General features: G+C 69.7%; 97 protein-coding genes and 4 pseudogenes (1 of these 101 only partly in view). 43 read left to right on the top strand and 58 right to left on the bottom strand.

The genetic code is table 11. From position 1 onward, the window contains the following. Positions 1-161: 161 nt before the first annotated feature. Both PBV52_RS14005 and PBV52_RS14000 read left to right on the top strand, forming a co-directional pair. Positions 162-2,576 carry a glycosyltransferase gene (locus PBV52_RS14005; RefSeq protein ID WP_274238679.1) on the top strand — a complete coding sequence of 805 codons (2,415 nt, stop codon included), beginning with the start codon at positions 162-164 and terminating at the stop codon, positions 2,574-2,576. 14 nt (positions 2,577-2,590) lie between these two features. Further along, complete coding sequence (locus tag PBV52_RS14000; protein ID WP_274238678.1) at positions 2,591-3,847, top strand: acyltransferase; 1,257 nt, start codon at positions 2,591-2,593, stop codon at positions 3,845-3,847. Here PBV52_RS14000 and PBV52_RS51705 read toward each other — a convergent pair. The 6 genes and pseudogenes from PBV52_RS51705 to PBV52_RS13975 form a co-directional block, all read right to left on the bottom strand. Further along, positions 3,763-4,041, bottom strand: a pseudogene (locus tag PBV52_RS51705) (hypothetical protein); the annotation flags it as partial. The gene PBV52_RS14000 and the pseudogene PBV52_RS51705 overlap by 85 nt on opposite strands. Positions 4,042-4,199: 158 nt before the next feature. Beyond that, complete coding sequence (tgmC, locus tag PBV52_RS13995) at positions 4,200-5,390, bottom strand: ATP-grasp peptide maturase system methyltransferase (protein WP_274238677.1); 1,191 nt, start codon at positions 5,388-5,390, stop codon at positions 4,200-4,202. After that, positions 5,380-6,341 (bottom strand): annotated as a pseudogene (gene tgmB, locus PBV52_RS13990) (ATP-grasp ribosomal peptide maturase). The gene tgmC and the pseudogene tgmB overlap by 11 nt, the downstream one beginning before the upstream one ends. A 5-nt stretch (positions 6,342-6,346) precedes the next feature. After that, positions 6,347-6,649, bottom strand: coding sequence for a putative ATP-grasp-modified RiPP (gene tgmA / locus PBV52_RS13985; RefSeq protein ID WP_129800003.1), 303 nt, complete (start codon positions 6,647-6,649; stop codon positions 6,347-6,349). Positions 6,650-6,768: 119 nt separating this feature from the next. Next, positions 6,769-7,059: a hypothetical protein gene (locus tag PBV52_RS13980; protein WP_274238676.1), complete on the bottom strand. Its 291-nt coding sequence runs from the start codon at positions 7,057-7,059 to the stop codon at positions 6,769-6,771. A gap of 68 nt (positions 7,060-7,127) precedes the next feature. After that, a complete protein-coding gene (locus PBV52_RS13975; protein WP_274238675.1) occupies positions 7,128-7,544 on the bottom strand; it encodes an ATP-binding protein in 417 nt (138 codons plus the stop codon). 157 nt (positions 7,545-7,701) lie between these two features. Here PBV52_RS13975 and PBV52_RS13970 point away from each other — a divergent pair, with 157 nt between their 5' ends. Together PBV52_RS13970 and PBV52_RS13965 are read left to right on the top strand one after the other, a co-directional pair. Next, positions 7,702-9,042: a helix-turn-helix transcriptional regulator gene (locus tag PBV52_RS13970; RefSeq protein ID WP_306801426.1), complete on the top strand. Its 1,341-nt coding sequence runs from the start codon at positions 7,702-7,704 to the stop codon at positions 9,040-9,042. Continuing rightward, complete coding sequence (locus PBV52_RS13965; RefSeq protein WP_274238674.1) at positions 9,033-9,563, top strand: GNAT family N-acetyltransferase; 531 nt, start codon at positions 9,033-9,035, stop codon at positions 9,561-9,563. The genes PBV52_RS13970 and PBV52_RS13965 overlap by 10 nt, the downstream gene beginning before the upstream one ends. A gap of 48 nt (positions 9,564-9,611) precedes the next feature. Here PBV52_RS13965 and PBV52_RS13960 read toward each other — a convergent pair. From PBV52_RS13960 to PBV52_RS13935, 5 genes and pseudogenes are all read right to left on the bottom strand, one after another. Beyond that, positions 9,612-9,746, bottom strand: a pseudogene (locus tag PBV52_RS13960) (YdcF family protein); the annotation flags it as partial. A 392-nt stretch (positions 9,747-10,138) separates the two neighbouring features. Next, on the bottom strand, positions 10,139-14,044 hold the full coding sequence (locus PBV52_RS13950; RefSeq protein WP_274238673.1) for an NACHT domain-containing NTPase: 3,906 nt from the start codon (positions 14,042-14,044) through the stop codon (positions 10,139-10,141). Positions 14,045-14,961: 917 nt separating this feature from the next. Then, positions 14,962-16,224: a VanZ family protein gene (locus PBV52_RS13945; protein WP_274238672.1), complete on the bottom strand. Its 1,263-nt coding sequence runs from the start codon at positions 16,222-16,224 to the stop codon at positions 14,962-14,964. Between the two features lie 67 nt (positions 16,225-16,291). Further along, complete coding sequence (locus tag PBV52_RS13940; protein ID WP_274238671.1) at positions 16,292-16,678, bottom strand: hypothetical protein; 387 nt, start codon at positions 16,676-16,678, stop codon at positions 16,292-16,294. A gap of 768 nt (positions 16,679-17,446) precedes the next feature. Beyond that, complete coding sequence (locus PBV52_RS13935; protein ID WP_274249381.1) at positions 17,447-18,514, bottom strand: MerR family transcriptional regulator; 1,068 nt, start codon at positions 18,512-18,514, stop codon at positions 17,447-17,449. Positions 18,515-18,706: 192 nt separating this feature from the next. Between PBV52_RS13935 and PBV52_RS13930 the strand changes: the two genes are divergently transcribed. Continuing rightward, complete coding sequence (locus tag PBV52_RS13930; protein ID WP_274238670.1) at positions 18,707-19,585, top strand: RimK family alpha-L-glutamate ligase; 879 nt, start codon at positions 18,707-18,709, stop codon at positions 19,583-19,585. 81 nt (positions 19,586-19,666) lie between these two features. Here PBV52_RS13930 and PBV52_RS13925 read toward each other — a convergent pair whose 3' ends face one another. The 10 genes from PBV52_RS13925 to PBV52_RS13880 form a co-directional block, all read right to left on the bottom strand. Next, positions 19,667-20,284 carry a hypothetical protein gene (locus PBV52_RS13925; RefSeq protein WP_274238669.1) on the bottom strand — a complete coding sequence of 206 codons (618 nt, stop codon included), beginning with the start codon at positions 20,282-20,284 and terminating at the stop codon, positions 19,667-19,669. Beyond that, the gene (locus PBV52_RS13920) at positions 20,250-21,053 is read right to left on the bottom strand and encodes an FkbM family methyltransferase (RefSeq protein ID WP_274238668.1); all 804 of its coding nucleotides are present in this window, start codon (positions 21,051-21,053) and stop codon (positions 20,250-20,252) included. Before PBV52_RS13920 ends, PBV52_RS13925 begins: the two co-directional genes overlap by 35 nt. Next, positions 21,050-21,277 carry a Trm112 family protein gene (locus PBV52_RS13915; RefSeq protein ID WP_274238667.1) on the bottom strand — a complete coding sequence of 76 codons (228 nt, stop codon included), beginning with the start codon at positions 21,275-21,277 and terminating at the stop codon, positions 21,050-21,052. The genes PBV52_RS13920 and PBV52_RS13915 overlap by 4 nt, the downstream gene beginning before the upstream one ends. Then, positions 21,274-22,209 (bottom strand): hypothetical protein, encoded by a 936-nt coding sequence (locus tag PBV52_RS13910; protein WP_274249380.1) that lies wholly within the window; start codon positions 22,207-22,209, stop codon positions 21,274-21,276. Before PBV52_RS13910 ends, PBV52_RS13915 begins: the two co-directional genes overlap by 4 nt. Before the next feature lie 24 nt (positions 22,210-22,233). Beyond that, positions 22,234-22,971 (bottom strand): bifunctional 2-polyprenyl-6-hydroxyphenol methylase/3-demethylubiquinol 3-O-methyltransferase UbiG, encoded by a 738-nt coding sequence (locus tag PBV52_RS13905; RefSeq protein WP_274238666.1) that lies wholly within the window; start codon positions 22,969-22,971, stop codon positions 22,234-22,236. Then, positions 22,968-24,362 carry a condensation protein gene (locus tag PBV52_RS13900; protein WP_274238665.1) on the bottom strand — a complete coding sequence of 465 codons (1,395 nt, stop codon included), beginning with the start codon at positions 24,360-24,362 and terminating at the stop codon, positions 22,968-22,970. Before PBV52_RS13900 ends, PBV52_RS13905 begins: the two co-directional genes overlap by 4 nt. Further along, positions 24,359-29,119, bottom strand: coding sequence for a DUF3367 domain-containing protein (locus PBV52_RS13895; protein ID WP_274238664.1), 4,761 nt, complete (start codon positions 29,117-29,119; stop codon positions 24,359-24,361). Before PBV52_RS13895 ends, PBV52_RS13900 begins: the two co-directional genes overlap by 4 nt. Beyond that, positions 29,116-29,865, bottom strand: coding sequence for a bifunctional 2-polyprenyl-6-hydroxyphenol methylase/3-demethylubiquinol 3-O-methyltransferase UbiG (locus PBV52_RS13890; RefSeq protein WP_274249379.1), 750 nt, complete (start codon positions 29,863-29,865; stop codon positions 29,116-29,118). Before PBV52_RS13890 ends, PBV52_RS13895 begins: the two co-directional genes overlap by 4 nt. Before the next feature lie 97 nt (positions 29,866-29,962). Then, positions 29,963-31,153: a glycosyltransferase family 4 protein gene (locus PBV52_RS13885; RefSeq protein WP_274238663.1), complete on the bottom strand. Its 1,191-nt coding sequence runs from the start codon at positions 31,151-31,153 to the stop codon at positions 29,963-29,965. 220 nt (positions 31,154-31,373) lie between these two features. After that, positions 31,374-32,360, bottom strand: a complete 987-nt coding sequence (locus PBV52_RS13880; RefSeq protein WP_274238662.1) for a DUF3068 domain-containing protein — start codon at positions 32,358-32,360, stop codon at positions 31,374-31,376. Positions 32,361-32,582: 222 nt separating this feature from the next. On the opposite strand from PBV52_RS13880, the gene PBV52_RS13875 reads away from it, so the two are divergent. Together PBV52_RS13875 and PBV52_RS13870 are read left to right on the top strand one after the other, a co-directional pair. Beyond that, positions 32,583-32,735 (top strand): hypothetical protein, encoded by a 153-nt coding sequence (locus tag PBV52_RS13875; RefSeq protein ID WP_167364376.1) that lies wholly within the window; start codon positions 32,583-32,585, stop codon positions 32,733-32,735. A gap of 59 nt (positions 32,736-32,794) precedes the next feature. After that, positions 32,795-34,042 carry a CdaR family transcriptional regulator gene (locus PBV52_RS13870; protein WP_274249378.1) on the top strand — a complete coding sequence of 416 codons (1,248 nt, stop codon included), beginning with the start codon at positions 32,795-32,797 and terminating at the stop codon, positions 34,040-34,042. A 49-nt stretch (positions 34,043-34,091) separates the two neighbouring features. Here PBV52_RS13870 and PBV52_RS13865 read toward each other — a convergent pair whose 3' ends face one another. The 4 genes from PBV52_RS13865 to PBV52_RS13850 all read right to left on the bottom strand — a co-directional run bounded on the left by PBV52_RS13865 (position 34,092) and on the right by PBV52_RS13850 (position 36,810). Continuing rightward, positions 34,092-34,943, bottom strand: coding sequence for a hypothetical protein (locus PBV52_RS13865; RefSeq protein WP_274238661.1), 852 nt, complete (start codon positions 34,941-34,943; stop codon positions 34,092-34,094). Between the two features lie 121 nt (positions 34,944-35,064). Then, positions 35,065-35,541, bottom strand: a complete 477-nt coding sequence (locus PBV52_RS13860; protein ID WP_274238660.1) for a hypothetical protein — start codon at positions 35,539-35,541, stop codon at positions 35,065-35,067. Between the two features lie 32 nt (positions 35,542-35,573). Continuing rightward, on the bottom strand, positions 35,574-36,116 hold the full coding sequence (locus PBV52_RS13855; RefSeq protein WP_274238659.1) for a DUF2269 domain-containing protein: 543 nt from the start codon (positions 36,114-36,116) through the stop codon (positions 35,574-35,576). Positions 36,117-36,390: 274 nt separating this feature from the next. Then, a complete protein-coding gene (locus PBV52_RS13850; RefSeq protein ID WP_274238658.1) occupies positions 36,391-36,810 on the bottom strand; it encodes a hypothetical protein in 420 nt (139 codons plus the stop codon). Between the two features lie 295 nt (positions 36,811-37,105). Between PBV52_RS13850 and PBV52_RS13845 the strand changes: the two genes are divergently transcribed. Continuing rightward, complete coding sequence (locus PBV52_RS13845) at positions 37,106-37,879, top strand: IclR family transcriptional regulator (protein WP_274238657.1); 774 nt, start codon at positions 37,106-37,108, stop codon at positions 37,877-37,879. Next, positions 37,876-38,736, top strand: coding sequence for an SMP-30/gluconolactonase/LRE family protein (locus PBV52_RS13840; RefSeq protein WP_274238656.1), 861 nt, complete (start codon positions 37,876-37,878; stop codon positions 38,734-38,736). The genes PBV52_RS13845 and PBV52_RS13840 overlap by 4 nt, the downstream gene beginning before the upstream one ends. 93 nt (positions 38,737-38,829) lie before the next feature. Here the strand turns inward: PBV52_RS13840 and PBV52_RS13835 are convergent, their stop codons facing one another. From PBV52_RS13835 to PBV52_RS13825, 3 genes are read right to left on the bottom strand one after another with little or no spacing between them, the layout of a single operon-like run. Continuing rightward, complete coding sequence (locus tag PBV52_RS13835) at positions 38,830-40,224, bottom strand: NAD(P)/FAD-dependent oxidoreductase (protein ID WP_274238655.1); 1,395 nt, start codon at positions 40,222-40,224, stop codon at positions 38,830-38,832. Beyond that, positions 40,217-41,431: an MAB_1171c family putative transporter gene (locus PBV52_RS13830; protein ID WP_275948375.1), complete on the bottom strand. Its 1,215-nt coding sequence runs from the start codon at positions 41,429-41,431 to the stop codon at positions 40,217-40,219. Before PBV52_RS13830 ends, PBV52_RS13835 begins: the two co-directional genes overlap by 8 nt. A gap of 11 nt (positions 41,432-41,442) precedes the next feature. Then, positions 41,443-42,063, bottom strand: coding sequence for a toxin-antitoxin system, toxin component family protein (locus PBV52_RS13825; protein WP_274238653.1), 621 nt, complete (start codon positions 42,061-42,063; stop codon positions 41,443-41,445). Positions 42,064-42,409: 346 nt separating this feature from the next. On the opposite strand from PBV52_RS13825, the gene PBV52_RS13820 reads away from it, so the two are divergent. From PBV52_RS13820 to PBV52_RS13795, 6 genes are all read left to right on the top strand, one after another. Then, entirely contained in the window at positions 42,410-43,759 is a 1,350-nt protein-coding gene (locus tag PBV52_RS13820; RefSeq protein WP_274238652.1) for an extracellular solute-binding protein, read from the top strand. Between the two features lie 14 nt (positions 43,760-43,773). Continuing rightward, on the top strand, positions 43,774-44,712 hold the full coding sequence (locus PBV52_RS13815; protein ID WP_274249377.1) for a carbohydrate ABC transporter permease: 939 nt from the start codon (positions 43,774-43,776) through the stop codon (positions 44,710-44,712). After that, a complete protein-coding gene (locus PBV52_RS13810; RefSeq protein WP_274238651.1) occupies positions 44,709-45,608 on the top strand; it encodes a carbohydrate ABC transporter permease in 900 nt (299 codons plus the stop codon). Before PBV52_RS13815 ends, PBV52_RS13810 begins: the two co-directional genes overlap by 4 nt. After that, complete coding sequence (locus PBV52_RS13805) at positions 45,605-46,573, top strand: arabinan endo-1,5-alpha-L-arabinosidase (RefSeq protein ID WP_274238650.1); 969 nt, start codon at positions 45,605-45,607, stop codon at positions 46,571-46,573. Before PBV52_RS13810 ends, PBV52_RS13805 begins: the two co-directional genes overlap by 4 nt. 21 nt (positions 46,574-46,594) lie before the next feature. After that, positions 46,595-48,115, top strand: a complete 1,521-nt coding sequence (locus PBV52_RS13800) for an alpha-N-arabinofuranosidase (RefSeq protein ID WP_274238649.1) — start codon at positions 46,595-46,597, stop codon at positions 48,113-48,115. 129 nt (positions 48,116-48,244) lie between these two features. Continuing rightward, positions 48,245-49,159, top strand: a complete 915-nt coding sequence (locus tag PBV52_RS13795) for a sulfite exporter TauE/SafE family protein (RefSeq protein WP_274238648.1) — start codon at positions 48,245-48,247, stop codon at positions 49,157-49,159. A gap of 11 nt (positions 49,160-49,170) precedes the next feature. Here the strand turns inward: PBV52_RS13795 and PBV52_RS13790 are convergent, their stop codons facing one another. Then, on the bottom strand, positions 49,171-50,010 hold the full coding sequence (locus tag PBV52_RS13790; RefSeq protein WP_274238647.1) for an intradiol ring-cleavage dioxygenase: 840 nt from the start codon (positions 50,008-50,010) through the stop codon (positions 49,171-49,173). Positions 50,011-50,246: 236 nt separating this feature from the next. On the opposite strand from PBV52_RS13790, the gene PBV52_RS13785 reads away from it, so the two are divergent. Continuing rightward, entirely contained in the window at positions 50,247-50,906 is a 660-nt protein-coding gene (locus tag PBV52_RS13785; protein ID WP_274238646.1) for a DUF4360 domain-containing protein, read from the top strand. Positions 50,907-50,969: 63 nt separating this feature from the next. Here the strand turns inward: PBV52_RS13785 and PBV52_RS13780 are convergent, their stop codons facing one another. Further along, the gene (locus PBV52_RS13780; protein WP_274238645.1) at positions 50,970-51,737 is read right to left on the bottom strand and encodes an intradiol ring-cleavage dioxygenase; all 768 of its coding nucleotides are present in this window, start codon (positions 51,735-51,737) and stop codon (positions 50,970-50,972) included. A 265-nt stretch (positions 51,738-52,002) separates the two neighbouring features. Between PBV52_RS13780 and PBV52_RS13775 the strand changes: the two genes are divergently transcribed. After that, positions 52,003-52,341 carry a trypco2 family protein gene (locus PBV52_RS13775; RefSeq protein WP_274238644.1) on the top strand — a complete coding sequence of 113 codons (339 nt, stop codon included), beginning with the start codon at positions 52,003-52,005 and terminating at the stop codon, positions 52,339-52,341. Then, positions 52,338-55,538 carry an NACHT domain-containing protein gene (locus PBV52_RS13770; RefSeq protein WP_274238643.1) on the top strand — a complete coding sequence of 1,067 codons (3,201 nt, stop codon included), beginning with the start codon at positions 52,338-52,340 and terminating at the stop codon, positions 55,536-55,538. The genes PBV52_RS13775 and PBV52_RS13770 overlap by 4 nt, the downstream gene beginning before the upstream one ends. Here PBV52_RS13770 and PBV52_RS13765 read toward each other — a convergent pair. Together PBV52_RS13765 and PBV52_RS13760 are read right to left on the bottom strand one after the other, a co-directional pair. Continuing rightward, positions 55,507-55,770, bottom strand: a complete 264-nt coding sequence (locus PBV52_RS13765; RefSeq protein ID WP_274238642.1) for a DUF397 domain-containing protein — start codon at positions 55,768-55,770, stop codon at positions 55,507-55,509. The genes PBV52_RS13770 and PBV52_RS13765 overlap by 32 nt on opposite strands. Then, complete coding sequence (locus PBV52_RS13760; RefSeq protein WP_274238641.1) at positions 55,767-56,603, bottom strand: helix-turn-helix transcriptional regulator; 837 nt, start codon at positions 56,601-56,603, stop codon at positions 55,767-55,769. Before PBV52_RS13760 ends, PBV52_RS13765 begins: the two co-directional genes overlap by 4 nt. 129 nt (positions 56,604-56,732) lie before the next feature. Here PBV52_RS13760 and PBV52_RS13755 point away from each other — a divergent pair, with 129 nt between their 5' ends. Continuing rightward, the gene (locus tag PBV52_RS13755) at positions 56,733-57,212 is read left to right on the top strand and encodes an ATP-binding protein (protein ID WP_274238640.1); all 480 of its coding nucleotides are present in this window, start codon (positions 56,733-56,735) and stop codon (positions 57,210-57,212) included. Between the two features lie 4 nt (positions 57,213-57,216). On the opposite strand, the gene PBV52_RS13750 is transcribed toward PBV52_RS13755, so the two are convergent. Beyond that, the gene (locus PBV52_RS13750; protein WP_274238639.1) at positions 57,217-59,250 is read right to left on the bottom strand and encodes a dynamin family protein; all 2,034 of its coding nucleotides are present in this window, start codon (positions 59,248-59,250) and stop codon (positions 57,217-57,219) included. Positions 59,251-59,446: 196 nt separating this feature from the next. Here PBV52_RS13750 and PBV52_RS13745 point away from each other — a divergent pair, with 196 nt between their 5' ends. After that, on the top strand, positions 59,447-60,433 hold the full coding sequence (locus PBV52_RS13745; RefSeq protein ID WP_274238637.1) for an arabinan endo-1,5-alpha-L-arabinosidase: 987 nt from the start codon (positions 59,447-59,449) through the stop codon (positions 60,431-60,433). Then, positions 60,415-61,848: a family 43 glycosylhydrolase gene (locus tag PBV52_RS13740; protein WP_274238636.1), complete on the top strand. Its 1,434-nt coding sequence runs from the start codon at positions 60,415-60,417 to the stop codon at positions 61,846-61,848. The genes PBV52_RS13745 and PBV52_RS13740 overlap by 19 nt, the downstream gene beginning before the upstream one ends. A gap of 10 nt (positions 61,849-61,858) precedes the next feature. Here PBV52_RS13740 and PBV52_RS13735 read toward each other — a convergent pair whose 3' ends face one another. The 8 genes and pseudogenes from PBV52_RS13735 to PBV52_RS13700 all read right to left on the bottom strand — a co-directional run bounded on the left by PBV52_RS13735 (position 61,859) and on the right by PBV52_RS13700 (position 72,136). After that, positions 61,859-63,466: a histidinol-phosphate transaminase gene (locus tag PBV52_RS13735; protein ID WP_274238635.1), complete on the bottom strand. Its 1,608-nt coding sequence runs from the start codon at positions 63,464-63,466 to the stop codon at positions 61,859-61,861. Between the two features lie 182 nt (positions 63,467-63,648). Then, positions 63,649-64,710, bottom strand: a pseudogene (locus PBV52_RS13730) (aldose epimerase family protein); the annotation flags it as partial. 51 nt (positions 64,711-64,761) lie between these two features. Then, positions 64,762-66,006, bottom strand: a complete 1,245-nt coding sequence (gene mmsB, locus PBV52_RS13725; RefSeq protein WP_274238634.1) for a multiple monosaccharide ABC transporter permease — start codon at positions 66,004-66,006, stop codon at positions 64,762-64,764. Continuing rightward, positions 66,003-67,553, bottom strand: a complete 1,551-nt coding sequence (mmsA, locus tag PBV52_RS13720) for a multiple monosaccharide ABC transporter ATP-binding protein (protein ID WP_274238633.1) — start codon at positions 67,551-67,553, stop codon at positions 66,003-66,005. The genes mmsB and mmsA overlap by 4 nt, the downstream gene beginning before the upstream one ends. 32 nt (positions 67,554-67,585) lie before the next feature. Then, positions 67,586-68,698 carry a multiple monosaccharide ABC transporter substrate-binding protein gene (gene chvE, locus PBV52_RS13715; RefSeq protein WP_373921861.1) on the bottom strand — a complete coding sequence of 371 codons (1,113 nt, stop codon included), beginning with the start codon at positions 68,696-68,698 and terminating at the stop codon, positions 67,586-67,588. A gap of 142 nt (positions 68,699-68,840) precedes the next feature. Further along, on the bottom strand, positions 68,841-69,809 hold the full coding sequence (locus PBV52_RS13710; RefSeq protein WP_274238631.1) for a hypothetical protein: 969 nt from the start codon (positions 69,807-69,809) through the stop codon (positions 68,841-68,843). Between the two features lie 121 nt (positions 69,810-69,930). Next, on the bottom strand, positions 69,931-70,935 hold the full coding sequence (locus PBV52_RS13705) for a zinc-binding dehydrogenase (RefSeq protein WP_274238630.1): 1,005 nt from the start codon (positions 70,933-70,935) through the stop codon (positions 69,931-69,933). 37 nt (positions 70,936-70,972) lie between these two features. Beyond that, positions 70,973-72,136: a mandelate racemase/muconate lactonizing enzyme family protein gene (locus PBV52_RS13700; protein WP_274238629.1), complete on the bottom strand. Its 1,164-nt coding sequence runs from the start codon at positions 72,134-72,136 to the stop codon at positions 70,973-70,975. A gap of 532 nt (positions 72,137-72,668) precedes the next feature. Here PBV52_RS13700 and PBV52_RS13695 point away from each other — a divergent pair. The 7 genes from PBV52_RS13695 to PBV52_RS13665 all read left to right on the top strand — a co-directional run bounded on the left by PBV52_RS13695 (position 72,669) and on the right by PBV52_RS13665 (position 81,302). Continuing rightward, positions 72,669-73,715, top strand: coding sequence for a LacI family DNA-binding transcriptional regulator (locus PBV52_RS13695; RefSeq protein WP_274238628.1), 1,047 nt, complete (start codon positions 72,669-72,671; stop codon positions 73,713-73,715). Between the two features lie 153 nt (positions 73,716-73,868). Then, positions 73,869-74,870, top strand: coding sequence for an ABC transporter substrate-binding protein (locus PBV52_RS13690; RefSeq protein ID WP_274238627.1), 1,002 nt, complete (start codon positions 73,869-73,871; stop codon positions 74,868-74,870). Positions 74,871-74,969: 99 nt separating this feature from the next. Next, positions 74,970-76,508, top strand: a complete 1,539-nt coding sequence (locus tag PBV52_RS13685; protein WP_274238626.1) for a sugar ABC transporter ATP-binding protein — start codon at positions 74,970-74,972, stop codon at positions 76,506-76,508. Beyond that, a complete protein-coding gene (locus PBV52_RS13680; RefSeq protein ID WP_048582369.1) occupies positions 76,505-77,605 on the top strand; it encodes an ABC transporter permease in 1,101 nt (366 codons plus the stop codon). The genes PBV52_RS13685 and PBV52_RS13680 overlap by 4 nt, the downstream gene beginning before the upstream one ends. Beyond that, complete coding sequence (gene yjfF, locus PBV52_RS13675; RefSeq protein WP_274238625.1) at positions 77,602-78,642, top strand: galactofuranose ABC transporter, permease protein YjfF; 1,041 nt, start codon at positions 77,602-77,604, stop codon at positions 78,640-78,642. The genes PBV52_RS13680 and yjfF overlap by 4 nt, the downstream gene beginning before the upstream one ends. Positions 78,643-78,783: 141 nt before the next feature. Beyond that, positions 78,784-79,779, top strand: coding sequence for a hypothetical protein (locus PBV52_RS13670; RefSeq protein WP_274238624.1), 996 nt, complete (start codon positions 78,784-78,786; stop codon positions 79,777-79,779). An 86-nt stretch (positions 79,780-79,865) separates the two neighbouring features. Beyond that, the gene (locus tag PBV52_RS13665) at positions 79,866-81,302 is read left to right on the top strand and encodes a DUF2252 domain-containing protein (protein ID WP_274238623.1); all 1,437 of its coding nucleotides are present in this window, start codon (positions 79,866-79,868) and stop codon (positions 81,300-81,302) included. 123 nt (positions 81,303-81,425) lie between these two features. Here PBV52_RS13665 and PBV52_RS13660 read toward each other — a convergent pair whose 3' ends face one another. Next, the gene (locus tag PBV52_RS13660; protein ID WP_274238622.1) at positions 81,426-82,709 is read right to left on the bottom strand and encodes a sodium:proton antiporter; all 1,284 of its coding nucleotides are present in this window, start codon (positions 82,707-82,709) and stop codon (positions 81,426-81,428) included. A gap of 166 nt (positions 82,710-82,875) precedes the next feature. Here PBV52_RS13660 and PBV52_RS13655 point away from each other — a divergent pair, with 166 nt between their 5' ends. From PBV52_RS13655 to PBV52_RS13635, 5 genes are all read left to right on the top strand, one after another. Further along, positions 82,876-83,295: a hypothetical protein gene (locus PBV52_RS13655; RefSeq protein WP_274238621.1), complete on the top strand. Its 420-nt coding sequence runs from the start codon at positions 82,876-82,878 to the stop codon at positions 83,293-83,295. Positions 83,296-83,436: 141 nt separating this feature from the next. Further along, the gene (locus tag PBV52_RS13650; RefSeq protein WP_274238620.1) at positions 83,437-84,693 is read left to right on the top strand and encodes a hypothetical protein; all 1,257 of its coding nucleotides are present in this window, start codon (positions 83,437-83,439) and stop codon (positions 84,691-84,693) included. A 91-nt stretch (positions 84,694-84,784) separates the two neighbouring features. Beyond that, positions 84,785-85,198 (top strand): SHOCT domain-containing protein, encoded by a 414-nt coding sequence (locus tag PBV52_RS13645; RefSeq protein ID WP_274238619.1) that lies wholly within the window; start codon positions 84,785-84,787, stop codon positions 85,196-85,198. Positions 85,199-85,219: 21 nt separating this feature from the next. Then, positions 85,220-85,840, top strand: coding sequence for a GAP family protein (locus PBV52_RS13640; protein ID WP_274238618.1), 621 nt, complete (start codon positions 85,220-85,222; stop codon positions 85,838-85,840). A 126-nt stretch (positions 85,841-85,966) separates the two neighbouring features. Further along, positions 85,967-86,377: an SHOCT domain-containing protein gene (locus tag PBV52_RS13635; protein ID WP_274238617.1), complete on the top strand. Its 411-nt coding sequence runs from the start codon at positions 85,967-85,969 to the stop codon at positions 86,375-86,377. Positions 86,378-86,437: 60 nt separating this feature from the next. Here PBV52_RS13635 and PBV52_RS13630 read toward each other — a convergent pair whose 3' ends face one another. From PBV52_RS13630 to PBV52_RS13620, 3 genes are all read right to left on the bottom strand, one after another. Continuing rightward, on the bottom strand, positions 86,438-86,635 hold the full coding sequence (locus PBV52_RS13630; protein ID WP_274238616.1) for a hypothetical protein: 198 nt from the start codon (positions 86,633-86,635) through the stop codon (positions 86,438-86,440). A 55-nt stretch (positions 86,636-86,690) separates the two neighbouring features. Further along, positions 86,691-89,336: a LuxR C-terminal-related transcriptional regulator gene (locus PBV52_RS13625; RefSeq protein WP_274238615.1), complete on the bottom strand. Its 2,646-nt coding sequence runs from the start codon at positions 89,334-89,336 to the stop codon at positions 86,691-86,693. A 331-nt stretch (positions 89,337-89,667) separates the two neighbouring features. Further along, entirely contained in the window at positions 89,668-90,111 is a 444-nt protein-coding gene (locus PBV52_RS13620) for a MarR family winged helix-turn-helix transcriptional regulator (RefSeq protein WP_274238614.1), read from the bottom strand. 98 nt (positions 90,112-90,209) lie between these two features. Here PBV52_RS13620 and PBV52_RS13615 point away from each other — a divergent pair, with 98 nt between their 5' ends. Together PBV52_RS13615 and PBV52_RS13610 are read left to right on the top strand one after the other, a co-directional pair. Next, entirely contained in the window at positions 90,210-91,208 is a 999-nt protein-coding gene (locus PBV52_RS13615) for an NADP-dependent oxidoreductase (protein ID WP_274238613.1), read from the top strand. A 108-nt stretch (positions 91,209-91,316) separates the two neighbouring features. Then, positions 91,317-91,736 carry an organic hydroperoxide resistance protein gene (locus tag PBV52_RS13610; RefSeq protein WP_274238612.1) on the top strand — a complete coding sequence of 140 codons (420 nt, stop codon included), beginning with the start codon at positions 91,317-91,319 and terminating at the stop codon, positions 91,734-91,736. Between the two features lie 214 nt (positions 91,737-91,950). Here the strand turns inward: PBV52_RS13610 and PBV52_RS13605 are convergent, their stop codons facing one another. Together PBV52_RS13605 and PBV52_RS13600 are read right to left on the bottom strand one after the other, a co-directional pair. Next, a complete protein-coding gene (locus PBV52_RS13605) occupies positions 91,951-93,102 on the bottom strand; it encodes a serine hydrolase domain-containing protein (RefSeq protein WP_274238611.1) in 1,152 nt (383 codons plus the stop codon). Beyond that, positions 93,099-95,669, bottom strand: coding sequence for a M14 family zinc carboxypeptidase (locus PBV52_RS13600; protein WP_274238610.1), 2,571 nt, complete (start codon positions 95,667-95,669; stop codon positions 93,099-93,101). Before PBV52_RS13600 ends, PBV52_RS13605 begins: the two co-directional genes overlap by 4 nt. Positions 95,670-95,854: 185 nt before the next feature. Here PBV52_RS13600 and PBV52_RS13595 point away from each other — a divergent pair, with 185 nt between their 5' ends. Continuing rightward, on the top strand, positions 95,855-96,718 hold the full coding sequence (locus tag PBV52_RS13595; RefSeq protein ID WP_274238609.1) for a hypothetical protein: 864 nt from the start codon (positions 95,855-95,857) through the stop codon (positions 96,716-96,718). Between the two features lie 102 nt (positions 96,719-96,820). Next, positions 96,821-97,615: an EI24 domain-containing protein gene (locus PBV52_RS13590; RefSeq protein ID WP_274238607.1), complete on the top strand. Its 795-nt coding sequence runs from the start codon at positions 96,821-96,823 to the stop codon at positions 97,613-97,615. Here PBV52_RS13590 and PBV52_RS13585 read toward each other — a convergent pair. Together PBV52_RS13585 and PBV52_RS13580 are read right to left on the bottom strand one after the other, a co-directional pair. Then, complete coding sequence (locus PBV52_RS13585; protein ID WP_274238606.1) at positions 97,605-98,930, bottom strand: pyroglutamyl peptidase; 1,326 nt, start codon at positions 98,928-98,930, stop codon at positions 97,605-97,607. The genes PBV52_RS13590 and PBV52_RS13585 overlap by 11 nt on opposite strands. A gap of 87 nt (positions 98,931-99,017) precedes the next feature. Next, positions 99,018-99,959, bottom strand: coding sequence for a LysR family transcriptional regulator (locus tag PBV52_RS13580; RefSeq protein ID WP_373921860.1), 942 nt, complete (start codon positions 99,957-99,959; stop codon positions 99,018-99,020). Positions 99,960-100,008: 49 nt separating this feature from the next. Between PBV52_RS13580 and PBV52_RS13575 the strand changes: the two genes are divergently transcribed. Further along, positions 100,009-100,410 (top strand): RidA family protein, encoded by a 402-nt coding sequence (locus PBV52_RS13575; RefSeq protein ID WP_274238604.1) that lies wholly within the window; start codon positions 100,009-100,011, stop codon positions 100,408-100,410. Positions 100,411-100,490: 80 nt separating this feature from the next. Then, on the top strand, positions 100,491-102,926 hold the full coding sequence (locus tag PBV52_RS13570; RefSeq protein WP_274238603.1) for a glycoside hydrolase family 3 protein: 2,436 nt from the start codon (positions 100,491-100,493) through the stop codon (positions 102,924-102,926). Positions 102,927-103,002: 76 nt separating this feature from the next. Here PBV52_RS13570 and PBV52_RS13565 read toward each other — a convergent pair whose 3' ends face one another. Beyond that, positions 103,003-103,980 (bottom strand): aldose epimerase family protein, encoded by a 978-nt coding sequence (locus PBV52_RS13565; RefSeq protein ID WP_274238602.1) that lies wholly within the window; start codon positions 103,978-103,980, stop codon positions 103,003-103,005. 10 nt (positions 103,981-103,990) lie between these two features. Continuing rightward, the gene (locus PBV52_RS13560; RefSeq protein WP_274249376.1) at positions 103,991-104,881 is read right to left on the bottom strand and encodes an SGNH/GDSL hydrolase family protein; all 891 of its coding nucleotides are present in this window, start codon (positions 104,879-104,881) and stop codon (positions 103,991-103,993) included. A 256-nt stretch (positions 104,882-105,137) separates the two neighbouring features. Between PBV52_RS13560 and PBV52_RS13555 the strand changes: the two genes are divergently transcribed. Next, positions 105,138-105,632, top strand: a complete 495-nt coding sequence (locus tag PBV52_RS13555; RefSeq protein ID WP_274238601.1) for a DUF3145 domain-containing protein — start codon at positions 105,138-105,140, stop codon at positions 105,630-105,632. Positions 105,633-105,711: 79 nt separating this feature from the next. On the opposite strand, the gene fabF is transcribed toward PBV52_RS13555, so the two are convergent. From fabF to PBV52_RS13530, 5 genes are all read right to left on the bottom strand, one after another. After that, positions 105,712-106,983: a beta-ketoacyl-ACP synthase II gene (fabF, locus tag PBV52_RS13550; RefSeq protein WP_274238600.1), complete on the bottom strand. Its 1,272-nt coding sequence runs from the start codon at positions 106,981-106,983 to the stop codon at positions 105,712-105,714. Between the two features lie 85 nt (positions 106,984-107,068). Continuing rightward, positions 107,069-107,317 carry an acyl carrier protein gene (locus PBV52_RS13545; RefSeq protein WP_004001566.1) on the bottom strand — a complete coding sequence of 83 codons (249 nt, stop codon included), beginning with the start codon at positions 107,315-107,317 and terminating at the stop codon, positions 107,069-107,071. A gap of 111 nt (positions 107,318-107,428) precedes the next feature. After that, the gene (locus PBV52_RS13540; protein ID WP_274238599.1) at positions 107,429-108,430 is read right to left on the bottom strand and encodes a ketoacyl-ACP synthase III; all 1,002 of its coding nucleotides are present in this window, start codon (positions 108,428-108,430) and stop codon (positions 107,429-107,431) included. Between the two features lie 16 nt (positions 108,431-108,446). After that, on the bottom strand, positions 108,447-109,379 hold the full coding sequence (locus tag PBV52_RS13535) for an ACP S-malonyltransferase (protein ID WP_274238598.1): 933 nt from the start codon (positions 109,377-109,379) through the stop codon (positions 108,447-108,449). 89 nt (positions 109,380-109,468) lie between these two features. Beyond that, positions 109,469-110,674 (bottom strand): CdaR family transcriptional regulator, encoded by a 1,206-nt coding sequence (locus tag PBV52_RS13530; RefSeq protein WP_274238597.1) that lies wholly within the window; start codon positions 110,672-110,674, stop codon positions 109,469-109,471. 269 nt (positions 110,675-110,943) lie between these two features. On the opposite strand from PBV52_RS13530, the gene PBV52_RS13525 reads away from it, so the two are divergent. Further along, complete coding sequence (locus tag PBV52_RS13525; protein WP_274249375.1) at positions 110,944-111,606, top strand: pirin family protein; 663 nt, start codon at positions 110,944-110,946, stop codon at positions 111,604-111,606. Between the two features lie 84 nt (positions 111,607-111,690). Then, the gene (locus tag PBV52_RS13520) at positions 111,691-113,964 is read left to right on the top strand and encodes an MMPL family transporter (protein WP_274238596.1); all 2,274 of its coding nucleotides are present in this window, start codon (positions 111,691-111,693) and stop codon (positions 113,962-113,964) included. Here PBV52_RS13520 and PBV52_RS13515 read toward each other — a convergent pair. Continuing rightward, positions 113,936-114,751, bottom strand: a complete 816-nt coding sequence (locus PBV52_RS13515) for a serine hydrolase (protein WP_274238595.1) — start codon at positions 114,749-114,751, stop codon at positions 113,936-113,938. The genes PBV52_RS13520 and PBV52_RS13515 overlap by 29 nt on opposite strands. 19 nt (positions 114,752-114,770) lie before the next feature. After that, positions 114,771-115,241: a GNAT family N-acetyltransferase gene (locus PBV52_RS13510; protein ID WP_274238594.1), complete on the bottom strand. Its 471-nt coding sequence runs from the start codon at positions 115,239-115,241 to the stop codon at positions 114,771-114,773. 97 nt (positions 115,242-115,338) lie between these two features. On the opposite strand from PBV52_RS13510, the gene PBV52_RS13505 reads away from it, so the two are divergent. Further along, positions 115,339-115,343, top strand: partial view of a MerR family transcriptional regulator gene (locus PBV52_RS13505; RefSeq protein ID WP_274238592.1) — the 5' end (the start) only. It continues 514 nt past the right edge of the window; 5 of the gene's 519 nt are visible here — the first part of the coding sequence; its start codon is at positions 115,339-115,341; its stop codon lies beyond the right edge, outside the window.

The raw sequence follows: 115,343 nt of genomic DNA, 5'->3' as shown, positions 1-115,343 counted from the left end.
CACACATCTCCTTGGCGTGGGCACGTAAAGGCAATCAACGTTTTACACCGACGCAGGTGTGGTGTCACAGCGTCCGGTGAGGCTACTGGCACGTACCGACAACACGTACGTACCGACAAAAGGTCCTCCCCCCACATCCGAACAGGATTGGACCCACATACATGCACACCGAACTGAGGCGCTCACCCGCGCCCCGGAACACTCTCGCCTGCCCTCCGACCGAGGAGTTCGACGAACCAGACGACAAACCGGACGAGTTCGAAGCACCCCAGCACAGCCACGTCCTCGCGGTCGGTACCCCCGGCCCCCGGCGCGAAAGGCTCACCCGCACCCTCGAATCCACCGGCTACGCGGTCACCCACGCCGTCCCCGGAGACGTCGGCCGCAGCGTCCAGCAGGCCCCGCCCGACGCGATCGTCGCCCTCGAGGGCCACGGCGGCGTCGAACAGGCGGTGGCCGTCGTACGGGAGATACGCACCGCGCCCCAAGGCCATGTCCTGCCCCTCGTCATGGTCACCACCGACCGTGAACCCGCCGGTGTGGCACGGCTGTTGCGCAGCGGCGCCGACGACTGCCTGCCGGAGGCCGCCGACCCCGTCGAGCTGTCGGCCCGGATCGCGGCCAAGCTGCACCGCGTCCCGGTCCCCGTCGACCGGCTGGCCCTCGACCCGCGCACCGGCCTGTACTCCGCACCCCACTTCCACGCCGAACTCGACCGCGAACTGCGCCGCCCCCAAAGCCGTCCCGGACGTCGCGACGGCGTCCTCGCGGTGGTCGGCGTGGCCGAGGCGGACGCGCTGGAGGAACGGTTCGGGGCGCGGGTGCGCCGCGAGGTCGCCGAACGCCTCGCCGGGGTCGCCGAGCGCCTCGGCAACGGCAGCGACCGGCTCGGCTGGGACGAGGAAGGGCGGCTGCTCGTCCTCATGCCCGGCGTGGACGAGGAGACGGCCCGGCGCGCACTGGCGGAGTTCGCCTCCGCCGTGGCCGGCACCCGGTTCGTGGTCGCCGACGAGAACGTACGGCTGACGCCTGCCGTCGGCTGGCTGCCCCTCGCGGACGCCGACGGCCGGCCCGCCGAACGGCCCAGCGAACGGATCGCCGAACGCGCCGTCGAGCAGGCCGCCGACGCCGTCGCCGAGGCGCTGCGCCACCGCGATCTGCGGCCCGTCCGCTACGAGCCGTGGATGCGGGCCGCCGCCCCACGCCGCCGCGCCAAGAAGGTCGTACGACCGCTGCTGCTCGCCCTCTCCCCGCTGCTCGCGCTGCTGGTCGGCGTGGGCGTGCCGTTCGCGCTGTACGAGCAGGCGTACGCGGTGCTGGGCTGGGACGTGGCCTCGGCGGTCTACTGGGTCGTGGTCGCCGGACTGGTCCTCTCCGCCGCGCTGATCCTCCTCGAATGCCTCTTCTCGCTCGACGCGCCCACCCGGCCCGCGGCGCCCGCGCAGCCGTACCCGCCCGCGAGCGCGGTGATCGCCGCGTACCTGCCGAACGAGGCAGCGACGATCGTCGACACCGTGGAGTCCTTCCTGCGCCTCGACTACCCGAACGACCTGGAGATCGTCCTCGCGTACAACACGCCCCATGCGTTGCCGGTCGAGGACACCCTGCGGGAAATCGCCCGCCGCGACCGGCGGTTGGTGCTGCTTCCGGTGGCCGGCAGCACCTCCAAGGCGCAGAACGTCAACGCTGCCGTCAGCCGTGTGCGCGGCGAGTTCGTCGGCATCTTCGACGCCGACCACCACCCCGCGCCGGACGCCTTCCGCCACGCCTGGGACTGGCTGTCCCACGGCTACGACGTCGTCCAGGGCCACTGCGTGATCCGCAACGGCGACAGCTCCTGGGTGGCCCGGCAGGTGGCCGCCGAGTTCGAGGCGATCTACGCCGTCAGCCACCCCGGCCGGACCCGCCTGTACGGCTTCGGCATCTTCGGCGGCTCCAACGGCTTCTGGCGCACCGACCTGCTGGCCCGTATCCGGATGCACGGCTCGATGCTGACGGAGGACATCGACTCGACGCTACGCGCGTTGAGCGAGGGTGCGCGGATCGCCAGCGACCGGACGCTGATCTCGCGGGAGTTGGCGCCCACCCGTCTCAAACCCCTGTGGAACCAGCGCTCGCGCTGGGCACAGGGCTGGCTGCAGGTGTCGCTCCGGCACCTGGGGCAGGCGCTGCGTTCGCCTTCCTTCACGCGCCGTCAGAAGACTGGACTCGTAGTGCTGTTGGGCTGGCGCGAGGTGCAGCCGTGGCTGTCGCTGCAGATCCTGCCGATCCTGCTCCACTCGGCGGTCCGCGCGGGCGGCGCGAACCGCATCGACTGGGCCACCCCGGCATGCCTGCTCGCCTTCGCCTTCACCCTCTCGGCCGGATTCGTGCAGACGGCGTTCGCGGGCCGGCTCGCCCTGCCCGAACTGCGCAGCAGGCGCGGCTGGTTCTGGCGCCACGCACTGATCTCGACGGTCTTCTACACCCACTTCAAGAACATCGTCGCCCGGCAGTCGCACCTCAAGGAACTACTGGGGGACCGCCGCTGGCGGGTCACACCCCGCGCGGCGGCGAAGGCGGTGGGGCAGGAGTGAGCACCACACGCCAAGTGAGCGCCACACGCCGAGTGAGCACCATGCGCAGCCCCGAACTCCAGGGCTTCCGGGGCCTGGCCGCCCTCAGCACGGTCGTCTTCCACGTCTGGCAGCAGTACTACGTCTACGACGCACAGGGCGCCCACCCGCCGGTCGACAACCCCTACCTCGGGGCGCTGATCTCCCTGGAGGTCATCGACCTGTTCTTCGTCATGTCGGCGTACCTGCTGACGCTCTCCTACGCCCGGGCAGCGATCGACGGCGAGGACAGAACCCGCCCGGCGAGGGACTTCCTCTTCCGCCGAGCGACGCGCATCCTCCCGCTCTACTTCCTCGCGGTGCTCCTCGTCTGGTCCCTGCGCAACCCGTCCCTCCCCGGCGACTGGCGCGACCTGCTGGAACACCTCACGTTCACGCACGTCTTCGACCAGCAGCGCATCTTCTACACCCTGGGCCCGACCTGGTCACTCTCCCTGGAGATCGCGTTCTACCTCACCCTGGTCGCGGTCGGTCCCCCGGCGATCCGCGCCTGCCGCCGCCTGCGCACCCGCCGCGCCCGCGCGCTGCTGTGCGCGTCGGGCTGCGCGGCGCTCTACCTGGCACCGGTGGCCTGGATCGCCGTCGCCCACCACGCCCTCGGCATCCCGCACACCAACTGGCCCGTGTACTTCGGCCCGCAGGCCCGCCTGGGCGGCTTCGCGGCGGGGATGTTGCTGGCGGTGCTGCTGGTGGCGCTGGGCGAGCGAGGCCGTATCGGCGCACGCCCGGCGACTTTGTCGGCGGTGACCGCGGCAGCAGGTCTGTACGCCCTGTCGTACTACTCCGACCCGGAGAACACCTGGCACACCTACTACCACCCCCTCGCCGCGCTCCTCTGGTTCGCCCTGCTCTACGCCACGCTCCACATCCGCACCCCGGCCCGCCCCGGCTGGCACGCCCTGTTGCGCTCACGATGGCTGACGGGCGTGGGCCTGGTCAGCTACAGCCTGTACATCTGGCACGAGCCGCTGATGCTGGCCCTGTACGACGCCGGCGCCCTGCCCCGCTCCCAGGCGGGCTTTCCGCTGGCGGTGCTCTTCGTGGTCGCGGCGGGGGTGCTGGTCGCGACGGTGAGCTACTGGGTGGTGGAGTATCCGGGGGGCTTGCTGGCGGGGTTGCGGGACAAGAAGGGACGACCGCGGGAGTTCTATTCGGAGCCGGTACCGGTGCCGGAGCCGCGGCAGGAGCCGGAGCCGGAGCCGGAGCCGGAGCCGGAGCCTGCGGTGCGGTGATCAGTTGCGTCCCCGGGGCAGGGCAGCGGAGTCAGGGTGACCCGGCGTAGTACGAGATTGACGCCGGCGACCTCGACGGACAGTTCGTCGCCGACGTCGGGGACGACCGAGTCTGCGAGGGCGTCGTGGTGCACCAGCCTTGCGACGCCCTCGTCGGCGCACACGAACACCCCGAACGGCACCACTTTGGTGACCGTGCCGCTCCGAGCACGCCGAGCGCCTTACTCGGCGCGTCCGCCGCCTTGGCGAACGCCACGCGCCGGGACCGAGAGCGCAGGCAGCCAATGCCCGCCATGCGCCAGAGCACCCAGCCGTACCGCCTGCGCAGGAGCATCACGCTCGGCAGCGTTGATCACGAGGCGGGAAGCGGCCATTGAGGCCCGTTCGGGTTCCCGAGCCATACCACCTGCGCATCGCGGGAGGCCGTCACCCCGAACGCGGCGGTGCTCGGTGAGCCGTACTCCTCCCAGGTGGCCACCGCCGACTCGACCGCATCCCAGAGGCGGCGCGGGCCGCCCTGGCGGACCTTCCAGCCGCTGTCCGTGGGAGCGAGGACGGCGAACGAATCAGTGCGGCTGTCGAGCACGAACGTGCTCACCGGTCCGCCGTCGACCGGCATGGAGAAGAAGCGGGCATCTGGCGCCGCGAGCTGTGCCATGAAGCCGGGCCCCGAGCTGGTGAGGACTTCTGGCCCGTACGTGACCTTCCGCTTCGTGCCATCGTCGGGGCCCGGCACCGTGCCGAGGCTCTCCGGCGCGTCCTGCTGGCGGGCGATCATGAAGCTCGGTTCGTCCTCGCTGAACCAGCCGCTCGCGCTGGCGCCGGTGACGATGAGCTTGACCAGGCCGAGGGAGCGCATCCAGCCGCGCAGGGTGGTGAGGATGACGCCGCCGGGCGGCACTTGATCCAGCCAGGCAGGGGGGATGTTGCGGAAGCCGCACGTGGCGATCAGCCGGTCGTAGGGGGCTCCGTCGAGGTGGCCGACGCGGCCGTCCTCCACCACCAGGTCAGGGGTATAGCCGGACCTCGCGAGAGCCTCGCGGGCTCGCCGTGCCACCCCTTCGTCCGTCTCGATCGAGGTCACGGCCTTGCTGCCGAGCCGGTGGCACATGAGTGCCGTCGAGTAGCCGGTACCTGTCCCGATCTCCAGCACGTTCATGCCGGCGTGCACGTCCAGGTCTTCGAGCATCCGGACCACGAGACTCGGCAGAGTGGACGATGAGGTCGGGACCGCGTTGCTGATCGGCTTCGGATCGGCCCAGTCGATGTCCCGGCCGTCGAACTGGGTCATCCAAGTCTCGTCGGAGTAGATGAGCCGGAGCCACTCGTCCTGGCCGACGCTCGCCTCGGTGACCGGCTCCCAGGTGGTGACACCGGGGCCGTCGTTCTCGCGGTAGAAGCGCGGGATGAACACGTGGCGGGGCACGGCCTCAACGGCGGACCGCCACTCCGGCGAGCGCAGCCAGCCGTCCTTCTCCAGTCCGGCTGCCAGTTGCCGTCGGAGGTCGGCTGCCGTTGTCTCGGCATCAGGCTCACTGGCCACGGAGTCCTCCTTCCAGGAGATCGGCGAGTGCCGCGGTCATGGGCAGCCCGGTCGGCGGCTCCATCCATGCCCACTGCCCCGAAGGATTGCACTCGATGAAGACCCACTCGCCGGAGTCGGTCAAGGCGAAGTCGAATGCCCCGAAGACAAGCCCGAAGTGCTTCAGGTAGGCACGCATGGCGCGCTCCACCTCGGGCGGCGGGTGACGGGCGTGTATGTGTGGGTGCCGTAGTCGGTGCGCCAGTCTAGGAGGCCGGAGTCGATTCGCACCGCGAAGACCTGCTCGCCGATGACCGTCACCCGGACGTCCGCGATCTTTTCCACGCACTTCTGGAACAGGTGCATGGTGCCGGCCACCGCGTCGTCGATCTCGTCGGCGGTCACCTCAGTTACGGGAACTGTCTGGGCCTTGCCGTCGACCAGGTAGAGCGGGACCGAGATGGGTTTGAAGATGGCCGGGCCGTGATCCTTGATGAACGCCCGCGCGTCGTCAGGCACATTGGTGATCAGCGTGGGCGGCAGAGTGAAGCCGGCCGCCGCCGCGGTTGCGAGCCCGGCCGGTTTGTACTCGGCGTCACCGATGCGGTTGGGGTGATTTACGTACAGGCAGCCGGGCAGCGAGGTGAGGATGCCACCCAGCCCGTAGCGCGCGTGCGCGATGGCGAACCGCTCTTCCTGCCTGTCGAGGTAGGGGAAGGCGAACCCAGAGGGGCGCCGGTAGTACATGGACCTCACGGCGCCCAGGTCGGCACGCCGGCTCGGGGTCTGCACGCTTCCTCGCCACCTGTCGGTGTCGCCGATGGAGGCGGAGCACGACAGGGCGGCCGGGAAGTCACCGGAGTCGAACCGCACGACCGGGACACCCCGGTCGTGCAGCTCGCTGATCACAATGTCCGCGGTCGGGTCGTCAAGGTTCGTGACGACCAGAACCGGACGATCGTCGTTCGTCACTGGATTCACTGGTCGGTGTCGTTCCCCGTGTCGCTGTCCGGGGAGTCGCTGTTGCGGTCGCCCTGGCCCGTGGTACCGGTTGACGGATTGGTACCGGACGATGTGCCGTGCCCCGGAGACATGGTGGGCGCTCCGGACGCGTCCAGGTACCGGGCGGTCTGCGTCGCCGGGTCCAGTTCCACCGTCACGTAGTCCGGCGCCGCTACGGGCGGGTATGGGGCGATGCGGCGCAGGCCCCAAGGAGCGGCGGTCAGGTGTCCCTGTGGCAGCGGGCTGCCGGTGGGGAATCGGTCCATGTAGTTGAACACGGTCTTCCTTTCTCCAGGAAAGATCTGAGCTTCTGACTGCCTTGTTCGTCCGCCCAGCGCCTCGGACATCGAGTCGCCAAGCGGAAGTCGTGGAGCGCCGGTCGCCCCTTGGAACCGGGTCAGACCGGAGCGAGAGCTTGCCGACGCAGTGCCTCAAGCACGCGCGCAAGGAGTGCTACCTCCGGCTCCATGGAATCGACCGCGACTCGGCCGTCCTCATGCCACCGGTTGAGACGCCGCTGATACTCGATCTCCGCCCACGTGGCTTCGGCTCGGATTTCCCCGAGTGCATGAGCCGACTCCATGTGCAGCCTGAGGAGTTCCGCAGGGGTGATGCGCAAGGGCTCGGCGAATGTCGCGGTGTCGGGGTCACTCGTCGAGCGGAGGGGGGCGAGGATGATGAGTTCCACGCACGCTTCCGGGCTGGGATCGTCCGCCAACTCGTCAGCGGGCACCAGCCGTAAGAGCACGCGAGGTTTCAGCACTTGGCCGGCACTTCCAGCTCGGCCCACACGACCTTGCCCCAGCGCTTCCGGTCGTATCCCCATCTCCAGCTGAGGGCCTCGACAAGGAGCAGACCGCGCCCCTCCTCGGCGTCGTCGTCGGGGCCGCCCAGCTCAGGGCCGTCCGCGCAGGTGTCGGCGACGCCGATACGCACCACGCCCTGGCTGGGACGCGTGACCAGGACACGGACGTTCCGGCACCGGGTGTGGTCGATGGCGTTGTTGACCAGCTCGGCCACGATCTGCACCCCGGCCTCAGCCAACTCGCCTATGCCCCAGGTGCTCAGGGCGGCCGAGACGAGCATGCGTGCCAGGCGAGCGGACTCCGGCTCGCACGGCATCGTCTCGGTGTAACCGGGGGTGCCGGTCGCAGTAGGTCGGGCTGCGGTCATGGTCACAGGAACATCCCTCCGGGGGTGGACGCCCGCCCCCGCGACGGGGTGGCGCCGGGGCGGGCTCTCCTCCAAGCCGTCGAGGAAAGGGGAATCAGGACCTCGACCGGCTGCTACCGAGTCAACGGCCTGTGGCCCGTGAGGAACAGGAAAAGTCGTGCCCGCGCTGGTCGCCCCAACCCGGAAGACTTTGCGTTCCCGTGACCTGGGGTCTGGTTCGGTCGGTGATCGCCGGTCTACGGTCAGTGGCATGGGAGCGAACGCCATCCTCAAGAGCCGGATGGATGAACTCGGGCTCACTCAGGATGAATTGGCTGGTCGGATGAACACTGCGCTGGCAGAGATCACCGGCAGGCCCGGCGACGTCTCCGCCCGCACCGTCCGCAACCTGCTCAACGGAACGTCCCGCCGCCCCATCGGCCGTACATGCGCGGCGCTGGAGCGGGTGTTCGGCTGCCCCGTCGAGGACTTAGGGTTCAGAGCACCACGCACCATGCAGCATCCGCAGGAGGGTCCCGTGCGGCGCCGCGCCTTCATCGCCTCGGCCACCGGGACAGCGGCTTCCGCTGTTCCCTTCGTGGTACAGCGGCGCGCGGTCGGCATGTCCGACGTGGCCCGGGCCGCCGCCGCGATGAACGCACTCGTTGAGGCCGATGACCGGCAAGGCGGGCACACACAACTGGAGCGGGACGCCCTCAAGGGCCGTGACGGCGTACTGGAGCTGCAGCAGCGCAACGCCGGAGAGCGCGTCCGCCGGGCCCTGTACGCGCTGGCCGCCGAGTACACCGCCATTGCGGCCTGGTCCTGCATCGACGTACGCAACCTCGATCAAGCGCAGAGACACCTGAACGAATCCACGACGTACGCCGGACTCTCGCAGGACGGCCCCACAGCGATGCGAGTGTGGGTCACCGTGTCGATTCTCGCCTCTCAACGCCGCAACTGGCCTGATGCCCTCGCGGCTGCCCAGGCCGCCCAAGCCACGCAAGAAGCGCGCAGGGACCCGTTCTTCGACTCGTTGGGACGGGTCCGCGTCGCCCTCGCCTACGCCGCGCTCGGCGACAGCCGCGACGCGCTTCGCTCTCTCGGATCCGCACAGGACGCCTTCGCCAAGGCTTGTGAGCGCCAGCGTCCCCGATGGACGGCCTTCTACGGCCCAGCCGAACTCGACCACCTCGGCGCCATCATCAATGGTCGCAGCGGACGTCACGCCCACGCCGAAGCCATGGCACACCGCGCCCTCGCACAGATCCCGTCCGTCTTCCGCCGAAACAGGGCGCTGGCGACTGCCCAACTCGCCCTCGCCCAACTCCATCAGGGAGACGCCGAACAGGCCACGGCCACCGCCGCCAACGTCTTCACCATCATGGATGGCGATCCTCTTCCCGGCCGCATGCGCACACTCATCGGGGACTTCCACAGAGACCTGTTCGTCATGGCCCCCTCCACCACTTACGCACGAGACTGGGCGGATCGCCTACGAGCCGAATGGAGCTGAACGTGATCGACCTGCGTCACTTCCAGCACGGAAACCTCCCCGCGGGCTTCCGGCAGATGCTCATCGACGTTCACGACGACGCCTATGCCGACGCCATGGACGATCCGTTCAACCAGCGCTTCCCCTGGTTCGTCGACCACTGGTCGGGCATGGACGACTTCACGTGCGTCGTGGCGTACGACGGAGACGAGCCGACCGGCTTCGCTTACGGCGCCCCGCTCACAGCCGGCCGCGAGTGGTGGCGCTCCACCGACTACGAACCGAACAACGGCTACACCTCCACCTACGCGGTATCCGAGCTGATGGTGCGCCCCCGGTGGCGTAAGCAAGGCACCTCCGAACGCCTCCACGAAGCGCTGTTGAAGGAACGGACCGAAGACCTCGCCGTACTCCTGGTCGATGTCACGCACCCCAAGGTTCAGGCGCTGTACGGGTCGTGGGGATACGTGAGGGTCGGCGAGCAACGGCCGTTCGCCGACGCTCCGCTGCTCGCGGTCATGGTCAAGGAGCTTCGGGGCTGAACCGCCATCAGAGAGCGGCAAGTCGCCGTCGAAGCTGGCATGCACAAGTCACTCATATGGGCCATACGCATCCGTCGGTACGTCCTGCTCGACAGCGAAGCCGAGCTTCGGGTACTCGGCCACCCGCTGCAAATCACCGACGAGCATGTCGACGACAAGCTTCTCGTTACCGATGGACTTGAGCCTGCGGCACGCTCCCTCTCTTCTTAGGGCTTGGTGGGCTTAGTCCAGCTTCCCATGTCGGCGCAAGGCCTACCGCTACTCCACCAACCACCAGGGTCGGTCGGCCGGTGCCCGGCAACCCGCAACGATTGCAAGGCATGGGCATTGTCTGGGTCGAAGGACGCCGTCGGCCACACCGCCATGATCGCTGACGGCGGCTACTGGCCGGCCTGGTCATCCCGCACTGCCTGAGCGAACTGCCTGCCTAGAAGGAGAAACACAACACTCCAACCTCCAGGCTCGTGCCCGTCTTGAGCACGCCTTCACTCGCTAGCAAGGCCTAGAAGATTCTCCGCGACTGCCGCCACAAGGCCACTACGCGATGAGTGGAATCGCCTAGGCAGCCTCCTTCTTCATGAGAGTGGACGCATCTCGTGAAAAGAAATCTCCGTCCACTGCCTCGATTGGTAGCTCAGGAGATACTCGTACACAAAACGAAGTTCGTCTGGGCTCAACAAATGCCTAGTCGAGTCAAAGAGCTCAACAAGGAAGGTGTAGTCGCTTGGCTCGTCTCCGTTTTTCATCAGGCCGAATACATGATGAAGTGAGAGTTCTTTTGCCAAAATCCCTTGAGTTAGGACCTTTAGCAGCAGATCTCTATCATCCCGTTCGTGAGGCGGTTCTGAGGCCACAACAGCCAGAGCAACTAAGAATTTCCTGATGAGATCTACGCCAGTATCAGACTTAGTCCTTTCCCACTCAGCTTTCATGAGGACGGCGTTCCGGCGGTGAGCGGGCGTAAAGCCACCCATCGACATGGTGATGCGGCCGAGACCCACCTGACTAAAGTCTCGGACCCAGTTGTTTACCACGAAGTCCGGTAGCCGCGGGCTCCAGGCGTACCCAGGCCGTACGTTTACGCCGAGAGCGTTTAGGGCGTCGACCCAACTTTCGTCGATTTCTAGTTCATCCAACCAGGCCAAGTAAATAGGCTTACCGGAGATAGAGCTGAGAATCCTCTCGAACAACGGCTTAGGCATGGCAAATTTGGAGTGGCGAGCGCTATGTCGTGTCGGCACGTTAAATATCAGGTTTGCCATTCTCCAACGCGGGTGCTGGTCCTCGATGGTCTCCATAATGTCGACCAGCAGATAGATGTCGCTCGAATCCCAGGCACCAGGCTCGTGGGTCATAATGGAGAAGTTTGACGCCGCGAAGGGAAAGAAAGGCTCTCCATTCTCTCGCCACGATCTAAAGTTTGATTCAGCTAGCGTGTTAAAGTCTTCAGTATCCCAGGAGTCTTCAACTGCGTTCCAGTCCTCAAGGTCTCCAAGGTATCCGGACTCGATCATCTGAGCCGCTTCATCGCCGAACTCTTCACGAACCCGAAGGGCATACAGGATGATCCAAGGGAAACGATGTGCACAAGCTTCGTACTCATCTAGATCAGGCCCCTCAATGCGTACGACGTCAGCCAAGGTATTCTTGTTCGGATTAATCGAAAATAGATAGATCTTAGAGAGCCAGTGCTCCCTCGGAAAGCCTGAATCAATCGCATCCCGGATCCGGGGATTAGCCGTATGGCATTGGTTGACCATGATCTGCATGCTTAGCCGTGGAGTATCGAACTTCAACCTATATGCCGGACGAGCAGTCGACGGACCAAAAAGAGTTTGGGAAATGGGAGATGCCCACTCTGGGAAGGCGAAGGGTCCGAGCGGGGAAGGCAGATCGCGTCGAACCCGCTTGGGATTCGTCGTGCGCCTGTGCGTCGATGTCAATCGCATCGATCGAGCGGCACGAATCGTATTACCTGGATCAGTCATGCTTGGCATGGCCCACGAAGTGAGCGTCAAGTTCTCGGAATCGCTTGCAGTAGCCATAAGCTCCTGGCGATCTTCCGAGCTGCTCTTTCTGTAGATGGTACGGAGCACGTCAGTGGCCCAGCGATCTTCATGAGCAGCACGGACACCAAGAAAAATGAGAACAGATGCACCAGGAATGCCATCTTTGGGCAACTCTGACTGCAAGAAGTCCCGAGCTATCTCCATTCCGTCGGGGCTGATTGATGCGGCCAGAAGGGAGACGTGGATACAAGGCGGAAGCTGGAGAACCTTAAGTGCCTCTTCCAGCAGCATAGACTCGTAACGGGGCGCTCGCACCATGCCGTCTCTGAGGATCTCGACAGCCAGGCGAGAACCGGTTAGGACGCGACGTTGCAGGTTGCCATACTGGGTCGAGGCGGAATTGAGTTCGGCAACAAGAGTAATGACCGCGTCGCGCAACGGCTTCCGATTCTCGAAAATGTTACCGAGCGCGAAGAGCAGCACATTGCGCCAATGGGCGCTCACCGACATTGCCCTAAGGCGTTCCGGGATTTCGGCCTCACGGCAGTTCATGATTGCATGGGCGGCCCAGAACTCCTGTAGCGACCGAATCTCAAAACTCACCTCATCAATACGTGATGGTACGAGGAAGACAAGACGATCGGTCGCAGCTCGGCTGATCGACGCTGTCAATGATTTTAGCGCGTCGCCTTTGAATCCTTCGCCCTCGAGTCGGGCAGCGATAATCACATTGAGCTCTGCAATTGTAAGACGTGATGCTGTGTCGCCGCTCCTTTCGCTCTTGGTCTGTAGGAGCAACCCGATATCAGCGTGAATTGCGTTGATATCGGTTCGCCTGTCTCGCAGCAGGTTACTGGACGGCCCCTCTTTTTCTAGCTCGCGCTCATAAATGACTCGATAATAGTCAGCGAAGAGGGTGTATCTATCTTTTGGAGCCTTCCCCATTCTGTCGAGCAACACAGCCATGATGGTGACCTGGAGAGGTGTTGTCATCAAATGCGCTGTTGAGTCTTCTGCGGCTGCCTGCTCTAGACGGTCCATCAACCGCTGCACCTTGTCATCGGCAGCCGAACCGTATCTGGCTTGAGCCAGCTTCTGCCCGTACGTAAGAGCGTTTTCTTGGTCAAGTGGCAGCAGAGAATAGTGCCGGTAGTGCTTCGGAGAGAACTCGTCCGCATATCCTTGCGGCCGAGTAGTGGCCACAACAACTAGATCTGCATTCACCTCGTCGGCGTCAAGCAAAAAGTCGTTGATGCAGTTAAGCACGTCGTCTCGGTTGCTCGATCCTGGCACCTCATCCAGACCGTCAAGGATGAGCAGCCATGGGAAATCGGCTAGCCATTCCCGCAGATCACTTGCCTCAACGTTGACGGCACTTACCGCGGATATCCTTTGGGAGACGTATTCAAGAATGCTTCTAAAGCTTCCCTTGGCGATCCCGTCCGCCAGACTAGTTAGGGGAATCTTAAATGGCCATCGACGAGCGCGCGGGGAAAGTGATTCACGGCTCGCCAGAGCCGTGATTCTATTCACGGCAGCCCGCAACTCTGTGTTTCGCGCGTACAGTTCCGTCTCTCTAACCAGATGGGCGCGATAGAGCTGACACATAAGCTGACTTACAGTGCTTTTGCCTTGCCCTGGGCCGCCAACTAGAACAAACCTATTAGATTGGTGAATCAGGTTTTCGCTGCCCCTTTCGTCCGGGCGATTAACAGTGTCGCACACCGCAATCAGTGTTTCCAGACATTTAGCCTCTTCGTTGGCTTGAAAGCCGTCCGAGAGGCTGATAGGGAGATCGACAAAAACGTCCGCTAGAGGAATTGTCCGGTCGTCCGCAGAGCCAGCCTGATCCAAATTTGCAAACCTCTCCCGAAGGATTTCTCTCGACAAAAACGACTTGATGGCGGACACGACTTCACGCTTGCGCTTTTCTTGTTCTTCATAGATGGAAGCCAGAATGTCGCCAGGGAGAATCCATGCCGCGTACGACTTGCGGATTCCATCATGAATCTCAAGAAATCTATTAACATTCTCCGCGTGCCAAATTATCCAATCTTCGACGTTTAGTCTGCCACACTCTTCCTGCATTACCTCCTGCACTCGATCGAATCCACCCGTTCCGGGTACCGCAGAGAGTGAAACGTTTGATGCAAAGATGACGTATTTCGGTTTGGGCCTGCGTTTTGACGACTCGCGCCATTCCTTGAACTCTTTACGGATTTCCGAGATCAACCACTTTGCTTCGTCTGCGGGAGAGGCGGGCGTCTCCTTGTGCTTCACCTGGAGAATTCCATAGCCCTCCCACGCTGTCGCGCCGGTTGGCGACACTTTGAGGCTGTCGAATGTAGCTTCCCTCCCACCGTCTGGCCCCGCCCCAAATACTGAAACGTGCGGCCCGAGTTCCGCAACGGCGATGGATTGAACGAGGTTCTCGAACTGACGCGGGCCCGGTTGGTAGAGGTCAAACTTCATGGACGGATTATGCACTGCCTGTGGGTTGCCAGGGTGCGGGTTCCAGTTTTTGGGCACGCCAGGATCGAGCTGATTCCTGGTGCAGTGAAGCTCAACATGAGGCTCCAGCGGGTTTGGCGAGGGCCAGCAGCGTGCGTACCCCGTCGCGCTGGGGTGCGGGCGGAACCCGACAGCCTCGTTCTCGACACTCCGGCCGGAAACGTCAGCACCGGATCGATGCAGGCGACTGGTGGAGATTCAGGGCCACGACGAAGCGCATTCCCCAGGTGCCCCCGCCGACGGCAGGCGGAAGCTAACATGCAGGTTGAGGTGGATGGAGCCCGCTGCAAATCTGCCGGCTCAGTCTTGCCTGCGAGCCGCTAGTTGTCCTGGTTTTGTCCAGTGCGCTGACGACTGCCACCGTTCGCTGCCGTACATGCGCCCCCTCTGACCTGCCGACTGAACCCCTACGAACGCCCCCGTACGGCCACGCGGACAGTTGGAAAGCGTGTTGGGGGCAACCCCTCACAAGTTCGAATCTCGTATCCTCCGCCACGGCTGACCAGGCGAAACGATGCTCCGAACCGCAGTGTGTTCGGAGCCTCGTGGTTTCTGGGCTACGAGAACGGCCCCCTATCCGACGATCTTCATCCGAGACCGTCAGCCTGGGGCCAGACGCACGGTCGCGTTCCCCTCAGCCGCCTATCCCCTTCCTACGCCGCCCGCGCGATCACCTTCGCGCCCCTCATTCACAACGGAGAGTCTTGCCCAATCGCTCACCGGGTCGGCCGTCACTGGCCTGTGAGTCGACTTCGAGCCGCTAGGGAGACTCACATGGGCGAGAAGCACGTCGTTGGCGGCGGGCGCTGCGGCAATGCAAGTCGTCCTCCAGCGGCCCCCGCACCCGCGCGTGCGACCCCGAGAGGACTCGATCCGGGTCAGGGTGACGGTGCGCTGGGAACGATCCTGCCGTTGGCGGCGTCGATGGTGATGTCTTGTCTGCCGCTTCCGACGATCCAGACTGGCCGCCAGGTACCTGCGACCCGTTGGGCGAGGAGGACGGACTTGTCGGTCGGCAGGCCGGTCTCGTTGTGTGCCAGGTCCCTTGCCTTGGCCTCACCGACAGTTACCCGCGGCAGGGCAGGATCGTCCGACGGCGTGGCGGAGAATCCGATGACCCGTGCGGTGGTGGTGATGGTGAGGTCGAGGCGCATCGGCATCATCACACCATCCGCATAACGCCGGTAGAGCACGGTGTAGGCCCGGGTGGGGCCGTCTCCGATGGAGCGGATCTTCTGCTTGCTTCCGGCGACACTCTTCGGAAACCACTGACGCGCGAACTTGTCGGCTGCCTTCGCGACTTCGGTTTCGCTGAGGGGTCCTTCGTCGCCACGCGTGTTCGACGACCACGCACCGACCAGATCCTTGTCGGGCCACCAGCCTGAAATGCTGCCGCGGTTCGTCTCTGCGGTGATCTTCAGCCGGTCTCCGCTCTTCTGCGTAACGGATCCCGTGACCTCGGTGTCGCTGCCGTAAATGCCCTTGGCCGCGGCAGCGATCCACTCCTCGGCCTGGTCGGAGGACTCGGCAAGGCTGCGTCTGCGGTCGTCCTGGGCGACGAGGTCCACGGGGGTGATGCGGCTGTCGAAGATTGCCGTCACCGCCATTGCGCCGACAACAGCAAGGACGGCGCCCCAGACGAGGTCGCGCATGGGTCGGCGTGGAGGCACGCGCCGCCGGTAGAGCCAAACGGCTCCGGCCAGAACACCGACTAAGGCCCCTGCCGTGTTCGCCGCGAGATCGCTGACGCTGCACGAACGGCCGATGCTGGCCCCCGATTGCGTCAGCTCTACCATCGCGCTCACGCACCCGCCCCCTGCCGCGACGGTGATCGGGCGCCTGAACAGTTGGACGGCCAGGAACGCAGCCGGTGCGAAGAGGGCGATGTTCAGCAGGGAACTGGCCGAGGTCAACAGATGCGTGGGTGCTCCGGTGTCGCACTGCCACGACTCAAGGCCGGCGTCGCCGGGGAGCAGCGTCACCGCGAGGATGCCGGCCAGGTAGACGGCGAAGGCCGTTCTCAAAGGCCAGGGCTTGTTGCGGGCCTTTGCCACCAGCGCCGTGGGCAGCGCGAGCACGACAGCGAGAATCAGGAAGGAGACGATCAGGCCGGGTACGGCCGCGATGGACGCTTCAATCACGAGGAATGGCCTTCAAGACACGATGCCTGGGGCGCTGGTCATGCGCCCCAGGCATCATCACGGTCGGCTAACAGACGCTGACGGGCGGGGTGTAGTACTGGCCGGTATCGGCCTCCATGTAGCCGACGACGCTGCAGTCCTGGACCCTGGACTTCCTCAGGCCTCCCCAGTTGTGCTTCACCGTCTGGCCCTTGGAGACTGACTTCGCCGAGTCCTTGAAGAGCTCGTTTGACGTGTCCAGAGCGAGCTGGACTGTCACCTTGCTGCCACCTGTCTTCTTGTACGTCGTGGCCGAGTAGAACAGGGAGCAGTTGCCGCTCACCTGACACCCGTCGTCGGCGGCGACGCTCAGGACGCCGTTCGACAACTGCGTGCTCTTGGACCCGAAGGCGTAGGCACTCGTTCCCGTCATGACGACGACACCCGTTATGGCGCCGACGGCCAGCTTCTTCATCAGCACTTTTATCCCCCTCGTTGATTCGGTCTTCTTGCACTGGTCGCAAGATCAACGAGTTGAACGTTATACAGCGGATCATGGCGAGGCCATGCCAGTTATGAAGGTTGGCTTGTACCCGCCACTCAGAAGGCAAACGAGTTCATCCGCGCCCTGCCCTGTGGGTGTGTCATACGTGGTTTCAGGCGCAGTGTGCAGGGAGTGCTGTCATCCCTTGCCCCGCTGATGCAGCATGACTGGAATGCATCGGGGCCGACGACCTGGACGTGCAAGGCTCTATCACCACTCGGTCCGGCGTAGCCCGCGACAGATCCCTGGTCTCAGTTTTGGTGTCATTCACCCAGGTCAGGACGCCCTCGCCCCTCCCCGCCCTCGAGATGAAATTGGAAAGCGTTGGCTGTGCGAGTTAGCAGGTGTCTGGTTGTGCCCTGTCCGGTTGGGTTCACCGGACGCCGGTGCACGCCACCAGCGAGCTGCCGTTCTCGTCAAGAAACAGCATGAAGACCCATGATCTGTCGAAAGTCCTGAAGTGGCCCAGCCGAATCGGTCGCCTGTATAGCGGGAGTCGGCGCCCGTAGACGGTCGTGAGCGACTCGGCAACCCCAGCAACCGGCAGCACTCGGCACCAGCCCTCAATATGCTCGCGGCAGCGGTCCTGGCAGCAGGGTGGCCCCCTGGCACTGCTTCTTGCGGGCAGGGCAGCCGCCGACTCCTAGAAGCCTCCGGCAAGGCTCAGGGATACCGCGGCCCTTGTATCACCCTCGTTCCTCAGGCCGCCCCCTCCACCACATCCGCCACCACGCAACTCACGTTGTCCGGCCCGCCCGCCTCGTTCGCCGCGTCGATCAGGGCGTGGACGGCGGCGTCGGGGGCCGGGGCGGAGGTGAGGAGGTGGCGGATGTGGGTGTCGGGGACGACGCGGGAGAGGCCGTCGGAGCAGAGGAGGTAGCGGTCGCCGGGTTCGGTGTCCTGGAGGCGGAGGTCGGGGGTCGCGGGAGCGGTGGCGGACAGGGCCTTGAGGAGCAGCATGCGCTGGGGGTGGGACGTCGCCTCCTCCGGGGTCAGGCGGCCCTCGTCGATCATCGACTGGACCACTGTGTGATCGTGGGTGATGCGGAACAGGGCGCCGTCGCGCAGCAGATACGCACGGGAGTCCCCGATGTGGACCAGGGCGAGGCGCGAGCCCGTCCACAGCAGAGCGGTGAGGGTCGTACCCGACTCCTCCGCGCCGTTCGTCGCGTCCCGGACCGCCTCCGTCGCGCCCTGCACCGCCTCCTCCAACAGGTTGAGCACGTTCCCGGCCGGGAGTTCCGCCGCGTCCAGGAAGCGCAGCGCCTCCACCGCGGCGCTGCTCGCGGGTGCGCCCGCCGGGCCGCAGCCGTCGGCCACCGCGAGCAGGCGGGTGCCCGCGTAGGCCGTGTCCTGGTTGGCGGGGCGGACCCGGCCTCGGTCCGAGTGGGCGCAGTAGTGAAGCTCCAGCATGGTGGTGTCCTTCCTCGGTGCTGCCAAGAGCGAGAGATGGTCGACGAGGAACGTGGCGAGATCCCGCCGTGCCGCCGTCTCCGCCTCGACCTGCGCCCAGTAGGCGCGGATCTCGCGGGCGGCGTCGGCCGGCGGCAGGGTGCACACCTGATGGATCCTGGCCAGCGGCATGCCGAGTCGGCGCAGCCACGCCACCAGGCGGGCCCGCTCCAGCTGCTCGACGGCGTAGTAGCGGTACCCGGTGTGCGGGTCGACCCGGCTGGGCTTCAGGAGGTCCAGCTCGTCGTACAGCCGCAGTGCCTTCGGCGACAGCCGGCAGGCCTTGGCGAAGGCGCCGATCGTCAGCATGCCCATGCCCATGCCCATGCCCATGCCCATCCCGATCCCGATCCCGTCCTGGTCATTTCCCGAATCCCTTCATCCCTTCCGGTTCCTCGCTCCGATGCTGTGGCTTCCCCGAAGGTGAAGGTCAAGCTGGCTGTTTCGGTTGCGAGAGTGGTTGTTAGCCTGCGATCCGCCCGACCGATTCGCCCGAAGGAGCCCGCCGTGCCCCGCATAGCCCTCGTCACCTGCCGCCCCGGCCCCGAGATCGCCGTCGACAGCGACCTCCCCGTGCTGGTGCGCGCGCTGCGGGACGCCGGGGCCGAGACGGACTCCGTGGCCTGGGACGACGAGCAGGCCGACTGGGGCGGGTACGACCTCGCCGTGATCCGCTCGACCTGGGACTACAGCTGGCGGGCGGCGGAGTTCGTGCAGTGGGCGCAGGGGTGCGGCAAGGTGACCCGGCTCGCGAATCCGGCCGACGTGGTGCGCTGGAACGCCGACAAGCGGTACCTCGGCGATCTCGCCGAGGCCGGGGTGCCGGTCGTGCCCACCCGCTACCTCGCCCCCGGTGACGATGTCGACGACCTCCCCGTCGACCACGAGTACGTCGTCAAGCCCACCTCTGGCGCGGGCGCGCGGTTCGCCGCCCGGTACCGGCCCGACGAGCACGACACGGCCGTACGGCAGCTCGCGCGGATGCACGCGGAGGGGTTCACCGCGATGGTGCAGCCGTATGTGCGGGGCATCGACGTCAGCGGGGAACGGGCCCTGCAGTTCTACGGCGGCCGGCTGCTGCACGCCAGCCGCAAGGGCGCCATCCTCACGCCCGGCACGCCCTACGACCAGCGCAAGGTCGCCCACCCCGGACTCGAGCCCTGGACCCCGACCCCGGCCGAACTCGACGTCGCCGAGCGCGCCCTGGCCGCCGTACCGAACGCGCCCGAGCTGCTGTACGCGCGCGTGGACCTCGTCGACGGGGAGGAGGGGCAGCCCCGGGTGATGGAGCTGGAACTCGTCGAGCCGAGCCTCTTCCTGACACTGCACCCCGGGTCGGTGCCGAGGGTGGTGGAGGCGATCCTGGCGGCGGCCGCCGACCGATAGCCGCCGGCCGCCGACCGTTAGCCGCTGGCCGCCGACCGTTAGCCGCCGGCCGCTGGTTGTCGACCGTCCCCCCGCTGGTCGCTAGTCGGCGACCGCCACCCGCTGCAACAACCCCCACGTGAACTCGGCCACCGCCTCCCGCCGCACCCCCTCCCCGTCCGGCGCGGTGAAGGCCAGCCCCCAGCGTGTCGGGGCCGTGCCCTCCAGGGGGCGGGCGGGGGCGAAGGCGTGGGCGGCCTCGTCGACCGTGCAGGACCAGGGGGTGAGGTCGGCGAGGGTGCGCAGGGACGGGCTCTCGGCGTCCGGGGCGCGGACCAGCCACTCGTTCCACACCGCGCCGTTCGGGGCGAGCAGTACCTCGAAGCGCAGGTCGGGCCAGAGCGGGACCGGCCACAGCCAGGCCTCGCACTCCAGGTCGCCGACCTTGCGGGAGATCACCGACTCGGGCTTGCCGAACACCGAGCGGTACCGGGAGGCGGCGGCGCGGGAACGGGGTGAGCGGACCATCGCCTGCCAGCGCTTGTTCGCCTCGCGCATGTCGGCGAGGGAGACGCCCAGTTCACGGCGGGCGTCCTCCACCAGGTCCGGGTTGTGGTCGGCCATGCGGCGCAGCAGCACCAGCTGGAAGTGGAGCGGGGTGAAGGGGCCGGCGGGGTTGTTCCCGCTAGCGGGGGGCTTTCCGGAGGGCATGGGATCCATGGTCGCCCACCGGGCGTCGGCCGTCGGGCAGGAAGAGGACGGAATTGACGTATCGCGGGCCCCGGAAGGGCAGGACTCGGCGCAGCAGGCCCTGGGCGACGACGTACGAGGCCTCCGCCTGGTGGGCCTCCAGGGGGAAGCGGCTCAGGGGCACCCAGTCGCGGCCGGGCAGCACCCAGCCGTCGTAGCCGAGCAGCGACAGATACGTCACCACCGGGCCGATCGGCTGGATACGGGACTCCAGCTCGACGAACAGGGCCGGCCGGTCGCGGGCCAGGATGGCGGTCGCCCCGCGCAGCACCGCGAGCTCGCTGCCGTCCACGTCGACCTTCACGAAGCCGACGTCCTTGAGGCCGAGTTCGTCGAGGGTGACGCAGCCGACCTGCAGGGCCTGTCCGTGGATGTCGCGGCGGACCAGGGAGGACACCCCCCGGTCGCCCGCGTCGTGCGGCGGCAGCCAGAGCCGGGCCGTCCCGGGGCGCTCGGCCGCCGCGGCCTGCACGACCCGGACGTTGGGCGGGGCCGTCGCCGCGAGGAGCCGCGCCAGGTGGGGGACCGGTTCCACGGTCACCACCTGGTGCGCCCGCCCGGCCAGCCGCCGCGTCCACGGGCCGTACCACCCGCCGACGTCCACGGCAGTCCCGCACCCGGCCGGACACAGTTGGGCGAGCCGGGCCAACTCCGGTTCGAAGCGCGGGTACACGGCGCGGGCGACGGCGGCCACCAGCCGGGTGGGCAGCAACGGGGCGATCCTCGCGGCCAACGTCATGGGGTCATCCGCTTGAGGAGTTCCTCGTGCTCGTCGTCCGAGACCTGTTCCCCGGAGGACGGCAGCAGCTGCGGGACGCCGTCCACGACCGGGTAACGGCGGCGCAGACGCGGGTTGTAGAGGACCTCGTCCGGTGTCGTCGGGCCGTCCGGTACGACGAGGTGCAGCTGCCCCTTGTCGAGGGGACACGCCAGGATCTGGAGCAGGGGGTCGTCGGGTTTCATGGTGGAGTCAACTCCTTCGCACCGATAGGGGGTTGCGGGGGTTGCGGAGACGGTGGCGCGGGGCGGTCGTGCCGGGGCATCGACAGCAGTACGGCGAGGGCGAGCGCCGTACCCGCGACGCGCAGCGCCAGCCGCAGCGGATCCTCGGGCAGCGCCTCGCCGAACGACAGCGTGCCGAGCACGGCCGTGTACAGGGACGTCACCGTCGTGCACACCGGCACGATCAGCGAGGCCCGGCAGCGTTGCAGCGCCGCCTGCGACATGACCAGCCCGAAGGCGCCGGTGAAGAGGAGGAGATACGGGTACGGGGAGCGGAGCAGGTCGAGGAGCGCGCCGCCGATTCCGGTCGCCGTCAGGTAGCTCGACACCCCTTTGATGGCGAGCGAACTGACCCCGTACAGCAGCCCCACCGCCACGCCGTACTCGACGCCGGTCGTCGGCAGCCGGTGCCGGTGCCGGGCCCTGCGCTCGGCGGAGTTGTACAGCCACACGCCCGCCGCCAGCGACGGCACGCACACCAGCAGGATCAGCGGATACGGGGCCGCCCGGCCGACGGTCTCCCCGCCGTCGGGTTCGTCCCGCAGCGACAGCACCACCATCAGCAGCGCGGCGAGGATCGCGCCGATCGCGTACCGCTCCCGCCCGCTGGTCTCCTCGCCCAGCAGCCGCGCCGAGAGCAGCACGAGCAGCACGAGCCCGGAGACGAAGATGCCCTGCGCGGCGGCGATCGGCAGCGTGCGGTAGACGACGAGCTGCGCTCCGAAACCGGCGGCGAGGGCGAGCGAGCCGCCGATCCACAGCGGGCTGCCGAGCACCAGCCGCAACAGCCGGGCGGGTTGCCGGATGCTCACCTGCGGGAGGGCGGTGAGCGCCCGTTTCTCCAGGACGAAACCGAGGCTGTACAGGGTGTTCGCGATCAGGGCCGCGGCCACTCCCCACCACATGGTCCACGCCCCCTAGGCCCGCCGCGCGTGCAGCAGCAGGATCGACGCGAGCGAGGGCCTTGCGCAGGCCAGCCGGTCGAGGGGACGCAGCGGACGAGGTACGCCGTGGAAGGGCGCGCCCGCGAGGCGTACGACCTCGAATCCGGACGCGGCCACGAACTCCCGTAGCGCACGGGCGGTGTAGAGCCGTAGATGCCCCACGACCTCACGTCCCGGCCGGCCGTGGATCGCCCGCAGGCTGACCTCCGAGAACACCGGCTGCACCCCGGCGAGCAGCAGGGCGCGGTTGTACCAGGCGGCCAGGTTCGGGGTGGAGAGCATGAGGTGGCCGCCGGGACGCAGCACGCGGCGGATCTCGTCCAGCGCGGCGTCCGGGTCGACGAGGTGCTCGATCACCTCGCTGAACAGCACGGCGTCGGCTGCGCCGGACCTGAACGGCAGCCCGCCGCCGGTGAGTTCACCGCGGACGGCGTACGGGATCCGGGTGCGGGCCCGGCGCAGGGCGTCCTGGGACCAGTCGATGCCGACGATGCGGTGGCCGGGGAGGAAGGGGGCGGCGGTGGCCGCGGCGGTGCCGTCGCCGCAGCCGATGTCGAGGATCGTGCGGGTCCGGCCGGGGGACGCCGGTCCCAGGGCCTCGGCGAGCATGCGGGCCTGGCGGCGGCTGCGGGGGGTGCCGGAGGCGACGGGGACGGCGGGGTTCTCGTAGAAGTCGCGCAGTTCGGGGGGTTTCGCCGGGGTGGTCGTCACGGGCTCACCTCCGTCGTGTGCAGGTAGTGCTCGAACAGGTCCCGCAGGTGGGCCCCGTCGCCGTGGCTGAGCAGGGCGCGGGACCAGCGCAGGGCGAGGTGCAGGCGGCCCGCGGTGGAGGCGGTGGTGACGGTGAGGCCGCGGGGCATCCGGGCGGGCGCCGAGAACCACACGGCGTGCGCGCGGCCGGCCTCCTCGCCGAAGTCCAGGGGGTAGGGGATCCGGCCGATGTTGCTGAGCAGGGTGGTGGAGGTCCAGGGCGCGGCGGCTCTGCGCAGGCCCCGGGTGAGCGCCGCTCGCCAGGAGACGGGGGTGATCGGGGCGGTGAGGAGGGCCGCTCCGTGGCCGAGTTGGGGGCGGGGTAGGGACTTGAGGGCGCGGGTTCGGGTGGCCGTGCGGTGCAGGAGGGCGGGCATGTCGGCCGGGGCGTGGGCCGCCAACTCCTCGGGGATGAAGGGGACTTCGACGAGCCGGGTGCCGTTGCCGATGGGCATGGTGGCGTCGCGGGGGCGGTCGTCGACGGGCATGGTGATGCGCAGGTGCCGGGGGCGGGCGCCGTGTTCTCTGTTCCAGTGGGCGAGGGTCAGGGCCGTGGTGACCATGAGCTGGTCGTTGACCGTGTAGGGGGAGCCCTTGGGGCGGTGCGGGAGGGGGAGTTCGGTGACGAGCATGCCGTTGCCGGGGGAGGGTTCGGGGGTGCCGGGGGCTACGCGGGCGGGGGGTGACCAGTTGGACGGGGTCGCTTCGGGGGGCGGTGGGGTTTCCGTCGTACGGGTGGGTGGGGCGGCGGGCGAGTTGTCCCGGCCGCCGTACAGCTCCGCGGCGGTGGCGAGGACGCGGAGGCAGGCGGGGCCGTCGAGGGCGGTGTGGTTGATGGTGAGGAAGAGGACGGTTCCTTGTGCTGGGCGTGGGCATGGCTGCGGACCGTCGGCTCCGTGCGGCTGTACACCTACGGCGTCAGTCGCCTCGCTCCCCTCGACCGGCCCGCTTCCCTCCACCACCTCCAGCCGTATCGGCGGCGACAGGGACAGCGGCGGCGCCTCCGTCAGCGCCCGCGTCCGCGCATCCCGCAACTCGTCCCGCCCGGGCGCCGGAAAGCTCACCACCTCCACGTCCGGCTCTGCCGTCAGCTCCCACTCGTACCGGCGCCGGTACCACGGCCCCGGCGCCTCCCGCATGAGGATGCGGGGATGCCGGCGCAGCGCCTGAGCGAAGGCCGTACGCAGGCGCCCCGCGTCCAGCCGCCCCGGAAGGTGCACCTCGATGTGCACCGTCTCCGGCTCCTCCTCCTGGAGGCAGTGCCGGGCGACCTCGTCCACGACCGGGAACGGGACGCGCACCGCCGGCCGGCTCGGACCGTCGGCGCGTGCGGGCTGCTGCAGTGCGGTCATATGGCTTCGCCCTTCCCGATGTCGCCCCTCCTGGGTTCGTCCTGCCTGGCGTCGCCTTGCCTGGTGTTGCCCTGCTTGTTGTCGGCCCTCCTGGGTTCGCCCTGCTTGGGTTCGCCCTGCCTGATGTCGGCCCTCCCGGTGTCGCCGTCCCCGGTGTCGCCCTCCCCGGTGTCGTCGGACTCCGGCGCGACTCCGGGGCCGGTCGCCCGGAATCGCGGCTTACGGGGCGCGACGCGCGCCGTCGGCGGATCCGGGTCCGGCCCGCCGGGGCCGCGTGCGGAGACGGTCGGCCCCGACTCGGACCGGGGTGGTTCCGTCGGACCCGGGCCGTACGACGGGCCGTAGGGCTGACCGTAGGGCTCGGCCCCCAGCGGACTACGCCCCCGCTCCCGATGCGGCAACGGCCGCGTCGGCGCCTCCGCGACGCCCGTCGGGACACTGCCTCCAGCCCCTGTCGGGACACGGCCTCCAGCGCCCGTCGGGACACTGCCTCCAGCCCCTGCCGGGGCACTGCCTCCAGCCCCCGCCGGAAGACCCCCTCCAGCGCCTGCCGGGACACCGCCTCCAGCGCCCGCCGGAACACCGCCTCCAGCCCCCGCCGGAACACCGCCCCCGGCGACAGCCGGCACCCCGGCCGCCCCCTCCCGCTCCCGCACACCCACAACCCCCGCGAACAGCCCGATCAACGCCAGCAGTTGAGCTGCCGGACCGAAGGCGCCCTCTTCCATCCCCACGGGCTCCCCGGCCCCCACCGCCGCGGCGATCCCCGCCCCGGCGAGGGTCGTCGCCGCGATCGGTACCAGCAGCGCGTGCCTGCGCCACGCCACCACCGCCAGCGCGGGGACCAGCAGTGCGAACCACCCGGCGATGAACACGCCCACCACCGTCACGGCCACCGTGCCCAGCCACAGTCCGGGCAGCGGCGGAGCGACCTGCGGCTCGTCGGGATTCGGCGCCCGGCGGCGCCACAGCGCCAGCCCGGCCAGCAGCGCCAGCGCCACCGCACTGCCGATCAGCCCGCCCTCGTACATCACCGCCGGCTCGTACGACAGCTCGACCGTGCCGCCGGCGCCCGCCGGGATCCGCCAGCCCTGCTGCCAGCCGTCCAGCCGTACCGGCGACAGTTCCTTGCCGTTCAGCGTGGCCCGCCAGCCGTCGTTGAAGTTCTCGTACGTCGTCAGGTAGCTCGCCGCCCCCGACCCGACCGTCACCGCGCGCCGGTCGCCGAGCCAGTCCCGTATCTCCAGGTCACGCCCCGCCGTCGCGGCCTCGGCGACCGTGCCGCGGGTCAGCGTGACGTCGGTGAGCGTGAGGGGTCCGCCGTCCCCGGCCTCGACCCGATGGTCACCGGCCGACAGCGACAACTCGGCGTCGTCCCGGCCTCGTTGGCAGAGCGTCACATCGATCTGCCGCCGCTCCATCAGATCCCGTACGGTCCCCCGCGCACTCGTCTCGTACAGCTCCCCGTCCACCGACACCACCGGCCCCTTGCCGCACGGCAGCGAGAACGGCCGGGAGTCTCGCGGCTGCGGGGTCCGGTACTGGTCGAGGGCGGGGATGTAGGCCTCCGTCAGGCCGGCCGGCAGTTGCAGGTCCTCGCCCACCATCGGGTTGTAGAGGGTCAGCGGTGCCGTCTGCGTGATCGTGATGTCCAGGCGGTCGGTGGTGATGGAGGGGAAGCGGACCCAGCCGTTCTCGTCGACCCCGGCGATCACCGCACCGTCCGGGGAGCTGATGTTCACCTCGGTCGGACGCGTGGTGAGGCCGCCCGCCGGTGCCAGCACGATCTCTCCCACCGCCTGCTTTCCGGGCCAGCGCAGATGGATCGTGGGCCGGTCGCCCGCGATCCACGCCGTGGTCAGGTCGCCGTCGGTGAGGTTGCGCGGGGACAGGCCCGTCCCCAGCCGTGCCGTGGAGTCGGCGGTCGCGACGATCCGGTTCTGCTGGTCCGGCGCCACCTCGTACAGCAGCCGGTCCAACTCCTCGCCCGCCACCGGCACCGCGCTCGCCCGCATCTCGTACGTCCCCGCGGTGGACGTGGCGAAGCTGCGGTGCAGGCCGGCCTCCGTGCCCGTCGGCGACAGCCCGGTCGGGTCGGCCGCGCGGGACAGGGAGACGATCTCGGCGGCGGCCCCGGAGTCCTCGGCGTCGGTGGGCAGCCGCAGCAGCCGGGTGACCTGTACGTCCGGCAGGGCGATCTCGGAGAAGCCGGCCCCGGTCAGACCGGACCGCCGGGAGACGGAGTCCGTGATCGTCAGCTTCATCCAACTCGTCGCGCCCGCAGGCGCCTTGACCGACTGCGCCGAGCCGTCCGGCCGCAGGAAGGAGCTCACCGACCCCTTCTCCGTCTCCACCCGCACCCGCGTCGGCGCCTCCCGCACACCCTCCTGCGGCAGCGGCGCCACCTTGAACGACGACGGCATGTCGTACGACCCGCCCGCGAAGGCGATCCGCAGCCACTCCCCGTCCGGCGACCCCTCCGAGCCCTCGGTCCAGGCCGTGTCCGGGTTGCCGTCGAAGGCGTTGACCGGGTCGAACTGCGGAAGATGGAAGAGCCAGCTGCCGTACGAGGACGCGGTCACCGACCGTGCGCCGCGCAGCTCGGCCACCGTCTGGTGGTCCAGGCCGGTCGTCGGCAGGATCTGGTGCGGCGTCTCGCCCGCGTCCTGGGCGGCGTCGGGCGCGTTGCGCTCACTGCGCGTGTACGTGTACGACGTGCCCGCGTTGATCAGCCCGAACCGCGTGTCCGCGCGCCGCAGCCCGTCGCCGACCACCTGCACCTGCGGCGAGCCGAGTCCGGGATGGTTGTCGCCGGTCAACACACTGGCCCGGCCGCGCAGTCGGGACGCCAGCGGCAGCAGCGCCTCCGGACCGCCGGACACCACGGCCGTGTCGGAGACCGGCTGGAGCCCGGCCTGGTGCGGGCGCGGCACGTCCGCGCTCACCGGCTTGTAGATCTCCACCGCCCGCTGGCGTGGATACAGCCCCTCCACCTGGAGCGGGGTGCCCGGGGCGATCGTCCCTCCGGTCATGATCGGTCCGAGGCCGGTGACCCGCTCGTACCCGGACTGTTCCAGGGTCCGCTTCACCGTCGTGGTCGGCACCTGCCCGATCTGATCGGGATCGAGGTCGTTGCGGACGACGACGTAGTAGACACCCGCCCGGCTCAAGTAGTCGGCCAGTCCCGGAACTTCGCCGCCGCTCGTCAGCGCCTGCTCGACGGCGTCCATGGCGCGCCGGTTGCCGGGGGTGCCGAAGGGGACGTAATCGCGCTGTGCCCAGCGCGAGCCGGCGACGACGTCCAGGGGCTGGTCGATGGTGGAGCCCCAGGTGTAGATGCCGTGCGCGGTGGCCGGGACGACGAGGGCGCGGGCGTCGGGGGAGTACTTCTCCATCCAGTCGGCGGTGGCCTGCCAGTACTTGGGGATCTCCTTGAAGGAACCGGGGTTGAGGATCGAGCCGTTGAGATACGGCCACATCAGACCCGGCAGCACCAGGACGGCGGCGATGAGCGGCGCGAACCGCCGCCCCCGCACCGGCCGCGCCCCGCGCGCCTCGGCGGCCACGCCCGCCAGATGGGCGAGCCCCAGCACCAGCGCCAGGGCGAGCCCCGTCTGGAACTTGTAGATGTTCCGGAAGGGGACGAGGCCCCCGTCCAGCCAGTCCTGCACGACCCCGTGGAAGGGCGCCCCGAACGCCCCGCCGTACCCGGCGAGCAGGATCAGCGCGACCGTCACGACGGTCAGCACCAGCCATCGCCGCTCCGGCATGTCCCGCCGGGCCAGCCCGGCGAGCCCCAGTCCGGCCGCGAGCGCCGAACAGACGATCACGACGACGGACGAGGCCACGGTCCACCCGGCCGGCAGCCAGGCCTCCCCGAAGTGCAGATAGGCGACCCAGTTCCCGGCCCCGCGCAGCGCTTCCGTCGCCGACATGGTCTCGGTGGTGGTCTGCGAACTCTCCACGTAGGGAAGGAAGTTCTCGCCGTACGTGCCGAGCAGCAGGAGCGGGATCACCCACCAGGCGGTCGCCAGGACGACCCCCGGCACCCACCAGGCGATCAGCTTCCGCTGCCGTGGCCCGGGCGGGCGGGAGAGCAGATACAGCCCGACGGGGAGCAGCGAGGCCAGGGTGGACGCGGCGTTGACGCCGCCCATGAAGGGGATGATCAACGCCGACCGCAGGGCGGCGACCCGCGCGGCATACCGCTCATTGGTCAGCGGCAGCAACACCCACGGCAGGAAGGCACCCGGCAACGCGGCCGCCGACGTGGACCCGACCACGATGGTGAAGACGGGCCACAGCGCATACGCGACGGCCGCCACCAGCCGGGACCCCCCGCTCCCCACCCGAAGCCGCTCGGCCAGCCGCAGGGCGCCCCAGAAGGCGACCGACACGATCAGCGACAGCCACAACCGCTCCGCCAGCCACACGGGCAGCCGTACGACATCGGCCAGCCAGTAGAACGGCAGCATGGGCCACAGATAGCCCGAGTACTGGTTCTGGATCCCGCCGAAGCTGCCCTGGTCGGACCACAACTGCCCGAGGTCGGACAGGAACCGGCCGGGATCGACCGTCACACCCAGCTTGGTGTCGAACGTCTGCCGCCCCGGCTGCACCGCCAGCAACAGCACGAACACCACGGCCCAGAACCCCAGCAGCCAGCGCCGCGACCGCGGCCCCTCCGGCGGGCCCGAGGCGGGCGCGGAGGTGGGCACGGCTGCCGGGGGAGGAGCCTGGACCGTGGTCGTCGTCATGGTGGACACCGCCTGAGGATGAGGAGGAGGTTCCAGGTGGCGAACTCGCGTATGCCGGGCGCTTTCACGACGGTTTCCGCGAGGAACGGCCAGTAGCGGGAGCGCGCCGACACGACCTCGACGTCGTCGCGGGCGCGGACCTGCCGCAGGGTGGCGCCGATGTGCACGGCGAAGAGGTTCTCGCCGAGGGTGTGCTTGGCGGGCCGCCCGGTACGGCGCTGGTACCGGGCGCGGGCCCGCTCGGCGCCGAGGTAGTGCCAGGGCGCCCACTCGTGGCCGCCCCAAGGGGACAGCCAGTTCGTGAACGACACGTAGATCAGCCCACCGGGCCGCGTCACCCGCGCCAGCTCACTGAGGAACGTCTGCGGATCGGCCACATGCTCCAGCACATTGGAGGAGAAGGTGACGTCGGCGACCCCGTCCCGCAGGGGTAGGAGATACCCGTCGGCGACGACGGCTCCTTCAGAGGGCTTCGCACCGAGTTCCGCCACGTCCGGCTCGAACAGGTGGGCCTGCGCACCTCGCCGCCGGAACTCCTCGGTGAAGTACCCGCTGCCACCGCCTACGTCCACGACGGTACGCCCGGCGACGGGACCGTCGTAGGCCTCGACCTGGTCGGCGGCATCACGGGCGAGCAGCGAGTAGCAGGCTTCGGGGTCGTCCTGCTCACGGAGAAAGGCCCGGAAGAGAGCGAGGGACCGCCGAAAGGAGGGGTCCTTGGTGACTGGGGGTGGTGAAGCGCCCAGATAGGGGCGCGGGGCTGTGACCTCTGCGGCTCCGCCGCGTGAGCGCGACCAGCCAAGACGTACCGGCACTCGCGAGTCGGCCGAACCATCACGGCGTTTAGGCGTCACGGCGCACGGCCTCCGAGGCAACCGCAAGGAACTGCCGTACCGTCCGATCCCAGCGATAGCGTGCGGCCCGGTCCCGCGCAGCCTTCCCCATCAACTCCCGCCGATGCCCGGACAACGCGAGCGTGCACCACGCGGCCGCGAAGGAGGACTCACCGCCCGCAAGGACCCCGGTCTCCCCGTCCACGACGGAATCCCGCAGCCCAGGCACATCAAAGGCAATGGTCGGCGTCTCGCGCGTGGCGGCCTCGGTGACGACCAGCCCCCACCCCTCCACGGCCGAGGGATGAAGCAGCAGCCATGCCGCACACAGCAGCCGATGCTTCTCCGCCTCCGACACATGACCGACGAACTCGACGCCGGGCCCGGCGAGTTGCTCAAGAGACGACCGCTCGGGCCCGTCCCCGACGATGACGAGCCGCCCGCCGGTGACGGGCCGCACCCGCTCCCACAGCCGCAGCAGCAGATCGATCCGTTTGTACTCGACGAGCCGCCCGACGGCCACGAACAGCGGCTCCGGCGAGCGGTCACTCAGAGGGCCCGGCTCCTCGACCCCGTTGTGCACCACACGGATACGCTCCCGCTCGACGCCGATCCCGCGGAGCGCATGCGCGGTCGACGGCGACACGGCGACCAGCAGACTCCGCCGCTGCGCCCCGGTCAGCGCCCAGTGCTCCAGTCTTCGGCCGAGCCGCGCCGCAGGCGCCAGCGCCCCGCCGAAACGCATCTTCCACAGGTCGGTGTGCACATGGTTGACCAGGCACAACGTCGGCCCGCGATGCCAGAGGGGGGCGAAGTACGGCATCCCGTTGCAGACCTCGACCAGCAGATCGCAGTCGCCGACCTGGCGGGTGAAGGCGGACCGGGCGCGCAGGAAGTGGCCGAATTCGCCACCCGCCGACACGACCCGGTAGTCGCGGTACGCCGCCGGGCCGCCGCACAGCAGGGTGACCTGGTGGCCGAGCCGGGTGAGGCCGTCGGCGAGGCGGTCGACCAGCAGCTCGGAGCCGCCGGCGGATCGGTTGCCCAGGTCACGGTGGGCGAGAAAAACGATTCGGCGCGGATGTGGGGGGAGCGCCGGAGGGTGGTGCTGCGACGCCGAGGGGAGACCGGCGGCGCGATGGGGGTCCCCCCGCTCGAGCGAATTCGAGAGTGGGGGAGGGGAGGGCACGTGCTGGGGCATGGGTGCTCCAACTCGTCTCAGGGTGCGGAACTCAGCGTGGGGGAAGATTCGGGTTTGGGGTCCCGTGGGGGAATTTCAGAGTTTCTTGGTCACTTACGGTCGTTGTGCGTGGGGTGTGGACAGGCTGTGTCCGGGTGGGGTTGGACAGTTTTCGCCCAGCCGTTCGCCACGGCTACTCACCGGCGTGACAATTTCGGGCTTTATTAGAGCTGACGTCACGTCACATTGTGAGCGAGGGCTGGGGCATCTCGACCGTACCCGGCGATTCAGGGCGCTTACGTCCTCGTGCCACCAAAACCCCGCCTACCACCGCAAGCACGAATCCCGCCCCAGCAGCCCCGATCGGCAGCGTCACGCCCACCATGCGCAGCTGACCGCTGTCCCGCTTCGCCTGCCGCACGGCCTCCTTCTGGGTGGCCGTGGTGAACGCGATCTTCTCGCTGTCCAGCAGCACCGCTGCGTCCTTGTCGCCGCCGGGCGCCCGCAGGGTGCGGCGCGGGCCGGTCTGCGCGTAGATCACCCGGCCGGTGCGCTGGTCGACGACCAGCTTGAACCCGTGGTTGGAGTACCACTCCTCGGCCAGCACCTGCGGGCGTTTGGGCTGGTCGACGAGGCTGCCGGGGACGAGCCGGGTGCCGACCTTGCGGGGTGCGACGGTGCCGGTGAACCGGTATCCCGTGTACCCCTGGATCTTCTCGGTGCCGTCGTACCGCAGGGTGATCGTGGTGCCGCCGGTGTTGTCCCACCACTGGTAGGAGCGCTTCTCGACGTCGAAGGGGAACTTCAGATAGGCCTCGCCCTCGATGTACGGGGTCTCCTTGCAGCAGTGCACCGGTTTCGTCGTCTTCCGGTCCATCACCCAGCGGTGCGGGGTGAAGTCCAGCGCGTCGTGCGGGTCGGCGGCCGGCAGCGACTTGTCGGTGTCGACGGTGGTGATCACGTCCCACACGGCGTTGCCGCTGCGCTCACTTTCCGCCACATTGCCGCGCACCCGCTGGGTGACGGTGATCCTCTGGTCCGGCACGGTCTCGATCTTGTCCGTGTCGAAGACACTTCCGGTGCCCTTGTACACGGCGGTGGTGTCGATGTCGATGGGGTTCACGGCGGCACGCGGGGTCACGTACCAGGCGAGCATGGGCGCCAGTACCAGCAGAAACGTGCCGATGCCCAGCAGGATCAACGAGAGAGGTGAGGCGGTACGGCGCATCCGGCACTCCTGGGGGGATTGACGCATGGTCGATGCACGGTCGGTGCACGGTCGTTGCCTGGCCGTTCTTGGGCCGGGAACCGTAGGCGTCCCTTGACGGAGTGTCAATGTCTTGACGGGCTGACCCGGCTTGTCGAGACTGAACCCGACAGGCAGGGGTCGGGATCAGGCTGGCACCACCGGGGTGGGACGACCTCCGGATGCAGAGAGGCTGACCCTGCGATGTCCAGACTGCTCGCCGCCACGCTGACCGTCGCGCTCGCCGCCGTACTCGCGGTGGGTGCCGCGCTCGGTGTTGTCGCGCTGCTGGAAGCGACGCCCGACCAGCCGAACACACCCTTGATCACATACGAGCAAGCGGGCCAGGGGAGTTGACCGTGGCAGCCACCCGCTCCACGACCACCCCGGCCGCCTCCCCGGTCTCCCCGGCCTCCCTGGCCTCTCCGGCCACCCCGACCACCCCGCCCGTCACGACCCGCTCGGCCTGGCGCGACGTGCCCCGCTTCCAGGTCCGCCGCTTCGCGGAGCTGGCCCTGGCCGAGGCCCCGGCCCTCGCCGAGGAGATCCTGCGTGAGATCCGCCGCGAGTACCCGCATCTGCCGGTCGTTCTGGACGAGTCGGGCGAGCCGATGGCGATGGTCGGCATCCGGCGTGCGATCGAGGTCTTCGTGCAGCATCTGGAGACGTCGGAGGGCCGCCCGACCGTCCCGCCGGGCGTCTTCCAGGAGTTCGGCCGCGGCGAGGGCCTGCACGGCCGCTCCCTGGACTCGCTCCAGGCCATCTACCGGATGGGCGTCCGCCTGGCCTGGCGTCGCTTCGCGGAGATCGGCCAGCGCGTCGACATCCCGCCGCCCGCGATGTACGAGCTGGTGGACGCGGGCTACGAGTACCTGGACGGCCTCGTCGACCAGTCGGTGCGCGGATACGCGGAGGCGGCGGCGCGCCAGGCCGGCGAGCGGTTACGCCTCCAACGCCGCCTGATGGAACTCCTGCTGGCCGAACACCACCGGGGCGATCCGGCGGACGCCCTGTCCGAGCGGGCGGCCCGGATCGGCTGGCCGCTGCCGGAGAAGGTCGCCGTGGGCGTGCTGCTGCGCCCGGCGCGGGAGGCGATGGCGCCGGCGGTGGGGCAGGGTGTCCTGCTCGACATGGAGTACGAGCAGCCGCGCATGGTGGTCCCCGAACCGGACGCCGCCGGCCGCCCCGAACTGCTGCACCGGGCACTGACCGGCTGGGCGGGCGCGATCGGTCCCCCGGTCCCCCTCGCCGACGCGGCGAAGTCGCTGCGCTGGGCCGAGGCCGCCGTACGCCTCATGGAACGGCGGCTGCTGCCGGCCGGCGACGTCCTGTACTGCACCGAGCACACGGAGGCGTTGGTGCTCCTGCAGCCGGAGGAACTGATCGACGACCTGGCCCTGCGGTGCCTGGCCCCGCTGGAGCACTGCGGGCCCACGCACGGCCGGCGGCTGGCGGAGACCTTGTTGGCGTGGCTGGAGACCAGGGGCGGGGCGCCGGAGGTGGCGGCCCGCCTGGGGGTGCATCCCCAGACGGTCCGCTATCGGCTGCGGCAGATCCGGGAGTTGTGGGGCGACGAGATGGACGACCCGGACCGGCGGTTCGAGTTGGAGCTGGTGCTGCGGGCGCAGCGGCTGAAGGGGGTGCTGGGAGAGACGCGTCGATAGCCGCTGCTCGGGTTGCTCTGCTGCTCGGGCTGCTCTGTTGCTCCGCTGCTCAGAAGCCGTAGCGGCTCTTCAGGTGGCGCCAGAAGTCCCGGAACATCCACTTGTCGAACTCGGTGATCTGCGCGGCGGATCCGGCATTCATGAGGAAGCAGCACTGGCCGGTCGGGGTCCAGTCGTAGAAGTCGTCGAGCCCGAAGGTGTGGCCGACTTCGTGCAGATAGATATGGATGTTCTCCTGGCCGAGCGCGGAGGTGAAGTACTCCTGCCCGACGCGCTGCCCCCAGTCACCGCCGGCGCCGCCCTGGAATCCCTTGGTCAGCCAGAGTGACTGGTCGTAGTGGCGGGCGGCTCCGCCGGGGCACTTGGAGTAGTTGCCGTCCTGGTGGAAGAACCGGCCGCAGTCGGGCGCGCACTGCGGGGCGCCCCCGCTGTCCAGGCCGGTGTAGATGTCGACGGAGTTGTCGGTCCACTGGAGCGTGGAGCGGTTCTTGACGGCCCAACCGACAATGTTGACCGGTACGTTCGTGTACGGCCAGGCGTTGTGTCCGGTGCCGTTGCTCTCGACCATGGCGGCCATCCACTTCCCGAACTGCTTCTTCAGCGCGGCGTGGATCTGGTCGCGCAGGGCGGCGCTGACGGGGGCGTCGGACTCCCAGCGGACGCAGTAGTTGACGCTGCCGCGGTTGGCCATGACCTGGTCCCAGCCGTAGTTGCGGAAGCCGTAGAGGTCGGGGTAGGTCGACTCGACGTGGTTCCAGACCTCGCCCAGCGGCTGGACGAGGTTGGCCGGCGGGTTCCACTGGTCGGCGGCCTGGGCGGGGGCCGCGGTGACGGCCGGCGCGGCGATCAACGCGATGATCGCGGCGAGTACGGCGCCGAGCCGGGCAAGGCGGGTGCGCATGGTGAACTCCCTTGGTGGGGAACGGACTTCGGGACTTCACCTGCATGTCGCCGCCGGGGGAGGTGGAGGTTGCCCGCCGTGCGGTAGGAACCTCTGACCGGATGACGGGCAGTACCTCTGACTAGGACCGCGGTACGCGCCCGACGGTAAACCCCTCACCGTCCTGGAACTCGATCAGCAGCCCGGCGTCCAGGAGATGGACCCAGCACTCGTGGCAGCACTCCAGCACGGTGTCGGCGTGAGCCGCCAACAGGCCGGCGTCCAGCGCGACCGAGGGCACGGCGAGGTTCCCCCAGAACACGACCGCCGTCTCACCCGGCTGCGTGTGCCGGCGCAGCAGGTCGCGCAACTGCGCGGCATCGAAAGCGGCGGAGCGCTCCAGGACCTCGGCTCCCCGCCAGTCCAGACGAGTCGACCCGATGGTGCCGAAGCGGTTGAGGCCCAGCGCGGCGACCGTCCGATCCTCGTCGTACGAGAGGACCACCGCCGCCGCCTCGCCGACGGTGTGCACCAGGGCGGCGATCACTTCCGGCTGGGTGCCGTAGCCGGCTCGCGCGCTCAGGACGGCAACAGGGCCACGCACATGTGTGTTCCCCATGCGCGCATCCTGCCAGGCTGCCGAGGGCCGGGTCACGCGGTTTGGCGGGCCGGGCCGGTGGTGCCGACGGGGGTGCGGGCGGACGCGGCGCGCAGGCGTCGGCCGCGGCGGGTCAGGCCCCAGGGCTTGAGGATCGAGATCACCGTCATGAAGACGTACGCGGACAGCGACACGATCGGTCCGAACAGAACGTCACCGGCGTCGGGCAGCGGCCCGCCCCCGGCGACGGCGGCGACGGCGGAGTTCACGCCGGGGCGCAGCGCGAAGACGGTGGCGGTGGTCGTGGCGAGGGTCACCCAGAACTTGACGTAGACCCACCGGTGCCGCGCCAGTCCCCACTGTGTGCCCAGGGACAGCACCAGCCCGCTGACCAGCGTGAGGAACGCGACGGGCAGCAGCAGCCAGTCCGCGAACAGCTTCATGGCCCGCACCGACGCCTCCACGGTCACCGCGGACCCGGTGGTGGCCGCGGTGATCCCGAGCGCGAGCAGCCCGAGCGTGAGCCCGAGCCAGCTCGCGGCGGCGACGACATGGACGACGAGGGAGACCCGGCGGGCGGGACGGCTCAGTTTCATGAGCACCACCGTGCCGGGCGGGGGCGGTCAAGGCGTCTGACGGCGGGAGTAACCCCGTGTACTGGCGTCGGCGTACCCGACGACGCTCCGGCTGCTCCGCCCGACCGCACGAGCACCCCGCTCCCGAGCAGAGGCTGGAGAGCGGCGCCGTTCACCGTCCTCTACGCCGACGGCCGCGGCGTCTCCCACGCCTACCGGGGGAGACATGGCTGCGGCCCGCGAGCGCACGCGCCGCAGGCCGTTCAGGGATTCTTCGCCCCGGGGTGGCGAGGTGTCAGAAGGTGCCCGGCAGCTTCACCGAGAGGCCGTTGTCGACGTCAGTGACGACGACGTTGCTGAACTGCACCGTCATCGGAGGACTGCACGACGGCTGGAAGGACGCTGTCAGGGTCACCGAGAAGTTGGCGCTGCCGTTGCGGACCTGGAATTGTCCGTCCTCGGCGAGGTTCTGCTTGTTTGCGGCTTTGGGGTCCTTGCCGCCAGGGTTGATGCACGCGGCAGTGGCGCTCACCTCGATGGTGACGGTCAGCGAATTGCCGAGTCCGGCCTCCTTCCCGGAGACCGTGAGGCTGTCGCCCGAGCGAGTGGCCGTCGGGCCCTTGACGAAATGGGGGCTGACGGCCGAGGCGCTGGGCGCGAGGAGAGCGATGATGCCGATGATGGCCATGGGGATGAGGACGAGTATGCGTCGCATGACGACGCCCCTTTGTGCTGGTCGCGCGGGATACCCGGCTGCTCGCCGGGGGAGGGCTCGGGTGTGGGAAACCGGCTCTTTTGTTCTGGCTCACATGCAAATGTACGCCGTACATTTCGCCCGTAGGGCTCATATCTGGCACGATACGCCGACTCCGGGAGCCCGTAAACGGGAGCAAGGCATCGCACGCCCATTGCCGGGGCAAACGTATTTTGAGTAGCCTGTGTTCGTTATTCCGATCGGCTGTTGAAATCTCGAACGCAGCCTCACTGACACCCAAGGGAGGGGGCCGGACGTGGGACGCCTCGTACCAGCCGTGACCCGAGCTCTCGACATTCTCGAGCTCTTCCTCGACGGGGACGGCACGCTCTCCGCCCCTGACATCGTGCGCAAGCTCCAGCTGCCGCGCACCACCGTGCACGAACTGGTCACCACGCTCGCCGCCCGGTCGTACATCGTCCAGGTACCGGGTCAGCCCGGACGGTACCGCCTCGGTGTGCGGCCCTACCAGCTCGGCAGCCGATACGCCGAGCAGCTCGACCTCGCGGCCGAGGGGCAGCAGGTCGCCCGGTCCGTCGCCGAGACCTGTGACGAGACCGTGCACGTGGCGATCCTGGAGGGCACCGACGTCATCTACATCGCCAAGGTCGACTCGACCCACGCGGTGCGGATGGTGTCCGCCGCCGGCCGCCGCCTGCCCGCGCACTGCACATCGGTCGGCAAGATGCTGCTGGCCTCCCTTCCCGAGCCCGAGCTCACCGCACGCGTCCCGGACGGGGCCGAGCTCGTCGGCATGACACCGAACAGCATCACCGACCCGGTCGCCCTGCGCGAGGCCCTTGCGGAGATTCGGGAGCGGGGGATCGCCGTCGAACGGCGGGAGTCCAACCCGGACGTGTCGTGCGTGGCCGCTCCGGTGCGGGACCGGGCCGGGCAGGTCGTCGCCGCCCTCTCCATCTCCGTCCCCATGATCCGCTGGAGCGACGACCGGCGCGTCGAGCTGGAGCAGCTCGCCGCCAAGGGTGCCGCCGAACTGTCGGAGCGTCTCGGACACCGGAGCGTGGCATGACGGAGCGTGGCGACACCGCGTACGAGGTGGCCGTCCAGGCGGAGGCCGAGCTCGGTGAGGGGCCGACCTGGGATCCGGAGAGCGGGCGGCTCGTCTGGATCGACATCCTGGGGTCCCGGATCCACACCTACGACCCCGTCTCCGGGCGGCGCTCGGTCCGTACGGCCCCGCAGCACATCGGCGCCGTCAAGCCGCGCGCCGGCGGCGGCCTCGTCCTCAACCTCCGGGACGGCGTGGGACTGCTGGACCCGGACGACACCTTCCGCTGGCTGCACCACGAGCCCGTCCCCGGCCGCCGCGCCAACGACGCCGCCGTGGCCCCCGACGGCTCCCTGTGGGCGGGCACCATGCGCTACGACGAGGCGCCGGGCGGCGGCACCCTGTCCCGGGTCACCGGTGACGGCTCGGTCGAGGTGGTCCTCGACGACGTGGCCGTGAGCAACGGCACCGGCTGGAGCCCGGACGGCAGCCTCATGTACTACATCGACTCGCCGACGCGGCGCGTCGACGTCTTCGACCACGCCGACGGCCGGGCCGTGAACCGGCGGCCGCTGGTCGAGATCGAGGACGGCGCCGGGTTCCCCGACGGGCTCACCGTGGACGCCGAGGGGTGCGTGTGGGTGGCCCTGTGGGAGGGCTCGGCCGTACGTCGCTACACGCCGGACGGCGAGCTGGACCGGGTGATCCCGCTTCCGGTGCCCCGGGTGACGGCGTGCGCGTTCGCCGGGCCCGACCTGACCGACCTCTACATCACGACGGCCCGCGTCGGACTGGCGTCACCGCCTCCGCTGGCGGGGTCGGTGTTCGTGGTGCCGGGGGCGGGGAAGGGCCTCGCGCAACCGGCGTTCGCGGGCTGACCAGCGGAGCTGCGGAGGCTGAGGAGCTGCGGGCGGGTCACCCCCGCCCGCACCGGCCCACCGCACCGGCCCACCGCGCCTGCCGCACCCCGCCTAACCCAACCCCGCCGCCTTACGCTCCTCCGCCGTCAACGGCGGCCCGCTCAACGCCGGCTTGAGCGGGCCGACCAGCGCCGCCAGCAGCACGGACGGTGCGAGCAGCACCTCGGCGCCCCGCTCCAGCGACGTGACATCCGTGACCCGCCGAGCGATCCGCCCGTTCCCGGTGGCCGTGTGCAGCAGGCGGCCCACGTACGCCGCCAGCAACCGGTCGCGCAGGGTGGGGCCGTTCTCCGTCGCCCCGGGATAGAACACGTCCATCCCCAGGGCCAGGTCCCACGCCGCCGACGCCGGTCGCGCCACCGCCTGCTGGATCCGCCGGGACAGACCGGCCGAGCCCCAGCCCTGACGCCGTATCACGTCCCGCAGGGCGACCGCGCCCTGGGCCGCGACCGACATCCCGTGCCCGTAGATCGGGTTGAGCGCGCACAGGGCGTCCCCGAGCACGGCGAAGTTTTCGGGCCAGACAGGCATCCGCTCGTAGTAGTGGCGGCGGTTGGCGGTCGTCCGGGTGTACGCCACGTCGGTCAACGGCTCGGCGTGCGCGAGCAGTTCGGCGATGACGGGATGCCTCAGCTCCTCCCGCGCGTACCGCACGAAGTCCTCGGCCCCGGTGGGCGGTTCGCCGCCCCGCGACCCGAACAGGGTGACGATCCACTGCCCGTCCTCGATGGGCAGCAGCACGCCCCCGCACCCGGGCTTTCCGGCGCGCGGGTCCGGCTGGACGTTGACGACCGGGAACGCCTCCCGCGCCGCCTCGGGCGCCCGGAACACCCGACTCGCGTACGCCACCCCGGAGTTGACCTCACGCCGCTCGACCGCCGGCAGGCCGAGGTCGGTCAGCCAGCCGGCCGTGCGCGAACCGCGTCCCGTGGCGTCGACGACCAGGTCGGCCGACAGGGTCCGTTCGGGGGAGTCCTGCGGTCGGATCCGTACGCCCGTCACCGCCGCGTCCGTGCCGACCGGCCCGAGCACCTCGGCGCCCTGCACGACCTCGATGCGCTCGTCGGCGAGGACGGCCGCCCGCACCGTCGCGTCCAGCAGGTCCCGGCTGCACAGCAGCATGTGGTGCGACTCGGCCCACCGCCGGTACCAGCCGTACGGCGACAGCGCCACCATGTCCGTGGTCACCGGCAGCCGGTGCGCCCCCGCGTCCCGCAGCCGTCCGACGATGCCCGGCAGCAGCTCCTCCATGGCATGCGCCCCGCCCGACCACAGCTGGTGGACGTGCCGGGCCTGCGGCAGGCCCTTGCGCGGCTCGGGGCCGGCCGGCAGCACGTCGCGTTCCACGACGGTGACGTGGTCGGCGACGTCGGCCAGCGCGCGGGCCGCGAGCAGACCGGCGAGGGAGCCGCCGAGGACGACGGCGGTGGTGGTGCGTTCAGTCATGTACGGGCACGTTCTGTGCTGGGGCGGCCGTACGGGCACGGACCGCCTCGATGTCGGCGGGATGGCGGAGGGCTCGGGAGACGGCCCCGATCTCCTGGAGGAGGTCCGTGGTGTCGGGGCCGCCCGTGCCGTTGCCGTCGGCCGGGGCCCGGCTTCTGCGGTGCACGGCGTCCTGGATGGTCACGGCGGCGGCCAGCGCTTTCGCCCGGGAGGGCGGAAAGCCGAGGGCGAGCGCGGCGTCGTACGACCGCCTGCGCAGGTCCTCGTCGATGTGCCGGGCCAGCGGCAGCAGGACGTCGCGGATGAAGGTCTCGCGGCGGATCAGCCGCAACTCCGGGGTGGCGTGCAGCATGAACCGCACGCCGGAGCCGTTGACGGTCTTCATCAGCAGGTACAGGGGCCGCAGTCGGTGGTGGGCCAGGCGCAGCTGCCAGCGGTCGTGCAGGTACTGGCCGGCGTGCGGGAGGATGAAGCCGACCGCGATCAGGATGGCGGACAGGGCGGCGACGGGCGGCGCGAGGTCGGTGCTCAGCCAGTCCAGGTCGTGGTCCGTCCAGCGGGCGGCGACGGCGGTCAGCTTGGCGGCGTCGAAGATGAGGTTGAGGCCGTAGCCGACGCCCAGGAACACCAGTCCCCAGCGCAGCCAGGCGTCGAGGCCCTCGGTGCGCACCCAGTTCCAGATCAGCCGGGACGTGATGAGGACGGCCGTGCAGTGCGCGAGCAGATAGAGCAGCGTCTCCTCGCGCATGAACGGCGTGTTGGCGTAGTACGTGTCCAGGTCCCGCACCCGCTCCACCGGCGCGTCCGCGAGGGCGAACAGCACCCACAGCGCGACGACCACACCCGAGTAGGCGCAGACGACCAGGCGCATGGCGCGGCGGGTCTCGGCGGACCGGTCGGACAGGCCGTTGCGCCAGGCGATGATCAGCAGCAGACAGGAGCCGCAGAACGCGGTGAGCAGGGAGTACACCAGGGGCGCCGCGATGTTCGGGACGCCCGTGACGCGGTTGACCCAGGCGATCGTCGCCGGAGCCGCGAAGACGAACACGGCACAGGCGAGCAGCAGCAGGCCGCCGACCGCGCGCAGCAGCGGGTCCCGCCAGAGCCGGATGATGGTGGGCAGTTTGATCGCCAGGGCGGCGGTCAGGACGACGGTCGGGATCCAGAACGATATGTAGATCTCGCCGAGGAATCCGGCGGGGTCCATGGCCAGCCCGGTCACCGCGCCGCCCTCCCGCCGCCGCGATAGCCCAGCGAACGCTGCACCGGCCCGAGCGGCGTGTCCGGCCGCTGCCCCGACAGCAGCGGCCGGAAGGCGGCGGCCAGCCGGTGCCCGAAGTCGTCGGCCTCGGCCTCGTCCCGCTGCCGGGAGCCGTCGCGGGCGGCCACCGCGAGGGCGATGTCCGGCCACCCGGGCCGCTCGGCGAGGGCGTGCGCGGCCGCCGTGGGGGCGTGACCGGCCGTGTGGTCGTGGCCGTGCCCGGCGTGCAGGTGCCACAGCTCATGGCCGAGGATGACCAGCTGCTGCATCGCCTCGGCCCGCTCCTCGACGATGACCAGGTCGAAGTCCTGGAACTCCACCCACAGTCCGGTCACTTCGATCTCGTCCGGGAACCGCTCGAAGCGCAGCTCGACGGGTCGCCCGCCGCGCCGCGCGCTCATCTCCGCGCACAGCGCGCGGCACAACGCGCGTACGTCGGCCGGGGGGTGGGGTCTGGCCCGTACGGCGGCGCTCAGATCGGAGGCCAGGTCGCGCATTGCGGAGGCGGCGGGAGAGCGCCGCAGCCGTAGCGCCGAAGCGACCCGGGCCGCCCTCTGGCGCGCGCCCGCGATGTCCATCGCATCCCCTGTTCCCCCGCCGCTCGGCGGGCTGTTCGAGCCTATGCGACCCGAAGTGTCCGCGTCATGCGATCCGGCGACCGTTGTTCAACCGGGAACGAAGCGCTCCGCGGGTGGGGCCGGGATCGGGTCGTCGGTCGTCTGCGGGGCCGTTGTGGCTGGTCGCGCAGTTCCCCGCGCCCCTTAGGGGCGTTGCCGAATCCGTAGTCGACTCCGCGAGGGACGCTCAGGGCTCGGGCGCTGCTCGGAATTCGTGCACGACCCATTGACTAGAAAGCGCTTTCACCCTACGGTCCCGTCCGAAGTTACGTGCACAATTCGATATCTCGAACAGTAAGGGCAGGGAATGGGACGACCTGGCCTGAACCGTAGGCAACTTCTGGCCACAGCAGGCGGCTTGGCGGTGGCCGGCAGCTTCGGCTTCGCCGCGCTCGGCACCGGCGCAGACGCACTCGCCTCCGGCGCAGACACACGGGTGCGCTACTGGAACCTCTTCAGCGGCGGCGACGGCGCCAACATGATCGCGATGCTGGACGCCTTCCGGAAAGCCACTCCGGACATCGACGTGAAGGACTCCACCCTCCAGTGGGGCAACCCCTTCTACACCAAGCTCGCCATGGCGGCGGCCGGAAACCGCGCCCCCGAGCTCGGCGTCATGCACATGGGCCGGGTCACCGGCTTCTCGCCGGGCCGCCTCCTCGACCCGTGGGACGTCGACCTGCTCGCCAGATACGGCGTGCGGCAGGAGGACTTCAACCCCGCCCTGTGGAACCGCGGCGTCATCGACGGCAAGCTCTACGCCCTCCCGCTCGACATCCACGTCCAGCTCTGCTTCTACCGCAGGGACGTGCTGAAGAAGGCGGACCTGCTCGGCGACGACGGCCGGATGATCCCGGTCACCTCCACCGACGAGTGGTTCGAGGTCCTGAAGAAGGCCAAGGCCGCCCAGAAGAAGGGGCTCCAGACGATCGGTCTGTGGACCAACGACCAGAACTTCCAGTGGTGGTTCTTCGTCGCCTTCTACACCCAGCTCGGCGGCCAGTGGTTCAACGACGACAACACCGAGGTCCTCTTCGACGCCGACAAGGCCACCCAGGTCCTGGAGTTCCTGCGCCGGCACGTCACCGACGGGTACGTCATCCCCGGCGCCCCCACCGGCGAGCAGTTCATCAACGGCGCCCCCTTCACCTGGGAGGGCAACTGGTCGGTGCCGGTCTTCTCCGGCGCGAAGCTCGACTACGGCGCGACCCCGCTGCCACCCGTCTTCGGCAAGCAGGCCACCCACGCCGAGTCGCACGCCTTCGTCCTGCCGCACCAGTCGGGCCGCGGCGGCGCCACCAACGAGGGCGCGCACGAACTGGCCGCGTACGTCGTCAAGCACGCCCTCCAGTGGGCGGCCGGCGGTCACATCCCCGCGTACACGCCGACGCTCTCCACGGACGCGTACAAGAAGCTCGCCCCGCAGAACGAGTACGTGAGCGCCATGGACCACCAGGCCACCGAGCCGAAGGTGTGGTTCGCGGGCTCCACCGGCGTCCTCGCCCAGGACCTCGGCCCGGTCGTCGTCTCCTCGACCATGGGTTCCGCGGGGCCGGCTGCGGTCGCGAGGACGATGAAGAAACACCTCACCAAGCTCCTCGCCTCGAAGAACCCGATGGACGGCAGGACCGCTGCGCAGGGAGGTGCGGTCGCATGACGACCAGCGCTCACATGACGACCAGCGCCCAGACCGTCGTCGCGCCGTCGCGCGCCAGGACGGCGACCGCCACCGCGACCCTCCGCCGCAAGCAGGGCTTCCAGCACGGCGGCTGGTTCGTCGCCCCGTTCCTGGCGCTCTTCGTGCTGTTCGTGATCTGGCCGCTGCTGCGCGGCGTCTGGCTCAGCTTCACGGACGCCAACATCTCCGGCGAGGGCGCGAGCTTCGTCGGCCTCGACAACTACCGCGAGGCCCTGAACGACTCGGCGATGTGGGACGCGCTCGGCCACAGCGCCTACTTCACGCTGCTGGTCGTCCCGTGCATCACGGTCCTCGCCTTCCTGCTCGCGATGCTCGCCCACAACATCGAGCGCGGCAAATGGCTGTGGCGGCTGTGCTTCTTCGTGCCGTTCCTGCTGCCCTCGACGGTCGCAGCCAACATGTTCCAGTGGCTGTTCACCCAGGGCATCGGCCTGATCAACGAGACCTTCGGGCTCGACACGCCCTGGCTGACCGACAAGTCGTACGCGATGCTCGCCATCGTCATCGAGACCCTGTGGTGGACGGTCGGCTTCAGCTTCCTGCTCTACCTCGCCGCCCTCCAGGGCATCCCCGACCACCTCTACGAGGCCGCGAAACTGGACGGCGCGAACGCCTGGCACCGCATGGTCCACATCACGCTGCCGATGCTGCGCAACATCACCGGCCTGGTGATCGCGCTCCAGATCCTCGCCTCGCTCCAGCTCTTCGACCAGGCCGTCGTGATGATGGACTTCTCGCCGGGACCGGAGCTCAGCACCCGCTCCTTCGTCCAGTACACCCTCGAACAGGGCTTCACCAGCTACCGCGTGGGCTATGCCTCCGCGATGTCCATCATCTTCTTCGTGATCATCGCAGTCGTCGCCCTGGCGCGGATGTGGCTGCTGCGCAACCGTGAGGAGGGCGGCCGATGACCACCGCCGAGACGCCTGTGCGGACCGCACGCACCGCACGCACCGCACGCACCGCACGCAGCAAGTCCCGCAAGCCCTGGACGCCCAGCCAGATCGTCCTCACACTGATCGGCGTCGCCGTCTCCGCCGTCTTCGTGGCGCCGATCGCCGCGGCCCTGCTCACCTCGCTCAAGTCCGAGGCGGAGGCGGCCGAGATCCCGCCGCACTGGGTGCCGAAGGTCTGGACGGTCCAGGCGTGGAAGTCGCTGTGGGAGACCGGCAACGTCACCAACTGGTTCGTCAACTCCCTGGTGGTGTCGGTCTGCGTCACCGCCGTCGTGCTGGCGGTCAGCGCCCTCGCCGGATACGGCTTCGCCCGCACGGAGTTCCGCGGCAAGAGCGTGCTCATGGGCATCGTCATGTCGGGCCTGATGATCTCCCCGGCGGTCCTCGGCGTGCCGCTGTTCACCACCGTCCAGCAGATGGGGATGGTGGACACCTACTGGGGCATGATCCTGCCGCAGTGCGCGCCCGCCGCGATGGTCTACATCCTCTACAAGTTCTTCCAGGGCATCCCGCGCGAACTGGAGGAGGCCGCGTTCATCGACGGCGCGGGCCGCTGGCGGGTCTTCTTCACGATCGTCGTCCCGCTGGCCCGCCCCTCCCTGGCGGCGGTCGGCATCTTCACCTTCATCGCGTCGTGGAACAACTTCCTCTGGCCGTACATGGTGACCAACAACCCCGACCTGATGACCATGCCGAACGGCATCGCGACCGTCATGAACTCCTACGGCATCCAGTGGGCCCAGCTCATGGCCGGCGGCCTGATGGCGGGCCTGCCGCTGATCGTCGTCTTCGTCTTCTTCCAGAGGCAGATCGTGGCGGGCGTCGCCCACACGGGATTGGCGGGACAGTGAGAGCACACAGAGCGCTGACCGCCGTACTGGCGGCGGTCCTCCTGGTCTTCCTCCCCAACTCGGCGCAGGCGACGGAGAGTTACCCCGATCCGCAGCCCATCGGCGGGCAGGAGATCATCCACGACCCGACCGTCATCAAGCTGAAGTCCGGCCAGTACGTGGCGTACTCGACCGGTGGCGTCATCGGCGCCCGCCTCTCGAAGGACCGCGTGCACTGGACCGACGAGGGCAACGCCTTCGCCGAGCCGCCGAGCTGGTGGTACGAGTACAACGACACCGGCGACCCCTGGGCGCCGGACATCTCCTACCGTTCCGGCAAGTACTGGCTCTACTACGCCGTCTCGTCCTGGGGCACCAACCACTCGGCGATCGGCGTCGCGACGTCCCGCTCCGGCCTCCCCGGCACCTGGACGGACCACGGCAAGGTGTTCTCGTCCGAGACGACCGACACCTGGAACGCCATCGACCCCGCGATCATCCGGGCGGACGGCAGGCTGTGGATGTCGTTCGGCTCGTACTGGACGGGCATCCGCATGGTCGAACTGAACCCGACGACGGGCAAGGCCCTCCCCGGCACCGACGTCCACCACCTGGCCACCCGCCCGGACGCCCCGTACGCGGTCGAGGGCCCGTACATCGTGCAGCACGGTCGCTACTTCTACCTGTTCGCGAGCTACGACGCCTGTTGTGCGGGAGTGAACTCCACCTACAAGATCAAGGTCGGCAGGTCCGCAACCGTCACCGGCCCGTACGTCGACAGCACGGGCAAGCCCATGCTGGAGGGCGGCGGCGACCTGCTCCTCGCCGGCCACGGCAGGTACGTCGGCACCGGCGGTGAGTCGGTCTTCCGAGACCGAGGCCAGGACTGGCTGGCGTACCACTACTACGACGCGGACGACAACGGCACCCCGAAGCTGGGCCTGAACAGGCTCGGTTGGGTCCGTGGCTGGCCGGTCCTCAAGTAACTCCGTTCCCGAAAGGCCCCCATGAGCAAGACCACCGCCCGCTTCACCCTCGACCCCGCCTTCACCGTCGGCGAGGTCAACCCCCGTTTGTTCGGATCCTTCGTCGAACACCTCGGCCGCTGCGTCTACACCGGCATCTTCGAACCGGACCACCCCACGGCCGACGACAAGGGCCTGCGCCAGGACGTCCTGGACCTGGTCCGCGAACTCGGCGTCACCGCCATCCGCTACCCCGGCGGCAACTTCGTCTCCGGCTACAAGTGGGAGGACTCGGTCGGCCCCGCCGAGGACCGCCCGCGCCGCCTCGACCTGGCCTGGCACTCCACCGAGACCAACCGCTTCGGCCTCTCCGAGTACATCGACTTCCTCCGTAAGGTCGGCCCCCAGGCCGAGCCCATGATGGCCGTCAACCTCGGCACGCGAGGCGTCGCCGAAGCCCTGGAGCTCCAGGAGTACGCCAACCACGCCGAGGGCACCGCCCTGTCCGACCTGCGCGCCTCCCACGGCGACAAGGACCCGTTCGGCATCAAGCTGTGGTGCCTGGGCAACGAGATGGACGGCCCCTGGCAGACCGGCCACAAGACCGCGGAGGAGTACGGCCGGGTCGCGGCGGAGACGGCCCGGGCCATGCGCCAGATGGACCCCCACGTCGAACTCGTCGCCTGCGGTTCCTCCAGCCAGTCCATGCCGACCTTCGCCGAGTGGGAGGCGACGGTCCTGAAGGAGACGTACGACCTCGTCGACTACATCTCGCTGCACGCCTACTACTGGCCCGAGAACGGCGACATCGACTCCTTCCTCGCCTCCGCCGTCGACATGGAGTCCTTCATCGACAACGTCGTCGCGACGGCCGACCACGTGGGCGCCAGGCTGAAGTCGAAGAAGCGGATCAACCTCTCCTTCGACGAGTGGAACGTCTGGTACCTGCCCGAGTGGGAGGCGCGCGCGAAGGAGTTCGAGCAGGACGACTGGCCGGAGGCCCCCCGCCTCCTGGAGGACAACTACAGCGTCACCGACGCCGTCGTCTTCGGCTCGCTCCTCATCGCGCTGCTGCGGCACGCCGACCGCGTCACCGTCGCCTGCCTCGCTCAGCTGGTCAATGTCATCGCCCCGATCATGACCGAGCCGGGCGGCCCGGCCTGGCGGCAGACGACGTTCTTCCCCTTCGCGCAGGCCGCCGAGTACGGCCGCGGCCAGGTCCTGGACGTCCGCGTGGACTCCCCGACGTACGAGACGAAGAAGTACGGCGAGACCGACCTGCTGCACGCCACCGCCGTGCGCGCCGAGGACGGCACGGTCACCGTCTTCGCGGTCAACCGCAGCCGCACCGAGGCGCTGCCCCTGGAGGTCGCCCTGAACGGCCTCGACCTGACGCGGGTGGCCGAGCACAGCGCCCTCGCGGACGCCGACCCGGACGCCCGCAACACCCTCGACGACCCCGAGCGGGTCGCCCCGCACCCGGTCGAGGGCACCGCGCTGAAGGACGACCGCCTCACCGCCGCACTGGAACCGCTGTCCTGGAACGTGATCCGGCTGAGCTGATGTCCGCATCTCGGACACGTGTCCACACCGTGGACACTCTCAGCTCGCCCTCAGCTTGATGCCCTAATGTCCGGTCCCGTCCATCCCTATCAACCCGGTAGGAAACCTCGGAAAGACGGGACCGGTCGCATGCGCACGCTGATACTGCTCGCCCTCGCGGGCCTCGGAGCCCAGCTCGTGGACGGCAGCCTCGGCATGGCCTACGGCGTGACGTCGACCACCCTGCTGCTGGCCATGGGCACCAACCCGGCCGCCGCCTCGGCCACGGTGCACCTCGCCGAGATCGGTACGACGCTGATGTCGGGCGCCTCGCACTGGCGCTTCGGGAACGTCGACTGGAAGGTCGTAGGCAAGATCGGCGTGCCCGGCGCGGTCGGTTCGTTCCTCGGCGCGACCGTCCTGTCGAAGCTGTCGACCGAGATCGCCGCACCGCTGATGTCCCTGATCCTGCTGGGCCTCGGCGTGTACGTCATGTCCCGCTTCACCTTCCGCGGGCTGCCCAAGGACCGGGTGGGCCTGCCGCTGCGGCGCCGCTTCCTCACCCCGCTCGGTCTGGTCGCCGGGTTCCTGGACGCGACCGGCGGGGGCGGCTGGGGGCCGGTCGGTACGCCCGCCCTCCTCGCCTCCGGGCGGATGGAGCCGCGCAAGGTCATCGGTTCGATCGACACCAGCGAGTTCCTGGTCGCGGTCGCCGCGAGCCTCGGCTTCCTGCTGTCGCTGGGCTCGCAGGGCATCGACTTCGTGTGGGTCGCCGCCTTCCTCCTCGGCGGACTGGTCGCCGCGCCGATCGCCGCGTGGCTGGTGCGCATCCTGCCGCCGCGGGTGCTGGGCTCGGCGGTGGGCGGCGTCATCCTCGTCACCAACGTCCGCACACTGCTGAACAGCGACTGGCTCGCGGTGTCCGGGGCGACGGCCGCGGCGGTGTACGTCGCCCTGTATGCGGTGTGGGCCGCCGCCCTGGCGTACTCGATCCGCGCCCACCTGAACGAGGGGAAGGCGGCCGGGATCGAGTCCGCCGAGGAGCGGCAGCCCGTCAGCACCTGACCGATGGGATATCAGGCGGTGCTGACGCCTACTGTCAAGGTCGCCTTGTAGCCGTCCGCCACGCTGTCACCGAGCGCGGTGAGGGTCAGCAGACCGGAGGACGCGCCGCCGTCGTCGTAGATGCTGTCGTCCGCCAGCTGGGTCTCGCGGGTGGTGTTCTCCGAGTACGGCGAGGTCGCCTGGATCTCCGTGTTGATGTCCGGGTCGAAGAAGAGCTGCCCGGTGTGAACGATCTCGCCGCCTGTGTATGAGTCGTCGGTGAGCGTCACGTCCGTGTGCACCCGCATATGGACGTGGACCGCGCGCGAGACGTAGTGCCCCGGCCAGATGGACGTGATGGTGCACTGGCCGCTGTCGTCGGTCATCTGACCGCCGCGCAGGAAGGTGCCGTTGTCCTTCTCCTGGTGGCCGTTGCCGCCGACGAAGCCGGAGTACTCGCCGAGGTGGTCGCAGTGCCAGATCTCGACGAGGGCGTTGGCGAGCGGCGCGCAGTCGTCGGCGGTGTCGACGACGGTGAAGGTGTACCGGACCTCGAAGCCCTCCTTGTCCTCCCGGATGTCCTCGCGCACGAGGGCGCCTTCGAGGGAGTACGGACCCTCGGTGACCTCGGCGTTGAGGACGCAGATGCCGGCGGCGGCGGAAGTGGAGGCCTCCGTCGAGGCGGTGGTCGACGTCTCGCTCTCCTGCGTCGTGGTGTCGGCCGAGGCGATCCCGGCGATGGCCAGACCGCCGGCCACGGCTGCACCGCCACCGCCGATCAGGACGCGGCGACGCCGGACGCCCGGGTCTCGCCGGTGTGTGCCGGGCTGTTGCTCACTGTGCTGTGAGTTGTGCGCTGTGTTTCCCGTCATGTGAAGGAAATTAGGGGTCTCTCTGAGGAGAGGCTTAATGTGCGGCTGTGAATCACCTGGGGATGCATCGCTCAACTCGGCGGTAAATGGCTGGAGTTCGCCCTGGCTGCCCCTCATGCGGCTCCCTACGATTCCAACGCCTCCGGCCTTCACATAAACCTCACGGTTTCTTCAAAGCTTCAACAGGGCTCCACGGGTCGGGGGCGCAGCCACCCCCCAACCCCAAGGAGAGCTCCATGGCACGTGGACTCCTGCGATACCTGCTGAGCGGAGGTGCGCTGGCCGCCCTGCTCACCATGGCGTTGCCCGCGCAGGCGACCCCCGCGTTCGAAGACCCGCCGCCGGACAAGATCGTCATCAAGGTCGCCACGGTGAACGGCTCCGGCTGCCCGCAGGGCACCACCGCCGTAGCCGTCTCGGAGGACAACACCGCGTTCACCGTGACGTACAGCGACTACCTCGCCCAGGTCGGCGGCAACTCCGACCCCACGGCGTTCCGCAAGAACTGTCAGCTCAACCTGGTCGTGCACGTCCCGCAGGGCTTCACCTACGCCATCGCCAGCGCCGACTACCGCGGCTTCGCCGCCCTCCAGCCCGGCGCGAGCGCCATCCAGAGAGCCTCGTACTACTTCCAGGGCTCCCCGAACACGCAGTTCCGCAACCACTCCTACAGCGGCCCCCTCAACGACAACTGGCAGGCCACCGACAGCACCGACTGGGCCCAACTGGTCTGGGCGCCCTGTGGAGTTCAGCGCAACTTCAACATCAACACCGAGCTGAGGGTCAGCGCCGGCACGTCCTCGCCGGACAAGGTCAGCTTCATGACGATGGACTCGACGGACGGGGACATCAGCACGGTGTACCACCTGGCGTGGAAGGAGTGCCCCGGCAAGTAGCCCGTACGTCAGGCCGCGCCCGCTCGTGCATGCCGGGCGCGGCCTGTCGCTCGTGGGGCCAGGTCAGTTCTCGACCCCCAGGGTCAGCGTCCCCGCGTACCCGGCCGACGGCGAACTGCCGAGCGCCGTGAGGGTCAGCAGGCCCGATGTGGAGCCTCCGCCGTCGTAGATGGAGTCCTGGGCGAGGGTGGTGCGGGTGACGGTGTTGGCGGAGTACGGCGACAGCGCGCCGACTCTCGCGGTGATCGTCTCGTTGAAGAACAGCTGCCCGGTGTGGAGTTCCTGGCCGCCGGTGAAGGAGCCGTCGGAGGTCAGGGTGACGTTCGTGTGCACCTTGACGTGGATGTGCACACAGCGGCCGCGGTACCAACCGGGGTAGACCGTGGTGATGTTGGCGACGCCGCTGGAGTTGGTGAGGACGCCGCCGCGCAGGAAGGTGCCGCTGTCGGGTTCGTTGTGGCCGTTGTTGCCGACGAAACCGGAGTACTCGCCGAGGACGTCCGCGTGCCAGATCTCCACGAGGGCGTTGGGGATCACCGCGCAGGTGTCGTCGTCGACGACGGTGAGGGCCAGCTTGAGCGGGAAGCCGGTCTTGCCCTCGGTGATGTCGGAGCGGACGTACTGTCCGTCGAGGTAGTAGGGACCTTCGGTCATCTCCTTCGTGAGCGTGCAGACGGCCGCGGCGGCGACGGGGGCCGTGTCGGCCGCCTCGGCTGTGGGGGCTTCGGGCGCGGCGGCGGTGACGGCCAGGGAGGCGGCGGTGGCGCCGGTGGCGATCAGTACGGTGCGGCGACCGATCGTGGTGGGGGTTGCCTTCGAAGTGTCTGTCATGAACACGGCACCGTAAGGGCGGATTCTGTTGATGGGCTGTCAGTTAGGCAAAGGGAGCATCGGTCAAGTTCCTTGCCGGACAAGCGGGTTGGATGGAATCCAGATCGAAGACGGGGTTGCTCAGCACGTGCAGGGCGGGGAAGGCCGTGCTGCATGCGGCGACGCCGCTGGGGATGGCGCTGCTGGACGGTCTCGCGGTCTCGCGGCCACGGCGGTTGGCGTGAACCGATGGCGGCGCACGCCAAGGTCTCTCTAGCGTTGGCACATGACCGACCACCGGATCGAACTGGCCGACGCCGTACAGGCGGTACGGGACGAACTGATCACTGCCGCGGCTCGTTCGTCCGGCCACGACGTGGCCTTCGAAGTGGGCGACATCGAGCTGGAGTTCAGCGTCGAGCTGCGCAAGGAGGTCACGGGCGGGGTCAAGGTGAAGGCTTGGGTGGTGGAGGCCGGGGCCGACGGGGGCGGGAGCGCGACCCGGACGCATCGGGTGGCGGTCACGCTCAGAGCGGTGGACAGCCGGACCGGGCAGCCGTGGAAGGTGCGCAACGAGAGCCGGGGTAGCGTCCGCCGGTTCGGCGGAGGTGATGACGCGCGGTGATCGGGGGGAGCGCCCTGGATCGGGTGGTCGTGGTGTGGGGGCGTGGGCAGGGGAGCGGGGTGCTGCTCGACCGGCGGGAGGTGCTCACGTCGTGGCATGTGGTGGCGGGCAGTTCGTCCGTCGAAGTGATCCACCCCGCCTCTGGCAAGCCGGTGCAGTGCTTCGTCGACTGGGCGGACGAGGCGCTGGACGTGACCGTGCTGACCCTGGGGACGGACGTGCTCGGCGCCGAGCACGCCGCACCCCTGGGCCGCCTCAGGTGCGGCGACGTCCGCACCCGTGACCCGCTGCCGCACTGCCAGATCGTCGGCTTCCCCCGGGTTCAGCGATACGGGGAGCAGCGCGAGGATCTTGAGTACGACCAGTACCGCGCGACCGTGTTGCCGATGGCCGGACGGATGAGGGACCTCCTGGTCTGTGAACTCGACCGGTCGGCGGCCGACGAACGAGGGCGCGCCACCTCTCCCCTGAGCGGTCTCTCGGGCGCACCGGTCCTGGCCGGCCGCGTGCTGCTCGGGGTGGTGACCCAGGTGCCGCGTGACCGGCACCACCTCAGGATCGAGGCGGTACCGATCACGGCTTTGGCGCGGCGGGACCGGGACCGCTTGGTGCCGCTCCGGGAAAGGATCAGGCTGGAGGGGATCACCGACTTCCACCCTCAGGATGAGCGGTTCGAGGACCAGTACGCGAAGGATCTCAGCTCCCAGTACCGCAAGACGGAGATCTTCGGCATCGAGGAACTCGGCAGGAGCGAGTCCCGCTGGGACCTCGATACCGCCTACCTGAGCCTGCGGGCCGAGGCCGCCCCGTACGTGGAGGAGGCGGGGTCCGGTGTCCAGGACCCGTGGTCCGACACCCCATGGACCGGTGCCCCGGACCGGGACGCCGTCCAGCGCATCGAGAACCTGCTGGCCAACCGCCCCCGTGCCCTGCTCCGGGGCGAAGCCGGGGCGGGCAAGACCACCCTGGTGTGGTGGCTCGCGGCACATGCCGCCGCCGACACCCTGGGTGCGGAGCTGACCGAGCTGAACGGGCTGGTCCCCTTCGTGATCCCGCTGCGTGAGGTGCACGCGCGCGGCAGAGGGTACCCGTCGGTGGCTGAGCTGCTCTGCGCCGGCCGGTCCCTCACGGACGATCCGCCCGACGGCTGGTGCCGCCGCGTCATGGAGGCGGGCCGGGGACTGGTCTTGGTTGACGGCCTGGACGAAGTACCCGCAGCGGAGCGTGAGGAGGCCCGGCGCTGGCTCTCCACTCTCCTCGACCGCTACCCCCGCACCCGGTGCCTGGCGACCGTCCGCCCCAACGCGGTCGACAAGGACTGGCTCAAGGAGGAGCACTTCGTCGAACTCACGCTGTTGCCCATGAGCGACGAGGACATCCGCACCTTCGTGCGCGCCTGGCACCAGGCTGCTCGCCTCGAATGCGACCACTTCTACGACACCCGCCGAAGCGGCGAGGAGAAGAAACTCCTCGCCTCCCTGGAAGAGGATCTGCTGCACCAACTGGAGCAGAACACCGCACTACGGGTCCTCGCCCGCACCCCGCTGCTGTGCGCCGTGATCTGCGCACTGCACCGGCGCCGCCGCGGTCTGCTGCCCACCACCCGCTGGTCGCTCTTCAGAGCCGCCCTCGCCATGCTCCTCGGCGGGCGCGACATGGGACGCGGCGTTCGCCACGCCGATCCCGTCACCCTGGACTCCGACGATCAGCACGCGCTGCTTCAGCGGCTCGCCATCTGGCTGGTACGGACCGGGCAACAGCAGATGACCTACGAGCAGGCCCTCCAGCAACTCGACCTGGCCGTACGGGACATGCCCCAGGTTGCGAAGCAGGGGAATCCGGAGCGCATCCTGCGCTTCCTGTTGGACCGCAGCGGGCTGCTCCAGGAACGCGCGGACGACGCGATCCAGTTCATCCACCGTACGTTCCAGGACTTTCTGGCGGCCAAGGAGTTCCACGACAGTGGTTACGTCCCCGAACTGCTGAAGCACGTGGACAACGAGGCCTGGCGGGACGTGATCGTGCTGACCGTGGGGCACACCACGCGGCCGTTCGCCGAGCATCTCATCAAGGAGATCACCGCCCTCGGGGACACGGCCGGTCATCAGCGGTACCAACGACACGTACTGGCCGCCCGATGCGCCGTCAGCCTGCGGCAGTTGGACCCCGTGCTGATGGAGGCGGTCAGAAGCCGGGTGGCCGCGCTGATGCCGCCGGCTCACGTGGGACAGGCCGAGGACCTCGCGAGCCTGGGCGAATGGGCCGTGGGAGTGCAGCGGGACGCCGAGCAGGCGGTTGGTCCCCTGACCGTGAACACGGTCAGGCTCCTGGGCCTGATTCGCGGCGGCGAGGCGAACCGGAAGCTGAAGGGATACGCCGCGCATCCCGACCGGGGGGTCCGCACTGAGGTGGCGAAGGTCTGGGACCTGCGTCCCTTGGCGGAGTACGCCGACGAGGTGCTGGCCGGGATGCACGTGCCCCATCTCGTCGTCAACCGGCCCGAGAAGCTCGTACGACTGGGCCTGTTGGGGTCGGTCGCCGAGCTCACGCTGACCGGCTCGTACGAGGCGGCGGACGTGGCCGCCCACCTGCCGACGCGGCACCTCGTTTCGCTCGGCCTGTACAACAACGACGTGATTGACGACCTCGCCTTCCTTCGCAGCAGGCCGGACCTGAGCCGACTGGAAGTGCGAGGCTGCCCGGCCCTTCGGGACTTCCCCGAGCTACCGAGCGTCCGCGACCTGTCGGTGGAGTTCGACTATGCCGAAGGACTCGAAAGCCTGGAGGGCTGGGTGAAACTGCGCACCCTGACGGTCACCGGCTACAACCGGGACGCCTCGGGAATCCTTCGCGCCGCTCTGCCCGCACCCCGGCTCACCGATCTCGTCCTGGGCATCGACTCCCTCGCCGACCTGATCTCCCTCACCCCGAACCCACGGATCCAGTACCTCAGATTCACAGGGGTGCGCGACTACGCGCACCTGGGTCTGCTGCGCCAGGTCTTTCCCCGCCTCAGAAGGCTGGAGATCGGACTGGTGGACGGCGGCCCCACCGGGGTGCTCGATCTACGTGAGCTGGCGCAGATGTCCGACCTGGAACTCGACCTCTGGGGTGATGTCCCGGCCACGTCCGACATCGTGGGCGCGGAAGCGTTCGGCGACCGGCTCATGCCCTCACGGAGGCATCCGAGACACTGACCTCGGCGAGGAAGCCGGCCCAGGCGATGGAGGAGAGGGCGAGTTGGGGGCCGTGGGGGTGCTTGGAGTCCCGGACGTGGATGGTGTGGGGGCAGGTGGCGACCTCTACGCAGTCGCCCGAACCGCCGCTGCTGTAGCTGGACTTGTGCCAGGAGAGGGCCACTTCGACGCAGTCATCGCCGGAACCGCCGCTGTAGCTGCTCTTGAACCAGGCCAGTTCGCCGGTGCTCATAGGTCTCCTCGCATCCGCTGCAACAGGCTCGTGGAGTCTTTGAGAGTCAGAGCCTGTGAGCGCATCCTGGCATACCGCATCTGGAGCATGCTCACTACCTTCGAGTCAGCGATGAACTGGCCGCTTTCCTGCCCCTCGCAGTAGGCGAACCACTTGTTCTCCGGCGTCTCTAGCAGGCGCATTGGGCCGTCCAGTCCCGCGTGCGTCTCCTGCTCCGTCGGCATGATCTGGAGCTCCACATTCCGCAGTTGAGCGATCTCCAGCACATGGTCGATGAGGCCCCGCGTGACCTCCACCCCACCCGTGTGCCGCCGGAACAGGTGCTCCTCCAGGATGAAGGCGAATGCCGTGTTCGGCCGCTCCCGCAGCAGCCGTTGCCGTTCCGCTCGCGCGACCCACTGCGCCTCGATCTGCTCGTCGCTCAGCGGCGGCAACTGGTTCGTGAACAGGGTCCGCGCGTACGCCTCGGTCTGCAACAGCCCGGGGATCAACCGGCATTCGTACGTGTACAGAGTGATCGCTGTGCCCTCCAGCTGCGCCCACCGCCGAAACCACGCCGCCAACCCCGGCTGCCGAGCCAGATGCTTGGCCGCGTTCCGCACAGCCCCCGTGTTTCCCAGCACCCCCTCCGACCGCTCCGCGAACGTCGGATCCGGCATCCGACGCCCCAGCTCCACCGAGGCCACGGTGTGTTTGGACAGCCCGACCCGATCCCCGAACTCCTCCCGGCTCAGGCTGGCATGCTCTCGCAACGCCTGAACCACCGCCCCGAACGTCCGCAGACTGTCCGACGACTCCGGCTCCCCACCCGTACCCACCACACCATCGACCACGGTCGGTCACCTCCCGCGCTCATGGTTACGGCTAGTTACGAGTACTGTCCACCCCGTAACCGCGTACGCTCCCGCACCGTACGCACCGCCCACCTGGTGAACTGCCCCCAACCCGGCCAGATTGAGGGCATGCCAGCACCGCTCACCCCCCAACCCCCGGTCACCGTACGTACGTTCACCCAGCGCCTCAGCGCCACCCCCCGAGGCGCCCGCCTCGCCCGGCACCTATCCCTGAACCAGCTCCACGCCTGGGGCATCCCGCACGGCACCAACGCCTCCGATGCCGTCGCCGTGATCGTCGCCGAACTCGCCGCCAACGCAGTGACCCACGGCCGAGTCCCGGGCCGGGACTTCGAGCTGCGTCTGTCGCTCCCGACGGGCAGCATCCGCATCGAGGTCAGCGACACCCGTACCGAACCTCGTCCTCCGAAACCCGGCGACGTACGGCGCCCCCACCCCCTCGACGAGCACGGCCGCGGACTCGTCCTCGCGGACGTGCTCGCCGACCGTTGGGAGGTGTTGGACCGTCAGCCGCCCGGCAAGACCGTCCGTGCGGAGGTCGACGTGCCGTACTGGTCAGCCCTCTTCAGGCCCGCGGCGGGGCGGTGAACCGTCAGTCCGTCCTGTTGCGGTCGAGCAGGTTCTGGATGTCGGTGCCGATGGCCCGGCCCCGTTCCTCGACCGGCGTCAGGCGCGCGACGATCTCGCGGCTCCTGGCGGTGTCGTCCGCGTTGATGCGCTGCACGATCTCCTCCAGCGTCGCGCGCAGCCGGGACCTGTGCCGGTGGTGGTACTCCTCGGCCGCGTCGATCACGCGCCGGCCGTCGTTGCGCACCATCTCCTCGAAACCGGTGCGGGCCTCCTTCGCCTGCTCGTCGATCATCTCCTTGCGTTCCTTACGGGCTTGCTGGATCTTGGACTCCCGCTCTCTGAGGGCGTCCGTGATCCGGGCGATACCGATGGCGGTGAGGATGGCCGCCCCGACCGGGACCGCGATGGTGGCGAGACTGAGACTGGTCGTCAGCCATACCGCTCCGCCGGCGAGGGGGCTGGCGACACCGAGGGTGTTCGCCCACGCCTGGACCATGCCGTACGCCCGCCAGGGGGTGTCCCCGTCCGACTGCAGCGGGATGGCGTCGAGGTCGAGCGGCTCGGGCCCGACCAGCTGGGACTGGGTGTCCTCGCCGAACTCCGACCGCAGGAACAGACGGGCACTATCGTCGAGTGCCGCGCGTTCCTGCTCCCAGAGCGTGCCGGGTCCTTCGGGGGCCGTCATCCACTCGTTGAAGACCTGGACATGGCGGACGTCGACATCATTGACATGCTCGGCGCTGAGGTTGCCGGCGTCGATCAAGTCGTCCAGTCCCCGGTGCAGTTCGTCCGCCAGGTTCCCGAAAGGCCGTTGGGCCTTGCGGATCCTGCGGTCGAGTTCGTCGTTCAGCTCCGCCCGCATCCGTACGAGGGAGTCGTCCATACCCTCCAGCTGTTCACGGAGGCGGTTTCGCTCAGCCTCCATGTTGTCCACAGTCACACGGTGAACGTCGAGCAGGTCGGCGATCGTTCGCCGTCTGCCCCGGACGAGCCAGCCGGCCTCGTCCCCGACCTGTTTCAGATGTTTGTGCCCGGCTCCGGACTCCATCAGGTCCTGGAGCCGGTCGCGCAGTTCGCCCATGCGGCCCCGGCGTCTGAGCGTGCTTCCGTCGCCCCCCTTGGCCTCCTCGAACTCGGCCTGGGCCTCCAAGGCCGCCGAGACGGGCAGGAAACCGTCTCCGATGAAGGCCTCGGACTTGCGATAACGGTTGTGCAGGTACTGGTTGTTGGTGGCCAGTACGTTCTTCCAGGCCGCCTGGTTGTGCTCGATCTGTGCTGCCCGGTCGATCCCGGAGAGGACCCACAGAACCCGCTTCTTGGCGGGCACGGCGTGGGCGTACAGATCCCGGATCAGGCGCAGTTCGTTTGCGGTGAGGGCCTCGGTGGCCTGGCTCACGTAGATGAAGCAGTCGGCCTCCTTCCAGGCCTCGTACATGATCTCGTCGCGTTCCTCGTCCTCGGACTCCGAGCCGGGCAGATCGAAGAGCTCTATCGGCAGACGCGCTTTGGAGATGAGGAGCTGCACTCGCTCGACCTGCTCGTTGACGTGCTCCGCGTGGCGGTCCGCCCTGTTGCCGTCCGCCGCCGCGTAGGCGGCCACTTCGGCGCGGTGCAGATCCTTGCCGATCTTCGTCCAGCCGGCCACCCCCTTGAACTTGACCAGCAGCAGCCCCCGTTCTCCCGCGTCGACCGTGGGATCGTCCCCCGCAGGGATGACCGTCGTGGGGCAGGCGGTGGTCGGGCTCGCCGACGAGGGCAGGATGCCGATGTATTCGTCCGACTGTTCGCCGTCCTCGTCGATGAGCCTTCGGTATTCCAGGCCGCCTTGGAGGCCGCTGATCAGAAAGCTCTTACCGGAGGACTGCCGCCCCAGCAGCGCCACCTTGAGCATGGACGACAGGGCGCGGGTGCTCAGGGCCTCCATCTGTTCGATCTCCGACTCCAGGTCGTCGGCCTCGGGGAGGAGATCCGACGCCTCCTCAACCATCCGCAACCACTGCTGGCAACGGTCCAGCAGATGCTGCAATTCGTCCCGGGCTTCGTTCAGCGGCATCATGCGTCCACATCTACCCCAGGGCGCCACCGTCCGACCGGTGAACGGCCCACGCTCCCCGGAACCCACACCTGAGCGAAACCTGGTTCGTGCGCGAACCATTGACGCGCAAGACGTTCGATTCTACGGTCCGTTCGAACTTGCGAGCATTGTTCGAAATATCGAGCAGAGTATGCCCCCACCCGCAAGGAGAACCCGCATGAGCCGCACGAGCCGCACTCTCCGCAAACGAACCGCCCTCCTCGCCTTCCCCACCGCCGCCCTCCTCGCCCTGATCCCCTCCACGGCGTCGGCCTACCCCAACCCCGGCCGGGTCACCGGCTCCGTCGTCACGCACGACCCGACGATGATCCGCACCTCGTCCGGCCAGTACCTGCTGTACGCCACCGGCGGTGGCATCGCCAGCAAGGCGTCGTCCGACCGCACCGCCTTCAGCGCGGGCGCCGACGCCTTCGGCAGCCGCCCCGGCTGGTGGTCGACCTACTCCTCCGTGCCGGAGGCCTGGGCGCCCGACATCTCGTACCAGGGCGGCAAGTACCTGATGTACTACTCGGTCTCGAAGTTCGGCTCGAACACCTCCGCCATCGGCCTCGCCACCTCCAGCACCGGCCGGCCGGGCAGCTGGAGCGACCAGGGCACCGTCTACACCTCCAGCTCCGCCAGCGACTACAACGCCATCGACCCCAACCTCTTCGTCGACGGCGACGGCAAGTGGTGGCTGTCCTTCGGCAGTTGGTGGACCGGCATCAAGATGATCCAGATCAACCCGTCCACCGGGAAGCAGCTCTCCTCCAACACCACCCGGTACTCGCTCGCCTCCCGCCCGACCGGCACCAAGGCCGTCGAGGCGCCCTACATCGTCAAGCGGGGCGGCTACTACTACCTCTTCGCCTCCTACGACACCTGCTGTGCCGGCACCAGCTCCACCTACAAGGTCAAGGTCGGCCGCGCCACCAGCGTCACCGGGCCGTACGTCGACAAGAACGGCGTCTCGATGATGAACAACGGCGGGACTGCGGTCCTGGAGTCGCACGGCAGCGTCATCGGCCCCGGCGGACAGTCGATCATGAACGACTCCGACGGCGACCTGATCGTCTACCACTACTACGACGGCAACGACAACGGCACGCCCAAGCTGGGCATCAACCTTCTGAACTGGAGCACCGGATGGCCCGTCGCCTACTGACCCTGCTGGCAGCACTGTTGCTGGCCTTCTCGATCGGGCAGCCGTCCGCGAGCGCGGCCTCCTTCGCCAACCCGGTCAAGACCCAGAAGGGCGCCGACCCCTGGATCTCGTACTACAACGGCAACTACTACATGGTGACGACGAGTTGGACCGACGTCATCACCATGCGCAAGTCCACCACCCTGGCCGGCCTCGCCACCGCCCCCAGCGTGCAGGTGTGGAAGGGGGACGCGGCGAGCCGCTGCTGCAACATCTGGGCGCCCGAGATCCACTTCCTGGGCGGCCGCTGGTACCTGTACTACGTCGCCGGGCAGAACATCTCCGACTACAACCCGACCCAGCGCACCCATGTGCTGGAGAGCGCCGGTTCCGACCCCATGGGGCCGTACACCTACAAGAACCAGCTCAACTCCGTCTGGATGCTGGACGCGACGGTGGCGACCATCAACAACCAGCTGTACCTCTTCGGCAGCGCGACCGGCGGCGGCACGCAGAACATCGTCGCGGCCCGGATGTCGAACCCGTACACCCTCGCCACCGGCTTCTCCACCGTCTCCACGCCGACCTACGACTGGGAGCGCAACGGCACGGTCAACGAGGGGCCGGAGATCCTCCAGCGCGGCGGCAAGACCTTCCTCATCTACTCGGGAAGCGGCTGCTGGACCCCCGACTACAAGCTCGGCCAGCTGACGCTCACCGGCTCCGACCCCCTGTCGGCCTCCTCCTGGACCAAGAAGTCCACACCGGTCTTCCAGCGCAGTGACGCGAACGGCGTGTACGGCCCCGGTCACAACGGCTTCTTCACGTCCCCCGACGGCACCGAGAACTGGATCGTCTACCACGCCAACGACAGCGCGAGCGACGGCTGCGACAACGGCCGTACGACACGGGCGCAGAAGTTCACCTGGAACTCCGACGGCACCCCGAACTTCGGCACCCCTGTCCGTCTCGGCGCCTCCCTCGCCGGCCCCTCCGGGGAGCCGTCCAGCGTCTCCACGACGTACACGATCGTCAACCGCAACAGCGGCAAGTGCCTGGACGTGGCCGGGAGTTCGACCGCCGACGGCGCCAATGTCCAGCAGTGGACGTGCGGCGGCGGCAACAACCAGAAGTGGCGCCTGGAGGACCTGGGGGACGACACCCACCGGTTGGTCAACGTCGCCAGCGGCAAGGCTCTCGACACCGAGAACTGCTCCTCCGCCGACGGTGCCGACCTGCGCCAGTGGTCCTGGCTGAACAACACCTGCCAGCGCTTCCGCTTCATCGCCACGGACAGCGGCTACGTCCAGATCGCCAACCAGGCCACGGGCAAGGTGGCCGACGTGGCGAACTGCGGAACGGCGGACGGTGCGGACGTACGCCAGTGGACGTGGCTGAACAACACCTGCCAACAGTGGCGCCTGAACCCGGCCTAGCGAGAAGGCGCTACCCGACCTGCCCCATCCCCGCCGCATTCGGCCAACTCTGACTGTTGGGCCATCCGGTGGCCGGTGCGGGGGCGAGTCCCGGCCCCGTAGTACCCCGCACCTGCGCGGCCGTAAGCCCACCCCGAGCCGGCACCCCCGGCGGGGTGGGCCCGGGAATCGCCGCCGCAGCCGGCGCCAAAGGCGAGGGGAACGGCGCCGGAGCGGGCGGGGCGGGGGCGGGCATGGGAGCCGGGGCGGGCACCGGCGCCGGGGCCGGAGCCACCGGAACCGGCCCCGGAGCCACCGGAACCGGAGCCGGCATCGGCATACCGGCGGCGGCCGGCTGCGGCTGCGGTTGAGCCGCCGCGGGCATCCCCGCCCCCATGCCCATGGCCTGCGCGGCGAGCCCCTGCATACCCGCGCCATTGGTGGAGCTGACCAACCGGTCCACGGCCGCCGTACCCGAGCTGTAGTTGGTCCCGGTACCCAGCTCGGGTACGGCGGCTCCCCTCCTGGACCCGTAGAGCACCTGCTCCAGGCCGGACACCAGGCGACGCACGTCCACCTGGGGGCGCACCACGAGGCGCAGGAAGCGGCTGGACGAACCGATCTTGTTGCCGCACTCGCGGACCAGGATCCGGTGCTCGGTGAGCAGCCGGTCCCGGACCACGGTGCCTTCCGCGCCGACGGGGAGGCGCACGAAGAGGAAGTTGCCCTGGGACGGGTAGACCGTCAGACCGGGCAGCGCGGAGAGCTGGCTGGCCATGTCGAGGCGGTCCCGGCGCACCTGATGGAGGCTCTGCGCGTACTCGGGGCCGTGGTTCTTGAGCATGAACACCACGTGCTCGGCGAAGGCGTTGAGGTTCCACTTCGGCAGCATCGTGCGGACCATGCCCGCGAGCGCCGGGTTGGCGACCAGGTAGCCGAAGCGGATGCCGTGCAGGCCGAAGTTCTTGCCGAGGCTGCGCAGCACGATGACGTTCGGGCGCAGCATCGCCTCCTGGACCACCGACGGATCCTGCTCGGCGTCCGCGAACTCCAGGAACGACTCGTCGATGATGACCAGGTCCAGGTCGGCCATCGCGTCCATGAACTGTACGAGCGCGTGCTTGTGGAGGTAGCCGCCGTCGGGGTTGTTCGGGTTGCAGATCACCGCGACCCGTGTGCCCCTGGCCCGGATGAACTCGGCGTACTGCGCGAGGTCCAGGGCGAAGCCGCTGGACTCCTGCAGGGGGAACATGTCGACCCGCTTGCCGGTCTCCATCGGCTGGTCGGTCCAGCGGCCGAACGTGGGGACGGGGATGGCGAGGGACTCACGGACCATCAGGTGGTCGATCCAGGTGATCAGCTCCGTGGAGCCGTTGCCCATCGCCACGCACTGCGGCGGGAGTTGGAGCAGGCTGCACAGCTCGGCCGTGATGGTGTCGGCGCTGCTCGGGTAGTAGGTGATGATGTCCCGCAGCCGTGCCCCCATGTCCGCGAACATCTCCGGTGTCGGGAAGTACGGGTTGCAGGGGATGCAGAAGTCGACCGGACCGGCCCCGTCGCCGCCCTCACGCGTCAGCGCCGCCATCGACGGGCTGTGTGCCGCGGTGCTGCGGAACAGCGAGGTGACGTTGTCGGCCATGGAACCTCCGTATGGGGCGGGCCCGGCGGGGACGTCCGGGCCCGTCGTCTTGGGTGGCCCGCGCGGGGGAGCACGGGCCGCCCATACATACGGAGGCTGGGGTGGCGCTGTTCAACCACTGAGAAATCGGTGAGAACTTGTGTGTCACCTGTGAAGATCCGTCAGAGGGGATGTCTCAGGCGTCAGCGGCTGAACGAGTGCACCGTCGTCGAACGGTACGTCTGCCCAGGTCGCAGCACCGTCGACGGGAACGACGGCCTGTTCGGCGAGTCCGGGAAGTGCTGCGTCTCCAGGCACAGCGCGTCGCCCTGCCGGTAGGTGCGCCCGCTCGGGCCGACGAGGGTGCCGTCGAGGAAGTTGCCCGAGTAGAACTGCAGGCCGGGCTCGGTGGTCGCCATCCGCAGGGTGCGGCCGGAGGACGGGTCCTTCACGGTGGCGATCCACTCGGGCTTCGGCGAGATGCCCTTGTCGAGCACCCAGTTGTGGTCGATGCCCTTGGCGTACAGCAGCTGCTGGTGCGCCTCGCGCAGGTCCTCGCCTATTCGCTTGGTGCGGCGGAAGTCGAAGGGGGTGCCCGCGACCGGGGCCGGCTCACCGCTGGGGATGAGGCCCGAGTCGACGAGGGTGTAGCGGGACGCGGCGATCTTCAGCTCGTGGTTCTCGATCGTGCCGCTGCCCTCGCCGGCGAGGTTCCAGTAGACGTGGCTGGTGAGGTTGACGACGGTGGCCTTGTCGGTGGTGGCCTCGTAGTCGATGCGCCAGTCGCCGTGCTTGGTGAGGGTGTACGTCACCTTCACCTTGAGCGTGCCCGGGTAGCCCATCTCGCCGTCGACGGATGTGTGGTACAGGTACAGGCCGACGTCCGAGCCCTTGGTGAACGGCTCGACGTCCCACACGTGCTTGTCGAAGCCCTCGGCGCCGCCGTGCAGGCTGTTCGCGCCGTCGTTGACGTCGACCTGGTAGGCCTTGCCGTCGAGCGTGAACCGGCCCTTGCCGATGCGGTTGCCGTACCGGCCGATCAGGGCGCCGAAGTACGGGCTCCCCGCGACGTAGTCCTCGATGTTGTCGAAGCCCAGGCAGACGTTGGCGAGCCGGCCGCGGCGGTCCGGGATCTCCAGGGACTGCACGATGCCGCCGTAGGAGAGGACCTTCATCCGCGTGCCGCCGTTGGCCAGCGACCAGCTGTAGACCTCCGTGCCGTCGGCGAGCTTGCCGAAGAGGGACTTCACCGGCGTATTGCCTCCGTCGCTGAAAAGAACAGGGCCCCGCCTTCCGGCGGGGCCCTCCTGCTGCGCTTACGAACCGACCTTGCGCTTGTTCCACACGTCGAACCCGACCGCCGCCAGCAGCACCAGGCCCTTGATGACCTGCTGCCAGTCGGTGCCGATGCCGACGAGGTTCATGCCGTTGTTCAGCACGCCCAGGACCAGGCCACCGATGATCGCGCCGAGGACGGTACCGACGCCGCCGCTCATCGACGCGCCGCCGATGAACGAGGCCGCGATCGCCTCCAGCTCGAAGTTGAGGCCGGCCTTGGGAGAGGCCGCGTTGAAGCGGGCGGCGAAGACCAGACCCGCCAGGGCCGCGAGCATGCCCATGTTCAGGAAGACCAGGAAGGTGACCTTCTTGTCCTTCACACCCGACAGCTTGGCCGCGGGCAGGTTGCCGCCGATGGCGTAGATGTGGCGGCCGATGATCGCGTTGCGCATGACGTAGCCGAAGCCGACGAGCAGCACGCCCAGGACGAGCAGCACGATCGGGGCGCCCTTGTAGCTGGCCAGCAGCATCGTCAGCGTGAGGATGGCGGCGCCGAGCGCGACCAGCTTCAGCAGGAACAGCTTGAAGGGCGGGACGTCGAGGGAGAACTCCTGCTGCCGGCGGCGGTCCCGGAACTCCTGGAAGACCACGAACGCGATCATCGCGAAGCCCAGCAAGAGGGTGAGGTTGTGGTAGTTGGTGTTCGGGCCGACCTCGGGCAGGAAGCCGTTGGAGACCTTCTGCAGACCCTCCGGGAACGGGCCGAGCGTCTGGCCCTCCAGGAAGATCTCCGTCAGACCGCGGAAGATCAGCATGCCCGCGAGGGTCACGATGAAGGATGGTATGCCGCCGTACGCGATGAAGAACCCTTGTGCGGCACCCGCGAGGGCGCCCATCGCCAGGCAGAGGAGGACGGCGAGTGGCCATGGCATGTCGTTCTTGACCATGAACACGGCCGCCATCGAGCCGACGAACGCCGTCAACGAGCCGACCGACAGGTCGATGTGGCCCGCGATGATGACCAGCATCATGCCGATCGCGAGGATCAGGATGTAGCTGTTCTGCAGCACCAGGTTGGAGACGTTGCGCGGCAGCAGCAGGTCGCCGTCGGTCCACACGGCGAACAGCACCACGATCAGGCCGAGGGCGATCAGCATGCCGTACTGCCGCATGTTGCGGCGCATGCCCTCCATCACCAGCTGGAGCAGGCCGTCGCCCGCGGCCCCTCCGCTCTTGCCCGGCGGCGCGGGGGCCGGGGTCTTGGCGGTCACATCCGTGCTCATCGGGATACCTCTTTGTCCTTTGTCATCTGACGCATCAGCGATTCCTGCGAGGCCTCGGCCCGCGAGAACTCGCCGGTCAGCCGCCCCGCGGCCATCGTGTAGATGCGGTCACACATGCCGAGCAGCTCCGGCAGCTCGGAGGAGATGAAGACGACCGCCTTGCCCTGGGCGGCCAGCTGGTCGATGACCGTGTAGATCTCGTACTTGGCACCGACGTCGATGCCACGCGTCGGCTCGTCCAGGATCAGCACATCGGGACCGGCGAAGATCCACTTGCTGAGGACGACCTTCTGCTGGTTGCCGCCGGACAGCTTGCCCACCGGTTCGAAGACGGTCGGCGCCTTGATGTTCATGGACTTGCGGAAGCCCTCGGCGACCTGCCGCTCCTCGTGCTCGTCGACCACGCCCCGCTTGGCGACCTTGCCCAGCGCGCTGAGCGAGATGTTGCGGTTGATGGTGTCGATGAGGTTGAGGCCGTAGTGCTTGCGGTCCTCCGTGACGTAGGCGATGCCGTGCTTGACCGCCTCGGGGACGGACTTCGTACGGATCTCCTTGCCGTCCTTGAGGACCGTGCCGCCGGCGTAACGGCCGTACGTGCGCCCGAAGACGCTCATCGCGAGCTCGGTGCGGCCGGCGCCCATCAGGCCCGCGATGCCGACGATCTCACCGCGCCGCACCTGGATCGACACGTCGTCGACGACCTTGCGCTGCTGGTCGATCGGGTGGTGCGCGGTCCAGTTGCGGATCTCCAGCGCGGGGGCCGCGCCTTCCTCCGGCTCGTGCGGGGTGCGGTCGGGGAAGCGGTGCTCCAGGTCCCGGCCGACCATCCCGCTGATGATCCGGTCCTCGGTGGTCTCCGGCGCCTTCACATCGAGCGTCTCGATGGTCTGGCCGTCGCGGAGGATCGTCACCGAGTCGGCGACCTTGCGGATCTCGTTGAGCTTGTGGGAGATGATGATCGAGGTGATGCCCTGCTTCTTCAACTCCAGGATCAGATCCAGGAGTTTGTCGCTGTCCTCGTCGTTCAGGGCGGCGGTCGGCTCATCCAGGATGAGCAGCTTCACCCTCTTCGACAGCGCCTTCGCGATCTCCACGAGCTGCTGCTTGCCCACGCCGATGTCGGCGACGCGGGTGTCCGGGTGGTCGCTGAGTCCTACCCGGCGCAGCAGCTCGGTGGCGTGCCGCAGGGTCTCCCGCCAGTCGATGAACCCGCCCTTGGCGTGCTCGTTGCCGAGGAAGATGTTCTCCGCGAGGGAGAGGAACGGCGACAGCGCCAGCTCCTGGTGGATGATGACGATGCCGCGGTGCTCGCTCGCCCGGATGTCCTTGAACTCGCAGACATCTCCCTCGAAGAGGATGTCCCCTTCGTAGGTGCCGTGCGGGTGGACGCCGGAGAGGACCTTCATCAGGGTCGACTTACCGGCGCCGTTCTCCCCACAGATGGCGTGGACCTCGCCCTGCTGGACGGTCAGTGTGACGTCCGACAGCGCCTTGACGCCGGGAAAGGTCTTGACGATCGAGCGCATTTCCAGGACGGGTCCCGCCATGGTCGTGCCTTCCAATCAGAGTGGGCGGGTGGTTACTTGAGGTCGCTTTCCTTGATGTAGCCGGAGTCGACGACCGCCTCCTTGTAGTTGGTCTTGTCGACGCTGACCGGCGTGAGCAGGTAGGCCGGGACCACCTTGGAGCCGTTGTCGTAGGTCTTGGTGTCGTTGACCTCGGGCTTCTTGCCGTTGAGCGCGGCGTCGACCATGTTCGAGGCCACCTTGGCGAGTTCGCGGGTGTCCTTGTACACGGTCATCGACTGCTCGTCGGCGATGATCGACTTCACCGAGGCGACCTCGGCGTCCTGACCGGTGACGATCGGCAGCGGCTTGTTCTTGGAGCCGTAGTCGTCGGACTTCAGCGCCGAGAGGATGCCGATGGAGATGCCGTCGTACGGCGAGAGGACCGCGTCGACCCTGCCCGACCGGTACTTCGAGGTCAGGATGTCGTCCATGCGCTTCTGGGCGGTGCCGCCGTCCCAGCGCAGGGTGGTGACCTGGGTCAGCTGGGTCTGGCCGGACTTGACGACGAGCTGCTTCTTGTCGATGTAGGGCTGCAGGACCTTCATCGCGCCGCCGAAGAAGTAGCGCGTGTTGTTGTCGTCGTTGGAGCCGGCGAACAGCTCGATGTTGAACGGGCCCTTCTTGGAGCCGTCCTTCAGGCCGAGCTTCTCGACGATGTAGTTGCCCTGGAGCTCGCCGACCTTCTCGTTGTCGAACGACGCGTAGTAGTCGACGTTCTTGGTGCCGAGGATGAGGCGGTCGTAGGAGATCACCGGGATGTTGGCGTCGGCGGCCTGCTGGAGCACGTTGTTCATCGACTTGTTGTCGATGGCCGCGACGATCAGCGCCTTCACGCCCTGCGTGATCAGGTTCTCGATCTGCGAGACCTGCTGGTCCGGGTCGTCCTCGCCGTAGACCAGCGTGGTCTTGTAGCCCTTGGACTCCAGGTCCGCGACGACGTTCTTGCCGTCGGCGATCCAGCGCTCGGAGGACTTGGTCGGCATCGAGATGCCGATGGTCCCGCCCTTGGCGTCCCCGCCGTCGTCCTTGCTGCCGCCCTCACCGCTCTGGCCACAGGCGGACAGGGTGAGGGCGAGGGAGGCGGCTCCGGCTATGGCGGCGAGTGCGGCTCTGCGAGTGCGCATGGTCATCATCCTTGATGTGTGTGTGGCAGGGCTCGGTCTGGCGATGCGAAGACGCTGCCGCGAGGGCTGTGCTGGTTGACCGAGGGTGTGTCGGATTGTGTTCGACTGCGTCGTCTTCTGTGAAGAGGGTTTATCCGGAACGTTATGCGGGAATTTCGAATCGCTTCAGCGTCCCGGGCAGCCGTGAACCGAGAGGCGCCATATCGCCGTCAGCTCCGTGCCGTGCGAGCAGGTCCAACGCCAGGCGTCCGCGCCGTACGCGTTCCTTGGCGGTGGCCAGCGTCAGGTCCCGCATGTGGTGCCCGTAGGGATAGATCCCGGGCGCCTTGGAGAGCCCGAACTTCAGGTAGAGCGGTGCGCCGCGCCGGATCAGCTCGGCGACCTCGTACATCCGGATGTAGCCGCCCAGATCGTCGGGGGCCTCGATGTACATGTCCATGGGGGCGGCGGAGACGCGGCGGATCTCGGTGAGGTGATCCAGTGTCAGGTCGCTCGGCACGTTGATCGAGTCGCCGCCGAGGTTCTCGTACACGGCGTACGCCGTCGGGTTGACCGGACCGATCAGCGCCGACACCTTGAGCGTCGTGTCGGCCGGCAGGATCCCCGCGGCCCGCGCCCGGTGCAGCGTCCACAGCACACCCTCGTCGGCGACGAGGAGGCACTTCACGCCCAGCTCGGTGGCGCGTACGGCGTCCTCGACGCACCCGGCGACCGCGTCGTGGCCCCGGGCGCGCAGCCCGCCGCCCTTGGAGTCGGTACGGGTGGAGCCGCCGATGTCCCAGGTGCCGCGCGGGCCGGTGAACAGGCAGAGCTCGATGTCGCGCTCGGCGGTCGCCTCCACCATCTCGGTGATCTCGGCGTCGGTGAGCATCCAGATACCGCTGCCCTGGCTGATCCGGTGGATCGGCACATCGAGCCGCGAGGCCTCCTTGAGGACCACGCCGAGCGCCTCGGGGCCCTCCACGGAGGGAACCTCGGTGCGCCAGCGGCCACCGCCGGGGAAGGTGTGCGGAGAGGCGTCGGAGGGGTCGAGGGCGGGCGCCCCCAGACCGAGTGCGGCGAGCGCCTGCTCGCCGGGGCGGCGTGGCGTCTGAGCGTTGGTGTCGGTCACAAGCTGTCCTTCATGTTCGATATATCGGACGAGGGTCGCGGCTCTGGTCGTGCGGGGCTTTGGGTGTACGCCGGTACGAAGTCGTCAGGTACCCCGTACCGGCGTACGGCTCAGGGGTGTGTCATGGCCGCAGCAGGACCTTTCCGACCTTCGGGTCGCCGGACCCCACCAACTCGATGGCCTGCGGGAACTCCTCCAGCGGCAGCTCGTGCGTGACCAGCGGCAGCGGGTCGAGGAGTCCCGCCCCGAAGACCCGCACGGTGTGCGCCCAGGCCTGCGGCGCCGCGCCGAACACGGTCTGCACCTCCAGCTGCCGTACGACGAGATCGGTCGGGTCGAGCCCGTCCGCGCCCGGCGCCGGGATGCCCGTCAGGATCAGCCGTCCACCGCGGCGCAGCAGGGCGGCGGCGGTGCGCGCCGCGTCCGCGGACCCGGCGGTCTCGATGACGACGTCGAAGTCGTCGGGGAGTTCCTCGTCCTTGGTGCGGAAGTCCGTGGCGCCGAACCGCTTCGACAGCTCGGCCCGGTCCGGACGCGTCCCCACGACGAGCAGCTCGGCCGGCGAGCCCGCCTTCAGGAACTGAACGGCGAACATCCCGAGCGTCCCCGTGCCCACCACGGCCACCCGTTCGCCCGGCACCGCGTTCGCCTTGAGCGCGGCGGCCGCGATGCACGCGGCCGGCTCCAGCAGCGCCGCCGCCGTCAGATCCGCGTCGTCCGGCAGCACGTGCAGCAGCCGGGCCGGAAGCGTGAGTGTGGTGGCCATGGCGCCCGGCTGGGTGAAGCCGGTCTCCTCGTAGCCCGCCGTGCACAGGGTGGTCTCGCCCGCGTGGCAGCGGTCGCAGACCTGGCAGTTACGGAAGCCCTCGCCCACGACCTTGCGGCCCACCAGGCTCGAAGGGACGCCGTCACCGACCGCCGCCACCGTCCCGGACCACTCGTGGCCCGGCGTGAGCGGATAGCGGACGTACCCCTCCGGCCGGTTGCCCTGGAAGACCTCGCGGTCACTGCCGCAGATCCCCGAGGCGTGCACCCGGACCAGGGCCTCGCCCGCTTCCGGCTGCCGGGGCTCGTGCGGGACGAGCCGGTGCTCGCCCGGAGCCTCGATCACGACGGCGGTGCTCACTGGGTCCTCCCGATGCCGGGCCGGCGGGTGTGGGCGCTCACTCAGTGCCCTTGGGCTTGCGCTGCTCCCAGCCGTCGGCCCACAGGTCGAACCGGGCCTGCTGCTGCGGGAACTCCGCGGCGGCGTCGACGTCCAGCTCCACACCGAGACCGGGCTCGTGGGAGAGGTGGAAGCAGCCGTCCTCGGGGTTCACCTGGGGGGCGCCCTTGATGACCTTCTTGATCTCCGCGTCCGCGAAGTCGTTGAAGTGCTCAAGGATCTTGAAGTTGGGGGCGGTGAAGCCGACCTGGAGGGAGGCGGCGGTCAGCACGGGCCCGCCCACGTTGTGGGGCGCGACCAGCATGTAGTGCGTCTCGGCGGTGGCGGCCAGCTTACGGGTCTCCCAGATACCGCCGATGTGGCCGACGTCCGGCTGGATGATGTCCACGGCCTGGCTCTCGAAGAGCTCACGGAACTCGATGCGATCGTGAATGCGCTCACCCGTGGCGACCGGCATGTCGACCTTGGCGGCGACCTTCTCCAGCGCCTTCAGGTTCTCCGGCGGCACCGGCTCCTCCAGCCACGCGGGCTTGAAGGGCGCCAGCTCCTTGGCCAGGCGGACGGCCGTGGCGGGGGAGAACCGGCCGTGCATCTCCAGCATCAGCTCGGCGTCCGGGCCGATGGCGTCGCGCACGGCCTCGATCAGGGAGACCGCGTAGAGGCTCTGCTCGTGGTCCAGCTCGAAGTGGCCGGTCCCGAACGGGTCGATCTTGAGCGCCCGGTAACCGCGCTCCATGACCTTCTGGGCCGCCTTGTGGTACGCCTCGGGCGTCCGCTCGGTGGTGTACCAGCCGTTTGCGTACGCCTTGACCTTGTCGGTGACCTTGCCGCCGAGCAGCTGCCAGACCGGCACGCCGAGCGCCTTGCCCTTGATGTCCCAGCAGGCCATCTCGATCACGGCGATGCCGGACATCACGATCTCGCCGGCCCGGCCGTAGTCGCCGTACTTCATCCGCTTGACGAGATCCTCGACAGCGAACGGGTCGGAGCCGAGAATGTGATTGGTCTTCGCCTCGTGCAGATAACCGAGCAGCGCGTCGGTGTGGCCCAGCATGCGGGTCTCGCCGACGCCGGTGAGTCCCTCGTCGGTGTGCACCTGGACGTAGGTCAGGTTCCGCCATGGCGTTCCGACCACGTGTGTGCTGATTCCCGTGATGCGCACGGTACTCCCTGTCCTCTTCGGTCTGTTCGAAATCTCGTCACTCGTTCGAAATGCTGGTCGCGACAGTAGGGACGACCACATGCGAGTGTCAATGGGTCTACAAACAACGGTTTCGACGCGACGGCGGAGACGGCCGACGAGGCGGATGCGACGGGGTGTGCCACGAAGGTCGCCGGGCTCTCCGAGGGTGCGTGCATGCCTCCCATGGTGGGTGCTCGGAGCGCTCCTGACCAGGCGAAACACCCTCGGCCCTGCAACCTCCGCCGCCGGTCGCGTTATTCAACCGTGACGACTTCTCTGGCGCAGCCCTCTTGACCGGCATGAATTGTTAGCGCTCACAATGACGTCCGCATTCACCAGTCGGCCCCGACGGCATGCAAGGAGGTATGAGCGTCGTGTCAGCAGTGCTTCAACTCGCCTTCCCGCCCCGTGCCGTTGGTCCCCCCGGAACACCGGCATGACGCCGCCGGAGCCGAACCATCGGCCCTCGGCGCAGGTCTTATCGGCAGACGACCGCCAAGGAGGTGCGGCTGTGACCCACTCGCAGCTTCGGCCGCCCACCATGGCCGACGTGGCCCGCCAGGCCGGTGTGTCCCACCAGACCGTGTCCCGCGTGCTGGGGGACCACCCCAATGTGCGGGACGAGACACGGGCCAGGGTGCTGCGCGCGATCGAGGAGATGGGCTACCGCCGCAACTTCTCCGCACGGGCCCTGGCGACCCGGCGCACCCGGACCCTGGGTGTGGTCGCCTCCAACACCACGCTCTATGGTCCGGCCAGTACGTTGTTCGCGCTGGAGGAGGCGGCGCGTGCCGAGGGCTATCTGGTCTCGACGGTCAGTCTGCGCAGGCTGACGGTGGAGACGCTGTCCGAGGCCCTGGACCGCCTCAGCGAGGGCGGAGTGGAGGGGGTCATCGCCATCGCCCCGCAGCGGTCGGCGGTCGAGGCCCTCGCCGAACTCCGCCATCCGTTCCCGGTGGTGGCCGTGGGCACCGGCTCGGGCGCCGGGGTCCCCAGCGTCAACGTGGACCAGAATCTGGGCGCACGGCTGGCCACCGGCCATCTGCTCGCCGCAGGCCATCGCAGGGTCTGGCATCTCGCCGGGCCCGAGGACTGGCAGGAGGCGGTGGACCGGGTCGCCGGCTGGCGGGCGACCCTCGAAGAGGCGGACGTGGAACCACCGATGCTGCTGCGGGGGGACTGGAGCCCGCTGTCGGGCTACCGGGCCGGCCAGGAACTGGCGGGCTGGGTGGGGCGCGGCCTGACCGCCGTCTTCGTGGCCAACGACCAGATGGCGCTGGGGGTGTTGCGGGCGCTGCGTGAGGCGGGCGTGCGTACGCCCCAGGATGTCGCGGTGGCCGGCTTCGACGACATTCCGGAGTCGGAGTTCTTCGCCCCGCCGCTCACCACCGTCCGGCAGGACTTCGCGACGGTGGGCAAGCGGAGCATCGCCCTGCTGCTGGACCTGATCGAGGGCCGTACCGCCTCCGGGACGTCCCAGGTCTCCATCGAACCCCAACTCGTCGTCCGCGCAAGCACGTTCCCGTACCTTCCGCAACCGGGAGCCGCTCCCGGCTGACATCGCACCACCCGGTCGTCGTTCGCCCTTCGGGCAAGCGTGGCCGATATTTCGAACGATGATCGACAGGCTGGACGCAGTGCAGCCGGTCCACACGAGTACCAACCGAGTACCAGCGGTCCATCCCCGGGCCGGCTCTTCAAAGGAGAAGACATGCTCAACAGAAGGAACTTCCTCACTGCGGCGGTCGGCGTGGCGGCCACGGCCGGTCTGGCGGCCTGCGCCAAGGAGGACGGCTCCTCCTCCGACTCCTCCGGCGGCGGCAGCAAGGCGATCACCCTCGGCTTCGCCCAGGTCGGCTCCGAGAGCGGCTGGCGCACCGCCAACACCGACTCGGTGAAGGCGGCCGCGAAGGAGGCGGGCTTCAGACTGCAGTTCTCCGACGCGCAGCAGAAGCCGGAGAACCAGATCTCCGCGATCCGCAGCTTCATCGCACAGAAGGTGGACGTCATCGCCTTCTCGCCGGTGGTCGTCAAGGGCTGGGACGCCGTGCTCAAGGAGGCCCAGGCGGCGAAGATCCCGGTCATCCTGACCGACCGGTCCGTCGAGAGCGACGAGTCCCTGTTCGTCACCCTGGTCGGCTCCGACTTCACCGACGAGGGCCGCCGTGCCGCCAAGATCCTGGAGAAGGTTCTGGAGAAGGCCGGCCACAAGGGCAAGGTGAAGATCGCCCAGCTGGAGGGCACCACCGGTGCCGCCCCCGCGATCGAGCGCGCCAAGGGCTTCAAGGAGGTCATGGACGCCGAGCACAAGGACGACTGGGAGATCGTCGCCAGCCAGACCGGTGACTTCACCCGCGCCGGCGGCAAGCAGGTCATGCAGGCCTTCCTGCAGTCCAACCCGGACATCGACGTGCTGTTCGCGCACAACGACGACATGGGTCTCGGCGCCATCCAGGCCATCGAGGCGGCCGGCAAGAAGCCCGGCAAGGACATCCTCATCGTCACGGTCGACGGTGTGAAGGACGGCTTCATCGCCATGTCGGAAGGCAAGATCAACGCGATCGTCGAGTGCAACCCGCTGCTCGGCCCCCAGCTGATGGAGGTCGTGAAGACGGTCCACGAGGGCGGCAAGGTCGAGCGCTGGATCAAGACCAAGGAGAGCGACTTCATGCAGGACCAGGCCAAGGACGCGCTCCCCACCCGTAAGTACTGACCGACCGCACCCACCGGCAGGGAGCCTCCGGCCGACCACGACCATCCGGTCCCGGGAGGCTCCCTGCGGGCCTGAACGCATTTCAAGAGGAGCGCTGCCATGGCAGAGCCGCGGCCCGTCCTGGAGATGACGGGCATTGTCAAAGAATTTCCGGGGGTACGGGCTCTGTCGGGCGTCGACTTCCGGCTCTTCCCCGGCGAGATTCACGCCCTCATGGGCGAGAACGGAGCCGGGAAGTCCACCCTCATCAAGGTGCTGACCGGGGTGCACCCCCTGGACGGCGGCACCATCACCCTCGACGGCAAGGCCGTGCGGATCGGCAGCCCGCTGGAGGCGCAGCACGCCGGCATCAGCACGGTCTACCAGGAGGTCAACCTCTGCCCCAACCTCTCGGTGGCGGAGAACATCTTCATCGGCCGTGAACCCACCCGCGCGGGCCGTATCCAGTGGAAGCAGATACGCAAGCAGGCCGCGGAGATGGTCGACCGGCTCGGCCTCGACATCGACGTGACGGCACCGCTGTCCTCGTACCCGCTGGCCGTGCAGCAACTGGTCGCGATCGTACGGTCGGTGGGCCACGGCGACAGCGACGGCGAGGGCTCCGGCACCAAGGTGCTCGTCCTGGACGAGCCCACCTCCAGCCTCGACCGCGACGAGGTCCTCGAACTGTTCCGCCTGATGCGGCGGCTGCGGGACGAGGGCGTCGCGATCCTCTTCGTGTCGCACTTCCTCGACCAGATCTACGAGATCTGCGACCGCATGACCGTGCTGCGCAACGGCACCCTGGTCGGCGAGCACATGGTGGCCGACCTCGACCAGGTCGGGCTGATCGAGCTGATGATCGGCAAGGCCCTGGACCAGCTGGAGGGGCTGCACGAGCACCAGCTGCGCTCCGACGTCGGCGAGACGCTCGTCAAGGCCGAGGGCCTCGGCCGCACCGGCGGTATTGCCCCCTTCGACCTGGAGATCAAGAAGGGCGAGGTGCTCGGCCTCGCCGGACTGCTCGGCTCGGGCCGCACCGAACTGGCCCGGCTGCTGTTCGGCGCCGACCAGCCCGACAGCGGCAAGCTGACGGTCGCCGGCAAGCAGGTCTCGATGAGCGCCCCCAACGACGCCATCGGCGCCGGTGTCGCGTTCTGCTCGGAGAACCGCAAGACCGAGGGCCTCGTCCCCGACCTCACGGTCCGCGAGAACATCATCCTCGCCCTCCAGGCGTCCCGCGGCTGGACCCGGCCCATCCCGGCCTCCCAGCGCGACGAACTCGTCGCCAAGTACATCAAGGCCCTCGACATCCGCCCCGCCAACCCCGAGGCCCGCGTCGGCCAGTTGAGCGGCGGCAACCAGCAGAAGGTGCTGCTCGCCCGCTGGCTGATCACCCAGCCGAAGCTGCTGATCCTCGACGAGCCCACGCGCGGCATCGACGTCGGCGCCAAGGCCGAGATCCAAAAGCTCGTGGTCTCCCTCTCCGAGGACGGCATGTCCGTGCTGTACATCGCGGCCGAACTGGAGGAGGTGCTCCGGCTCAGCCACACCATCGGAGTGCTGCGCGACCGCAAGCTCGTGGCACAGCTGACCAACGGGCCGGAGATCACCACCAGCAAGATCCTGGAGACCATCGCGAGCGGAGAGCACCAGTGAGTACCCCATCAGCGACCACCCCCTCCCGCTGGCGAGCACTGACGCACCACCACCTGTTCTGGCCGGTCGCGGTCCTGATCGCCCTGCTGCTCGTCAACGTCCCCTTCACACCCGACTTCTTCGCGATCCGGATGGCGGACGGCCACCTCTACGGCAGCCTCGTCTCGATCGTGCTGTTCGGCTCGCCGCTGATCCTGGTGGCGGTCGGCATGACCCTGGTCATCGCCACCGGCGGCATCGACCTCTCCGTCGGCGCCGTGGTTGCCATCACCGGCGCCCTGACCTGTTCGTACATCAGCGACCAGGCCGATCAGAACGCGCTGGCGGGGGTCTTCCTCGCCATGGGCATCGGCCTGGTGGCGGCCGTGGTCTGCGGCCTGTGGAACGGCTTCCTGGTCGCCCGGATGGGCATCCAGCCGATCATCGCGACCCTCATCATCATGGTCGCCGGACGCGGTGTCGCCCAGCTGATCACCGACGGCCAGATCATCACCATCAACAGCGAGCCGTACAAGCTGATCGGCGGCGGCTACTGGCTGACCCTGCCCTTCTCCATCTTCGTGGTGGCCGCCGTCGTGGCCGTCACCGTGGCCCTGACCCGCCGCACCGCGCTCGGCCTGCTCGTCGAGTCGGTCGGCGGCAACGCCGAGGCCAGCCGCCTGGTCGGCATCAGGTCCATGCGCATCAAGATCATGGTGTACATGTTCTGCGCCCTGTGCGCGGGCATCGCCGGCCTGATGATCAGCTCCAACACCTCGGCCGCGGACGGCAACAACGCCGGCCTGTGGATCGAGCTGGACGCGATCCTCGCGGTCGTCATCGGCGGCACCTCGCTGCTCGGCGGCCGGTTCTCCATCGGCGGCACCGTGATCGGCGCCCTCGTCATCCAGACCCTGACCACCACGATCTACACCATCGGCGTGCCCACCCAGACCAACCTGGTCTTCAAGGCCGCCGTCGTCATCGTCGTCTGCCTGCTGCAGTCCCCGAAGTTCCGGGCCAAGGTCTTCGGCGCGAAGGGACGCGCCCGGACCACCGCCCCGGCGGAGCCCGCCACCCCGGCCGACGCCGCCCCGAAGATGGAGGTGTCGCGATGAGCGCGACCACCAAGACACGTACGGCAGCGGAAGGCCGTACGCCGTCCACGCCGGCCCAGGCGTCCACGGCCGCGCGTCTGCTCGGCGACCGGCGGCTGCCCGTCCTGGTCACGGTCGGCCTGTTCCTCGCGATGTACATCGGCGGTCTCAGCCGCTACCAGAACTACGGTTTCGGCGAACCGCAGGTCTTCCTCAACCTGTTCATCGACAACGGCTATCTGCTGGTCGCCGCCGTCGGCGCCACCTTTGTCATCATGGCCGGCGGCATCGACCTGTCCGTCGGCTCGCTGATCGGCTTCACCACCATGTTCACGGCGTGGCTGGTGGAGCGGCAGGGCCTGCCGCTGCTGCTGGTCATCCCGCTCGCCCTGGGGGTGGGCGCGTTCGGCGGCTTCCTCATGGGCTATGTGATCCACAACTTCGAGATCCAGCCGTTCATCGTGACCCTCGCCGGCCTCTTCCTCTTCCGGGGCCTGTGCCTGGTCATCAGCAAGGAGTCCATCTCCATCAGCGACTCCACGGTGAGCAGCATGGCCCAGACCCGGGTGTCGATCGGACTGGGGGAGCTGTCGATCGGCGCCCTCGTCGCCCTGGTCGTCGTCGCCGCCGCCTTCTACATCCTCCACTACACGCGCTTCGGCCGCCGGGTGTACGCCATCGGCGGCAACGAGCAGTCGGCGCTGCTGATGGGGCTTCCGCTGGGCGGCACGAAGATCGCCGTGTACACGGTGAGCGGCTTCTGCTCGGCGCTGGCCGGCCTGCTGTTCATGCTGTACATCCAGTCCGGTGACCCGCTGCACGCCGTCGGCATGGAGCTGGACGCCATCGCCGCGGTCGTCATCGGCGGCACGCTGCTGACGGGCGGCTCCGGTTACGTCCTGGGCACCCTGTTCGGCGTCCTCGTACTGGGCCTGATCAAGACCATCATCCAGTTCGAGGGCACGCTCAGCTCCTGGTGGACGAAGATCGCCACGGGTGTGCTGCTGGGCGCGTTCATCCTGATCCAGCGGGCGATGACTACGCGCAAGCAAACATAGGCCGGACCTGGGCACTTGGGCCGACGCGGCCCGTCGCACGGCGTACGTGCGACGGGCCGCTTGACGTTGGCCATTTCCGCACACAACTTTCACAGCAGCCGCTAGGAAAGGTGTGGGTCGGTTCCTTAGTCTTCCCGCGTCATGGACTACTGCTACCCGTGCCGACGGCACCTGAATGGCGCCCTCGCCTGCCCGGGGTGCGGCGCCGCGGTCGAAGAGCTGCGCGTGTACGCGGGTGCGGGTGACGCGTATCCGCAGATGCCTCCCATGGCCCAGCAGATACCCGCCCAGAGGGCCGCGCCGGAGGCTGCGCAGGCGGTGGCGGGGGCGATGGGGGCCGGGGGCGCGTACGGCGGGTACGAGGGCCAGTACGGCGGGCAGTACGACGGACAGGGGCAGTACGGGGGTGCCGGGTACGGCGGTGGCGGGTACCAGGGCGATTACGCCGCCCACGAGGGCGCGTACCAGGACCACAACGGCCACCGCGACGGCGGTCAGGGCGACGCGTACCCGGACGGCGACGACGACGGCCGCGACCGCTACGACGACGAGCCGGAGAGCGACGACGACCGCGACGACCTGGATGACCTGGACGACCTGGACGACGACGAGGAGAGCGCGGGCGGTGTGAGCCGTCGCGATCGCAAGGCTGCCGCGCACCGGCGCCGCCGTCGCCGGGCCCTGCTGATCGCCGCGGGGTTCGTCCTGGCCGCCGGGGGGCTGAGCCTCGCGGAACTCGGCATGGACGCCCCGGGCAGCAGTCCGAAGCCGGCGGCGGCCGGGGACGAGTCGGCGGAGGGCGCGGCGGCGGAAGAGGTGTCCGCGTCCCCGGACGCGACGGACGGCACGACGGGGACGGCCGGGGAGGACTCACCCTCACCCGGTCCCTCGACCTCTCCCTCGGCCTCGAAGTCGCCGAAGGACGAGGACAAGAAGAAGGGCGCGGACAAGACCCCGGACCAGGACGAGCAGTCGGCGACGACGGGCAGCGGCGGCTCCGGTACGTCCACCTCGGGCCCCGCCCCGACGTCCGACCCGCAGACGCAGGCGCCGACGGAGGAACCGACCGCGTCGGACCCGACGCCGGACCCGTCGCCGTCGGAGACGTGCAACCGGTTCCTCTGGTGGTGCACGTAGACCGTCTTGGTGGCCCCACATCACCTGCTCCGGGTGATCCCACCGGCGGTACCGGGCTGTGACCATGCGGGCAAGGAGGTCCGGTCATGGCGACGACGCACGACGGTCCGCTCTCCCTGGTGAACAACGGCCCGCTCTCCCCGGCGGAGCGCGCGGCACGGGGCAAGGAGGCTCGCGCGCGCGTGCCGCGCTCCGGCCATGCCGTCTACGAGCCCGACGAGAAACGGCCGGACCCCGTCGACATCATCGACAGGCAGTCCGGCGCCCGCGTTCCCGAGCTGGTCCCCGTCCGCTACGGCCGGATGCTCGAATCGCCGTTCCGCTTCTACCGGGGAGCCGCGGCGATCATGGCGTCCGATCTCGGCGCGAGTGCGCACACCGGGCTGTACGCCCAGCTGTGCGGCGACGCGCACCTGCTGAACTTCCGGCTCCTGGCCTCCCCGGAACGCCATCTCGTCTTCGACATCAACGACTTCGACGAGACCCTGCCGGGCCCGTTCGAGTGGGACGTCAAGCGCCTCGCCGCGAGTCTGGTGATCGCCGGCCGGGCCAACGGGTTCCCGGCGAAGGCGTGCGACACCCTCGTCCGCGCCGCGGTGGAGTCCTACCGCGAGCGCATGCGGGAGTTCGCCGCCCTGCCCACCCTGGATGTCTGGTACGCGCGGGACGACTTCGACCAGATCGCGGCGCTCCTGCCCAAGCCGCCGGGCAAGGAGGACGAGCGGCGGGCCTCCCGGGCGGCGGAGAAGGCCCGTAGCCGGACGAGTCTGCAGGCGGCCGCGAAGCTGACCCGAGTGGTGGACGGCCAACACCGGATCATCTCGGATCCCCCCTTGATCACACCCCTTACGGAGCTGCTGCCCGGCACGCAAGGCGAGGAACTGGGGCGGACCCTGCGGGAACTGGTGGCCGGCTACGCGGACACCCTGTCGTCGGAGCGGCGGCACCTGCTGAGCCGGTTCCATGTGGCCGACATGGCGCGCAAGGTCGTCGGGGTCGGCAGTGTCGGCACCCGTTGCTGGATCATCCTGCTGCTCGGCCGTGACGACGAGGACCCGCTCCTGCTCCAGGCCAAGGAGGCGGGCGAGTCGGTCCTCGCCCCCCACTGCGGCGCGAGCCCGTACGAGAACCAGGGCGAGCGGGTGGTGGCCGGGCAACGGCTCATGCAGGCCGCCAGCGACATCTTCCTCGGCTGGAAGCACGTCACGGGCTTCGACGGCCGCGAACGCGACTTCTACGTACGGCAGTTGCGGGACTGGAAGGGCATCGCCCGTCCGGAGACCATGGACGCCGAAACTCTGGGGCTGTTCGCCCGCCTGTGCGGCGCCGCACTGGCCCGGGCACACGCCCGCTCGGGCGACCCGATCGCCATCGCCGCCTATCTCGGCCGCGGCGACACCTTCGACCGGGCCCTGGTGCAGTTCGCCCAGGCCTACGCCGACCAGAACGAACGCGACCACCGGGCGCTGGCCGACGCCGTGACCGAGGGACGCGTCACCGCCCGGACCGATCTGACGGCGTGACCAGGCGCCCCTAGGCCGTGTCCGCAAGGTCCCGCCTGCCCCGCGACGCCTGGCACGCTCCCCCAGAGGGGGCACCCCCACTCGCGAACCCGAGCTCGCGCGGCGGGACTTTGCGGACACGATCTAGGGCACGGACGCGCCCTCCCGCAGCCCGTGCTCGCCGTGCTCACGGGCTGCGGCGCAGGCGCGCGCGTACCAGCGGCCGTACCGCTGGGCGAGGGCCGCGGCCGAGATGCCCTGGAGCACGATGCTGAGGGCGACGGTGACGGCGACCGCCCTACCCAGCGTCTGCGTCCCCGGCACCTGCTCCTCGACCACGAGCAGCCCCAGGACGACCGAGGCGAGACCGCGCGGCCCGAACCACCCGATGTACGCGACCGTCGGCAACCGCAGCCCGCTGCCGAGCAGGGCGATGGCGACGGGGAGCATTCGCACGACCGTCAGGCTGAGCACGGCGTACAGGACGATCTCCCAGGTCAGGTGCTCCAGCGCCGGGCCGAGCAGTACCGCCCCGAAGACCATCAGGCTGATCGACGCCAGCAGCGCGCCGAGGTTCCCGGCGAACTCGGGTGTGCGGTCCGGGCCTTGCGGCCTGCCGCCGCCGGTCCGGTGCCGCCGCACGGCGTGTCCGAAGGCGAACCCGGCGACCCAGGCCGCGATGAAGCCGCTGCCGTCGGTGAGGACGGCCAGTTCGTACGCGGATACGGCGACGCCGAGCACGTAGAACTGCCCCCACCGCCGTGCGACCCAGCCACGGGCCCGCGCCGCCCGCAGCAGCCGCCCGCCGATGTCGCCGGCCAGCAGGCCCAGGACGCCGCTGAGCAGCAGGGAGCGCCAGAAGGTGCCCGTGACGCCTTCCTGCGCGTAGGACGTGCCGGGGACGCCGGCGGCGAAGACGACGAAGAACGGCAGCACCAGGCCGTCGTTCAGACCGCTCTCCGCGTTGAGACCGTGGCGGACGAGCGGCGGCACGGAGGGCTCCGTCATGGCGGTCTTGCCCACGGCGACATCGGTCGCCGTGAGGATCGCACCCACCAGGGCCAGCTCCCACACGGTCAGCCCGGGCAGCAGCGGCCAGGCCAGCAGCCAGCCCGCGGCGATGCACAGCGGGAGGCCGATGCCGAGCAGCCGGGCGGGCAGGAAGCCGCCCGTGGTCAGGTCCCGTCGCCGGACGGTCATGGCGTCGGTGAACAGGACCAGGGTCAGGGCGGCCTCCATCAGGGCCGTGACGGGGGCGGCGTAGTGCTCGATGTCGACGACGTCGAGGACGGCGGGACCGATGAGGACGCCGCTGCCCGTGAACACGATCGCCGACGTGACCGGCGTCGCCGACAGCCGACGCGAGCCGAGGGCGTAGGCGGCGGTGACACCCGCCACCGCCAGCCCCGCCCAGGCACCATCGCTCATCGAGCCGCCCTCCTCAGGCCTGGCGCCCACTCCCTGGTCCCATGGCAGCAGGGCACCGGCCGGAGCGTCCTCACCCTTCGAGGGTGACGACGGGTGGGGCCCTTGGGGATCAGGCTCGGGGGTGTACGGCTGCGCGCCGCAGCCCGGTCAGGAAAGGAGGCCGGACATGGCCACCACCGCTACCCCCCGCCATCGGGAGGGGAGGCAGGCTGCCGCCACCGGCCTGACGCTGTTCGCCGGAGTGATGCTGTTCATCTCCGGGATCCTCGACGTCTTCCGGGGGATCATGGCCGTCGCCGAGGACGACGTCTACGTCTCCACGCCCAACTACCTCTTCAAGTTCGACCTGACCAGCTGGGGCTGGATCAACCTGCTGTTCGGGGCGATCGCCGTGATCGTGAGCTTCGGCCTGTTCACGGCGCAGACCTGGGCGAGGGTCATCGGCATCGGTATCGCGGCACTGCTGCTGATCGCCAACTTCCTGTCCATCCCGTACTACCCGGTCTGGTCGCTCACGCTGATCGCGATGTACGCGTTCATCATCTGGGCGCTGTGCGTGGTGCGGAAGGATCCCATGGCGGACTAGGCGCCGGATGCGGGCAGACCCCGGATGCGGACCAGGCCCCGGATGCGGGCATGACCCGTATGGACCTGCCGGGCGTGCCCTTTGAGCGCCGCGCGGACGCAATGGAGGGGAGGGAGGGGCCCCTGAAGGACCGGAGTCCGCATGAGCGCCGCGCACAAGCCCTCCGCGCCCGGGCGCATCGCCCGGGCCACGGCGTCCGCGGTGCTGATCGTGGTCACCTGCATCCTGGTGCCCGTCGCGCTGATCACGGTGTGGGTCCACGACATCGCGCTCGACACCGACCGGTACGTGTCCACGGTCGCCCCGCTGGCCACCGAGCCGGCCATCCAGGACGCGGCCGTCCACCGGATCTCGGAGGCCGTGGACGTCCGCATCGACGGCGACCAGGCCGCCGCGGAACTCGCCGACTGGCTGCGCTCCCAGGGCCTGCCGCCCCGGGCCACCGCCGCCGTACGGGGACTCGGGCCGCAGATCGACTCGGCCGTGGACGGCGCGGTGACGAAGGTCGTCACCCGGATCGTGCACAGCGACGCCTTCGCCACGACGTGGAAGAACGCCAACGAACGGGCCCACAACGCCGTCGTGCACGCCCTCACCGGAGAGGGCCGGGGCGCCGTGGGGGTCTCGGGCGGCACAGTCACCCTCGACGTCGGCGATGTCGTCGAGCAGGTGAAACAGCAGCTCGTCGAAGCGGGGCTGTCGCCCGCGGAGAAGATCCCCCAGGTCGACAAGCAGCTGGTGCTGTTCCAGTCCGAGGAGCTGGAGAAGATCCGCGACGGCGCGCACCTGCTGGACGTGGTCGGCCACTGGCTGCCCGTCCTCACCGTCCTGATCGGCGCGGCCGGGGTGCTGGTGGCCCGCCGACGGCGGCGCGCGCTGGCCCGCACCGCGCTGGGCGCCGCCTTCGCCTGCCTGGTGGTGGTCATCGCCCTGGTCGTCGTGCGCCGCTACTACCTGGACCATCTCCCGGCCGCCGTGCAGTCGGACGCGGCCGCGGCGGCCGTCTTCGACACGCTGCTGCGCTTCCTGCGCTACGCCCTGGTCACGACGATCGTGCTCGGCATCGTGGTCGCGCTCGGCGCCTATCTGATCGGCCCCGGCCGACTGCCGGTGGCGATCCGCCGCGCCTGCGACCGCACCGCGGACTCGGCGGCCGGCTGGGCCTACGGGCACGAGATCCGCGCCGGACGGGTGGGCGTGTGGGCACAGACCCACCGCCGTTCGATCGCCCTGTCCGCGCTGGCGGTTCTGGCCTTCGTCTTCGCGGTGTGGAACCGGCCCACCGCGCTCACGATCCTGGTGTTCGCGCTCGTCCTGCTCGCCGTCCTGGCGGTCCTGGCGGTGCTCGCGGCCGGCGGCCGGGTCGAGGAGCACGCACAGCCCACCCGTGAGGGGTGATGCCGCACGGACCCGGTCCGGCGCACGGTGAAAGGCGTCGGGCCCTCAGGAGCCGCGCGGCCGTCGCGGCAGCAGGCCGACGGAGGCGATCATGGACTATCCCCTGCTCAACGTGTTCCTGACCATGCTCTGGTTCTTCCTGTGGATCATGTGGCTCATGCTGCTGTTCCGCGTGGTCGGCGACATCTTCCGCGACGACGCGCTCAGCGGCTGGGGGAAGGCGGGCTGGACGCTGACGGTGTGTGTGCTGCCGTTCCTCGGTGTCTTCGTCTACCTGATCGCCCGTGGGCGCGGGATGGGCGAGCGCGAGATGCGCCGGGCGCAGGACCGGGAGCGGGCGTTTCGCGCGTACGTCCAGCAGGCCGCCGCAGCCCCCGCCGCACCGGGACCGAAGACGCCGGGCGTCAAGGCGGACGAGCTGGGCAGGCTGGCCGCGCTGCACGACCGGGGCGCCATCACCGACGCCGAGTACGAGCAAGCCAAGTCCAAGGTCCTGACGTCCTGACGTCCTGAGGCAGGAGCCGAGGTGGACGGTCTGAATGTGCTGCCGCTGGCCGTGACCATGATGGCCGGCCCGCAGATCATGTCGGCGATCATCTTCGTCACGACACCCAGAGCCGTGCGGGTGTCGGTCGCCTTCCTCGTCGGTGTCGCCGCCGCCACCACCGTCGGCACCGCGATCACCTGGAGCCTCGCCTCCCTGTTCGACCTGGGCGACCCCGGCGACTCCGGATCGAGCGGCAAGATCATCCAGTATGTGCTGGTCGGCCTCCTGGTGGCGGCCGCGATCAAGAACTGGGTCCGCCGCGAGAGCATTCAGCCACCGAAATGGCTGGGCACGCTCATGTCGGCGGATCCCAGGAAAGCCCTCAAGGTCGGGCTGCTCATCATCCTGCTGATGCCGTCGGACATCGTCGTCATGCTGACGGTGGGCACGAACCTGGCGCAGGCGGACGCCAACTTCGCCGAGGCACTGCCGTTCATCGCGGCGACCGTGCTCATCGCCGCGCTTCCCCTGCTGTTCCTGCTGCTGTTCCACCGCAGGGCGATCGCCGCCATGCCGCATGTGCGCGACTGGATGAACACGCACAGCTGGCTGATCAACATCATCGTCTGCGGGATCTTCATCCTGCTGATCCTCGCCTGACCGCGGCCTCGGCGCACACCCCACCCGCTCCGGGTGATGCCGTCCCCGGCCGACAGGCGCAGCGTGGAGCACGTCAGGCTTCGGGCGCCGCCGTGGCGGCACGGCGGTCGGCATGTGGAGGCAACCGTGGACTATCCGCTGCTCAACGCGTTCCTGACCATGCTCTGGTTCTTCCTGTGGGTCATGTGGTTCGTCCTGCTCTTCCGGGTCATCGGGGACATCTTTCGGGACGACGACATGGGCGGCTGGGGCAAGGCGGGCTGGACGGTCTTCGTCTGTGCGCTGCCGTTCCTCGGCGTCTTCGTGTACCTGATCGCCCGCGGCCGCGGCATGGGTGAGCGCGATGTGCGCCAGATGCAGCGGCAGGAGGACGCATTCCGCTCCTACGTCCAGGAGGCGGCCGCCGGCGCCCCGGCGACCGGGGCGCCCCAGGCGACCCGCGTGGACGAGCTGACCAAGCTGGCCGGGCTGCACGACCACGGCGACATCACCGACGCCGAGTACGAGAGGGCCAAGGCGAAGGTACTCGCGGGCTGAGCCGTACGACGGCCTGTGCTTACGACGCGGTTGTGCTGTACGCCCCCCGCGGCCGGCGCTTCACTCCGGAAGCCGACGGAACTCCGCCACGCGCAGCCCCAGCGACTGGAACCGGATCAACAGGCCGTAAAGATGCGCCTCGTCGTCGACCTTGCCGTACAGCACGGTCTGGCAGGGGGCGACGAAAGTGTCCAACTCGGGGAACGCCGTGGTCAGCTCGTCCGACATCTCCCCGTCGACGCGGATCTCGTAGCGCATGACCTCATGCTGGGCGACCGGGCGCGGGGTGGCATCACCCGGGTGAGGTGACGCGTCAGAGCAGCCCGAGTTCGCGGGCCCGGCGGACCGCCTCGCCGCGCCGGGTGGCGGAGAGCTTGCGGTAGATGCTCTTCAGGTGGGTCTTCACCGTGTTGACCGACAGATGCAGGTCGGCGGCGATCTCCTCGGTGGACATGAGCTGGGCCAACCGTTCCAGGACGTCCCGTTCCCGCGTGCTGAGCGGCTCGGGGCTCGGGCCCACGGACTCGTCCCGCTGCCGCGAGGCGGCGGGCTGCGGCGAGAGTGTGCTGGTCAGCCAGGCATGTTCCCGGGCGAGCGAGGGCCGATGGAGCATCAGCCGCCTGAGCCACGGCCCGGCTTCCAGGAACGGCCGCCTGAGGTGATGCGGACGCGCGGCCGTCAGGGCCCGCAGGACCAGGCTCTCCGCGGCGGCCGCGTCGCCGAGCGCGTCGACGGCCTGCGCACGGGTCAGCAGCACCCACACCTCGATGACCGGTCCCCGGTCTTGGGGCTCGGGGAGTTCGTCGAGGATGCCGAGGGCCCGCTCGCGGTCGCCCGCGGCCACCCGTGCCCGTGCCTCGGCCGCCAGGCTCTCCGGGCTGTGCGACCGCTGTTCCTCGAAGACCTTCACCGCCGCCTTCGGATCACCGTCGGCCAGATGCGCCGCGGCCGTGGCCATGGCGATGCGGTCGCTCACCCAGGGGGAGGGCTCGGCGAATACCAGGGGCTGTTTCGCCATGTCGTCGAGAGCCAGCAGTGCCGCCCGGGGGTCGCCCCTCGCGACCAGCATCCGTGAGCGCAGGATCGCCAGTTCCACGGCCACGACGGGATCGCGGGAGGCGGCGGAGGTGGCGGCCGCCTGGTCGAGATGGCCCTGGGCGGGCGTCAGGTCGTCGCGGTCGATGGCTACGGCCGCCAGCACGAGCTGGGCCATCCCGGTCCGCTCGGACACCGGCAGCCCCGACTGCTCCGCCTCGGCGATCGCCCCACGGGCATGCGCCTCGGCCCGGCCCGGCCGGCCGTGCAGGAAGTCGATCAGAGCCAGCCGGCCGAGGGCCTCGTGCCGCGCGAACGCCGTCGAGCGCCCCTGGGCGGCGTCCACGGCGGCGGACAGCGTCGCGCCCGCGGCGTCGAAGCGGCCCGCCCACAGCTGGGCCGATCCGAGGTCGGTGAGCATGCGGGCCGTCAGCTCCGGATGCCGTTCCACCTGGTCGGCCGGCAGGGCGCGCTCCGCCTCCGCGGCGTCCCTCGCGGCCGTCTCGGCGAGGTCCGCCGAGCCCGCGACCCGGGCGGCCAGCACCCGAAGCACCGCACAGCTCAACCGCGCCGCCGCGGCGTCGTCGGTGCCGCCGCCCGGCAGGTTCTCCTCCGCGCGGCGCAGATACGTGACACCCCGGTCGACGTCGTGGCGGGCCAGCTCGCGCGCCGCGCGCACCAGGTCGGGGGCGGGCCCGGACGCCTCCGGCGCCATCCTCGCGAAGAGGCCGTCCAGCCGCTCGGCGGCCAGCCCGGTCAGCAGCCGGCCGATCGCCAGATGGTCGATGAGCTCGGCGGCGGCAAGCTCCCAGTCACCCGCGTCCGCCGCGTGCGGCAGGGCCTCGTCGAGCAGGCCCGCCCGGCTCAGCCACTCGGCGGCCGTACGGTGCAGCTCCGGCTCCAGGCCGGGGTGGCGCACGCGCAGATGCACCCGCAGAATCTCGGCGAAGAGCGGGTGCAGCCGGTACCAGGAATGCCCGATGGGCTCGACGAACGCGTTCGCCCGTTGCAGTTCCTCCAGGATCGGCTCCGCGTCGTCCCGCCCGGTGAGGGCGTTGGCCAGATCGGGGTGGGTCTCCTCCAGGATGCTGGTGCGCAGCAGCAGGTCCTGGGTCTGGGCGGGGTGGGCGCGCAGCACCTCGCCCAGCAGGAAGTCGGCCACCGTGCTGTGCCCGGCCTCGAAGTCCTTCAGGAAGCTCTCCGGGTCGGCGGCCCGCTGCGCGGCCAGCGTGCACAGCCGCAGCCCCGCCGCCCAGCCCTCGGTGCGCTCGGTCAGCACGCGCGCGGCCTCGGCCGACAGCGGCAGCCCGTGCCGGTCGACCAGGGCCGACGTCTCCTCGGCGCGGAAGGCCAGGTCGTCGGCGCGGATGTCGACGAGTTCACCGGCGGCCCGGTAGCGGTACAGCGGCAGCAGCGGCTCCGTGCGGCTGATGATCACCAGGCGCAGTCCGTCGCCGGCATGGCGGAGCACGAAGTGCAGCTCGTCGGCCACGGCGGCAGCGCCGGCCACCCGGTCGAACTCGTCCAGGACGAGGGTCACCCGGCTGTCCCGTGCGTTCAGCCAGGCCGCGAGACGGGCGAGCAGCGAGTGGTCCACCTCGCCGGGGCGGGCCGGGCTGCCGATGTCGTCGGGCAGGGCGACCCCGTGGTGCCGAAAGGCATGCAGTACGTAGGACCAGAAGACGCCGGGCGCGCTGTCCTGCGGCTCCACGGTCAACCAGGCGACGGCCCCCGGCTCGTAGGCCGTGATCCAGTCGGCGACCAGCAGCGTCTTGCCTGCTCCCGCGGGACCGTTGACCAGGGTCAGTGGACCGTGCGCACCCTCGGCCAGCTGCTCGACGAGCCGGTCCCTGCGCACGAACGTCCCGGGCACCGCCGGCACCGCGAGCCGTGCGGCGAGCACCGGGTCACCGTCCGGAGTCACCGCCTTCAAGGCGGGACCGCCACGGCCCCCTCCGACGGAGCGCGCCTTCACGCCCATCACACCCCTCACGGATGCCCGAGCGGTAGAACACCACGTTCCGATCCTCACCCCGGCCCGGGGCACCCGCAAGTGGCGACCCAGGCCCTGTCGTTTGGATCAGGCCGGCGTCGCGGGCCCTGGCACGCCCATCTGCCGCGTTGTCGTCACTCGCCGACTCCCCCACGCTCGAACCCGCTTCGCCCGGCTCGCGCGGGGGGACCCCCATCGCCCCCGGCTCGGGTCGGCTGAAAGGCACCGCACCTCTCAGCCGGCCTGATCCAAACGACAGGGCCTAGACCTCCACGCCCAGCATCCGCCGCAGCAGATCCCGCAGCGCCAGCCGCTCCTCCTCGGAGAGCCCCGCGAGCGGCTCACGGGCGAACCGCAGCGACTCGCGCAGGCTGCGGGCCACCTGCCGGCCCTCGTCCGTCGCCGCCGCCAGCTTCACCCGCCGGTCCGCCGGGTCCGGGCGGCGCTCCACCAGGCCCCGGGACTCCAGGCGGTCCACGATGCCGGTCACGTTCGACGGCTCGCACCGCAGCCGCTGCGCCAGCTTCCGCATCGGCAGCGGCTCCAGCGACAGCAGGCTCAGCAGCCGCGCCTGCGCGCCGGTCAGCGCGTGCTGGGCGGCGGCCTCGTCGTACTCCTCGTGGTAGCGGGCCACGACCGCGCCGATGAGGTCGACGACCTCGAGGGTCAGCTCATCGGGGCGGCGGGTCTTGTGTGGGGTGGCCATGCTCTCAGGGTAACCCGGTTACTTGACATCATGAAATATTCAGGAGCATGGTTGTTTCAGGTACTGAAGTAAATTGCTGAACCGGAAGGGCACCCCCCATGATCAACCGCGAATGGCACCTCCTCTCCCGCCCCGTCGGCTGGCCCAAGGCCGAGGACTTCGCCCTGGTCGAGGCCGAGGTGCCGACGCCCGGCGAGGGGCAGGTGCTCGTCCGGAACAAGTACCTCTCCGTGGACCCGTACATGCGCGGCCGTATGAGTGCCGCCAAGTCCTACGTCGCCCCCTTCGAGCTGGGCAAGGTCATGCAGGGCGGTGCGGTCGGCGAGGTGGTCGCCTCCAACGCCGAGGGCATCGCCGTCGGAGACCACGTCCTGCACTTCCTCGGCTGGCGCGAGTTCGCGGCCGTGGACGCGAAGAGCGCCGTCAAGGTCGACCCGGACGCCGCCCCCCTGTCCACGTACCTCGGCGTGCTCGGCATGACCGGCCTCACCGCCTACGCCGGACTGCTGCGCACCGCGTCCTTCAAGGAAGGTGACGTCGTCTTCGTGTCCGGCGCGGCCGGCGCCGTCGGCAGCCAGGTCGGCCAGATCGCCAAGCTCAAGGGCGCCTCCCGGGTCATCGGCTCGGCCGGGTCGGACGAGAAGGTCAAGCTGCTCGTCGAGGAGTACGGCTTCGACGCCGCCTTCAACTACAAGAACGGCTCGGTGGGCGAGCAGCTGCGCGAGGCCGCCCCGGACGGCATCGACGTCTACTTCGACAACGTCGGCGGCGACCACCTGGAGGCCGCGATCGGGCAGCTCAACGTCCATGGCCGGATCGCCATCTGCGGCATGATCTCGGTCTACAACAACACCGAGCCCGCCCCCGGCCCGAAGAACCTCGCCCGCCTCATCGCGACCCGCGGCCGCATCGAGGGCCTCCTCGTCGGCGACCACTACGACTTCCAGCCGCAGTTCGTCCAGGAGGTCGGCCCCTGGGTCGCCTCGGGGCAGCTCAAGTACCGCGAGACGGTCGTCGAGGGCATCGAGAACAACCTGGAGGCGTTCCTCGGGGTCCTGCGCGGCGACAACACCGGGAAGATGATCGTCAAGCTCTGACGCCCCAGGAGGGCTGTTGCTGGATTTCCGACATGCGGTAACTTCTTTCCGAATTCTGTCGCGATCGTGGGCGCGAGTCGCGGCGGACCGAGGAGGAGAAGACACCGCATGTCCATCCAGCAGACCGACGTCCTCTACACCGCCGTCGCCACCGCCGAGAACGGCCGCGACGGCCGGGTCGCCACCGACGACGGCCAACTCGACGTCGTAGTGAACCCGCCCAAGGAGATGGGCGGCAGCGGCGCCGGCACCAACCCGGAGCAGCTGTTCGCGGCCGGCTACAGCGCCTGCTTCCAGGGCGCCCTCGGCGTCGTGGCCCGCCAGGAGAAGGCCGACATCTCCGGCTCGACCGTCACCGCGAAGGTCGGCATCGGCAAGAACGACGACGGGTTCGGCATCATCGTCGAGATCTCGGCGCACATCCCGAACGTCGGCACGGAGACCGCGAAGGGGCTCCTCGAGAAGGCCCACCAGGTCTGCCCGTACTCGAAGGCGACCCGCGGCAACATCACCGTGACGCTGGTCTGACACGGGTCGTTGCGTACGGAGGAGGCCGCACCCTTGGACGTAGGGTGCGGCCTCGCCCGCGGCGGGCGGCTGGAAACACCGCCCGCCGCAACGCCCATAGGGGCGCGGGGCTGTGTCGATATGCGGCTCCGCCGCGTGGGCGCGATCAGCCCCCACACGGCCGCACCCGCGATACGACCGCCCCCCCCGAGCTACTAGGCGGAATTGACCGGCATCAGCTCGCCAGCGCAGCCTTGTGCACCGCCCTCACCAACCGCTCGTTCTCCGGCGCCGCCCCGCCAGGGAAGGCGCAACGCCGCCGCGTGTAGCCGTAGGCGAGCCCGCTGCGCGGATCCGCGAACGCCTGCGAACCGCCGGCCCCGCTGTGGCCGAAGGCCCCCGCGCCCAGGAACGGGTACCAGGTGTCGGAGACCGCCTGGAAGCCGAGCCCGAAGGATTTGTGCGTCCGGGCCACCAGGTCGTACCCGGTCGAATGGATCTGGCCGACCTCGGCGATCGTGTCCGGCTTCAGCAGCGGCGGCCGTCCGTCGACCTCGCTGATCGCCGCCGCGTACATCCCGGCGAGCCCGCGCGCGGCCGCGACCCCGCCCGCCGAGGCGGGCCCCTTGGCGCGCACCGTACGGGAGTTGGCGTGGTCCACCAGCTCGCCCGGGTTCGGGACATGCGTGTTGAAGGCGATCGAGGCCAGCGTGTGCGGCCCCCTCGGCACCGAGTCCAGCACCGCCTGCTGCTCCGGCGTCGGGGCCATCGGCTGCACGGAGCGGTAACGGGGCTCCAGCTCCTCGGGCAGCCCGAGGTGGAAGTCCAGGCCGTACGGCGCCCGCACCCGCTCCTCGTACACCTCCCGGAGCGAACGGCCCGTGGCCCGCCGTACGACCTCGCCGGTGAGCGCGCCGATGACCAGCGCGTGGTAGCCGAAGGCCGTGCCGGGGCGCCAGAACGGCCGCTGGTCCGCGAGCCGTTCGGCGATGGCGGCATCGTCGGCCAGCTCGTCCTCGGTGAACCCGGCGTCGAGCCCGATCAGCCCCGCACGGTGCGCGAGCAGATCGCGCAGTGTCAGTCCGCCCTTGCCCTCGGCTGCGAACTCCGGCCAGTAGTACGTCACCTTGCGGTCCAGCTCCAGCGTGCCCTCCTGCACGAGAAGCGCGACCACGAGGTGAGCGGCGCCCTTGGTGGAGGAGAAAACGCCGTACAGGGAGTCGGCCGCGCAGCCGTCACCGGTCCACAGGTCGACGACCCTGCGGCCTCGCACATACGCGCACAACTGCCCTTCGTAGTCGGGCAGTTCCCCGGCCACGAACGCGGCGAACTCCTCGCGCGCCTCCTCGAAGCCGTCCGCGACGGTTCCGTGGATCTCCTGCGTCATCCGCTCTCCTCACCTGAGCCGCTTGCCTGTGCCATGGCGAACAACGCCCGTCCGACCTGGGCGAATTCCCCCTTCGGATGATCCCGGAAGAGCGGCTCGGTGCCGAACAGCACGGCCCGCGGGCCGCTGATCACCGAGGCCTGCCCCGCCGCGTCCGCGGGGCCGCCGGAGCCGTCCTGCGAGGGCCGCCAGTGCCCGGAGACGAGCGGGTTCCCGGTCGCGTACGCCTGCTCGACCCGCACCTTCGGCCCGAGATCGGTGAACCACACCGGCGCGTACACGAAGCCGTGCTCCGGGGCGCCACCCATCAGGACACCGCCCGAATTCACCACGCGCACCACGCCGTTGGCGTCCCCGTTGCCCTCGACCGGCTTCGCGGCCAGCAGCCCGGCCGCCGAGTTGAGCGCGGCACCCGTGGCACCGCGGCCGACCAGACCGTGCCCGTCGAGGAAGGCGTCCAGGGCCGCACGGGCGTCGGCGTCCAGGTCGTCGCGGTCGAGCCCCGCCGACACGAACAGCACATCCACCGCCGACCAGTCGAACCCGGCGTTCAGCACCTCCGTCGAGACCGGCGTGACCTCGAAGTTCATCTCCCGCAGCGCGAACAGCTCACCCGCCGTGACGGCCGCGGCGACGCGGGTGCGGTGCAGCGGGGCGGTGCCGGTGAGCCTCGTCGCGTGGAAGGCGACGTCGTACGCGCGGGCGGCCTCCACGGCCTGCCGGCGTGCCGAGCCCGGCACGATCGCGCTGCCGTCGGCCGCGCGGCGCACCTCGACGCCTTGGCGCAGCAGGGAGTTGAGGGCGGCGACCTCGTTCGGGTCGCCGAGCCGCAGCCGGAGATCGCCGCGCTGGGCGACGTACGCGACGGAGGCCGCCGCACGGACCGGGCGCAGGACACCGCCGTACGGCATCCGCGGCAGGGTCTCCACCGCCGCGCCCCACAGCCGGCCGAGGCTCCAGCCCGAGATGTCGTACATCACCGAGACCTTGTCGCTGATGTCCCGCCCGTCCGCGAGAAGCGCGTTGGCGAGCCCGCGCTTGGGCTGGTGCATGTCGACGACGTACGAGCCCTTGGGGTACGTCCGTCCGCCCAGCCGGAAGGGGCGGCTCGCGCGGGTGACCCGTACGTCATTGACGAGGAGGTGGTCGACGAGCCGGGCGGAGGCGGTTCCTGCCGCCGGGATGACGTACGCGCGTGGGAAGGTGGTCGTGTAGACGTCCTCGGGGCCGATGCCGGGGACGCCCGGGACGGTCTCGGGCGACACCGGCACCTGCGCGGCGCCTGTGGCCCCCCGCCGGAAGACCTCGATCTGGTCGGCGACGAGCGAGGCGCGCTTCGACCGCACGAAGTCGAGGGTGGCGCGCAGGGCGGCCCCGGCGACGTCGACGTTGATCGCGGACCGGCGGCGCAGCTCGGGGACCGGCAGGGTGTCGTACGCGGTGTTGTTCACCGCCATCGGGATCTCCACCGTGTGCGCGGCGACCGTGCCGTGGAAGGCCGCGTACTGCGGGGTGAAGATCGGCGGCCAGTCGTCCCAGCCCTCCTCCTGGTCGCGGAAGGGGATCTGGGCGGGCTCGACGCCGTCCTTCGCGGGCGTGTAGCCGAGGCCGTTGACGGCGGCCTCCATGCCGAGGGCGCCCGCGTAGGTGTTCTTCAGGAAGAGGTCGTACTCGTAGTTCTCGCCGTGCGGGGGAGTGGTGGGTTCGATGAGGGTGCCGTTGACGTAGCCGTGCAGATCGAGCATGACGGCCGGCTGCTTGACGGTCATGATCTGCCGCATCGCCCGCACCTCGGGCTGCGAGGCGGTGACGAAGTCCCGGTTCATGTCGAAGCCGTTCGCGTTCGTGCGCGTGCCCGCGATACGGCCGTCCGGGTTCGCGGTGATGTTGAAGTACAGGCGGCTGTGGGCGAGCAGGTCGCGTGTGCCCGCGTCCTTGGCGGTGGCCAGCTGCTCGATGAGCTTCAGGGAGGCGTCGGTGCCCTCCCACTCGTTGCCGTGGATGTTGTTGTTGAAGAAGACCGGGGTCTTGTACGTCCGCTTGATCTCCGGGGACTTGGCGGCGACGGCGGGCGCGTTCTCGATGAGCTCGCGCATACGCGCCTGCGTGCGGGCCTGGCGGGCGGTCTCCGGGGCGGTGACGGTGACGAGGTAGAGCCGGTGCCCGCCGGCCGAGCGGCCCGCGACCTCGACGCTCACCCGGTCGCCGGAGGACTGCAGGGCGTTCAGCTTCGGCGCGATGCCGTGGTACGGGGTGAGGCCCAGCTTGATGGACTTGTCGGCCGGGTTCTCGGGGTCGGGGGTGAGGACCTGCCGGCGGGGGTAGCCGCGGCCGTCGTCGGCGATCGCCGCGGAGGCCGCTTCGGAAGACGCCTCGGCTGTGCCGAGGGCCCGGCGGGCGGTGCTCGCGGGTGTCCGCGCCGCCTGCTGGTCGAGCGCGGCCTCGCGGTGCGGGGGTTCGGGGTCTGCGACGGCGGTCGGCGGGGTGAGGAGCAGGGAGCCCGCCGTGGTGAGGGTGAGGGCGGTGATCAGAACGGGTCTCGCGGGAACGGTTCTCGTCGTGCGCACGCGTACCTCCTCCGGAACTTCCTGAGATCGGTACGGCGAGGTGTACCTGTTCGACTCAACCGCAACAAGAGGGAGTTGGTGTCACGGATGCCCCGGATACCCCGGATGGCCCATGCGAGGGCCCGCGAAGGGGGCATCCTGAGGGCGCCGGGCAGGTGACGCACGACCACGAGGGAAGAGGGCCCATGGCAACGATCCCTTCGCTCCCCAGCAGGGACGACGTACTCCGCATGGCACGCAGCACGACCGACATCACCGGCCAACTCCTGGACACGGCCACAAACATCACCCGCATCGCCATCAACACCTTCAACCCGAGGGACGGATCGGGAGCCGAGGTTCTGCGCGTGCTGCGGCAGACCACCGCCGAACTGGCCGAGGCGAGCGCCTCCCCGCAGGCCCAGGAGGCCTTCTACCGCATCGTCGAGACCCTCACCCGTCTCGGCACCAGCGGGGCACCCCTCGCGGTCCACCCGGTGAGCGAACCGGCGCAGGCCCTGCTCACGGCCCTGGGCGACAGCCTGCTCCCGGTGCTGGACGCGGTGGAGCCGGCGGTGGAGGAGTTCGCGGCGGCGCTCGGCGAACTGGTCGAGGCGACCTCACCCCTGCTGCCGGCGACGGCGGGCGTCGCCGCGGGCGCGCTGCTGGCGCTGACCCCGTTGCTCCGTTCGGCGGCGGAGGTCCTGCGCGAGTCGTCCCCCGAACTCCGCCGAATCGCGGACGCGTTGACCGCCGCGCTGGCCCCGCTGATGCCGCTTCAGGTGGCCCTGGCCGAACGCGCGGCCGCCGCCGGCGCGAACGTCGTCCGCGTGACCCTCCCACCCCTCGCCGACCTCACGGAGGCAGCGGCGGCCACCACGAAGGCGGCCCGCCCGGCCCTGATCGCCGGAGAGGAACTCCTGGTGACCGGGCTGGAACGGCTGCAGCCCGTGCTGCTGGCCGGGGCGTCGCGCGCGGGGCGGGTGGCTCGGGCGGTGGCGGTACGGGTGTCGGCGGCGGTGTCGCCGGCGGCGGAGCGGGGGGTTGTGGTGACGGTGACGCAGGTGTGAGGGCCGCGGTGACCGGGCGTCGCGGGTGACCGGGCGTCGCGGTGACCCGGCGCCGAAGTGACCGTGACTCGGGTGTGACAAGCCCCGACTAGAGTTCGCTGCATGCGCGATCTTGGGACCGGGTTCAGGTATCTCCTCCAGGGCCAGCGGTGGGTGGCCCGGCACGGCAAGCAGTACGAGTTCGGGCTGATCCCCGGCCTGATCGCCCTGGTGCTCTACGCGGCCGCACTGGTCGCGCTCGCGATCTGGGGCGAGGACTTCGTGTCCTGGTCGACGCCGTTCGCCGACGACTGGTCGAGCCCCTGGCAGCGCCTGTTCCGCGGCTTCCTCACCGCCGTCCTGTTCGCCCTCGGCCTGCTCCTCTCCGTCGTCACCTTCACCGCGGTCACGCTCCTGATCGGCCAGCCCTTCTACGAGAACCTCTCCGAGAAGGTCGACCGGGACGTCTCCCCGGACGGCACGGCCCCCGAGTCGGGCCTGCCGCTCTGGCGCGAGCTGTGGATCTCGGGCCGCGACAGCCTGCGGGTCGTGCTGCGCGCCGCCGTGTGGGGCGTGCTGCTCTTCGCCCTCGGTTTCATCCCGGTCGTCGGCCAGACGGTCGTACCGGTGATCGGCGTCGTCGTCACCGGCTTCTTCCTCACCGAGGAGCTCACGGCGGTCGCCCTCCAGCGTCGCCGCGTCGAACTCCGCGACCGCCTCGCCACGCTCCGCTCCCGCAAGATGCTGGTGTGGGGCTTCGGTACGCCCCTCGCCGCGGCCTTCCTGGTGCCGTTCGTCGCGGTGTTCCTGATGCCGGGCGCGGTCGCGGGCGCCACCCTCATGGCGCGGGAGCTGCTGGGTGAGGAGACCCAGGAGGAAGCGGCGCCCGCGCCCGACTCCGAGACCGTCAGCCGGTGACCGGGCTGCCCGCCGCCACCTTCAGGATCGTGCGCACCTGGGCGATGATGTCCAGCCGGTTCCGTACGAACTCGGGGTCGGTCACCGACCCCGTCGCCGGGTCGGTGTTGCCGGTCCCGAACTGCAGCACCGGCGTGTGCACATGCCCGCCCGGCAGCACGTCGTGCAGCCCCAGCCGGTCCCGGAGCAGCGTCGCCCGGTAGGCGATCTCGTTGGACAGATAGTCCCCGCCGCCCCCGGCCCGCGCGGTCGAGCCGGGCGTCGGCCCGTCGGGGCGCACGACGGCCTGCGTGCCGCCCGCCGGGATCTCGGTCACGCTCGTGTTGTCGTACACGGGGAAGCGCCCCGTGTTCGCGGCGACGATCTCCTTGTACGGCAGGGTCGTCGACGTCCACTGCGGCTGCGAGGCCGGGTCGGCGACGGGGATGGTCTCGGTGCGGCCGATGTTGTCGTTGTCCCCGAAGCCGCCCCGCCAGGCCCCGTTGGTCCGCTCGACGTCGAACCGCCCGACGCGCCCCTGGCTCACGGTCGTGAACAGATCGACCTGCTTCAGATACGGCCGCAGCGTCCGCTCCACCGTGCCGTCGGCGAAGTCCTGCCAGCGCACCGGGAACACGGCGGTCTCCACCCGCGCCGGACCGTCCGCCGTCTCGATCACCGTGCCGTCCAGGGCGAGCGCGGTGGCGCCGGACGGGTTGGAGATGCGGATGTCCCGGTCGAGGGTGAAGGGATCGAACCCGGTGACCAGGATCCGCCGGATACCGCTGACTCCGCCGACCGCGTGGTCGCCGTGCGGGTAGCGGATTTCGGTCTGTCCGCGCGAGCCCCGTTCCAGCGCGTCGAGCAGCGCGGACCGTTGGGTCTCGCTCAACCCGAACTCCGGCTCCCACGTGCGCACGTCCCGCGTCATCGACAGCCGCGCCCAGTACAGCGGCCGATCGTCGTCCCGGCTCAGGCCCACCCGTCGCCCACCACCACCCTTATGAGGAAGCGCTTCGCGCCTATTTGATTCCGCCGGCCCCCGCCCCTGCGCCCGGTCGACGGCCCTCCGCCACAGTGCCGATCCCTCGCGCACGACGACGCGGCGGGCCTGCGCGTAGGAGTTCGCGGCACCGAGATCGCGGGTGAACTCCGTTGCCAGGGCGTCGAATCCGGAGCGGCGCAGGATCTCCTGGGGGACCGGCTCGCCGAGGCGCTGTTCCTCGACGGTCGGCGCGGGCGCCGCCTCGGCGGCGGCAGCCCCGGTCGTGGGAGCCGAGAGGCCGGCCAGCAGGGCCAGTCCGAGGACGCCGGTGCGAACGCGTAGGGAATTCAAGGGAGTTCCGGTCCTTCCGTCACGGTGGGGGGTGAGGCGGTGCGTGCGTCGTGCGGGACGCCGGAAGTATCCCGTGACGGGAGTGGTCTACGCCATGGTGTGGGGAATCTTCGCCGCCGCCTCCCGCAGCGCCCCCACGAACGCCGCCACGGCCGGAGCCGGCGACCGCCCCCGCACGGTAGCCGCGTACACCGCCCGCGCCGGGGCCCCCTCGTCCAGCACCGGCAGCAGCGCGACGTCCGGTCGCACGGACGCGGCGGCCAGCGCCGGGACCAGGGCCACGCCGAGGCCGGCGGCGACGTACCCCTGCTTGGCGGTCCACTCGCCGACGACGTGCGCCACGCGCGGCCGAAAGCCCTGCCGCAGGGCCGCGTCGAGGAGCGTGCCCTCGGGGCGGGCACTGCCGGAGATCCAGTCGGCGTCGGCGAGTTGGCCGAGTCGGACCGGGCCGCGCCCGGCCAACGGATCGCCGGAGCGGACGGCGACGTACAGGCACTCGTCGAGGAGGTGGTGGAGCTCGAACGTCTCCAGGGGTGCCCGGCCCGTCGTCGAGACCACCGCCAGATCGAGATGGCCCGCACCGAGCCGGTCCAGGAGGCCTGGTGTGAAGCCCTCCTCGCGGCTGACCAGGACCTCGGGGTGCCGGGCGCGGAAGGCGCCGAGGGCGAGCGGCACCAGCGCCGCGTCCGCCGTGGCGAAGGCCCCGAACCGCAGCCGCCCGCCGGCGACTTCGCGCAGCGCGACCAGCTCACGCACGGCCCCGTGCAGCGACTCGGCGACGGCTTCGGCATACGGCACGAGAGTCCGCCCGGCCTCGGTGAGCCGTACGCCACGCGGTAGCCGGTCGAAGAGCGGTGCGCCGCCCAACGCCCCCTCCAGCGAGGCGATCTGGCGCGACACCGCCGACTGGGTCCACCCCAGCGTCCGCGCGGCCACCGTGAACGACCCATGCCGGGCGACTTCCAGGAACGCCCTCAGCCACACGGTGGACACCTCGGGGAACTCATGCTGATTCGGCATGGCAGCCATGCTGGACATTCGCTTGTCGCATCTCAAGTGCGGACCTAGCGTCGACGGCATGCAGATCACCCTCGACAACCCGCCTTCCGCACCCCAGCCCCTCAGCCCGTACTACTCCCAGGTCGCCCGCGTCGAACACGCCGACGGCGGCGCCCTGTTGTTCCTCTCCGGGCAGATCGCGCAGGGCGCCACCGTCGCCCAGCAGACCCGCGGCATCTTCGAGACGATCGCCGCGCTGCTCAAGGCCCACGGGGCCGAGTTCTCGGACGTCATCAACATCCGCACCTGCCTCACCGACATCGGCACGCTGGACGAATACGGCACCGTACGGCGGCAGTTCCTCACCGGCACCCCGCCCACCAGCATGACCTTCGAGGTGCCGAGGCTCTTCCGGCCGGAGGCCCTCGTGGAGGTGGAGGTCGTCGCCGCGGTCAGCCCACGTTCTCGCCCAGCAGCCTGAGGAAGCTTGCGGTTTCGAGTCCTTCGCGGTGACCTAGGAAGCATTGAGACGTGTAAGTGACTCAGCGAGGAGGCACCGCGATGGCGGGAACCCGCACCCAGGCCGACGAAGCGCGCGAGGCGGTCGTCGAGGCCGCCCTCGCCGGGCTCGACCTCGACGCGAAGGCACGGCTGCTCTCCGGCCAGGACATGTGGACGCTGCCCGCGCTCCCCGAGATCGGCCTGAAGTCCCTCGTCATGTCCGACGGCCCGATCGGCGTCCGGGGCGTGCGCTGGACCGCCGACGACCCGTCCGTCGCGCTGCCCTCGCCCACCGCCCTCGCCGCCACCTGGGACCCCGAACTCGCCCGCAGGGCAGGGGTGCTGCTCGCCCAGGAGGCCCGCCGCAAGGGCGTGCACGTGCTGCTCGCGCCCACCGTCAATCTCCATCGCTCCCCGCTCGGCGGCCGCCACTTCGAGGCCTACAGCGAGGACCCGTATCTGACGGGCACGATCGGCGCGGGTTATGTGAACGGCGTCCAGTCCGGCGGGGTCGGCACCACGGTCAAGCACTTCGTCGCCAACGACGCCGAGACCGACCGCTTCACCGTGAACAACACCGTGAGCGAACGCGCCCTGCGGGAGCTGTACCTGGCGCCCTTCGAGATCATCGTCGAGAACGCCCACCCCTGGGGCATCATGACCGCCTACAACACGGTCAACGGCACGACGATGACCGAGCACCACTACCTCGTGAACGAGGTCCTGCGCGGCGAATGGGGCTTCGACGGCTACAACGTCTCCGACTGGATGGCCGCCCGGTCGACGAAGGGCGCCATCGAGGGCGGCCTCGACGTCGCCATGCCGGGCCCGCAGACCGTCTACGGCGAGCCCCTGGCCCAGGCGGTACGGGACGGGAAGGTGGCCGAGGCCAAGGTCGACGACGCCGTACGCAACGTCCTGCGGCTCGCCGCCCGCGTCGGCATCCTGGAGGGTGCCGAGCCCGTCGTCACCGAGCACCCCGAGGCCGTTGACGGCATCGCGCTGGCCCGCGAGATCGCCCGCCGCTCCTTCGTCCTGGTCCGCAACCAGGGCGCCCTCCCGCTCAGGCCGAACGGCACGGTCGCGCTCATCGGCGCCGCCGCCCGCGACGCCCGCGTCCTCGGCGGCGGCTCGGCCACCGTCTTCCCCGACCGGATCGTCTCCCCGCTCGACGGCCTCACCGCCGCCCTCCCCGAGGGGGCCCTCACCTACGCCGTCGGCGCCGACCCGAACACCGAACTCGCCGTCGCCGACAAGGGCTTCGAGCTGCGGGCCGTGTGCCGGGACGACGGGGGGAACGTCCTCGGCACCGGCTCCGCCCCGTGCGGCCAGATCCAGTGGATGGGTTCGGACCTTCCCGAAGGCGTCACCCACGACACCCTCCACACCGTCGAGCTGACCGGCACCTTCACCCCGCGCGACACCGGCCCCCACACCTTCGGCATCAAGGGCATCGGCGCCTTCCGGCTCACCATCGACGGCACGACGTACTACGACGGCGTCCAGCGTCCCGAGAAGGACGACCCCTTCATCACCTTCTTCGGCGCCCCCGTCTCCCGCGCCCGACCCGAACTCACCGCCGGCCGGCCGGTCGAGGTCTGCCTCACCCACGTCGTGGAGTTCCCCGAGGACATCCCGATGGAGGTCGTCGCCTTCACACTCGCCCACCAGGAGCCCCGGCGCGACCCCGACGAGCTGATCGCCGAGGCCGTCGAGGCCGCCCGGAACGCCGACACCGCCGTCGTCGTGGTCGCCACCACCGACCGCGTCGAGTCCGAGGGCTTCGACCGCAGGGACCTGACGCTGCCCGGCCGCCAGGACGACCTGGTCCGCGCCGTCGCCGCCGCCAACCCCCACACCGTCGTGATCGTCAACTCCGGCTCCCCGGTGGAGCTGCCGTGGCGCGAGGACGTCGCCGCCGTCCTGCTGAGCTGGTTCCCCGGCCAGGAGGGCGGCGCGGCCCTGGCGGACGTCCTCACGGGCGCGCACGAGCCGGGCGGCCGACTGCCCACCACATGGGGCTCCCTGACCGACGCCCCGGTCAGCCAGGTCGTCCCGTCGGGCGGCGAACTCCCGTACGCCGAAGGCGTCTTCATCGGCTACCGCGCCTGGGAGAAGGAGGGCAGGGCCCCGTCGTACCCCTTCGGGCACGGCCTCGGCTACACCGACTGGACGTACGAGTCCGTCAAGGTCGAGGGGAGCACGGTCACGGTCCGCGTCCGCAACTCCGGCGAGCGCGCGGGGCGCGAGGTCGTGCAGGTCTACGTCGCGCCGACCGAGCCCGACACCGGCCGTCCGGCGCGCCTGCTGGCCGGTTTCGCGGGGGTGGAGGCGGGGCCGGGGGAGACGGCCGAGGCGGTGGTCGCACTCCCGCGCCGTGCCTTCGAGACGTGGGACGAGACGACCAATTCGTGGACCCGTGTGAAGGGTTCGTACGAGATCCAGGCCGCTCGCTCGATCTCCGACCGCCGGGTGACGGCGACCATTAACGTCTGATCCGGGAGAAGTACCCAGGAACAGCCCCGGTCCAGGACCCTGACACCTGGACCGGGGCTCGCCTGCGTCGCGGCGCTCAGCGCACCGAGAAGCCGTACACCGTCTCCGAGCGGTACACCTCGCCCGGCCGCAGCACGGTGCTCGGGAACTCCGGCCGGTTCGGGGAGTCGGGGAAGTGCTGGGTCTCCAGCGCGATGCCGTCGCCCGGGGCGAAGGGCTCGCTCAGGTGGTCGGCGGTGTAGAGCTGGAGGCCGGGCTCGGTGGTCGCCACCGTCAGCGCCCGCCCGGTCGACGGGTCGTGGAGCTCGGCGACCTCCTCCGCGCTCGCCGTCACCCCCTTGTCGAGCACGAAGTTGTGGTCGTACCCCGCTCCCACCTTCCGCGCCTCGCGGAAGTCGAAGCGGGTCCCCGCGACCTCGTCCAGGGAGCCGGTCGGGATGAGATCCGCGTCGACCGGAGTGAACCGGGAAGCGGCCAGCCGCAGTTCATGACCGCCCGCGTTGCCGGACTCGGCCCCGGCGAGGTTGAAGTAGCTGTGGTTGGTCAGGTTCACCACGGTCGGCGCGTCCGTCACCGCCTTGTACGCGATCCGCAGCGCGCCGTCGGCTTCCAGGGTGTAGGTCGCCGAGACCTCCAGCCGCCCCGGGAAGCCCTCCTCGCCATGCGGGCTGACCCGGCTGAGCCGCACACCGTGCTCGACCGGCGTGGCGTCCCACACACGCTTGTCGAAGCCGCGCTCGCCGCCGTGCAGGGAGTTGGGGGCGTTGTTGGGATCGAGCGCGTACGTCAGGCCGTCCAGCGGGAAGCGGCCGCCCGCGATCCGGTTGGCGTACCGCCCGATGAGGGCGCCCAAATAGGGCCCCGGGTGGGACAGGTAACCGTCCAGGTCGGCGAACCCCAGCACCACGTTCGCCGCGCGCCCGTCGCGGTCCGGCACCTGAAGCGACTGCACGATGCCGCCGTACGACAGGACGCGTACCCGTACGCCCGCGCGCTCCAGGGTCCAGCGGTGGACCCGGGTGCCGTCGGAAAGTGTGCCGAAGTGTTCGCTCATGAGCGAAACACTAGTTCGTGACCGTCCGGTAGGCGATCTCGGCCAGTCGCGCCTGACCGTCCACGCTCGGGTGGAACCAGTCCCACTGGCTCAGCTGCTCGGCGCCGAAGCGGAACTCGTACACCGCGCCGTCGTCGAACCGGCACCGGCGGTCCTTCGCACAGACCTCCCGAAGCACCTTGTTGTACGCCTCGACCCGCTCCTGCACCGTCTCGCGCCGCTGGTTCGCCGTCGTGGTGAGGGAGTCGGGGTCGCTCAGCATCGACGGGCAGATGCCGAGCTTCCACACCTGCTTGCTCAGCGGGTTCGTACGGCCCTGCTCCCACAGCCGCATCAGATCCGGCACGCTCGCGACATACACCTGGGCCTTCGGCAGCGCGTCCCGCAGTGTGCCCAGGGCGTCCTCGAACTGCGTCCGGAAATCGGCCACCGAGGTCATCGCGGTGGTCGTGTCCCGGCAGGCGTCGTTCGCCCCCGCCATCACCGTCACCAGCTCCGGCTCGCGCCGCACCGCCTGGGCCATCTGCCCGGCCACGTCCGCCATCCGCGCCCCGGTCACGGCGTAGTTCCAGCTGTGCCGGCCCGCCTTCGCCTTCCCCAGCAGGCGTACGGCGAGACTGTCGACCTGCGCACTGCTGCCGGTCGCCCACGAGACCTCGGGGCAGTCCGACAGGACCGTACAGGCGTCGAAACCGGTGGTGATGGAGTCGCCCACCGCCGCGATCGAGGCGGGGCTGCGGTCCCAGGCCGGGGTCGGCTTCGGCGACGGGCGCGCGCTCCGCGCGTCGGTGCCGGACGGTGCCGGGGAGTTGCCCCCGACGGCGTCACAGCCGGCGACGCCCAGCACAGCCGCGGTCACGGCGGCGAAGACAGCCCGTGCCACGTGCCGTCGCTTCCGCATGCCCTGGTCCATCCCCTCGTTCGTCCCCGTCATGGTTTCCAACCAATAACAACGCACGAGGGTTCCCGCCCGTCTCATGCAACGGCTCACACCCGTACAAGCGTCCTGGCGGGTGAATGGCGGGCGTTTCGCGGCACCGGGACCGACGGTACGTCACACTCCTTGCGCCGCCGCACGGTAGCCTCGCCATCAACGTGGCTGCCCGGCCACTGCCGTCCGCCAGTTCGCAAGATGTCCGCTCTGCCCGGAGGTCCCGGTGACGACACGTGGAGTTCTGTACGTGCACTCCGCGCCGCGCGCGTTGTGCCCGCACGTCGAGTGGGCCGTCGCCGGCGTGCTCGGCACGCGCGTCAACCTCGACTGGATCCGGCAGCCCGCCGCGCCCGGCACCTGGCGCTCGGAGTTCTCCTGGCAGGGCGAGGTGGGCACGGCGTCCAAGCTGGCGTCGGCCCTGCGCGGCTGGCACCTGCTGCGCTTCGAGGTCACGGCCGAACCCTGCGCCACCGCCGAGGGCGAGCGCTACAGCTGCACCCCCGACCTGGGCATCTTCCACGCGGTCACCGGCATCCACGGCGACATCCTGATCCCCGAGGACCGCCTGCGCGCGGCCCTGACACGCTCTCAGCGCGGTGAGACGGACCTGGAGGCCGAGATCGCCAAGCTCCTCGGCAAGCCGTGGGACGACGAGTTGGAGCCGTTCAGGTACGCGGGCGAGGGAGCGCCGGTGCGCTGGTTGCACCAGGTGGTCTGAAGCTCGACCAGGTGACTTGAACACGTGAAGGGCCCCCACCTTTCGAGGTGGGGGCCCTTCACGTACGTATGGATGCTTCTCAGATCGTCCTGAACGCCAGCACCACGTTGTGCCCGCCGAACCCGAACGAGTCGTTCAGCGCGGCGATACGGCCCTCGACGGGCAGCTTGCGCGCCTCGCCACGGACGACGTCGGCATTCGCCTCGGCCTCGGGGTCGAGGTTCTCGACGTTGATGGTCGGCGGAGCCACCCGGTGGTACAGCGCGAGCACCGTGGCCACGGTCTCCACACCGCCCGCACCGCCCAGCAGGTGCCCGGTCATCGACTTGGTCGCGGACACCGCCATGTGGTCGGCGTCGTCGCCGAACACCTTCCGCAGCGCCTTGAGCTCGGCGATGTCACCGGCCGGCGTCGACGTCGCGTGCGCGTTGACGTGCACGATCTCCGCCGGGTCCAGGTCGTTGCGGTCCAGCAGGTTCTGCAGGGCCTGCGAGATGCCCCGCCCCTCCGGCTCGGGCTGCACGATGTCGTGGGCGTCGGCGGAGATGCCCTGCCCGACCGCCTCGGCGTACACGCGGGCACCGCGCTTCGCGGCGTGCTCGGCGGACTCCAGGACGACGACACCGGCGCCCTCACCGAGGACGAAGCCGTCACGGCCGACGTCGTAGGGACGCGACGCGCCCTGCGGGTCGTCGTTGTTCTTGGACATCGCCATCATGTTGCCGAACGCGGCGATCGGCAGCGGATGGATCGCCGCCTCCGTGCCACCCGCGACGACGATGTCGGCGCGGCCCGTGCGGATCATCTCGATGGCGTAGCCGATGGCCTCGGCACCCGACGCACACGCGGAGACCGGCGTGTGCACGCCCGCGCGGGCGCCCACGGCCAGACCCACGTTGGCGGAGGGGCTGTTCGGCATCAGCATCGGGACGGTGTGCGGGGAGACGCGGCGAACGCCCTTCTCCTTGAGCACGTCGTACTGGTCGAGCAGCGTCGTCACGCCACCGATGCCGGAGGCGATGACCGCACCGAGGCGGTCGGGGTCGACGCTGGTGTCCTCGCCGGCCTTCGCCTCGAACCCGGCGTCCTTCCAGGCCTCCTGGGCGGCGATCAGCGCGAACTGCGCCGAGCGGTCCAGTCGGCGGGCCTGCGGCCGCGGGATGACCTCGGTCGGCTCCACGGCGACCGGCGCGGCGATACGGACCGCCTGCTCGGCGGCCCAGTCCTGCTCCAGGGGCTTGACGCCGGAACGTCCGGCGATCAGGCCCTCCCAGGTAGAGGCTGCGTCGCCACCCAGCGGTGTGGTTGCGCCGATACCGGTGACGACCACGGTGCGATTGGTCGGGCTCACGGGAATTCTTTCTCCAACGGAATGGGGATTCAGCGGCGCCACCGCCGGGTGGCGGGGCAGTCAGCCCAAGGCCTGATCGGGTGGATCAGCCCTGGTGCTTGAGGATGTAGTCGGTCGCGTCGCCGACCGTCTTGAGGTTCTTGACGTCCTCGTCCGGGATCTTGACGTCGAAGCGCTCTTCGGCGGCGACGACGACCTCGACCATGGACAGCGAGTCGACGTCCAGGTCGTCGGTGAAGGACTTGTCCAGCTGGACGTCCTCAACCGGGATGCCGGCGATCTCGTTCACGATGTCGGCGAGACCGGCGACGATCTCTTCCTGAGTGGCGGCCATCTTGGCGCTCCTTCGTTGTTGTTCAGGGTTGTTCAGAGGGTTTTGCGCCCGCCGCGGCAGCGGCAGGTAGTGCGGTTCCCGTGCCTGATCGCATGATCCGGCACGGAGTGCCTAGGGGAGAGTAACGACCGTGGCGGCGTAAACGAGACCCGCCCCGAATCCGATGACGAGCGCGGTGTCGCCGCTCTTCGCCTCGCCGGTCGCCAGGAGCCGCTCCATCGCGAGCGGGATCGAGGCGGCCGAGGTGTTGCCGGTGGTGCGCACGTCGCGGGCGACCGTGACGTGCTCCGGCAGCTTGAGAGTCTTCACCATCGAGTCGATGATCCGCTCGTTGGCCTGGTGCGGAATGAAGACGTCCAGGTCGTCCGGGGTGATTCCGGCCGCGTCCAGCGCCTGCTGGGCGACCTTCGCCATCTCGAACACGGCCCAGCGGAACACCGCCTGGCCCTCCTGCGTGATCGCAGGGAACTTGTCGACCTCGCCGCTGCGGTAGTCCGTCCACGGCACGGTCTGCTTGATCGTCTCGGACTTGTCGCCCTCGGAGCCCCAGACGGTGGGGCCGATGGCCGGCTCCTGCGACGGGCCCACGACGACCGCCCCGGCACCGTCGCCGAACAGGAAGGCCGTCGCCCGGTCCTCCAGGTCGGTGAGGTCGCTCAGCCGCTCGACGCCGATGACGAGGACGTACTCGGAGGAGCCCTCGACGATCATGCCCTTGGCGAGGGTGAGGGCGTAGCCGAAGCCCGCGCAGCCGGCCGAGATGTCGAAGGCGGCGGCCTTGTTCGTGCCGAGCCTGTCGGCGATCTCGGTTGCGACGGCCGGGGTCTGCTTGAAGTGCGAGACGGTCGAGACGATCACGCCGCCGATCTGCTCGGCGGAGATCCCGGCGTCGGCGATCGCCTTGCCGGACGCCTCGATCGACATCGCGGCGACCGTCTCCTCGTCGTTCGCCCAGTGCCGCGTCTCGATGCCGGAGCGCGAACGGATCCACTCGTCGGACGAGTCGATCGTCTCGAGGATCACCTCGTTGGGCACGACCCGGGTCGGGCGGTAGCCGCCGACACCGAGGATGCGCGCGTACGGGGCGCCCTTGCTGGGCTTCAGCTTCGCCATGCTCTAGCGCTCCTTGTCAGGCACTGTGCTCTGCGATGAGCTCGCGAGCCGCGTCGAGGTCGTCGGGGGTCTTCAGCGCGAGGGTCTTCACGCCGGGCAGCGCGCGCTTGGCCAGACCGGTCAGCGTGCCGCCCGGGCACACCTCGATCAAGGCCGTGACGCCGAGCTCCTTGAAGGTCTCCATGCACAGGTCCCAGCGGACCGGGTTGGCGACCTGCCCGACGAGGCGCTCCAGCACCTCGGCGCCGGTGGCGACCGCCTTGCCGTCCTTGTTGGAGACGTAGGTGAGCTTCGGGTCGGCGGGGACGAGCTCCTTGGCGGCCTCGGCCAGCTTCTCGACGGCGGGGCCCATGTGGTGCGTGTGGAAGGCGCCGGCGACCTTCAGCGGGACGACCTTGCGCACGCCCTCGGGCTTGTCCTCGTTCAGCGCGGCGAGCTGCTCCATGGTGCCCGCGGCCACGATCTGGCCGGCGCCGTTGATGTTCGCCGGGGTCAGGCCCAGCTTCTCCAGGTGCGCGACGGAGATCTCCGGATCGCCGCCGAGCAGCGCCGACATGCCGGTCTCGGTGATCGCGGCGGCCTCGGCCATGCCCAGGCCACGGGTGCGGACGAGCCGGACGGTCTCCTCGTCGGAGAGCACCCCGGCGAGGCCGGCGGCGGTCAGCTCGCCGACGCTGTGTCCGGCGATCGCGCCCACCTTGCGGGGCAGGTCGGCGGGGTCGTCGAAGAGCATGTAGGCGGAGGCGAGTCCGGCCGCCACCAGCAGTGGCTGCGCCACCGCGGTGTCGCGGATCTCCTCCGCGTCGCCCTCGGTGCCGTAACGGACGAGGTCGAGCTGCACGGCGTCGGACCATGCCTCGATGGCACCGCGGACACCGGGGAGTTCGAGCCAGGGGGTCAGGAAGCCGGGCGTCTGGGCGCCCTGGCCGGGAGCGACGAGTACGAGCACTCTCACACTCTCTCTTGGGGACGGCCGACGCCGCCCGTGGGGACAAGGACGAAGAACACGAGGGGGTTTTGTGGGCCCCCGACAAAAGACTAGAGCTGGAGATCGCCGTCGACCAGACGCCCCAGGATCAGCGCGATGCGCAAAGTAAACGCGGAGCGTACATCGGAAGGCGACCAGCCGGTGACGTCAGTCACACGTCGAAGCCGGTAGCGCACGGTGTTGGGATGCACGAAGAGCATCCGTGCGGCGCCCTCCAGACTGCTCGCCTGTTCGAGATAGACGGAGAGCGTCTCCAGAAGGGCCGACCCGGCCTCCTCCAGCGGTCTGTAGATCTCCTCCACCAACTGCTCGCGCGCATTCGGATCCCCCGCGATGGCGCGCTCCGGAAGCAGATCGTCCGCGAGTACCGGCCGCGGGGCGTCCTGCCAGGCGGAACACGCCTTCAGCCCGGCGGCCGCGGCCTGCGCGGACCGCGTGGCGGCCTGCAGATCGGGCACGACGGGCCCTGCCACGACCGGTCCGGCGGCGTACGGCCCGATCAGCGACTTGGCGACGGCGATCGGATTGTCACTGCCGCCCGCGATGACGACGAGCCGGTCCCCGAGCACCCCGGTGAGCACCTGCAGCTTGGCGTGCCGGGCGGCCCGCCGGATGGCCTCGACGGTCAGCTCGCTGTCCCCGTCGGGCGCGGTCCCGAGCACGACACACACATGCTCCGGCGAGTTCCACCCGAGCGCGGCGGCCCGCGACACGGCCCCCTCGTCGGCCTCGCCGCTGAGCACGGCGTTGACGACGAGCGACTCCAGGCGCGCGTCCCAGGCACCGCGTGCCTCGGCGGCCTGGGCGTAGACCTGCGCGGTGGCGAAGGCGATCTCACGGGCGTACACGAGCAGCGCTTCGCGCAGCACGCTCTCGTCGCCGGGCGCCGCCACCTCGTCGATGGCCGACTCCATGACCTCGATGGTCGTGCGCACCATCTCGACGGTCTGCCGCAGGGTGATCGCGCGGGTCAGCTCACGGGGCGCGGTCCCGAAGACGTCGGTCGAGATGGCCTGGGGCGCGTCGGGATGCCGGAACCACTCGGTGAAGGCGGCGATACCGGCCTGGGCGACGAGACCGATCCAGGAACGGTTCTCCGGGGGCATGGCCCGGTACCACGGCAGCGTCTCGTCCATCCGCGCGATGGCCTGCGCGGCGAGAGAACCGGAGGACTTCTCGAGCCGCCTCAGGGTCGCGGAGTGGGGATGGATGTCGTGCGCGGCTGCTTCGGACTTACGGGCTACGGGTTCGGGCACGGGGACAAGACTGCCTTATCGGGACGGGTGCGCGTGCCGGAGGGGGCGCGCTTGACGGCTTGGTGGGCGGTGTAGTGCCTTTTGCGGCTGACGTGCTGAATGTCTGGCTCGGTCGCCTACGGGGCGCGCCCCTGCGGCTCCCTCGCGGCCGGTGTCGTCGGACCAGTGCGGGTTGGTGGGCACTTGCCCGGCGTGATGTGGGGACAGCGCGAGTGGCGGGGCCTTGCCGTCGGGGTCGGCTGGTCGGCGGGGCTACCGTTGGTGCCGTGATGGACGTACGGCGCGCCGCGGAGCGCTACCCCGGAGGGGATCCGGCAGTGGGCATCGAGTCACGCCACGCCTTCTCCTTCGGCCCGCACTACGACCCCGACAACCTCCGCTTCGGCGCGATGATCGCCTGCAACGAGGAGCGGCTCGCCCCCGGCGCCGGCTTCGACGAGCACCCCCACAGCCACACCGAGATCGTGACGTGGGTCGTCGAAGGCGAACTGACCCACCGCGACTCCACCGGCCACGAGACCCGGGTCGGCCCCGGCGACGTCCAGCGGCTGAGCTCGGCGGGCGGCGTACGGCACGTGGAACGCAACGACGCCGACACCCCCCTGACCTTCATCCAGACCTGGCTGGCCCCTCTCTCGCCGGGCGGCGACCCGTCGTACGAGATCGTCCACGGCATCGCGGACTCGACGCCGTACGCCGTCCCGGAGGCGGGCGCGATGCTCCACGTACGGCGTCTGGGGGCGGGGGAGCGGACGGCGGTGCCGGACGGGGCGTATGCGTACGTGCATGTCGTGCGCGGTGAAGTGCGCCTGGCCGGCGAGGAGTTGAGCGCCGGTGACGCGGTGCGCCTCACGGACGCCGAGGGCGTGGAGGCGGTGGGGGTGAGCGCGGCGGAGCTGCTGATCTGGGAGATGGCCCCCTTGGCCCGTTAGACGTGGTGTCCGGGATGCCGGAGTGGTTCATGTGGCGTCCAATGGAGAGGTCGGACACTCGCTCGGCAGGGAAGAGCCGAGGCCATGGCCAGACGCGAAGGCACGGGGAAACGGGGCGCGGCCTCCAAGGGGGGACTGCGCCGGCTCGGTGAGTGGTGCGCCCACCACTTCGTGATCGTGATCGTCGCCTGGCTGGTGGCCCTGGGCGCGCTGCAGGCCCTGAACCACATCCACGGCGGGACCTACTCCGACGACTTCGCCCTCTCGAACGTCCAGTCCGAGGAAGGCCTCGACGTGCTGAAGCAGCACGATCCGCAGGCCGGGGGCTACAGCAGCCAGATCGTCATGCACGACGACGACAAGGCCCTGGCCTCGCTCGGCTCGCAGATGTCGACCACCGTCGCCGACCTGCAGAAACTGCCGCACGTCCTGTCCGTGCAGAACCCGCTGGACGCCACCTCCTCGAAGGTCGGGCCGCTGTCCTCCGACGGGAAGACCGCCTACATCACCATCCGCTTCGACGAGCAGCCGTCCCTCCTCGGCGACAGCTACCTCGACGGGGTCGACGACGCCGTACAGCCGCTGCGGGCGGCCGGCGCCGACGTGGAGTACGGCGGATCGCTCGGCGAGCTGGCGCGGCCCGAGGCCGACGACCGGGTGAGCGAGCTGATCGGGTTCGCGGTCGCCATCGTGGTCCTGCTCATCGGCTTCGGCAGTGTGATCGCCGCCTGCCTGCCCCTGATCACCGCGCTGATCGGCGTGGTCGGCGGCCTGGCCTGCCTCGGGCTGCTCGCCATCGCGTTCACCTTCGCCACGGTCTCGCCCACCCTGGCGACGATGATCGGCCTCGGTGTCGGTATCGACTACGCCCTGTTCCTGATCACCCGGCACCGGCAGGGCCTCATGGACGGCGCGGATCCGGTGCGCGCCGCCGGCCACTCCGCCGCCACCAGCGGACGCGCGGTGCTCGTGTCCGGTACGACGGTGATCGTCGCCCTCATGGGCCTGTGGGTGTCCGGCGTGAGCTTCATCGGCAAACTCGGCGTCGCCGCGGCCGTCACGGTCGTGTCGGCCGTCCTCGGCGCGCTGACCCTGGTCCCCGCCCTGCTGGGGCTGATCGGCCACCGTATCGACCGCTACCACCTGCGCCGCCCGGTCGCCGAGACCGATGCCGAACCGGGCACGGAGCCCACGGGGACCTGGCACCGCTACGCCCAGCGCGTGGAGCGCCATCCGCTGCGGTACCTGTCCGCGGGCCTCGTCACCGTCGCGGTGCTGGCCATCCCGGTCTTCTCGATCCAACTCGGCCACATCGGCGACGGCGCGGACCCCACGTCCTTCACCGACCGGCGGGCCTACGACCTGATGACCGACGCGTTCGGCCCCGGCTCCAACGGGCCGCTCACCATCGTCATCGACCAGACCTCCGTACCGGACTCCCAGCGCTCCGGCCTCGCCTCGAAGGCCCAGCAGGCCCTGGGCGACGCGTCCGGGACCTCCTTCGTCACCCCGCTGACGCCGACGCAGGACGGGGACGTGCTGCTCGGCACCGTCTACTCCTCGACATCCCCGCAGAACGCGGACACCACCGACCTCACGAACCGGCTCGTCGACGACACCCTCCCCGGGGCGGTCTCCGGCACCGACGCCAAGGGCTACGTCACCGGGACGACGGCCGCGCAGGTCGACTTCCGCGACATCGTCGCGAGCAGGCTCCCGCTGATCATCTGCGTCGTGGTCGCCCTGGCCTTCCTGATCATCCTCGCGGTCTTCCGCGGCCTGCTCGTCGCCGTCAAGGCGGCCGTCCTCAACGTGCTGTCGATCGCCGCCTCGTACGGCGTCGTCGTCGCCGTCTTCCAGTGGGGCTGGGGCGGGCCCGCGCTGGGCGTCAACGGCAAGGTGCCCATCGAGAGCTATGTGCCGATGATGATGTTCGCCATCATCTTCGGGCTGAGCATGGACTACGAGATCTTCCTGCTCTCCCGGGTGCACGAGGCCTGGCTGCGCACCGGGGACGCGAAGGCCTCGGTGGCCCATGCGCTGGAGATCACCGCGCGCGTGATCACCTGCGCGGCACTGATCATGGTCAGCGTCTTCGCGGCCTTCATCGTCAGCGACAACATCGTGGTCAAGATGCTGGGCCTGGGCCTCGCCGTCAGCGTGCTCATCGACGCCACCGTGGTGCGCCTGCTCATGGTGCCCGCCGTGATGACCCTGCTGGGCCGGCACGCCTGGTGGACGCCCCGCTGGCTGGACCGGATCATGCCGCACATCGACACCGAGGGAACGGGCGAGGCCCTCACGGCCGCGGATACGGCCACGGATACGGCTACAACTCGGCGCGCACCGCGTCCGTGAACCCCGGCCACGCCTCGACCGCCCACGGCCCGAACGCCCGGTCCGTCAGCGCGACGCAGGCCGCGCGCGCATCCGGGTCGACCCACAGGAACGTACCCGACTGCCCGAAGTGCCCGAAGGTGCGCGGCGAGGACGAAGAGCCCGTCCAGTGCGGGGACTTGCCGTTGCGGATCTCGAAGCCGAGCCCCCAGTCGTTGGGGTTCTGGTGCCCGTACCCCGGCAGCACGCCCTTCGTCCCCGGGTACTGCACGGTCATCGCCTCGGCGACCGTCCGCGGGTCCAGCAGGCGCGGCGCCTGCACCTCCGCCGCGAACCGCAGCAGATCCTCGACCGTCGAGACCCCGTCCTTCGCCGGGGAGCCTTCGAGGGACGTGGCCGTCATCCCCAGCGGCTCCAGCACCGCCTGCCGCAGATACTCGGCGAACGGAATCTCCGTCGCCTTGGCGACATGATCCCCGAGCTGCTCGAACCCGGCGTTGGAGTACAGCCGCCGCTCCCCGGGCGGGGCCGTCACCCGGTGCTCGTCGAAGGCCAGCCCCGAGGTGTGCGCGAGCAGATGCCGCACCGTCGAGCCCTGCGGCCCGGCCGGCTCGTCGAGCTCGACCGCGCCCTCCTCGTACGCGACCAGCACGGCGTACGCGGCCAGCGGCTTGGTGACGGACGCCAACGGGAAGCGGTGCCCGACGGGGCCGTGGGTGCCGAGGACCGTGCCGTCGGCCCGTACGACACCTGCGGCGGCGGTGGGAACCGGCCAGTTTTCGATCAACGCGAGACTGCTCAGCGACATGCCTGTGAGCCTAAGCCGCTCACAGGTGCAGCCGCATCGAGGGGTCCGGGTCCCGGGTGAAGCCCATCGACGTGTACAGCGGTTCGGCGTCGGCGGAGGCGGTGAGCATGACGTATCCGGCGCCCCGTTCACGGAACCAGTCCAGCAGCTCCGCCATGCACGCGCGCGCGTACCCGCGGCGCCGCGCGTCCGGGTCGGTGGCGACGCTGAACACGTACCCGATGGTCCCGTGCGGATTGCCGGCCCGCCCGATGCGGTACTCCAGCGTGCCCACGACCAGCGCCGCGAGCGCGCCCGGCCGCTCCGGATGGTCGACGACGAACGCCGCGAGGTCGCCGTCCGGCTCGGTCAGTCTGCCGAGCAGGGTCGGCAGCGCCTTGGCATGCCAGTCCGTGGCACCGGCCGTCGAAGCCATCGAGTCGATCATCACCTGACGCAGCCGCAGCACTTCGGCGGCGTCCTCGGGCAGGGCACGGCGTACGAGACTCATGTCCCGCACGCTAGCCACGGCGATCACGCCATGTCCCGTGCTTTTCTTACCGTTTCCGCTTGCTTGGAGCGCACTCCAAGGTCATAGCGTGGAGGGCATGAC

It is taken from the genome of Streptomyces sp. T12 (genome assembly GCF_028736035.1).
GTDB lineage: Bacteria > Actinomycetota > Actinomycetes > Streptomycetales > Streptomycetaceae > Streptomyces.
Note: the sequence above shows the minus strand (reverse complement) of the source record. Positions and strands in the feature narration are given on the sequence as shown.

Coding starts and splice junctions, on each gene's coding strand:
- PBV52_RS14005 (WP_274238679.1), top strand. CDS start 162: ATGCACACCGAACTGAGGCGCTCACCCGCGCCCCGGAACACTCTCGCC.
- PBV52_RS13975 (WP_274238675.1), bottom strand. CDS start 7,544: ATGACCGCAGCCCGACCTACTGCGACCGGCACCCCCGGTTACACCGAG.
- PBV52_RS13965 (WP_274238674.1), top strand. CDS start 9,033: ATGGAGCTGAACGTGATCGACCTGCGTCACTTCCAGCACGGAAACCTC.
- PBV52_RS13950 (WP_274238673.1), bottom strand. CDS start 14,044: ATGAAGTTTGACCTCTACCAACCGGGCCCGCGTCAGTTCGAGAACCTC.
- PBV52_RS13940 (WP_274238671.1), bottom strand. CDS start 16,678: ATGAAGAAGCTGGCCGTCGGCGCCATAACGGGTGTCGTCGTCATGACG.
- PBV52_RS13935 (WP_274249381.1), bottom strand. CDS start 18,514: ATGGGCATGCTGACGATCGGCGCCTTCGCCAAGGCCTGCCGGCTGTCG.
- PBV52_RS13925 (WP_274238669.1), bottom strand. CDS start 20,284: ATGGATCCCATGCCCTCCGGAAAGCCCCCCGCTAGCGGGAACAACCCC.
- PBV52_RS13920 (WP_274238668.1), bottom strand. CDS start 21,053: ATGACGTTGGCCGCGAGGATCGCCCCGTTGCTGCCCACCCGGCTGGTG.
- PBV52_RS13915 (WP_274238667.1), bottom strand. CDS start 21,277: ATGAAACCCGACGACCCCCTGCTCCAGATCCTGGCGTGTCCCCTCGAC.
- PBV52_RS13900 (WP_274238665.1), bottom strand. CDS start 24,362: ATGACCGCACTGCAGCAGCCCGCACGCGCCGACGGTCCGAGCCGGCCG.
- PBV52_RS13895 (WP_274238664.1), bottom strand. CDS start 29,119: ATGACGACGACCACGGTCCAGGCTCCTCCCCCGGCAGCCGTGCCCACC.
- PBV52_RS13885 (WP_274238663.1), bottom strand. CDS start 31,153: ATGCCCCAGCACGTGCCCTCCCCTCCCCCACTCTCGAATTCGCTCGAG.
- PBV52_RS13880 (WP_274238662.1), bottom strand. CDS start 32,360: ATGCGCCGTACCGCCTCACCTCTCTCGTTGATCCTGCTGGGCATCGGC.
- PBV52_RS13875 (WP_167364376.1), top strand. CDS start 32,583: ATGTCCAGACTGCTCGCCGCCACGCTGACCGTCGCGCTCGCCGCCGTA.
- PBV52_RS13865 (WP_274238661.1), bottom strand. CDS start 34,943: ATGCGCACCCGCCTTGCCCGGCTCGGCGCCGTACTCGCCGCGATCATC.
- PBV52_RS13860 (WP_274238660.1), bottom strand. CDS start 35,541: ATGGGGAACACACATGTGCGTGGCCCTGTTGCCGTCCTGAGCGCGCGA.
- PBV52_RS13855 (WP_274238659.1), bottom strand. CDS start 36,116: ATGAAACTGAGCCGTCCCGCCCGCCGGGTCTCCCTCGTCGTCCATGTC.
- PBV52_RS13850 (WP_274238658.1), bottom strand. CDS start 36,810: ATGCGACGCATACTCGTCCTCATCCCCATGGCCATCATCGGCATCATC.
- PBV52_RS13840 (WP_274238656.1), top strand. CDS start 37,876: ATGACGGAGCGTGGCGACACCGCGTACGAGGTGGCCGTCCAGGCGGAG.
- PBV52_RS13835 (WP_274238655.1), bottom strand. CDS start 40,224: ATGACTGAACGCACCACCACCGCCGTCGTCCTCGGCGGCTCCCTCGCC.
- PBV52_RS13830 (WP_275948375.1), bottom strand. CDS start 41,431: ATGGACCCCGCCGGATTCCTCGGCGAGATCTACATATCGTTCTGGATC.
- PBV52_RS13825 (WP_274238653.1), bottom strand. CDS start 42,063: ATGGACATCGCGGGCGCGCGCCAGAGGGCGGCCCGGGTCGCTTCGGCG.
- PBV52_RS13820 (WP_274238652.1), top strand. CDS start 42,410: ATGGGACGACCTGGCCTGAACCGTAGGCAACTTCTGGCCACAGCAGGC.
- PBV52_RS13815 (WP_274249377.1), top strand. CDS start 43,774: ATGACGACCAGCGCCCAGACCGTCGTCGCGCCGTCGCGCGCCAGGACG.
- PBV52_RS13810 (WP_274238651.1), top strand. CDS start 44,709: ATGACCACCGCCGAGACGCCTGTGCGGACCGCACGCACCGCACGCACC.
- PBV52_RS13800 (WP_274238649.1), top strand. CDS start 46,595: ATGAGCAAGACCACCGCCCGCTTCACCCTCGACCCCGCCTTCACCGTC.
- PBV52_RS13795 (WP_274238648.1), top strand. CDS start 48,245: ATGCGCACGCTGATACTGCTCGCCCTCGCGGGCCTCGGAGCCCAGCTC.
- PBV52_RS13790 (WP_274238647.1), bottom strand. CDS start 50,010: ATGACGGGAAACACAGCGCACAACTCACAGCACAGTGAGCAACAGCCC.
- PBV52_RS13785 (WP_274238646.1), top strand. CDS start 50,247: ATGGCACGTGGACTCCTGCGATACCTGCTGAGCGGAGGTGCGCTGGCC.
- PBV52_RS13780 (WP_274238645.1), bottom strand. CDS start 51,737: ATGACAGACACTTCGAAGGCAACCCCCACCACGATCGGTCGCCGCACC.
- PBV52_RS13775 (WP_274238644.1), top strand. CDS start 52,003: ATGACCGACCACCGGATCGAACTGGCCGACGCCGTACAGGCGGTACGG.
- PBV52_RS13765 (WP_274238642.1), bottom strand. CDS start 55,770: ATGAGCACCGGCGAACTGGCCTGGTTCAAGAGCAGCTACAGCGGCGGT.
- PBV52_RS13755 (WP_274238640.1), top strand. CDS start 56,733: ATGCCAGCACCGCTCACCCCCCAACCCCCGGTCACCGTACGTACGTTC.
- PBV52_RS13750 (WP_274238639.1), bottom strand. CDS start 59,250: ATGATGCCGCTGAACGAAGCCCGGGACGAATTGCAGCATCTGCTGGAC.
- PBV52_RS13745 (WP_274238637.1), top strand. CDS start 59,447: ATGAGCCGCACGAGCCGCACTCTCCGCAAACGAACCGCCCTCCTCGCC.
- PBV52_RS13740 (WP_274238636.1), top strand. CDS start 60,415: ATGGCCCGTCGCCTACTGACCCTGCTGGCAGCACTGTTGCTGGCCTTC.
- PBV52_RS13735 (WP_274238635.1), bottom strand. CDS start 63,466: ATGGCCGACAACGTCACCTCGCTGTTCCGCAGCACCGCGGCACACAGC.
- mmsB (WP_274238634.1), bottom strand. CDS start 66,006: ATGAGCACGGATGTGACCGCCAAGACCCCGGCCCCCGCGCCGCCGGGC.
- mmsA (WP_274238633.1), bottom strand. CDS start 67,553: ATGGCGGGACCCGTCCTGGAAATGCGCTCGATCGTCAAGACCTTTCCC.
- chvE (WP_373921861.1), bottom strand. CDS start 68,698: ATGCGCACTCGCAGAGCCGCACTCGCCGCCATAGCCGGAGCCGCCTCC.
- PBV52_RS13690 (WP_274238627.1), top strand. CDS start 73,869: ATGCTCAACAGAAGGAACTTCCTCACTGCGGCGGTCGGCGTGGCGGCC.
- PBV52_RS13685 (WP_274238626.1), top strand. CDS start 74,970: ATGGCAGAGCCGCGGCCCGTCCTGGAGATGACGGGCATTGTCAAAGAA.
- yjfF (WP_274238625.1), top strand. CDS start 77,602: ATGAGCGCGACCACCAAGACACGTACGGCAGCGGAAGGCCGTACGCCG.
- PBV52_RS13670 (WP_274238624.1), top strand. CDS start 78,784: ATGGACTACTGCTACCCGTGCCGACGGCACCTGAATGGCGCCCTCGCC.
- PBV52_RS13665 (WP_274238623.1), top strand. CDS start 79,866: ATGGCGACGACGCACGACGGTCCGCTCTCCCTGGTGAACAACGGCCCG.
- PBV52_RS13660 (WP_274238622.1), bottom strand. CDS start 82,709: ATGAGCGATGGTGCCTGGGCGGGGCTGGCGGTGGCGGGTGTCACCGCC.
- PBV52_RS13655 (WP_274238621.1), top strand. CDS start 82,876: ATGGCCACCACCGCTACCCCCCGCCATCGGGAGGGGAGGCAGGCTGCC.
- PBV52_RS13650 (WP_274238620.1), top strand. CDS start 83,437: ATGAGCGCCGCGCACAAGCCCTCCGCGCCCGGGCGCATCGCCCGGGCC.
- PBV52_RS13645 (WP_274238619.1), top strand. CDS start 84,785: ATGGACTATCCCCTGCTCAACGTGTTCCTGACCATGCTCTGGTTCTTC.
- PBV52_RS13630 (WP_274238616.1), bottom strand. CDS start 86,635: ATGCGCTACGAGATCCGCGTCGACGGGGAGATGTCGGACGAGCTGACC.
- PBV52_RS13620 (WP_274238614.1), bottom strand. CDS start 90,111: ATGGCCACCCCACACAAGACCCGCCGCCCCGATGAGCTGACCCTCGAG.
- PBV52_RS13615 (WP_274238613.1), top strand. CDS start 90,210: ATGATCAACCGCGAATGGCACCTCCTCTCCCGCCCCGTCGGCTGGCCC.
- PBV52_RS13610 (WP_274238612.1), top strand. CDS start 91,317: ATGTCCATCCAGCAGACCGACGTCCTCTACACCGCCGTCGCCACCGCC.
- PBV52_RS13605 (WP_274238611.1), bottom strand. CDS start 93,102: ATGACGCAGGAGATCCACGGAACCGTCGCGGACGGCTTCGAGGAGGCG.
- PBV52_RS13595 (WP_274238609.1), top strand. CDS start 95,855: ATGGCAACGATCCCTTCGCTCCCCAGCAGGGACGACGTACTCCGCATG.
- PBV52_RS13590 (WP_274238607.1), top strand. CDS start 96,821: ATGCGCGATCTTGGGACCGGGTTCAGGTATCTCCTCCAGGGCCAGCGG.
- PBV52_RS13580 (WP_373921860.1), bottom strand. CDS start 99,959: ATGGCTGCCATGCCGAATCAGCATGAGTTCCCCGAGGTGTCCACCGTG.
- PBV52_RS13575 (WP_274238604.1), top strand. CDS start 100,009: ATGCAGATCACCCTCGACAACCCGCCTTCCGCACCCCAGCCCCTCAGC.
- PBV52_RS13570 (WP_274238603.1), top strand. CDS start 100,491: ATGGCGGGAACCCGCACCCAGGCCGACGAAGCGCGCGAGGCGGTCGTC.
- PBV52_RS13565 (WP_274238602.1), bottom strand. CDS start 103,980: ATGAGCGAACACTTCGGCACACTTTCCGACGGCACCCGGGTCCACCGC.
- PBV52_RS13560 (WP_274249376.1), bottom strand. CDS start 104,881: ATGCGGAAGCGACGGCACGTGGCACGGGCTGTCTTCGCCGCCGTGACC.
- PBV52_RS13545 (WP_004001566.1), bottom strand. CDS start 107,317: ATGGCCGCCACTCAGGAAGAGATCGTCGCCGGTCTCGCCGACATCGTG.
- PBV52_RS13540 (WP_274238599.1), bottom strand. CDS start 108,430: ATGGCGAAGCTGAAGCCCAGCAAGGGCGCCCCGTACGCGCGCATCCTC.
- PBV52_RS13525 (WP_274249375.1), top strand. CDS start 110,944: ATGGACGTACGGCGCGCCGCGGAGCGCTACCCCGGAGGGGATCCGGCA.
- PBV52_RS13520 (WP_274238596.1), top strand. CDS start 111,691: ATGGCCAGACGCGAAGGCACGGGGAAACGGGGCGCGGCCTCCAAGGGG.
- PBV52_RS13515 (WP_274238595.1), bottom strand. CDS start 114,751: ATGTCGCTGAGCAGTCTCGCGTTGATCGAAAACTGGCCGGTTCCCACC.
- PBV52_RS13510 (WP_274238594.1), bottom strand. CDS start 115,241: ATGAGTCTCGTACGCCGTGCCCTGCCCGAGGACGCCGCCGAAGTGCTG.